General features: G+C 70.7%; 98 protein-coding genes, 3 tRNA genes and 1 pseudogene (1 of these 102 running past the window's edge). 41 read left to right on the forward strand and 61 right to left on the reverse strand.

Annotation, left to right across the window (positions count from 1 at the left end):
• Window positions 1-220: 220 nt before the first annotated feature.
• Window positions 221-694 (reverse strand): SseB family protein, encoded by a 474-nt coding sequence (locus tag ACIGQF_RS29845; protein WP_361553559.1) that lies wholly within the window; start codon window positions 692-694, stop codon window positions 221-223.
• A 131-nt stretch (window positions 695-825) separates the two neighbouring features.
• Here ACIGQF_RS29845 and ACIGQF_RS29850 point away from each other — a divergent pair, with 131 nt between their 5' ends.
• The 6 genes from ACIGQF_RS29850 to ACIGQF_RS29875 all read left to right on the forward strand — a co-directional run bounded on the left by ACIGQF_RS29850 (window position 826) and on the right by ACIGQF_RS29875 (window position 8766).
• A complete protein-coding gene (locus ACIGQF_RS29850) occupies window positions 826-2652 on the forward strand; it encodes an acyl-CoA dehydrogenase (protein WP_399716543.1) in 1827 nt (608 codons plus the stop codon).
• 266 nt (window positions 2653-2918) lie between these two features.
• On the forward strand, window positions 2919-4211 hold the full coding sequence (locus ACIGQF_RS29855; protein WP_399716546.1) for a M18 family aminopeptidase: 1293 nt from the start codon (window positions 2919-2921) through the stop codon (window positions 4209-4211).
• Window position 4212: 1 nt separating this feature from the next.
• Window positions 4213-6159, forward strand: a complete 1947-nt coding sequence (locus tag ACIGQF_RS29860; RefSeq protein WP_399716549.1) for a BTAD domain-containing putative transcriptional regulator — start codon at window positions 4213-4215, stop codon at window positions 6157-6159.
• A 102-nt stretch (window positions 6160-6261) separates the two neighbouring features.
• A complete protein-coding gene (locus tag ACIGQF_RS29865; RefSeq protein ID WP_030621558.1) occupies window positions 6262-6489 on the forward strand; it encodes a DUF6458 family protein in 228 nt (75 codons plus the stop codon).
• A 392-nt stretch (window positions 6490-6881) separates the two neighbouring features.
• Window positions 6882-7829, forward strand: coding sequence for a hypothetical protein (locus ACIGQF_RS29870; protein WP_399716552.1), 948 nt, complete (start codon window positions 6882-6884; stop codon window positions 7827-7829).
• A 91-nt stretch (window positions 7830-7920) separates the two neighbouring features.
• Window positions 7921-8766, forward strand: a complete 846-nt coding sequence (locus ACIGQF_RS29875; protein WP_399716555.1) for a helix-turn-helix domain-containing protein — start codon at window positions 7921-7923, stop codon at window positions 8764-8766.
• A gap of 14 nt (window positions 8767-8780) precedes the next feature.
• On the opposite strand, the gene ACIGQF_RS29880 is transcribed toward ACIGQF_RS29875, so the two are convergent.
• Window positions 8781-10619, reverse strand: coding sequence for an NHL domain-containing thioredoxin family protein (locus ACIGQF_RS29880; protein WP_399716558.1), 1839 nt, complete (start codon window positions 10617-10619; stop codon window positions 8781-8783).
• 65 nt (window positions 10620-10684) lie between these two features.
• Between ACIGQF_RS29880 and ACIGQF_RS29885 the strand changes: the two genes are divergently transcribed.
• Window positions 10685-11176, forward strand: a complete 492-nt coding sequence (locus tag ACIGQF_RS29885) for an LURP-one-related/scramblase family protein (protein ID WP_399716561.1) — start codon at window positions 10685-10687, stop codon at window positions 11174-11176.
• A gap of 52 nt (window positions 11177-11228) precedes the next feature.
• On the opposite strand, the gene ACIGQF_RS29890 is transcribed toward ACIGQF_RS29885, so the two are convergent.
• The gene (locus tag ACIGQF_RS29890; RefSeq protein WP_399716564.1) at window positions 11229-12017 is read right to left on the reverse strand and encodes a carbon-nitrogen family hydrolase; all 789 of its coding nucleotides are present in this window, start codon (window positions 12015-12017) and stop codon (window positions 11229-11231) included.
• A 143-nt stretch (window positions 12018-12160) separates the two neighbouring features.
• Here ACIGQF_RS29890 and ACIGQF_RS29895 point away from each other — a divergent pair, with 143 nt between their 5' ends.
• Window positions 12161-12985, forward strand: a complete 825-nt coding sequence (locus ACIGQF_RS29895) for a maleylpyruvate isomerase family mycothiol-dependent enzyme (protein ID WP_399716567.1) — start codon at window positions 12161-12163, stop codon at window positions 12983-12985.
• A gap of 121 nt (window positions 12986-13106) precedes the next feature.
• Here the strand turns inward: ACIGQF_RS29895 and ACIGQF_RS29900 are convergent, their stop codons facing one another.
• Both ACIGQF_RS29900 and ACIGQF_RS29905 read right to left on the reverse strand, forming a co-directional pair.
• Window positions 13107-14420: an MFS transporter gene (locus ACIGQF_RS29900; RefSeq protein ID WP_361553528.1), complete on the reverse strand. Its 1314-nt coding sequence runs from the start codon at window positions 14418-14420 to the stop codon at window positions 13107-13109.
• Window positions 14417-15103: a GntR family transcriptional regulator gene (locus ACIGQF_RS29905; RefSeq protein ID WP_399716572.1), complete on the reverse strand. Its 687-nt coding sequence runs from the start codon at window positions 15101-15103 to the stop codon at window positions 14417-14419. The genes ACIGQF_RS29900 and ACIGQF_RS29905 overlap by 4 nt, the downstream gene beginning before the upstream one ends.
• 233 nt (window positions 15104-15336) lie before the next feature.
• Between ACIGQF_RS29905 and ACIGQF_RS29910 the strand changes: the two are divergent.
• Window positions 15337-15737: pseudogene (locus ACIGQF_RS29910) on the forward strand (methyltransferase); the annotation flags it as partial.
• 1 nt (window position 15738) lies between these two features.
• Here the strand turns inward: ACIGQF_RS29910 and ACIGQF_RS29915 are convergent.
• From ACIGQF_RS29915 to pdhA (ACIGQF_RS29930), 4 genes are all read right to left on the reverse strand, one after another.
• Entirely contained in the window at window positions 15739-16179 is a 441-nt protein-coding gene (locus tag ACIGQF_RS29915) for an NUDIX domain-containing protein (RefSeq protein ID WP_399716575.1), read from the reverse strand.
• An 81-nt stretch (window positions 16180-16260) separates the two neighbouring features.
• The gene (locus ACIGQF_RS29920; RefSeq protein ID WP_399716578.1) at window positions 16261-17706 is read right to left on the reverse strand and encodes a dihydrolipoamide acetyltransferase family protein; all 1446 of its coding nucleotides are present in this window, start codon (window positions 17704-17706) and stop codon (window positions 16261-16263) included.
• 23 nt (window positions 17707-17729) lie between these two features.
• Window positions 17730-18713, reverse strand: coding sequence for an alpha-ketoacid dehydrogenase subunit beta (locus tag ACIGQF_RS29925; protein WP_399716582.1), 984 nt, complete (start codon window positions 18711-18713; stop codon window positions 17730-17732).
• A 1-nt stretch (window position 18714) separates the two neighbouring features.
• A complete protein-coding gene (pdhA, locus tag ACIGQF_RS29930; RefSeq protein WP_399716585.1) occupies window positions 18715-19935 on the reverse strand; it encodes a pyruvate dehydrogenase (acetyl-transferring) E1 component subunit alpha in 1221 nt (406 codons plus the stop codon).
• A 327-nt stretch (window positions 19936-20262) separates the two neighbouring features.
• On the opposite strand from pdhA (ACIGQF_RS29930), the gene ACIGQF_RS29935 reads away from it, so the two are divergent.
• The 3 genes from ACIGQF_RS29935 to ACIGQF_RS29945 all read left to right on the forward strand — a co-directional run bounded on the left by ACIGQF_RS29935 (window position 20263) and on the right by ACIGQF_RS29945 (window position 22556).
• On the forward strand, window positions 20263-20919 hold the full coding sequence (locus tag ACIGQF_RS29935; RefSeq protein WP_399716588.1) for a response regulator: 657 nt from the start codon (window positions 20263-20265) through the stop codon (window positions 20917-20919).
• 137 nt (window positions 20920-21056) lie between these two features.
• The gene (locus tag ACIGQF_RS29940) at window positions 21057-21473 is read left to right on the forward strand and encodes a pyridoxamine 5'-phosphate oxidase family protein (protein WP_361553508.1); all 417 of its coding nucleotides are present in this window, start codon (window positions 21057-21059) and stop codon (window positions 21471-21473) included.
• Between the two features lie 57 nt (window positions 21474-21530).
• Window positions 21531-22556, forward strand: a complete 1026-nt coding sequence (locus ACIGQF_RS29945; protein ID WP_399716591.1) for a phosphotransferase — start codon at window positions 21531-21533, stop codon at window positions 22554-22556.
• An 86-nt stretch (window positions 22557-22642) separates the two neighbouring features.
• On the opposite strand, the gene ACIGQF_RS29950 is transcribed toward ACIGQF_RS29945, so the two are convergent.
• Window positions 22643-24190, reverse strand: a complete 1548-nt coding sequence (locus ACIGQF_RS29950) for a protein kinase (protein WP_399716594.1) — start codon at window positions 24188-24190, stop codon at window positions 22643-22645.
• Between the two features lie 449 nt (window positions 24191-24639).
• Between ACIGQF_RS29950 and ACIGQF_RS29955 the strand changes: the two genes are divergently transcribed.
• Window positions 24640-26283 (forward strand): protein kinase, encoded by a 1644-nt coding sequence (locus ACIGQF_RS29955; protein ID WP_399716598.1) that lies wholly within the window; start codon window positions 24640-24642, stop codon window positions 26281-26283.
• A gap of 75 nt (window positions 26284-26358) precedes the next feature.
• On the opposite strand, the gene ACIGQF_RS29960 is transcribed toward ACIGQF_RS29955, so the two are convergent.
• Complete coding sequence (locus tag ACIGQF_RS29960; RefSeq protein WP_361553497.1) at window positions 26359-26928, reverse strand: bacterial proteasome activator family protein; 570 nt, start codon at window positions 26926-26928, stop codon at window positions 26359-26361.
• A 224-nt stretch (window positions 26929-27152) separates the two neighbouring features.
• On the opposite strand from ACIGQF_RS29960, the gene ACIGQF_RS29965 reads away from it, so the two are divergent.
• Entirely contained in the window at window positions 27153-28007 is an 855-nt protein-coding gene (locus tag ACIGQF_RS29965; protein WP_399716601.1) for a hypothetical protein, read from the forward strand.
• A 53-nt stretch (window positions 28008-28060) separates the two neighbouring features.
• Here the strand turns inward: ACIGQF_RS29965 and ACIGQF_RS29970 are convergent, their stop codons facing one another.
• The 7 genes from ACIGQF_RS29970 to pdhA (ACIGQF_RS30000) all read right to left on the reverse strand — a co-directional run bounded on the left by ACIGQF_RS29970 (window position 28061) and on the right by pdhA (ACIGQF_RS30000) (window position 36994).
• Window positions 28061-29041, reverse strand: a complete 981-nt coding sequence (locus tag ACIGQF_RS29970) for an NAD(P)H-quinone oxidoreductase (RefSeq protein WP_399716603.1) — start codon at window positions 29039-29041, stop codon at window positions 28061-28063.
• 113 nt (window positions 29042-29154) lie between these two features.
• Entirely contained in the window at window positions 29155-30342 is a 1188-nt protein-coding gene (locus ACIGQF_RS29975; RefSeq protein ID WP_399716606.1) for a potassium channel family protein, read from the reverse strand.
• A complete protein-coding gene (locus ACIGQF_RS29980; protein ID WP_399716608.1) occupies window positions 30339-32363 on the reverse strand; it encodes a molybdopterin-binding protein in 2025 nt (674 codons plus the stop codon). Before ACIGQF_RS29980 ends, ACIGQF_RS29975 begins: the two co-directional genes overlap by 4 nt.
• Complete coding sequence (locus ACIGQF_RS29985) at window positions 32363-33238, reverse strand: DUF6457 domain-containing protein (protein ID WP_399716611.1); 876 nt, start codon at window positions 33236-33238, stop codon at window positions 32363-32365. Before ACIGQF_RS29985 ends, ACIGQF_RS29980 begins: the two co-directional genes overlap by 1 nt.
• Window positions 33239-33309: 71 nt before the next feature.
• The gene (locus ACIGQF_RS29990) at window positions 33310-34758 is read right to left on the reverse strand and encodes a dihydrolipoamide acetyltransferase family protein (protein WP_399716614.1); all 1449 of its coding nucleotides are present in this window, start codon (window positions 34756-34758) and stop codon (window positions 33310-33312) included.
• Window positions 34758-35840: an alpha-ketoacid dehydrogenase subunit beta gene (locus ACIGQF_RS29995; protein ID WP_399716617.1), complete on the reverse strand. Its 1083-nt coding sequence runs from the start codon at window positions 35838-35840 to the stop codon at window positions 34758-34760. Before ACIGQF_RS29995 ends, ACIGQF_RS29990 begins: the two co-directional genes overlap by 1 nt.
• Window positions 35840-36994, reverse strand: coding sequence for a pyruvate dehydrogenase (acetyl-transferring) E1 component subunit alpha (gene pdhA / locus ACIGQF_RS30000; RefSeq protein ID WP_399716620.1), 1155 nt, complete (start codon window positions 36992-36994; stop codon window positions 35840-35842). The genes ACIGQF_RS29995 and pdhA (ACIGQF_RS30000) overlap by 1 nt, the downstream gene beginning before the upstream one ends.
• A 233-nt stretch (window positions 36995-37227) precedes the next feature.
• On the opposite strand from pdhA (ACIGQF_RS30000), the gene ACIGQF_RS30005 reads away from it, so the two are divergent.
• Window positions 37228-37716: an Lrp/AsnC family transcriptional regulator gene (locus ACIGQF_RS30005; protein WP_361553471.1), complete on the forward strand. Its 489-nt coding sequence runs from the start codon at window positions 37228-37230 to the stop codon at window positions 37714-37716.
• Window positions 37717-37758: 42 nt separating this feature from the next.
• Here the strand turns inward: ACIGQF_RS30005 and ACIGQF_RS30010 are convergent, their stop codons facing one another.
• Window positions 37759-38352: a TetR/AcrR family transcriptional regulator gene (locus ACIGQF_RS30010; protein ID WP_361553468.1), complete on the reverse strand. Its 594-nt coding sequence runs from the start codon at window positions 38350-38352 to the stop codon at window positions 37759-37761.
• A 231-nt stretch (window positions 38353-38583) separates the two neighbouring features.
• On the opposite strand from ACIGQF_RS30010, the gene paaN reads away from it, so the two are divergent.
• Window positions 38584-40281 carry a phenylacetic acid degradation protein PaaN gene (gene paaN / locus ACIGQF_RS30015; protein WP_399716624.1) on the forward strand — a complete coding sequence of 566 codons (1698 nt, stop codon included), beginning with the start codon at window positions 38584-38586 and terminating at the stop codon, window positions 40279-40281.
• A 9-nt stretch (window positions 40282-40290) separates the two neighbouring features.
• Here paaN and ACIGQF_RS30020 read toward each other — a convergent pair whose 3' ends face one another.
• The 3 genes from ACIGQF_RS30020 to ACIGQF_RS30030 form a co-directional block, all read right to left on the reverse strand.
• Entirely contained in the window at window positions 40291-40962 is a 672-nt protein-coding gene (locus ACIGQF_RS30020; protein WP_399717148.1) for a TrmH family RNA methyltransferase, read from the reverse strand.
• Window positions 40963-41072: 110 nt separating this feature from the next.
• Window positions 41073-42398 carry an HTTM domain-containing protein gene (locus ACIGQF_RS30025; protein WP_399716627.1) on the reverse strand — a complete coding sequence of 442 codons (1326 nt, stop codon included), beginning with the start codon at window positions 42396-42398 and terminating at the stop codon, window positions 41073-41075.
• Window positions 42395-43084, reverse strand: a complete 690-nt coding sequence (locus ACIGQF_RS30030; protein ID WP_361553462.1) for a DUF5819 family protein — start codon at window positions 43082-43084, stop codon at window positions 42395-42397. Before ACIGQF_RS30030 ends, ACIGQF_RS30025 begins: the two co-directional genes overlap by 4 nt.
• 232 nt (window positions 43085-43316) lie before the next feature.
• Here ACIGQF_RS30030 and ACIGQF_RS30035 point away from each other — a divergent pair, with 232 nt between their 5' ends.
• A complete protein-coding gene (locus ACIGQF_RS30035; RefSeq protein ID WP_399716631.1) occupies window positions 43317-44450 on the forward strand; it encodes an acyl-CoA dehydrogenase family protein in 1134 nt (377 codons plus the stop codon).
• Between the two features lie 97 nt (window positions 44451-44547).
• Here the strand turns inward: ACIGQF_RS30035 and ACIGQF_RS30040 are convergent, their stop codons facing one another.
• The 3 genes from ACIGQF_RS30040 to ACIGQF_RS30050 are packed head-to-tail and all read right to left on the reverse strand — an operon-like array spanning window position 44548 to window position 47309.
• Entirely contained in the window at window positions 44548-44892 is a 345-nt protein-coding gene (locus tag ACIGQF_RS30040; protein ID WP_361553456.1) for a rhodanese-like domain-containing protein, read from the reverse strand.
• A 41-nt stretch (window positions 44893-44933) separates the two neighbouring features.
• Complete coding sequence (locus ACIGQF_RS30045; RefSeq protein WP_399716635.1) at window positions 44934-45803, reverse strand: hypothetical protein; 870 nt, start codon at window positions 45801-45803, stop codon at window positions 44934-44936.
• A gap of 21 nt (window positions 45804-45824) precedes the next feature.
• On the reverse strand, window positions 45825-47309 hold the full coding sequence (locus ACIGQF_RS30050) for a DUF2252 domain-containing protein (protein WP_399716638.1): 1485 nt from the start codon (window positions 47307-47309) through the stop codon (window positions 45825-45827).
• 545 nt (window positions 47310-47854) lie between these two features.
• Between ACIGQF_RS30050 and ACIGQF_RS30055 the strand changes: the two genes are divergently transcribed.
• Entirely contained in the window at window positions 47855-48289 is a 435-nt protein-coding gene (locus ACIGQF_RS30055; protein WP_399716640.1) for a MarR family winged helix-turn-helix transcriptional regulator, read from the forward strand.
• 77 nt (window positions 48290-48366) lie between these two features.
• Here the strand turns inward: ACIGQF_RS30055 and ACIGQF_RS30060 are convergent, their stop codons facing one another.
• Entirely contained in the window at window positions 48367-48729 is a 363-nt protein-coding gene (locus ACIGQF_RS30060) for a helix-turn-helix domain-containing protein (RefSeq protein ID WP_361553444.1), read from the reverse strand.
• Window positions 48730-48881: 152 nt separating this feature from the next.
• Here ACIGQF_RS30060 and ACIGQF_RS30065 point away from each other — a divergent pair, with 152 nt between their 5' ends.
• Window positions 48882-49532 (forward strand): FMN-dependent NADH-azoreductase, encoded by a 651-nt coding sequence (locus ACIGQF_RS30065; RefSeq protein ID WP_399716644.1) that lies wholly within the window; start codon window positions 48882-48884, stop codon window positions 49530-49532.
• Window positions 49533-49687: 155 nt separating this feature from the next.
• Here the strand turns inward: ACIGQF_RS30065 and ACIGQF_RS30070 are convergent.
• A tRNA-Leu gene (locus ACIGQF_RS30070) sits at window positions 49688-49771 on the reverse strand.
• A 555-nt stretch (window positions 49772-50326) separates the two neighbouring features.
• Here ACIGQF_RS30070 and ACIGQF_RS30075 point away from each other — a divergent pair.
• From ACIGQF_RS30075 to pknB, 6 genes are all read left to right on the forward strand, one after another.
• Window positions 50327-51139, forward strand: coding sequence for an FhaA domain-containing protein (locus ACIGQF_RS30075; protein ID WP_399716647.1), 813 nt, complete (start codon window positions 50327-50329; stop codon window positions 51137-51139).
• Between the two features lie 10 nt (window positions 51140-51149).
• A complete protein-coding gene (locus tag ACIGQF_RS30080) occupies window positions 51150-51683 on the forward strand; it encodes an FHA domain-containing protein (RefSeq protein WP_361553434.1) in 534 nt (177 codons plus the stop codon).
• Between the two features lie 129 nt (window positions 51684-51812).
• Window positions 51813-53324: a PP2C family protein-serine/threonine phosphatase gene (locus tag ACIGQF_RS30085; protein WP_399716650.1), complete on the forward strand. Its 1512-nt coding sequence runs from the start codon at window positions 51813-51815 to the stop codon at window positions 53322-53324.
• Between the two features lie 23 nt (window positions 53325-53347).
• Window positions 53348-54745 carry an FtsW/RodA/SpoVE family cell cycle protein gene (locus ACIGQF_RS30090; RefSeq protein WP_399716652.1) on the forward strand — a complete coding sequence of 466 codons (1398 nt, stop codon included), beginning with the start codon at window positions 53348-53350 and terminating at the stop codon, window positions 54743-54745.
• Window positions 54742-56208 carry a peptidoglycan D,D-transpeptidase FtsI family protein gene (locus tag ACIGQF_RS30095; RefSeq protein ID WP_399716655.1) on the forward strand — a complete coding sequence of 489 codons (1467 nt, stop codon included), beginning with the start codon at window positions 54742-54744 and terminating at the stop codon, window positions 56206-56208. The genes ACIGQF_RS30090 and ACIGQF_RS30095 overlap by 4 nt, the downstream gene beginning before the upstream one ends.
• A 145-nt stretch (window positions 56209-56353) precedes the next feature.
• Window positions 56354-58336, forward strand: a complete 1983-nt coding sequence (gene pknB / locus ACIGQF_RS30100) for a Stk1 family PASTA domain-containing Ser/Thr kinase (RefSeq protein ID WP_399716657.1) — start codon at window positions 56354-56356, stop codon at window positions 58334-58336.
• Between the two features lie 129 nt (window positions 58337-58465).
• Here the strand turns inward: pknB and ACIGQF_RS30105 are convergent, their stop codons facing one another.
• The 6 genes from ACIGQF_RS30105 to ACIGQF_RS30130 all read right to left on the reverse strand — a co-directional run bounded on the left by ACIGQF_RS30105 (window position 58466) and on the right by ACIGQF_RS30130 (window position 63196).
• Entirely contained in the window at window positions 58466-59134 is a 669-nt protein-coding gene (locus ACIGQF_RS30105) for a class E sortase (protein ID WP_399717151.1), read from the reverse strand.
• Window positions 59135-59295: 161 nt separating this feature from the next.
• The gene (locus ACIGQF_RS30110; protein WP_399716660.1) at window positions 59296-60723 is read right to left on the reverse strand and encodes a class E sortase; all 1428 of its coding nucleotides are present in this window, start codon (window positions 60721-60723) and stop codon (window positions 59296-59298) included.
• A complete protein-coding gene (locus ACIGQF_RS30115) occupies window positions 60720-61358 on the reverse strand; it encodes an aminodeoxychorismate/anthranilate synthase component II (RefSeq protein ID WP_399716662.1) in 639 nt (212 codons plus the stop codon). Before ACIGQF_RS30115 ends, ACIGQF_RS30110 begins: the two co-directional genes overlap by 4 nt.
• A complete protein-coding gene (locus tag ACIGQF_RS30120) occupies window positions 61355-61531 on the reverse strand; it encodes a hypothetical protein (protein WP_361553413.1) in 177 nt (58 codons plus the stop codon). The genes ACIGQF_RS30115 and ACIGQF_RS30120 overlap by 4 nt, the downstream gene beginning before the upstream one ends.
• 71 nt (window positions 61532-61602) lie before the next feature.
• On the reverse strand, window positions 61603-62343 hold the full coding sequence (locus ACIGQF_RS30125) for a class E sortase (RefSeq protein ID WP_399716665.1): 741 nt from the start codon (window positions 62341-62343) through the stop codon (window positions 61603-61605).
• An 82-nt stretch (window positions 62344-62425) separates the two neighbouring features.
• On the reverse strand, window positions 62426-63196 hold the full coding sequence (locus ACIGQF_RS30130) for a DUF881 domain-containing protein (RefSeq protein WP_399716667.1): 771 nt from the start codon (window positions 63194-63196) through the stop codon (window positions 62426-62428).
• Between the two features lie 141 nt (window positions 63197-63337).
• On the opposite strand from ACIGQF_RS30130, the gene crgA reads away from it, so the two are divergent.
• Window positions 63338-63595 carry a cell division protein CrgA gene (gene crgA / locus ACIGQF_RS30135; protein WP_030615198.1) on the forward strand — a complete coding sequence of 86 codons (258 nt, stop codon included), beginning with the start codon at window positions 63338-63340 and terminating at the stop codon, window positions 63593-63595.
• A 597-nt stretch (window positions 63596-64192) separates the two neighbouring features.
• Here crgA and ACIGQF_RS30140 read toward each other — a convergent pair.
• Both ACIGQF_RS30140 and ACIGQF_RS30145 read right to left on the reverse strand, forming a co-directional pair.
• On the reverse strand, window positions 64193-65122 hold the full coding sequence (locus ACIGQF_RS30140; protein WP_361553404.1) for a rhomboid family intramembrane serine protease: 930 nt from the start codon (window positions 65120-65122) through the stop codon (window positions 64193-64195).
• Between the two features lie 185 nt (window positions 65123-65307).
• Window positions 65308-65835 carry a peptidylprolyl isomerase gene (locus ACIGQF_RS30145; protein WP_399716670.1) on the reverse strand — a complete coding sequence of 176 codons (528 nt, stop codon included), beginning with the start codon at window positions 65833-65835 and terminating at the stop codon, window positions 65308-65310.
• A gap of 448 nt (window positions 65836-66283) precedes the next feature.
• On the opposite strand from ACIGQF_RS30145, the gene ACIGQF_RS30150 reads away from it, so the two are divergent.
• A complete protein-coding gene (locus tag ACIGQF_RS30150; RefSeq protein ID WP_399716673.1) occupies window positions 66284-66997 on the forward strand; it encodes a DUF5324 family protein in 714 nt (237 codons plus the stop codon).
• Between the two features lie 78 nt (window positions 66998-67075).
• Here ACIGQF_RS30150 and ACIGQF_RS30155 read toward each other — a convergent pair.
• Window positions 67076-67148 (reverse strand) — tRNA-Ala (locus ACIGQF_RS30155).
• 117 nt (window positions 67149-67265) lie between these two features.
• Between ACIGQF_RS30155 and ACIGQF_RS30160 the strand changes: the two genes are divergently transcribed.
• On the forward strand, window positions 67266-67811 hold the full coding sequence (locus ACIGQF_RS30160; RefSeq protein ID WP_361553396.1) for a DNA-binding protein: 546 nt from the start codon (window positions 67266-67268) through the stop codon (window positions 67809-67811).
• Between the two features lie 33 nt (window positions 67812-67844).
• Window positions 67845-69206 carry a serine/threonine-protein kinase gene (locus ACIGQF_RS30165; protein WP_399716677.1) on the forward strand — a complete coding sequence of 454 codons (1362 nt, stop codon included), beginning with the start codon at window positions 67845-67847 and terminating at the stop codon, window positions 69204-69206.
• 63 nt (window positions 69207-69269) lie between these two features.
• Here ACIGQF_RS30165 and ACIGQF_RS30170 read toward each other — a convergent pair whose 3' ends face one another.
• The 12 genes from ACIGQF_RS30170 to dnaA all read right to left on the reverse strand — a co-directional run bounded on the left by ACIGQF_RS30170 (window position 69270) and on the right by dnaA (window position 86011).
• Window positions 69270-70703, reverse strand: coding sequence for a hypothetical protein (locus ACIGQF_RS30170; protein ID WP_399716679.1), 1434 nt, complete (start codon window positions 70701-70703; stop codon window positions 69270-69272).
• On the reverse strand, window positions 70697-72574 hold the full coding sequence (locus tag ACIGQF_RS30175; protein WP_399716682.1) for a VWA domain-containing protein: 1878 nt from the start codon (window positions 72572-72574) through the stop codon (window positions 70697-70699). The genes ACIGQF_RS30170 and ACIGQF_RS30175 overlap by 7 nt, the downstream gene beginning before the upstream one ends.
• Before the next feature lie 167 nt (window positions 72575-72741).
• Entirely contained in the window at window positions 72742-72876 is a 135-nt protein-coding gene (locus ACIGQF_RS30180; RefSeq protein WP_003958712.1) for a DLW-39 family protein, read from the reverse strand.
• A gap of 157 nt (window positions 72877-73033) precedes the next feature.
• A tRNA-Ile gene (locus ACIGQF_RS30185) sits at window positions 73034-73107 on the reverse strand.
• A gap of 113 nt (window positions 73108-73220) precedes the next feature.
• A complete protein-coding gene (locus ACIGQF_RS30190) occupies window positions 73221-73895 on the reverse strand; it encodes a DUF3566 domain-containing protein (protein WP_399716684.1) in 675 nt (224 codons plus the stop codon).
• Between the two features lie 15 nt (window positions 73896-73910).
• Window positions 73911-76535: a DNA gyrase subunit A gene (gyrA, locus tag ACIGQF_RS30195; protein ID WP_399716687.1), complete on the reverse strand. Its 2625-nt coding sequence runs from the start codon at window positions 76533-76535 to the stop codon at window positions 73911-73913.
• 49 nt (window positions 76536-76584) lie between these two features.
• The gene (gene gyrB, locus ACIGQF_RS30200) at window positions 76585-78618 is read right to left on the reverse strand and encodes a DNA topoisomerase (ATP-hydrolyzing) subunit B (RefSeq protein WP_399716690.1); all 2034 of its coding nucleotides are present in this window, start codon (window positions 78616-78618) and stop codon (window positions 76585-76587) included.
• A 388-nt stretch (window positions 78619-79006) separates the two neighbouring features.
• The gene (locus tag ACIGQF_RS30205) at window positions 79007-79564 is read right to left on the reverse strand and encodes a DciA family protein (protein ID WP_361553377.1); all 558 of its coding nucleotides are present in this window, start codon (window positions 79562-79564) and stop codon (window positions 79007-79009) included.
• Entirely contained in the window at window positions 79565-80698 is a 1134-nt protein-coding gene (gene recF, locus ACIGQF_RS30210; RefSeq protein ID WP_399716694.1) for a DNA replication/repair protein RecF, read from the reverse strand. It lies immediately after the preceding gene.
• Between the two features lie 75 nt (window positions 80699-80773).
• On the reverse strand, window positions 80774-81652 hold the full coding sequence (gnd, locus tag ACIGQF_RS30215) for a phosphogluconate dehydrogenase (NAD(+)-dependent, decarboxylating) (RefSeq protein ID WP_361553371.1): 879 nt from the start codon (window positions 81650-81652) through the stop codon (window positions 80774-80776).
• 264 nt (window positions 81653-81916) lie between these two features.
• Window positions 81917-83047, reverse strand: a complete 1131-nt coding sequence (gene dnaN, locus ACIGQF_RS30220) for a DNA polymerase III subunit beta (RefSeq protein ID WP_361553368.1) — start codon at window positions 83045-83047, stop codon at window positions 81917-81919.
• Between the two features lie 954 nt (window positions 83048-84001).
• Complete coding sequence (gene dnaA, locus ACIGQF_RS30225) at window positions 84002-86011, reverse strand: chromosomal replication initiator protein DnaA (protein WP_399716695.1); 2010 nt, start codon at window positions 86009-86011, stop codon at window positions 84002-84004.
• Between the two features lie 358 nt (window positions 86012-86369).
• On the opposite strand from dnaA, the gene rpmH reads away from it, so the two are divergent.
• The 9 genes from rpmH to ACIGQF_RS30270 all read left to right on the forward strand — a co-directional run bounded on the left by rpmH (window position 86370) and on the right by ACIGQF_RS30270 (window position 93241).
• The gene (rpmH, locus tag ACIGQF_RS30230; RefSeq protein WP_003949374.1) at window positions 86370-86507 is read left to right on the forward strand and encodes a 50S ribosomal protein L34; all 138 of its coding nucleotides are present in this window, start codon (window positions 86370-86372) and stop codon (window positions 86505-86507) included.
• A 24-nt stretch (window positions 86508-86531) separates the two neighbouring features.
• Window positions 86532-86924, forward strand: a complete 393-nt coding sequence (gene rnpA, locus ACIGQF_RS30235) for a ribonuclease P protein component (protein ID WP_361553362.1) — start codon at window positions 86532-86534, stop codon at window positions 86922-86924.
• A complete protein-coding gene (yidD, locus tag ACIGQF_RS30240; protein WP_361553359.1) occupies window positions 86921-87241 on the forward strand; it encodes a membrane protein insertion efficiency factor YidD in 321 nt (106 codons plus the stop codon). The genes rnpA and yidD overlap by 4 nt, the downstream gene beginning before the upstream one ends.
• Window positions 87242-87244: 3 nt before the next feature.
• Window positions 87245-88435 (forward strand): membrane protein insertase YidC, encoded by a 1191-nt coding sequence (gene yidC / locus ACIGQF_RS30245; RefSeq protein ID WP_399716698.1) that lies wholly within the window; start codon window positions 87245-87247, stop codon window positions 88433-88435.
• Between the two features lie 12 nt (window positions 88436-88447).
• The gene (locus ACIGQF_RS30250; RefSeq protein WP_361553353.1) at window positions 88448-88954 is read left to right on the forward strand and encodes a R3H domain-containing nucleic acid-binding protein; all 507 of its coding nucleotides are present in this window, start codon (window positions 88448-88450) and stop codon (window positions 88952-88954) included.
• A gap of 132 nt (window positions 88955-89086) precedes the next feature.
• A complete protein-coding gene (gene rsmG, locus ACIGQF_RS30255) occupies window positions 89087-89812 on the forward strand; it encodes a 16S rRNA (guanine(527)-N(7))-methyltransferase RsmG (protein ID WP_361553350.1) in 726 nt (241 codons plus the stop codon).
• Between the two features lie 341 nt (window positions 89813-90153).
• Window positions 90154-91224 (forward strand): AAA family ATPase, encoded by a 1071-nt coding sequence (locus ACIGQF_RS30260; RefSeq protein WP_361553347.1) that lies wholly within the window; start codon window positions 90154-90156, stop codon window positions 91222-91224.
• Window positions 91221-92315: a ParB/RepB/Spo0J family partition protein gene (locus ACIGQF_RS30265; RefSeq protein ID WP_399716703.1), complete on the forward strand. Its 1095-nt coding sequence runs from the start codon at window positions 91221-91223 to the stop codon at window positions 92313-92315. Before ACIGQF_RS30260 ends, ACIGQF_RS30265 begins: the two co-directional genes overlap by 4 nt.
• Before the next feature lie 308 nt (window positions 92316-92623).
• On the forward strand, window positions 92624-93241 hold the full coding sequence (locus ACIGQF_RS30270; RefSeq protein ID WP_399716705.1) for a GNAT family N-acetyltransferase: 618 nt from the start codon (window positions 92624-92626) through the stop codon (window positions 93239-93241).
• Between the two features lie 64 nt (window positions 93242-93305).
• On the opposite strand, the gene trxA is transcribed toward ACIGQF_RS30270, so the two are convergent.
• The 7 genes from trxA to ACIGQF_RS30305 all read right to left on the reverse strand — a co-directional run bounded on the left by trxA (window position 93306) and on the right by ACIGQF_RS30305 (window position 103381).
• On the reverse strand, window positions 93306-93632 hold the full coding sequence (gene trxA, locus ACIGQF_RS30275) for a thioredoxin (protein WP_030615259.1): 327 nt from the start codon (window positions 93630-93632) through the stop codon (window positions 93306-93308).
• A 45-nt stretch (window positions 93633-93677) separates the two neighbouring features.
• Window positions 93678-94670 carry a thioredoxin-disulfide reductase gene (gene trxB, locus ACIGQF_RS30280; RefSeq protein ID WP_399716709.1) on the reverse strand — a complete coding sequence of 331 codons (993 nt, stop codon included), beginning with the start codon at window positions 94668-94670 and terminating at the stop codon, window positions 93678-93680.
• A gap of 142 nt (window positions 94671-94812) precedes the next feature.
• Window positions 94813-95808, reverse strand: a complete 996-nt coding sequence (locus tag ACIGQF_RS30285; protein ID WP_399716711.1) for an anti-sigma factor family protein — start codon at window positions 95806-95808, stop codon at window positions 94813-94815.
• Window positions 95805-96488 (reverse strand): RNA polymerase sigma factor SigM, encoded by a 684-nt coding sequence (sigM, locus tag ACIGQF_RS30290; protein WP_399716714.1) that lies wholly within the window; start codon window positions 96486-96488, stop codon window positions 95805-95807. The genes ACIGQF_RS30285 and sigM overlap by 4 nt, the downstream gene beginning before the upstream one ends.
• 352 nt (window positions 96489-96840) lie before the next feature.
• Window positions 96841-98541 (reverse strand): protein kinase family protein, encoded by a 1701-nt coding sequence (locus ACIGQF_RS30295; RefSeq protein WP_399716717.1) that lies wholly within the window; start codon window positions 98539-98541, stop codon window positions 96841-96843.
• Window positions 98542-98649: 108 nt separating this feature from the next.
• Complete coding sequence (gene murJ, locus ACIGQF_RS30300) at window positions 98650-100956, reverse strand: murein biosynthesis integral membrane protein MurJ (protein WP_399716720.1); 2307 nt, start codon at window positions 100954-100956, stop codon at window positions 98650-98652.
• 46 nt (window positions 100957-101002) lie between these two features.
• Entirely contained in the window at window positions 101003-103381 is a 2379-nt protein-coding gene (locus ACIGQF_RS30305; RefSeq protein ID WP_399716722.1) for a DUF6049 family protein, read from the reverse strand.
• 198 nt (window positions 103382-103579) lie between these two features.
• Between ACIGQF_RS30305 and ACIGQF_RS30310 the strand changes: the two genes are divergently transcribed.
• Entirely contained in the window at window positions 103580-105055 is a 1476-nt protein-coding gene (locus ACIGQF_RS30310) for a CCA tRNA nucleotidyltransferase (RefSeq protein WP_399716725.1), read from the forward strand.
• 29 nt (window positions 105056-105084) lie between these two features.
• On the opposite strand, the gene ACIGQF_RS30315 is transcribed toward ACIGQF_RS30310, so the two are convergent.
• The 3 genes from ACIGQF_RS30315 to ACIGQF_RS30325 all read right to left on the reverse strand — a co-directional run bounded on the left by ACIGQF_RS30315 (window position 105085) and on the right by ACIGQF_RS30325 (window position 108316).
• Window positions 105085-106407 carry an MFS transporter gene (locus ACIGQF_RS30315; RefSeq protein WP_399716728.1) on the reverse strand — a complete coding sequence of 441 codons (1323 nt, stop codon included), beginning with the start codon at window positions 106405-106407 and terminating at the stop codon, window positions 105085-105087.
• Window positions 106408-106506: 99 nt separating this feature from the next.
• On the reverse strand, window positions 106507-107589 hold the full coding sequence (locus tag ACIGQF_RS30320; RefSeq protein ID WP_399716731.1) for an inositol-3-phosphate synthase: 1083 nt from the start codon (window positions 107587-107589) through the stop codon (window positions 106507-106509).
• 49 nt (window positions 107590-107638) lie between these two features.
• Window positions 107639-108316 carry a helix-turn-helix transcriptional regulator gene (locus ACIGQF_RS30325; protein ID WP_399716735.1) on the reverse strand — a complete coding sequence of 226 codons (678 nt, stop codon included), beginning with the start codon at window positions 108314-108316 and terminating at the stop codon, window positions 107639-107641.
• A 365-nt stretch (window positions 108317-108681) separates the two neighbouring features.
• Between ACIGQF_RS30325 and ACIGQF_RS30330 the strand changes: the two genes are divergently transcribed.
• Window positions 108682-111300: a transglycosylase domain-containing protein gene (locus ACIGQF_RS30330; RefSeq protein ID WP_399716738.1), complete on the forward strand. Its 2619-nt coding sequence runs from the start codon at window positions 108682-108684 to the stop codon at window positions 111298-111300.
• 131 nt (window positions 111301-111431) lie between these two features.
• Complete coding sequence (locus tag ACIGQF_RS30335; RefSeq protein ID WP_399716741.1) at window positions 111432-112892, forward strand: glycosyltransferase family 87 protein; 1461 nt, start codon at window positions 111432-111434, stop codon at window positions 112890-112892.
• A 102-nt stretch (window positions 112893-112994) separates the two neighbouring features.
• On the opposite strand, the gene ACIGQF_RS30340 is transcribed toward ACIGQF_RS30335, so the two are convergent.
• From ACIGQF_RS30340 to ACIGQF_RS30350, 3 genes are all read right to left on the reverse strand, one after another.
• Window positions 112995-114026, reverse strand: coding sequence for an alanine racemase (locus ACIGQF_RS30340; RefSeq protein WP_361553300.1), 1032 nt, complete (start codon window positions 114024-114026; stop codon window positions 112995-112997).
• Between the two features lie 67 nt (window positions 114027-114093).
• Complete coding sequence (locus tag ACIGQF_RS30345; RefSeq protein WP_399716744.1) at window positions 114094-115212, reverse strand: lipid II:glycine glycyltransferase FemX; 1119 nt, start codon at window positions 115210-115212, stop codon at window positions 114094-114096.
• 126 nt (window positions 115213-115338) lie between these two features.
• A protein-coding gene (locus ACIGQF_RS30350; RefSeq protein ID WP_399716747.1) for a hypothetical protein crosses the window boundary here: on the reverse strand, window positions 115339-115343 show its final stretch. Its footprint extends 325 nt past the window's final position; 5 of the gene's 330 nt are visible here — the last part of the coding sequence; its start codon lies off the right edge, out of view — the gene reads right to left on this strand; the stop codon is at window positions 115339-115341.

Below are 115343 nucleotides of genomic sequence, written 5' to 3' on the forward strand. Positions count from 1 at the left end.
GGGCCCGCTCGGCCCGAGGCCACCGCACGGACGCGGGGCCCCCCGGGGCCCCCCCCCGGGGGGGGGCGCCGCGGCCCCGGCCCCCCCCCCCCCCCCCCCCCCCGCCGCGGCCGCCCCCCCGCCCCCCCCCCCCCCCCGCGGGGGGGGCCCGCCCCCCCCCCCCCCCCCCCCCCCCCCCGGGACGGGGCGGGCGGCGCCTCGGCCACCCGGGAAGTGAGTGCTAGCCGTACATCCGCCGCATCGCGAAGTCGACCATCTGCTCCACGGCCTTGGCGTCGAAGACCATGCGGTGCTCACCCTCCATGTCGAGCACGAAGCCGTACCCCGTGGGCAGCAGGTCCAGCACCTCGGCGCCAGTGATCACGAAGTACTTGGACTCCTTGCCGGCGTACGCGCGCAGCTCCTTGAGCGAGGTGAACATCGGGATCACCGGCTGCTGGGTGTTGTGCAGCGCCAGGAAGCCCGGGTTGTCACCGCGCGGGCAGTACACCTTGGAGGTCGAGAAGATCCCTTGGAAGTCCTCGGCGGACATCGACCCGGTGGTGAAGGCACGCACCGCGTCGGCGAAGGAGGGCGGGGACGGCTCGGGGTACAGCGGCTGCCCGCCGTAACCGCCCGGAGCCTGCTGCGGCGGAGGCGGCGCAGCACCGTAACCCTGCTGACCCGCACCCACGTTCTGGTCGTAGCCGTACATAGCTGCAAAGCGTACTGAGTCACAGATGGGCCGTTAGGGGTTGCTTCTTATTACCGACGGGTAGCATCCTGGTAGCTACTACCCGGTATGCGTTTGAGGACCTCCTCACGAAGGATTACGGAGCCGTCGCCATGGGGCACTACAAGTCGAATCTCCGCGACATCGAGTTCAACCTCTTCGAGGTGCTCGGCCGCGACAGCGTGTACGGCACCGGACCGTTCGCCGAGATGGACGTCGACACCGCCAAGAGCGTGCTGTCCGAGATCGCGCGGCTGGCGGAGAACGAGCTGGCCGAGTCGTACACCGATGCCGACCGGAACCCCCCGGTCTTCGACCCGGAGACCAACACCGCGCCGGTCCCGGCGTCCTTCAAGAAGAGCTACCAGGCGTACATGGACGCCGAGTGGTGGCGGCTGGGCGTGCCGGAGGAGATCGGCGGCACCACGACGCCCCGCTCCCTGCTGTGGGCGTTCGCCGAGTCCATCCTGGGCTCGAACCCGGCCGTGTGGATGTACGCCTCGGGCCCGGCCTTCGCCGGCGTGCTCTTCGAGGAGGGCACCGAGCAGCAGAAGCACATCGCCAAGGTCGCCACGGACAAGGGCTGGGGCTCCACGATGGTGCTGACCGAGCCCGACGCGGGCTCGGACGTCGGCGCCGGCCGCACCAAGGCGATCAAGCAGGAGGACGGCTCCTGGCACATCGAAGGTGTGAAGCGCTTCATCACCTCCGGTGAGCACGACATGTCGGAGAACATCCTTCACTACGTGCTCGCGCGCCCCGAGGGCCACGGCCCGGGCACCAAGGGCCTCTCCCTCTTCCTCGTGCCGAAGTACGAGTTCGACTTCGAGACCGGTGAGCTGGGCGACCGCAACGGCGTCTACGCCACCAACGTCGAGCACAAGATGGGCCTGAAGGCCTCCAACACCTGCGAGATGACCTTCGGCGACAAGCACCCCGCCAAGGGCTGGCTCATCGGCGAGAAGCACGACGGCATCCGCCAGATGTTCCGCATCATCGAGTTCGCGCGGATGATGGTCGGCACGAAGGCCATCGCCACCCTGTCGACCGGCTACCTGAACGCCCTGGAGTACGCCAAGGAGCGCGTGCAGGGCCCGGACCTGGCGGCCTTCACCGACAAGACCGCGCCGCGCGTCACCATCACCCACCACCCCGACGTGCGCCGCTCGCTGATGACGCAGAAGGCGTACGCCGAGGGCATGCGCGCCCTCGTCCTCTACACGGCCACCGTGCAGGACGAGATCCTGGTCAAGGAGAGCGCGGGTGAGGACGCCTCCGCCGAGCACGCGCTGAACGACCTGCTGCTGCCGATCGTGAAGGGCTACGGCTCGGAGAAGTCCTACGAGCAGCTGGCCCAGTCGCTGCAGACCTTCGGCGGCTCCGGCTACCTGCAGGAGTACCCGATCGAGCAGTACATCCGGGACTCCAAGATCGACACCCTCTACGAGGGCACCACCGCGATCCAGGGCCAGGACTTCTTCTTCCGGAAGATCGTCCGCAACCAGGGCGCGGCGCTGACCACCCTGTCCGAGACCATCAAGAAGTTCCTGGCCGAGGCGGTCGGCGGCGAGGAGCTGGAGGGCGCCCGCGGCGAGCTGGCCAAGGCGGCCGGCGACCTGGAGGCGATCGTCGGCGCGATGCTGACCGACCTCGCCGCCACCGAGAAGGACGTCAAGTCCATCTACAAGGTGGGCCTGAACACCACCCGCCTCCTGCTGGCCTCGGGTGACGTCGTCATCGGCTACCTGCTGCTCAAGGGCGCCGCGGTGGCCCAGGAGAAGCTGGCCACGGCTTCCTCCAAGGACAAGGCGTTCTACCAGGGCAAGATCGCGGCGGCGAAGTTCTTCGCGCACAACGTCCTGCCGGGCGTCACCGTGCAGCGCGGGCTCGCCGAGTCCGTCGACCAGTCCCTGATGGAGCTGGACGAGGCGGCGTTCTGATCCGGGGCGGCGTCTCCCGCCGCTGAGGGCCCGTGCCGCCCGCCTGCCGCTCACCGTGGCCCCGTCCGGTTCGCTCCGGACGGGGCCGTCGGCGTACCTCTGCGGGCGGCGAGGCCCCCCGCGACGGTCGGGCCACCGGCGTGCCGCGGGCCCCTGCCGTCGAATCCCTCCCGTCACACAGAGAACACCGGTCACGCGGGCGCCGTATTCCACTCATCCGTACGGCGTACCACCCACCCGGTGCGACGCCTCCTTATGCTGAATCCATGAGCACATCTGTCCGCTTCGACCGCGGCCACACCGACGACCTGATGTCCTTCCTCGCCGCGAGCCCGTCGCCGTACCACGCCGTGGCGAACGCGGCCGCCCGGCTGGAGAAGGCCGGCTTCCGGCAGGTCGCCGAGACCGACGCCTGGGACGGCGAGGCGGGCGGCAAGTACGTGCTCCGCGGCGGCGCGATCATCGCCTGGTACGTGCCCGAGGAGGCCACCCCCGCGACGCCCTACCGCATCGTCGGCGCGCACACCGACTCGCCCAACCTGCGGGTGAAACCGCTCCCGGACACCGGGTCGCGCGGGTGGCGGCAGATCGCGGTCGAGATCTACGGCGGCACGCTGCTCAACACCTGGCTCGACCGGGACCTGGGCCTGTCCGGGCGGCTGACACTGCGGGACGGCAGCCACCGGCTGGTCAACGTCGACCGGCCGCTGATGCGCGTACCGCAGCTGGCCGTTCACCTCGACCGCTCGGTCAACGCCGACGGCCTCAAGCTCGACAAGCAGCGGCACATGACGCCCGTCTGGGGCCTGGGCGAGGTCCAGGAGGGCGATCTGCTCTCCTTCGTCGAGCAGGAGGCCGGGCTCGCCGCGGGGGAGGTCCGCGGCTGGGACCTGATGGTGCACAGCGTCGAGCCGCCCGCCTACCTCGGCCGGGACCGGGAGCTGCTCGCCGGCCCCCGGATGGACAACCTGCTCTCCGTGCACGCCGGTGCGGCCGCGCTCGCCGCCGCCTCCGCGCGCGACGACCTGGCCTGCATCCCGGTGCTGGCCGCCTTCGACCACGAGGAGAACGGCAGCCAGTCCGACACCGGCGCTGACGGCCCGCTGCTGGGCACGGTGCTGGAGCGTTCGGTCTTCGCCCGCGGCGGATCGTACGAGGACAAGGCCCGAGCCTTCGCAGGTACGGTGTGTCTGTCCTCCGACACCGGCCACGCCGTGCACCCGAACTACTCCGAGCGGCACGAGCCGGGCCACCACCCGATGCCGAACGGCGGCCCCATCCTGAAGGTCAACGTCAACCAGCGGTACGCCACCGACGGCGGCGGCCGCGCGGTCTTCGCCGACGCCTGCGAACGGGCCGGCGTGCCCTGGCAGTCGTTCGTCTCCAACAACTCCATGCCGTGCGGCACGACGATCGGCCCGATCACCGCCGCCCGGCACGGCATCACCACCGTCGACATCGGCGTCGCGATCCTGTCCATGCACTCGGCGCGCGAGCTGTGCGGTGCCGAGGACCCGCACCTGCTGGCCACCGCCCTGACGTCCTTCCTGGAGGGCTGAGTTGGAATTCTCCCTGCTCGGCCCGGTCGCCGTCACCACCGCCGCGGGTGAGCTCCCGCTCGGGCCCGCCAAACGGCGCAGCGTGCTCGCGCTGCTTCTCCTGCGCCCCAACACCACGGTCCCGCTGGAGCAGTTGATCGACTCCCTGTGGGAGGACGAGCCGCCCGCGCATGCCCGTACGGTCGTGCAGGGACACGTCTCGCGGCTGCGCGCCACGCTCGCCGAGGGCGGCGCCGAGGCATACGGCGTGGAGCTGGCCACCCACGGCTCGGCATACCTGCTGCGGCTCCCCGAGGAACTGATCGACGCCCACCGGTTCGGTGAACTGGTCTCACTGGCCCGGCCGGAGGCGGCCCCCGCCGACGCCGTGCCGCTGCTGCGCGAGGCGCTCGGGCTGTGGCGCGGCCCGGCGCTGACCGGCACGGTCACCAGCCCGCCGTTCGCCGCCGCCACGCACGCGCTGGACGAGCGGCGGCTGACCGCCGTGGAGGCGCTGGCCCGCGCCCACAGCGCGCTGGGCGAGCACGAGCAGGCCGCCTCGGTCCTCTACAACGCCGCCGTGGCGCACCCGCTGCGGGAAGGGCTGATCGCCGCCCTGATGCGGGCGCTGTTCCGTACGGGACGCCAGTCCGACGCGCTGGACTGGTACCACCGCACCCGGCGCCTGCTGAGCGAGGAGCTGGGCGTGGACCCGGGCGCCCGGCTGCGGGAGGCCTACGAGCAGATCCTGCGGGCCGAGGAGACGGCTTCGGGGGCCCACGCGGCACCGGCTGCCGGCGCCGACGCCGATGCACCCGCCGACGGGTCCCGGATGCCCGGACAGCGGGACGCGGACGCCACCGGGCGGCCGGACGCGGGAGTTTCACGTGAAACCGGCGGGGCGGAGCCCGGAGCGGACGGTGGCGCGAGCAGCGCGGCCACGGTCCCGCCGCGGCTGCTGCCCCGGCCGCCGGCCCGTTTCCTGGGCCGGGAGACGGCAATGGGCCGGCTCACCACGGCGCTCACCGGCGACGCCGGTGACGGCGACAGCCCGCTGGCGGTCGTCACCGGGCCGGCCGGGGTCGGCAAGACCGCGTGTGCCGTGCAGTGGGCGCACCAGCACGCCGCCGAGTACCCGGACGGGCAGCTCTTCGCCGACCTGCGGGGCTTCGGCGAGGGCGACGCCATCGAACCGGCCGCCGTGCTGCGCTTCTTCCTGACCGCCCTGGGCACGCCCGAGCACGCCGTACCGGCCTCCGCGACGGCCGCTTCCGCGCTCTTCCGGTCGCTCGTCGCGGACCGCAGGCTGCTGGTCGTGCTGGACAACGCGCACAGCTCCGCACAGGTGCGGCCGCTGCTGCCGGGCGGGCCGGGCTGCGCCACGGTCGTCACCAGCCGCAGCAGGCTGGACGGGCTGGTGGCCACCGACTGCGCCCGGCCGGTGGGACTCCAGGTGTTCGGCGTGGCCGAGGGCGTGGCGCTGCTCGGCGCGATGCTCGGCGCCGAGCGGGTGGACGAGGATCCGGAGGCCGCCCGTGAGCTGGTCGAGCTCTGCGACGGGCTGCCGCTGGCGCTGCGCGCGGCGGTCGCCCAGCTGACCGCACGGCCCCGCTGGCGGCTGGCCCGGCTGGCGTCCGCGCTGCGCGACGAGCGGCGCCGGCTGTCCCTGCTGTCGGCGGAGGACACCGGCATCGCCTCGGCGCTGCGCATGTCCGTGGCCCGGCTGTCGGCGGACGACGCGCGGCTGCTGAGCGCCCTGGCGACCAGTGCGGACGGGCAGCTGAACGCCTCGGCGGCGGCCGCGCTGGCCGGCTCGGACCTGGAACGCACGCAGGACGGACTGGCCCGGCTGGCCGAGATGCACCTGGTCGACGAGGCGGCCACGGACGTCTACACGATCAGCACGCTGACGCAGCTGTTCGCACGGGACGGGACCGGTGAGGCGGAGGGTACGGAATCGGGCGACTGAGGTCCCGCAACTCTTGTTGTGCGTCCCCTGATTGACAGCTTGCCGGCCGGGTACCCGGGGCGCGACATGCCCGGAACCGCCGATCAAGAGGAGGCGCACATCATGGGCATCGGCTGGTGCATCGGTCTGCTCGCCGTCGGAGGGATCCTGACGTTCGCGGTGGACTGGCAGATGGCCGGGGTCAATCTCGATCTCGTGGGCCTGATCCTGATGGCGGTCGGCATCATCGGTATTGCCGCGTACGTCAGCATCTTCAAGCGTCGTCGGATGCAGCCGCCGCCGCCCGCAGCCCCGGTGATCGAGGAGACCCACCGGCACGGCTACGAGTGACGGACCCGCGGCCATGTGACCTCATGTGACATCGGACCTCATACGTACTTGCCTGAAGGGGCGCCCGCGCAACACCGCGCGGGCGCCCCTCTCGCGTGCGCGTACTTGAGACTCTCTCGCGCGCACACAGGGGAGCCCCGCCGCGGGGCCCGCACGTCCCGTCATGTCCCGGAGCCGCCCGCTGGGCATCCCGCGCCCGCCCCGCCGCTTCCCACGTCCCAGCAGGTCAGCGACGTCTCGCGGGCGTCCCGGCGGGCGGGACGTCCCATGGGACACGGCAGCCCCGGAAAACCCCTTGTCCCCGCCCAATGATGGATCCCGTCGCCGAGGCCGACAGGGCGCCGCACCGGACAGCGCGGCGCTCACCGCCTCACAAACGAGGGGAATCCATCATGTCGCAGACCAAGCGCACCACATTCGGCACGACCACGCTGCGCCGCGTCCTGCCCGCGGTCGCCGCGGCGGGCATCGGCATCGCCGCCGTCACCGGCTGCTCCGGCGGGGAGGCGAAGGCCGACACCGGCAGCAAGGCCGCCGCGCAGACCACCGTCAAGACGCGGGACACCAAGGCGGACCTGAAGACCCGGGCAGGCACCGCCGCCGCGCTCAAGACGACAGCGGCCGGCAGCACCTTCCCGACCTGGGGGACCCGCTGGGTGGTGCACGCCTCGCCGGACACCAGCTCGCCGTCCGTCGGCATGATCAACAAGGACACGGCCGGCCAGGACAAGATCACCGCGGACTACCAGGTCAACACCGGCAAGAAGGTCTGCGAGGGCAGCGCCTGCTCGACCTACATGGCGCACATCACGGGCCCGGTGACCGGCTTCCTCAGCGTGATCGCCGTCGACATCCCGCAGGACAAGCTGCCCGGCGTACCGGAGCAGGGCGGCCAGAACCCGCCCCCGCCGGCGCCCGGCGGCACCCGCGGCGAGGCGCTGCAGCGCGCGGCCACCTGGCTGACCGCCAACAACGGCACGCAGGTGCCCTACAGCCAGGCGAAGAACTGGAAGGACGGGTACCGCCAGGACTGCTCCGGCTATGTCTCCATGGCGCTGAACCTGGGCGCGCCCGGCACCAACACCGTGGGGCTCACCAGCTCCAGGATCACCCGGCCGGTCTCCGTCAACGAGCTGAAGCCCGGCGACCTGCTCATCGACGCGGCCGGTGACAACAACACCCGGCACGTCGTGATGTTCGAGAAGTGGGACAACGCGGCCCACACCTCCTACACCGCGTACGAGCAGCGCGGCGGCCACGGCACCGACCACCGGTCGCTCACCTACGGGCTCAACGGCGGGGAGTTCAAGCCCTACCGCCCCGTGAAGTTCACGGACTGATCCGGTCTCCATCCGGATTCTGTAACGAGAGGCACTTCCGCCACAGGGGAGCGGAAGTGCCTCTCGCGGTGCGTGCCGCGGCTGTGCTGGAATGCCGTCCGTGCATGGGAATCCGAACCGCGCCACCAATCCCCGCCGTAAGCCGCTCGCCCCCTTGCCCGAACAACTCGACGGTCCCGTACGCGACTTCGTGTCCGGGCTGCGTCACATGCACGGCGAACTGGGGCTGAGCCTGAAGGAGCTGGAAGCCCGGCTGCCCGCCAGCAGATCCTCGCTCTCCCGCTACCTGCGCGGCCAGAGCCTGCCGGACGAACGGCTGTTGGTGCAGTGGTGCAAGCTTTCCTTCACCGGTGAGGACCGGCTGCCCGAGCTGGTGCGGCTGCTGCACCTCGCCAACGAAGCGGCGCCGGCGGGCGGAACGGAGCACCCCGACGGGCCGGGCGGTGGGGAGGCCGCCGGCAGTGCGCCGGAACGGCCGCCGACCTCCGCACCACGGCTGAAGCCGATTCTCGTGGGCGTGACCACCGCCGTGGTCCTCGCTGTGGCGGCCCTCGCCACATGGGGACTGATCGACGACAACGACGCCTCGGGCGACGGTGTTTCACGTGAAACACCGTCGGCCAAGGGCACGGAGCGCATCACCGTTCACAACGTCGACAAGAAGTGTCGCCCCCTGCACACGCGCGAATGCTCCATGGGGCTGGCCATGGACCCGTACCTGGCCTACCGGCCGTCCAACATCGGCGGTCACGTCTGGCACGGCGACCGGTTGACCGCCGAGTGCCGGATCGCCAACGGCGTCACCGTCACCGACGAGGTCGGCGGCCACAGCAGCATCTGGTTCCAGGTCCGGCAGAACGGCAAGAAGCTGTGGATGCCCGGAATCCGGATCGACCCGAACGAGCTCCAGTACTCGACGCTCGACAACTGCGAGTAAGGGCCGCCCCCGGCCTACGCCTCGCTGTCCATCCCCGCCAGGACCAGACCGAGGCGGGCGGTTCCGTCCGCGGTGACGGTGACCGGCACGCCCCAGTCCTGCTGGTGCACATGGCAGGCCGGGTACTCGATGTCCGGGTCGTCGTCGCAGGACGCGGCCATCGCCGAGACGTGCAGCACGCCCTCCGTCACCCCGTCCGCGAGGACCAGGTCACGGCTGAGATCGGTGTCCGCGCCGTCGCCCTCGGCCAGCAGCTCCGGTGGGGTCGAGCTGACCAGCAGCCGGGTCGAGGGGCCGTAGCGGGTGTCCAGCTTCTGGCCGGCCGGTGCCTGGAAGACCACGTCCAGCCGGAGCCGGCCCGGGGCCACCTCGGTGGCGGCGCGCTGGGTGCGGTGCGCGACGGACTCGACCCGTACCGCCTCCTCGGGCAGCCGCAGCCGGGTCAGCCGGTGCCGCGCCGACTCCACGACCACGATGTCGTCGCCGACGAGCACCGCGTCCGACGGCTCCCGCAGGTCGGTGGCGAGCGTGGTCACCTCGCCGGTCGCCGGGTCGAAGCGGCGCAGCGCGTGGTTGTAGGTGTCGGAGACCGCGACCGAGCCGTCCGGCAGCGCGGTGACGCCCAGGGGGTGCTGGAGCAGCGCCTGGTCGGCGGCACCGTCGCGGTGGCCGAAGTCGAAGAGACCGGTGCCCACCGCCGTGTGCACGACGCCCTCACGGTCAATCCAGCGGACCGCGCTGGTCTCGGAGTCCGCGATCCACAGCCGGTCCTCGGTGGCGGCCAGGCCCGAGGGCTGCGCGAACCAGGCCTCGGCGGCCGGGCCGTCGACCAGGCCCTCGTTGGTCGTGCCCGCGGCGGCCCGAACGGTGCCGGCCTCCGGGTCGTACGTCCACAGCTGGTGCACGCCGGCCATGGCGATCCATACCCGGCCGTCGAAGTACGCCACGTCCCACGGCGAGGAGAGGTCCACCTCGCGGGCCGGGCCCTCGGTGGCCGAGCCCTGCCACCACTGACGGCCGGTACCGGCGACCGTGGCGACCTCGCCGGTGGCGGGGTCGAAGGTGCGCAGCGCGTGGTTGACGGTGTCCGCGACGATCACCATGCCTCCCCCAGACTTCGTCCGGGAGGTGCCCCCAGGCAGCAGCGCCAAGCCCTGCGGCTCGCTGAAGGCGGCCAGCTCGGCCGGCCCGTCGGTCAGGCCGCGCTCGCCGGTGCCGATCCGGCGCAGCACGCTCTCGCCGTCCGCGTCCAGCTCCACCAGCTGGTGCCGGGTGGTGTCGGAGACCAGGAAGGACCCCCCGGGCAGCTGGAGCGCCTTGCCGGGGAAGCGAAGGTCGGTGGCGACCGGCTCGGGCGGTACGTACGGGCCGTCGCCGCGGCGCAGCGTGCCCTTCGCGTCGTGCTCGGCCTCCAGCTCCTCGACCAGCTTCTCGATGGCGTGGGCGTGACCCTCACCGGCGTGCTGGGCGACGACGTAGCCCTCGGGGTCGATGACGACCAGCGTCGGCCAGGCGCGGACGGCGTACTGCTTCCACGTGGCCAGCTCGGGGTCGTCCAGCACGGGGTGCTCGACCTCGTACCGCTCGACGGCGTCGACGACCGCCTGGTGCTCCGCCTCGTGCACGAACTTCGGCGAGTGCACGCCGATGATCACGACGGTGTCGCGGTGCCGCTCCTCCAGCTCCCGCAGCTCGTCCAGGACATGCAGACAGTTCACGCAGCAGAACGTCCAGAAATCCAGGACGACGATACGTCCCCGCAGGTCGGAGAGGGTCAGTTCCTTGTCGCCGGTGTTGAGCCAGCCGCCCTTGCCGATCAGCTCGGGGGCCCGGACGCGCGCACGTGAAGCCATGTCCACATTCAACGCCACCCACCCGGTCGCGCATTCCGGCGGGGCCCGGGGGAAGGCGTCAGGACATGAGATACCTGGTACGCGACCGGATCTTCGGCATCGGCGAGGACTACTGGATCGAGGACGAGACGGGACGCCACGCCTACCTCGTCGACGGCAAGGCGCTCCGCATGCGGGAGACCTTCGAGATCAAGGACCGCGAGGGCCGGGTCCTCATCACGCTGCGCAAAAAGGTGCTCAGCCTGCGCGACGCGATGACGATCGAGCGGGACGACCAGGCGCTGGCGACCATCCGCCGCAAGCGGCTGTCGCTGCTGCGCAACCACTACCGCGTGGAGCTGGTGGACGGCACGGAGCTGGACGTCAGCGGCAAGATCCTGGACCGGGAGTTCGCTGTCGAGTACGACGGCGAGCTGCTGGCGGAGATCTCCCGGCGCTGGCTGACCGTACGGGACACCTACGCGGTCAACGTGCTGCGCGAGGACGCGGACGCACCGCTGCTGATCGCGATCGCGGTGTGCGTGATCCGGCTGGCGGAGCGGGAGCGCGAGGACTGAGCGCGGGACACGGGACACGCACCATGAGCACGTGCCCCGGGCCCTGCCCCCGTCACGGCGTCGGCAGCCCCAGTACCCGGTCCCGCAGGACGGGGAAGACGTGCCGGGTCTTCCCGACCAGCTCCGGGTCCAGCTCGGCGCTGATGATCTCCTCGTCGGGGCCCGCCTCGGCCAGCACCTCGCCCCACGGGTCGACGATCATGCTGTGTCCGGCCTGCTCGACCCCGCCATGGGTGCCGCCCGTGCCGCAGGCGAGCACGTACGCCTGATTCTCCACCGCGCGGGCACGGGCCAGCAGCGACCAGTGCGCGCGGCGCCGCTCCGGCCAGCCGGCCGGGATCACCAGAGTCTGCGCGCCGGCGTCCACCAGCTGCCGGAACAGCTCGGGGAACCGGAGGTCGTAGCAGGTGGCCAGGCCCAGCGTGGTGGCCGGCAGCTCGACCGTCACCGGCTCGGTGCCGGCGCCCAGCAGCGTCGCCTCGCCCTTGTCGAAGCCGAAGCGGTGGATCTTGCGGTAGTGCGCGGCCTGCTCGCCGTCGGGGGAGTACACCAGCGCGGTGTTGTAGAGCGCGCCGTCCGCGGCCCGCTCGATGACGGACCCGGCGTGCAGCCAGACGCCCGCGTCCCGCGCCGCCGCGGACATCAGCCGGTGGGTCGGGCCGTCCAGCGGCTCCGCCACCTCCTCGAACGCGTCGTACGCGAAGGCGCCGACCGGCCACAGTTCGGGCAGTACCACGAGGTCGGACGCCGTTTGAGCACGCACGAGCGAAGCCACGCGCTCGCGGCGGGAATTGACCGATTCCTGCTGGTCCACACCGACTTGGATCAGTGAAGCGCGCACAGTACCACCGCCTGGTCTTCGGAGCCGGTTCGCCGTCAAAAAATGCCTACGATGGTCACCCGAAAGCACTGCCGGGGTGCCCGTGCGCAGCGTAACTTAACTGCACAGACAGCAGCCCGCGTACGAACCGTCCGAGGGGTCCCGTGACCGTCCACCCAGTCCTTCAGCCCTCCATCGACGCCTGGACGCACTCCATCGAAGCGATATCCGAGCTGGTGACACCGCTCGTGGAAGGGGAGTGGAATCGCGCCACCGAATGCCCCGGCTGGTCGGTGCGGGACGTGGTGTCCCATCTCATCGGCCTGGACTGCGAGGCGCTGGGCGATCCGCGCCCCATCCACTCGCTGCCGCGCGATCTCTACCACGTACGCAGCGAGTTCGCGCGGTACATGGAAATGCAGGTCGACGTCCGGCGGCACCACACCGGCCCCGAGATGACGGCCGAGCTGGAGTACACGATCATCCGCCGGGCCCGGCAGCTGCGCAACGAGACGCGGGATCCGGACGCCACCGTCCGCGGCCCCCAGGGCAAGGAGCAGACGCTCGAACACGCACTGAAAGTGCGGGCGTTCGACACCTGGGTGCACGAGCAGGACATCCGGCGGGCGCTGGGGTACCCCGGCAACCTCGACTCCCCCGGCGCCCACCTCACGCGCGACTTCCTCATACCCTCGCTCGCCAAGGTCGTGGCCGAGAGCACGGGCGCCCCGGCCGGCACCGCCGTGGTGGTCGACGTGACCGGCCCGGTGGAGTTCATGCGGACGGTACGGGTCGACGCTGAGGGCCGCGGCTCGGTCGACGGCAGCGTCTCGCTGGGCCCGGCGGTAACGCTCACCACGGACTGGGAGACCTACGTACGGCTGGCGTGCGGCCGGGTGCGGCCCGCCGCCGTCGCCGACCACATCAAGATCGACGGAGACCGGGTGCTGGGCGAGGCGGTGCTGGACCACTTCGCGGTGACGCCGTAGCGGCCGTAGCGCGGGCGTCGCAGGAGACGGAAGAAGCGGGCGGGCCCGCCGCCGTGGAGCACGGCGGCGGGCCCTCGTAGGTACCCGGGAGGCGCGCGCCTCGTGCACGCGCTCCGGACGGTCACACCGGTACGTGCACCGCCTCCACGCGGCTGGCGACCGTCCGCTCGCTCTCCCGGCGGGCCGCCCGCTTGCGCAGCCGCAGGATCTGGCTGAGGCCGAGCGCCTCCAGGACGAACACCGTCACGAAGGCGATGCGGTAGTTGTCGCCCGTTGCGTCCAGCAGGACGCCGACCGCGAGCAGGGTCGTCATCGAGGCGATGAAGCCGCCCATGTTGACGATGCCGGAGGCCGTGCCCTGGCGCTCCGGCGGGTTGGCCGGGCGGGCGAAGTCGAAGCCGATCATCGAGGCGGGGCCGCAGGTCCCGAGCACGAGGCAGGTGACGACCAGCAGCGCCATCGGCGCGTGTCCGGGCCAGCACAGCATGGCCGCCCAGAGCGTCGCCGTGGCGGCGACGGTGCCGAGCGCGAGCGGCAGCCGGGCGGCGTGATGGCGGGCGATGACCTGCCCGTAGACCAGCCCGGAGGCCATGTTCGAGACCACGATGAGCGTCAGCAGACCGCCGGCCGCGGTCTCGGTCAGGCCCTCCGCCTCGACCAGGAACGGCATCCCCCACAGCAGCAGGAAGAACATCGCGGGGAACTGGGTGGTGAAGTGCACCCACATGCCGAGCCGGGTGCCGGGCTCCCGCCAGCACTGGGATATCTGCCGCCGTACGTAGCCGCCGCCGGCAGCCGGCTTGCTCGTGGGCACGGGGGCGAACCCCTCGGGGTGGTCCTTCAGGAAGAGCAGGACCAGCGCGATGACCACGATGCCGCAGACGGCGCTGCCCGCGAAGGTCGGCGTCCAGCCGAGGGTGTCCAGCAGCCGGGCGAGGACCAGGGTGGAGACGAGGTTGCCGGACATGCCGATCAGCGCGGCGACCTGCGCGATCAGCGGACCGCGGCGGGCCGGGAACCAGCGGGTGCCCAGCCGCAGCACGCTGATGAACGTCATCGCGTCGCCGCAGCCCAGCAGCCCGCGGGAGACGAGCGCCATGACGTACGAGCTGGAGAGCGCGAAGCCGAGCTGGCCCACGGTGTAGAGCGTCGCGCCGAGGATCAGGACCTTCTTCGGGCCCATCTTGTCGACCATCAGGCCGACGGGTATCTGCATGCCGGCGTAGACCAGCAGCTGGAGGATGGAGAAGGTGGACAGCGCCGAGGCGTTGATGTGGAAGCGCTCGGCGGCGTCCAGCCCCGCGACGCCGAGGCTGGTGCGGTAGATGATCGCGACGAAGTAGACCGCGACGCCGATGCCCCAGACCCATACGGCCTTCCGGCCGCCGGGCGGATCACCGGGCAGCGCGACCGGGGCGCTCTGTGCGGTGGTCATCGCACGTCCCCCTGGGCCAGGTTCCGCACCCAGCTGACGTGCCGGTGCACGGCGGCGGTGGCCGCCTCCGGGTCACCGGCCCGCAGCGCTTCGAGGATCTCGGAGTGCTCGGCGATGTTCTTGGCGATCCGGTCCGGGTGCGCGTGCATCACCGCGACGCCCATCCGCAGCTGGCGGTCGCGCAGCTGCTCGTAGAGCCGGTCCAGGATCCGGTTGCCCGCGCTGCGCACGATCGCGGCGTGGAAGCAGCGGTCGGTCACCGAGACGGCGGCCAGGTCTCCGGCGGCGATCTGCTCCCGCATGGTCGCCAGCAGCGTCTCCAGCTCCTCGATCAGCGCGGCGGGCGCGGGCACGGCCTTGCGGGCCGCGTGCTCCTCGACCAGCAGCCGGGTCTCCACGACGTCCGCGATCTCCTGGGCGGAGACCGGCAGGACCATTGCGCCCTTCTTCGGGTAGAGCTTGATCAGCCCCTCGACCTCCAGGCGCAGCAGCGCCTCCCGTACCGGGGTCCGCGACACGCCCACGGCCTCGGCGAGCTCGCCCTCGGTGAGAAGCATGCCGCCCTCGTAGCGGCGCTCCAGGACGCCTTGCTTGACGTGCGCGTACACCCGCTCGGCGGCGGGCGGCTGCTTGGTGGGGGCCTTTTCGGGGGCAGGGGCTGAGGCAACTTCTGAGGGGGGCATGCGAAGCATTCGATGAGGGGCGGTGGTCGGGTGACGCGCGGACATGAGCACAGGATAGATACAACAGGTATGCGTCTGCAGAATCGGTCCATCATCCGGACGGCGCGAGGGCAGCGGGCGGACGGGAAACTGCGTACGCCAACTACTCACACCCCACCCACGCTCCATGAGCAGAGCGCCACGCTTGTGTGTCCACCTCGTGACGCCCGGTGATCGAGCTGGGGTGCGTCCGCATGTCTGTCAGGAAGATCCTCGCCATGGGCCGGACGGCGCTCGGCCACAAGGTCCGTACGCCCCGGGCCATCCGGCACGGACACCGCCGTACGTCCGGCGGGCCGCCAGGGACCGCCGGCCGGCCCTCCACCACCCCGACCACGTGAGCTACTACCGCACGGTCATGGCGCCCGACATCCGGCGCGACCCCGAGGGCGCGGTCGGCGGCCGAACCCACGGCCGCCGGCTCGCGCTCGGCGCGATGCAATGCGACTACCTGCGGGAACACGGCCTCACCCGGCAGTAGCGGATGCTCGACTTCGGCTGCGGCAACCTCCGCGCCGGGTGGCGCTTCATCGAATACCTGGACGCCGGGAACCACTACGGCATCGACATCTCCCCCGACATCCTCAGCGCGGCGGCTACCGGAGCCCGCCCGCCTCGGTGAGCCGGCGTACGACCTGACGGAACGCCGGGGCGCATACGTCGAAGTCCTCCGCGTTGTGCCAGGCGACCTCGGCGATCTCGCGGCCCGGTACCGGGTCGACCGTCGCCGGACCGCCCGTGAAGCAGGTCATCCGGAGGCGGCGGCCCGCGCGGCCGTGCGCCACGTCGTCGACGGTGAACGCCTCGGTCAGCTCGCTCGCCGGGACGCGTACGCCGACCTCCTCGGCCAGCTCGCGGGAGAGCGCCTCCGCGGCCGTCTCACCGGACTCGTACTTGCCGCCGGGGAGGTAGAAGGTGTCGTTGCCGCGGGTCCGGACGCTCAGCAGCCGGCCGTCGCGGACGTGCAGCCAGGCGACGGACTTCAGGGGCGGGAGGCCGTCCGGGCCGACGTCAGCAGCGCTCTGTGTATCGGTCATGGCAGCGACCGTAGGCAGGGCGGCGCGGCGACACCAATTTCTTTTCGCCTGCGCCGCCCTGCCGGGCCGCTGCGCTGCGGGCTACGCCCAGGTGATCAGGCGCTTGGGGCGCTCCAGTATCGCCGCGGTGTCCGCGAGGACCTTGGAGCCCAGCTCGCCGTCGACCAGCCGGTGGTCGAAGGAGAGCGCCAGCGTCGTCACCTGACGCGGCTTGACCTTGCCCTTGTGGACCCAGGGCTGCTCCTTGACCGCGCCGAAGGCGAGGATCGCGGATTCGCCGGGGTTCAGGATGGGCGTACCGGTGTCGACGCCGAAGACGCCGACGTTGGTGATGGTGACCGTGCCGCCCGCCATGTCCGCCGGGGAGGTCTTGCCCTCCCTGGCCGTGGCGACCAGCTCACCGAGGGACTCGGCCAGCTGCGGCAGCGTCTTGGCGCCTGCGTCCTTGATGTTCGGGACGATCAGACCGCGCGGGGTGGCGGCCGCGATGCCCAGGTTCACATAGTCCTTCTGGACGATCTCCTGGTTCTCCTCGTCCCAGGAGGCGTTGACCTCCGGGTGGCGCTTGATGGCCACCAGGAACGCCTTGGCGACGAGGAGCAGCGGATTGACGCGGACGCCCGCCATGTCGGGGTCCTGCTTCAGCTCCTGCACGAGCTTCATCGTGCGGGTCACGTCGACGGTGATGAACTCCGTGACGTGCGGCGCGGTGAACGCCGACTGCACCATCGCCTGAGCGGTCGCCTTGCGTACGCCCTTGACCGGCACCCGGGTCTCGCGTGCCGCGGCCACGGTCTCGGGGGCCGGCGCGGGCACGGCGGGGGCCGGCGCCACGTCGAACTCCGGTGCCGATGTCGGCGTGGACGCGGGTGCGGCCGCCGCGTGCACGTCCTCGCGGGTGATGATCCCGTCGGGGCCGCTGGGGACGACCGTGGCCAGGTCGATGCCGAGGTCCTTGGCGAGCTTGCGCACCGGCGGCTTGGCCAGCGGGCGGCCGTCGGTCACGGGCTCCGCCGCGGCGGGTGTTTCACGTGAAACCGGCTCGGGGGCCGGCTCCGGCGCGGCGTGGCCGTTCAGCTCCGCCTGGACGGCGGCTCGGGCGCCGTTCGCGGCAGCGGCCTCGGGCTGCGCCTTGCGCGCCCGCCGCTTCGTCGAGGACGGCGCGGCGCCGTACCCCACCAGGACGGCCTTGCGGCCCTCCTCGCCGCCCTCGGCGGCCGGCTCGGCGGTCTCCGGCGCGGCCGCCGGAGCCTCTGCGGGGCCCGCGCCCGGGTCGGTGTCCACGGCGATGATGACCGTGCCGACGTCGACCGTGGTGCCCTCGCCGAACCGCAGCTCGTGCACCACCCCGTCGTAGGGGATGGGGAGTTCGACGGCCGCCTTGGCGGTCTCGACCTCGCAGACGACCTGCCCGTCGGCGACGGTGTCGCCCTCGGCGACGTACCACTTGAGGATCTCGGCCTCGGTGAGCCCCTCGCCCACATCGGGCATCTTGAACTCGCGGAAGCGCTGATCGGTTGCAGTCATGGTCACGACTCTCCTCAAGCCCCTCAGTACGCCAGCGACCGGTCGACCGCGTCGAGCACCCGGTCCAGGTTCGGAAGGTACTCGTCCTCCAGCCGGGACGGCGGATAGGGGGCGTGGTAGCCGCCCACCCGCAGCACCGGCGCCTCCAGGTGGTAGAAGCACCGCTCCGTGATGCGCGCGGCGATCTCCGCGCCGGAGCCGAGGAAGACGGGCGCCTCGTGCACGACGACCAGGCGGCGGGTCTTCTCGACGGAGGACTGGAGCGAGTCGAAGTCGATCGGGGAGAGCGAGCGCAGGTCGACGACCTCGACCGACTTGCCTTCCTCCGCGGCGACCTGGGCGACGTCCTGGCAGACCTTGACCATCGGGCCGTACGCGGCGAGCGTCAGGTCGCTGCCCTCACGGGCCACCCGGGCCTTGTGCAGCGGGTGCGGGATGGCTTCGGTGTCCAGCGCGGACTTGTCGTGGTAGCGGCGCTTGGGCTCGAAGTAGATGACCGGGTCGTTGCCGGCGATGGCCTGCTGAAGCATCCAGTAGGCGTCCGAGGAGTTCGAAGGCGTGATCACCTTCAGGCCCGCGACGTGCGCGAACAGCGTCTCGGGGGACTCGGAGTGGTGCTCGACGGCGCCGATCGCGCCGCCGTAGGGGATGCGGATGACGATCGGCAGCTTGATCTTGCCGAGCGCGCGGGCGTGCATCTTGGCGAGCTGCGTGACGATCTGGTCGTACGCGGGGAAGACGAACCCGTCGAACTGGATCTCCAGGACCGGGCGGTAGCCGCGCAGGGCCATGCCGATCGCGGTGCCGACGATGCCGGACTCGGCGAGCGGCGTGTCGATCACCCGGTCCTCGCCGAAGTCCTTCTGCAGGCCGTCGGTGACGCGGAAGACGCCGCCGAGCTTGCCCACGTCCTCGCCCATGACGAGGACCTTGGGGTCGGCCTCCATGGCCGTGCGCAGTGATTCGTTGATCGCCTTGGCGATGGTGATCTTCTCGAAGACGGCCATGTCAGTTCTCCTCCGCGAACGAAGCCTGGTACGCGGCGAACTGGGCGCGCTCCTCGTCGACGAGCGCGTGCCCGTCGGCGTAGATGTGCTCGAACATCGCCATGTCGTCGGGGTTCGGCATGGTGCGGACCGCGTCCCGCACCCGCTTGCCGAGCGCCTCGTCCTCCTTCTCGACGGACGCGAAGAACGCCTCGTCGGCGATGCCCTCGGCCTCCAGGTACCGGCGGAGTCGCAGGATCGGGTCCTTGGCCTCCCACGCCAGCAGCTCGTCGTTGCCGCGGTAGCGCGTCGGGTCGTCGGAGGTGGTGTGGGCGCCCATGCGGTAGGTGTACGCCTCGACCAGCATCGGCCCCTGGCCGGTACGGGCGCGGCCCAGGGCTGCCTTGGTGACGGCGAGGACGGCGAGCACGTCGTTGCCGTCGACCCGTACGCCGGGGAAGCCGTAGCCGCGGGCTCGCTGGAAGAGCGGCACCCGGGTCTGCTTCTCGGTCGGCTCGGAGATCGCCCACTGGTTGTTCTGGCAGAAGAACACCACGGGGGCGTTGTAGACGGCCGCGAAGGTGAAGGATTCTGCGACGTCACCCTGGCTGGACGCACCGTCACCGAAATAGGCGATGACGGCGGAGTCGGCACCGTCCTTCTGGACGCCCATGGCGTAGCCCGTCGCGTGCAGCGTCTGGGAGCCGATCACGATCGTGTACAGGTGGAAGTTGTTGCTGTTGGGGTCCCAGCCGCCGTGGTTCACGCCGCGGAACATGCCCAGCAGGTTCGTCGGGTCCACCCCGCGGCACCAGGCGACGCCGTGCTCGCGGTAGGTGGGGAAGACGTAGTCGTCGTCGCGCAGGGCGCGTCCCGAGCCGATCTGCGCGGCCTCCTGGCCCAGCAGCGAGGGCCACAGGCCCAGCTCACCCTGGCGCTGCAGGGTGGTCGCCTCGGCGTCGAACTTCCGCGTGAGCACCATGTCGCGGTACAGGCCGCGCAGCTCGTCGGCGGACAGGTCGATCCCGTACTCCGGGTGCTCGACGCGCTCCCCTTCGGGGGTCAGCAGCTGGACGAACTGGTCCGGGTCCTGCTCCGCCGAAGCCGGTGCCCCGGCGGCCGGGCCGGTGCCGGCCTTGCCCGCCTTGGCCTTCGCCGCGGTCCCGCCGGGCGCTTTCTTCGCGGTCGTGCGCTTGCCGCTACTGCGCGTAGCTTTCCGTGCGGCAGTGCTGTCCACGGTCACGTGCTGCTCCTCCGTCTGTCCGGCCCCCGGGGTCCGCCGGTGGCCGTATTGCGGCTCACCCGGTATCCGATACGGCGCACGGGGTGTGTGCGAACGCGGTCAGGCCCGGGTGGAACAAAACTGCCCCGGACGTGGCCTGCCCATGCACGTTACCCATTTCCCGAGCCTAAGCGAAAACGGCCCTGACCTGCGATTTTGCTTGGATTTCCAAGTAAATCGCGAAGGGTGGGAACAACTCCTGGTCACAGCGTCGCAGGCCGCCGGAACAACGGCACGTTATATCGCCGGACCGGAGCACGGGAAGGGTTCGTGTGTGAGACTGAGGCCGTGCACGAAGACGGAAAAATCACGGTATTCCTGCTCGACGATCATGAGGTCGTCCGGCGTGGCGTTCACGACATGCTCACGGTCGAGAACGACATCGAGGTGGTCGGCGAGGCCGGTACCGCCGCAGACGCCCTGGTCAGGATCCCTGCGACGCGTCCCGACGTGGCCGTGCTGGACGTCCGGCTGCCGGACGGCAGCGGCGTCGAGGTGTGCCGGGAGATCCGGTCGCAGAACGAGGACATCAAGTGCCTGATGCTCACGTCTTTCGCCGATGACGAGGCACTTTTTGACGCGATCATGGCCGGTGCCTCCGGGTATGTGCTCAAGGCGATCCGCGGCAACGAACTGCTCTCGGCCGTCCGGGACGTGGCGGCCGGCAAGTCCCTGCTGGACCCGGTGGCCACGCAACGCGTCCTGGAACGGCTGCGGGACGGCGGCGCCAAGGGCGACGACCGGCTGGCGAACCTCACCGAACAGGAGCGGCGGATCCTCGATCTGATCGGCGAGGGACTGACCAATCGGGCCATCGGAGAACGGCTGCATCTCGCCGAGAAAACCATCAAGAATTACGTCTCCAGCCTGCTCGCCAAACTCGGCATGGAACGCCGCTCCCAGGCCGCCGCATACGTCGCCAGAATGCAGGCGGAAGGCCGCTGAACGACATCACACGACGGTGATTGCCGCCTATTCGACTGGCTGACCTGCGGAATCATCCATTTCGGGACCAACGTCCCGGCGGCGCGGGGGCGGCCGCCCCTACAGCCGTGCCCGCACCGCCGGGCAGGGTGGTTCCCATGCCCGACGAATTCCGCGCACTGGAGCTGCTCGGCCGTACGCCCTACGGCCGGGTCTCGGCCAGCCTGCGGGCGCTGCCCTTCACGACGATCGCCCGGCACGTGGTGACCGAGGAGGGACGCCTGCTGCTGCGCCTGCACCGCGGCTACGGCTACCACCGCGCCCTCGACGGCAGCGTGGTCTCGTACCAGGCGGACAACGTCACCGACGGCGAGCCCGAGACCTGGGCCGTCCAGTTCACCGGCACGGCCGGCGTCATCCGCCCGGAGCCCGCCGACCACGACGCCTTCGGACGCACCCCGGCGCTCGCCGACGGCGAGCCGTTCGACCCGGTCTTCCTGCACATCGAACCGGTCTTCGCGAAGGTGCACACGCTGACCGATGTACCGCTCTTCCGGTACGCCCATTCAGGCTGACCGATAGCCGACCGGTCCGGGAAACCACCCCGATCGAAGTGATCTAACATCTGACGGGTGCTCCGCTCATCTGCGGTCCGGACGGCAACGGCGCCCGACGGACACACTCTCGGCTCCCTGCTGCGCCGCTACGAAGGCGCCGGGGAGCCGCTGACGTGCGAGCCGGTCGCCGAGGGCCTGCTCAACCACGGCTACCGGCTGACCACCACGCGCGGCCGCTTCTTCCTCAAGCACCACCTCGACGCCGACCACGGCGCCCTGGTCCGGCAGCACCGCGCCACCCGCCTGCTGGGCGCCATGGGCCTGCCCGTCGCACCGCCCGTACGCGCCGCCGACGGCCGCACCGTCGCCGTCCTCGACGACCGCAGCTACGCCCTGCACCCCTGGGTCGACGGCCGCCACCTGGACGGCGCGGCCCTCACCCCCACCCAGTGCCACCGGCTCGGCACGCTGCTCGGCCGGGTGCACGTGGCCCTCTCCCAGGTCATGCCCGAGGCGCCGCCGGAGCCGGGCCAGGAGAGCGCCGACCCCGCCGCCACCTTCGTGGGCATCGACGAGCTGCTGGCGCTGGCCCGGGGCGCCCGCCCGCACGACAGCTTCGACGCGCTCGCCGAGCACCGGCTCCTGGAACGCCGCGCCCTGCTGGCCGCGCACGCCCATCACCGCCCGGCACGCGCGGCCCCGGCGGGCTGGGTGCACGGCGACTTCCACCCCCTGAACCTGCTCTACCGGGGCGCCGAGCCGGCCGCGATCGTCGACTGGGACCGGCTGGCGGTCGCGCCGCGCGCCGAGGAGACCGTACGGGCCGCCGCGATCTTCTTCGTACGGCCCTCGGGCAGCCTGGACCTGGCGAAGGTGGCGGCGTACGCGCGTGCCTACCGGCGTGCCTCGGGCGTCGGCCCGGACGAGCTGGCGGCCGCCGTGCACCGCGTCTGGTGGGAACGCCTGAACGACTTCTGGATGCTGGACTGGCGGTACCGGCTGGGCGACCGGCGCGCCGACGGCCTCTTCCCGCCCGCGGCGGCGCTGGCGGTGTGGTGGACGGACGAGTACGCGGCGGTCCGGCAGGCCTTCACGGGCTGAGCGCGTCGGCCCGGCCCCGGCCGCTACGCGAACGAGCGAGGCACCATCTCGGTGCCTCGCTCGTTCAGGTCAGATACCGGACCGGCTCACTCGCCGCCGTCCTCGTCCCCCGGCGGCGGGATGATCGGCGACGAGTCGTCGGTCGGCTCCGTCGTCGGCGCGGTCGGCTCGTCCGTCGGCTCGCCCGTGTCGGTCACCGTGGGGGTCGGGTCGTCGGTCGGCTCGTTCGTCGTCGGCGCGGTGTCCGTCGGCGTCGGGTTCCCGGTCTCCGTCGGCGTCTGGGTGTAGTCACCGGTGTTGCCGCCCGTACCGCCGGGCAGCGTCGCCTCCGTCGTCGGATCCTTCGACGGCGGCTCGGAGGTCTTCTCGTCCTTGCTCTCCGTCGCCGTGGGCGTCGGCTTCGGGTTCTTGTCGGGCTTGTCGTCGCCGGTGTTCTGCAGCGCGAAGACGACGCCCGCCACGACGGCGATCAGCGCCAGCGCGGCGATCAGCCAGACCTTGCCGCGGCCGCCGCCCTTGGAGCCGTGCGGACCGCCCTCGTAACCGCCGTCGTCGTCCCTGCCCTGCGGGAGGATCGGCTGCGCGGCCGTCGCGCCGTGCGTCGGGTGCGGCATCGCCGTCGTGGCCGCCACGCCCATGGCGGGCGTCGAGCCGCCCTCGTGCACGGCGACCGGCCCGGTGCTCCAGGTGCCGGTGTGGCCGCCCTGCTCGTGCAGCATCTGGAGCGCGTACTGGACCAGGCCGCGCATCTCCTCGGCGGTCTGGAACCGGTCGTCCGGGTCCTTCGCCAGCGCGCGCATGACCAGCCCGTCCAGCTCCGGCGGCACCTCCTCGGAGACCTCCGACGGCACCTTCGGCATGTCCTGCACGTGCTGGTACACCACGGACAGCGGCGTCTCGCCGACGAAGGGCGGGCGCAGCGCGAGCAGTTCGTACAGCAGGCAGCCGGTCGCGTACAGGTCGGAGCGGGTGTCGACGGTCTTGCCGAGCGCCTGCTCCGGTGAGAGGTACTGCGGCGTGCCCATGACCATGCCGGTCTGGGTCATCGTGTTCGACGCGCCGTGCAGGGCGCGCGCGATGCCGAAGTCCATCACCTTGACCGCGCCGCTGTTCGTGATGATCACGTTCGCGGGCTTGATGTCGCGGTGCACGATGCCGTGCTGGTGGCTGTAGGCCAGCGCCTCCAGCACCCCGGAGACGATGATCAGCGCCTGGTCCGGCGGCGGCGCGTCGGCGTTGAGCAGCAGATCGCGGATGGTGTGGCCCTCGACCAGCTCCATCACGATGTACGGGATGGTGTTGCCGCCGACCAGGTCCTCGCCGGAGTCGTACACGGCGACCACCGCGTGGTGGTTCAGCCCCGCGACGGACTGCGCCTCACGGGTGAAGCGGGCCTTGGAGACCGGATCCTCGGCGAGGTCGGAGCGCAGCAGCTTCACCGCGACCGTACGGCCCAGCCGTACGTCTTCGGCCGCGAACACCTCCGCCATGCCGCCTCGGCCCAGACGGCGCGTCAGGCGGTAGCGCCCGTCACCGACCAGACCGCCGTTGCCCCACATCTCCGGTGCGTCGGGGATATTGGAGCCGGTGGCTTCAGGATCGGACGGGCCCTGGGGGCTCTGCGTCTGTGCCATCGGTCCTCGCCGTCGAATCGATCCGCGTGTACGCGGTTATAAGTCTCGGTCTTCGCAAGAGCACGCTACAGGCTCCGCGGGGCGCACCGGTTTTGTGAAGGACCGGCCATCAAAGCGTGCACCGCTCACATGTCGCAAGTTCACTACGAGTGACCCTTTTGCCCTCTCGATGCTGACAGAGTCGTGACGAGTTTCTGACACGCTCGCGACAAGCCGCACGGGTGTTCCTGGCAGGCTCCTGACACGCGGCACGTCCGTGCGGGGTTGTTGCCCATCTGGTCACGGAACGGGCACGCGGCTTGACTGGCCGGAGGCCTGAGGCACACTTGGCTGCGGAATTCCAGAACCTGGCCCGCCGGTCGCATACCGGTCCCGGCCAGCAACAGAACAGCCCGACCAGTGCCGCGTACGGGTCAGTGCGGGCAGTGCGCCGAGGGGGAAACGGAAAGATGAGCCAGGACGGCGCACAGGGCCATGGCGCGGGCCGTGCGGTGGGGCGGGGACGCTACCAGCTTCGTGATCTTCTCGGCGCCGGCGGCATGGCCTCCGTGCACCTCGCGTACGACAGCGTGCTGGACCGCGAGGTAGCGATCAAGACGCTGCACACCGAGCTCGGCCGCGAGCAGGCCTTCCGCGAGCGCTTCCGCCGCGAGGCCCAGTCGGTGGCGAAGCTGTCGCACACCAACATCGTCTCGGTCTTCGACTCCGGCGAGGACGAGCTCGACGGCGGCATGACGCCCTACATCGTCATGGAGTACGTCTCCGGACAGCCGCTGCGCTCGGTGCTGGACGCCGACATCGCGCAGTTCGGCGCCATGCCCACCGACAAGGCGCTGAAGGTCACCGCCGATGTGCTGGCCGCCCTCGAGGTCAGCCACGAGATGGGCCTGGTCCACCGGGACATCAAGCCCGGCAACGTCATGATGACCAAGCGCAACGTCGTGAAGGTCATGGACTTCGGCATCGCCCGCGCCATGCAGTCCGGCGTCACCTCGATGACCCAGACCGGCATGGTCGTCGGCACCCCGCAGTACCTCTCGCCCGAGCAGGCCCTGGGCCGCGGCGTGGACGCCCGCTCCGACCTGTACTCCGTCGGCATCATGCTCTTCGAGCTGTTGACCGGGCAGCTGCCCTTCGACGCGGACTCGCCGCTGGCCATCGCGTACGCGCACGTGCAGGAGGAGCCTCCGATGCCCTCCAGCATCAACCGCTCGGTGCCGCCGGCGGTGGACGCGCTGGTCGCCCGGGCGCTGAAGAAGAACCCCAACGAGCGCTTCCCGACCGCCCAGGCGATGCAGGACGAGTGCCTGCGCATCGCCCAGGCCGGGCAGTCCGGCGCCTCGCCGGTGATCGTCGGCGGCCAGGGCCCGCGCACCAGCGGCGCCTCGGTGGCCTCCGCGGTCTTCCCCTCGGCGACCGGCACCCCGGGTACGGGCACGCCCAACGTGCAGAGCCCGTACACCCCGCCGCCCGCGAGCGGCCAGTTCGGCGGCTTCGGCCCGTCCACCCCGCCGCCGCCGAGCCACGCGTACCAGACGCCGGCCCCCGGCCCGTACCACGGCGGCATGCAGACTCCGCCGCCGTACACGATCGCGCCGCAGGGCGGCGGGCAGCAGGGCGGCGGCAAGAGCAACAAGCCGGTGCTCATCGGCTCCGCCGTGGTCGCCCTGATAGCCGTCGTCGCGGTGGTCATGGTCATCGCGCTCAGCGGCGGCGACCCGGACCAGCCCGGCCCGCGGGCCAACGGCAGCGAATCGCCGCAGCCCACCGCCTCCGCCACCGAGGACTCGGCGAACAAGGTCCAGCCCGAGCAGAAGGACCGGATCGTCGAGGCGAAGGAGTGCACGGAAGCGGTCAAGAGCTTCGACGACAAGTCGAAGATCATGATGCCGAACTTCTACAGCAAGAACCTCGCTTCGGTGAAGAACTGCATGCAGAAGGCCGGTTGGCAGTGGGACATCACCTACGAGAACAGCGAACCGATGTGGGGCAAGAACGCCGTCATCCGGCAGACGCCGGGCGAGAACGACAGCTACGACCCCAAGGGTGACCAGAAGATCCAGCTCGTCGTCTCGACGGGCAAGGCCGGCTGACGCCGGCGCCCGACGCACCTGCACCGAGGGGCCCTTCGCGCACACCGCGCGCAGGGCCCCTCGGTGCAGGTGGGATCAGAGGTACGGGCCGGAGCGGGCGCTGCCCCGGCCGGGGTGCTGAAGGTCGTCGTCCTCGGCGGGTACGGCGCCGGGCGGGAGGGCACGGCGCATCTGCTCCAACTGGGCTCGGGCGGCCATCTGCTGGGCGAACAGCGCGGTCTGGATGCCGTGGAACAGGCCTTCCAGCCAGCCGACCAACTGAGCCTGTGCGATACGCAGTTCGGCCTCGGTGGGCACGGAGTCGTCGGTGAACGGCAGGGACAGCCGCTCCAGCTCCTCCACCAGCTCGGGGGCCAGCCCGTCCTCCAGCTCCTTCACGGAGCCGGCGTGGATCTCCTTGAGACGAACCCGGCTCGCCTCGTCGAGCGGGGCGGCCTTCACCTCTTCCAGCAGCTGCTTGATCATGCTGCCGATGCGCATGACCTTCGCCGGCTGTTCGACCATCTCCGTCACCGGAACCTCGCGTGGCTCGTCGTCGCCGTCTCCGCCACCGGAGCCGCCTGCGCTGCCGAGAGCCATGCCGTCCGGGCCGACAACCAGGACGTGCGGGCTCTCCTGCGACCGTTCGTTCATCGGCATATCCATGCCGCCATTCTCTCGTACATGCACTTAAGAACAGTTGTGCCCCGGCGAACTATTGATCCACCCTCGCCCGGCGGGGCAGTCTCCGGACTTTCATGCACATCCATGGACATCATGTAAGTTCGACAACCTTTTAGGTGTTCTTTCTCCCTTTCCTGAGATGCCCTAATTGTCGGCTCATGTGAACCTGAAGACGTCACTCGAGGCTCGGCACGGGAGGGCACGGCGTGGGTTCAGGACTCCGCTCACTCATCGCCGCCGGACTGCTGACGGCAACCACCCTGTTCCCCGCCGTTCCCGCGGCCGCCGCTGCCGCCGGAGCGCCACCCGGCCAACTGCACGGGGCACGGCCGGGCGATCTGCCGCAGCCGCAGATCACCGACGGGCGGTCCGCCGGCCGGCTCCCGAGCGCCGCCTCCACCGGCCGCGGAACGGTCCCGGGCGCGCCGGCGGACCCGACCGCCGAGGACACAACGGGTGACGGCTCCGCGGGTGACGGCTCCACAGGGCGGTCACAGGGGCCCGGCTCCTCCCTGCCCTCCGGGTCGTCGGCGGTGCCGACAGGACCGGGGCAGAGCCCCTCGCCGTCCTCGACCGCCTCCGGCCCGAGCCCGTCCGCGAGCACCGGCTCGGCCACGCCGTCACCCACTCGGCCCACGTCGAGCCACTCGTCCTCCGACGGCCCGCCCAGTCGCACGGGCACCCCGGCCCGGCCCAGCGGCTCCGCCCCGGCCGGCACCGAGGGGACAAGCGGCCTCGGCACGCCCCAGGACTCCGACTCCGGCGCGGCGCTGCAGAGCCCCGGTACGTCGGACCGGCCGTCCGGCGAACGGCCCGGCAGCCCGCACCCGCCCCTGTCGCCGCGCGGCCAGGGGATGCACAACTGGCAGTCGCTGAGCCCGCCGGACGGCTCGCCGGCCACCGGGCCCACGGCGACCGGCCGTGAGACCACCGGCGCCCTCCGCCCGCCCTACGCCACCGAACAGGCCGCCCGGGTCGCCCGCGTCCTGCCTTTCGGCGCGGGTCTCGCGCTCACGGGGCTGGGGCTGGCGTTCATCGGGCTCCGGCTGCGGCGGCGGTGAGGGCGGGGCGGGCTTACGGGGGGGGTGGGGGCGGGCTTGCGGGGCGGTCCCGGTCAGCCGACCGTCAGGACGACCTTGCCGATGTGGCCGGACTCCTCCAGGATCCGGTGGCCCTCGGCGGCCTCCGCCATCGGCAGCGTACGGTCCACGATCGGCCGGACCTGGCCGTTCTCGATCAGCGGCCAGACGTGCTCCCGCACGGCGGCGACGATCGCGGCCTTCTCCTCGACGGGCCGGCCGCGCAGCGACGTCGCCGTGACCGCGCCGCGCTTGGCCAGCAGCGCGCCCAGGTTCAGCTCGCCCTTCCGGCCGCCCTGCAGGCCGATGATGGCCAGCCGCCCGTTGGTGGCCAGCGCCCGCACGTTCTGGTCCAGGTACTTCGCGCCGATGATGTCCAGGATGACGTCGGCGCCCCGGCCGTCGGTGGCGTTGCGGATCTCCTCGACGAAGTCCTGCTCGCGGTAGTTGATGAGCACGTCGGCGCCCAGCTCGCGGCAGCTCTCCAGCTTCTCGGCGCTGCCCGCGGTCACCGCGACCCGCGCGCCGACCGCCTTGGCCAGCTGGATCGCCATGGTGCCGATGCCGCTGGACCCACCGTGCACCAGCAGGGTCTCGCCGGGCCGCAGATGGGCCACCATGAAGACGTTCGACCAGACCGTGCAGGTCACCTCGGGCAGCGCGGCGGCCTGCGTGACGTCGATGCCCTTCGGGAGCGGCAGCAGCTGCCCGGACGGCACCGCCACCTGTTCGGCGTAACCGCCGCCCGCCAGCAGGGCGCAGACCTCGTCGCCGACCGCCCAGCCGCTCACGCCCGGGCCGACCTCGGTGATCGTGCCGGCGCACTCCAGGCCGGGGTAGGCGGAGGCGCCGGGCGGCGGGTCGTAGAAGCCCTGTCGCTGCATCACATCGGCGCGGTTGACGGCGCTGGCCGCGACCCGGACCAGCACCTCGCCCTCGGAAAGTTGCGGCGCGGGCACCTCGGCCCACACCAGGGCCTCGGGTCCGCCGGGTTCGGGAATGGTGATCGCACGCATGGCCGCGAGGCTACTCGCCTCCTCGGGCCGAGGCCGAGGGCGCTCCGGTAGGGGGCGGGCCGAAAGCCGCTGTTCGACCCCTGCCCTTTCAGCGGAGCGCCACCGGTACACGGTCAGTCGCCGAGGTCCTGTTCGTCCGCGCGGCGGATCACCCGGTCCTTCTCATCGGCTCGGCGCATCGGCTTCACTCCGCTGCCCGGCAGCCCCTGCGCGGCCGGGCGGCCCAGCTCCGCGCGGTCCTCGTCGGGCATCGCACGGACGATCGTGATCAGCCGGTCGGCATGCTGCAGCGGGCTCGCCGCCGGGTCGTCGTACGCCAGCAGCCGGTGGCCGCGCAGTACGGAAACGACCAGGTCACCGGTGTCCCGTACCGACTTGCCGACCTCCGCCTTCACCACCGGGCGCTCGATCAGGTCCAGGCCGCTGCCCTGCTGGATCAGGTCCTCCATGACCGTGCTCGCGCTCGGGCTGTTCACCGACAGGCCCAGCAGCCGGCCCGCCGCGCTCGCCGAGGTGATCACGGAGTCGGCGCCGGACTGCCGCAGCAGCGGGGCGTTCTCCTCCTCCCGCACGGCCGCCACGATCGTCGCCTTCTTGTTCAGTTGACGAGCGGTCAACGAGACCAGGACGGCGGTGTCGTCGCGCTGCGTGGCGATGATGATCTGCCGGGCGCGCTGCACCTCGGCACGCAGAAGTACGTCGCTGCGCGTGGCATCGCCGAGTACGCCCGCGAAGCCCTCGGCCACGGCCGAGTCGATCACCTTGGGGCTCGGGTCCACGATGACGATGCGGTCCCGGCCGGCGCCCGTGGCGCGCAGCGTCTGCACGGCCGACCGGCCCTTCGTACCGAAGCCGACGATGACGGTGTGGTCGCGCAAGGCGGTCCTCCAGCGATTGAGCCGCCACTGTTCACGGGTCCGCTCGGTGAGGACCTCCAGAGTGGTGCCGACCAGGATGATCAGGAACAGGACGCGGAGCGGCGTGATGAGCAGGATGTTCAGCAGCCGTGCGGTGTCTCCGTACGGGACGATGTCGCCGTACCCGGTCGTGGAGAGCGTGACGGTGGCGTAGTAGACGCAGTCGAGGAAGTCGACCGCGTTGTCGGCGTTGTCGTGGTATTCGTCGCGGTCCACCCAGACGATCAGGACCGTCAGCACCAGCACTATCAACGCCATCAGAAGCCGGCGGATCACCTGGCGCAGCGGAGCCTCGGGGGCGCGGCGCGGCAGCTGCACGCGGTGCGACACGTCCTCGGGGAGCTGCTGGTCACGCGCCGCGGCGTCGTGCATGGGGAGTTTCACGCGTGGCCTCCGTGGGCGCCCGTGTCCGGAGCCGTGGCGGTGTCCGATGCCTTGGCGGCGTCGGTGCCCGATGCCGTGGCAGTGAACGATTCGGGTGCCGTGGCAGTGAACGATTCGGGTGCCGTGGCAGTGAACGATTCGCGTGCCGTGGTCGCCGCGGACCAGGGCAGGTCCAGCAGTACGGCCGGTTCGCCCGCCGCGGCGCCGCCCGGCGGGATCACGGCCAGCGCGTCGGCGGCGGCGATGCCGCGCAGCATGGCGGGACCGTTGAAGTGGAGGGGGAGCGCCACCGCGCCTCCCTTCTCGTCGATGCGGCAGGCCACGGGGACCAGCCGGGTGTCATGCGGATGCCCGTGCACACCGTCGGCGAGGCACACCCGGCGGGGCTCGGAACGCGTACGGCCGGAGAGCGTACCGAGCAGCGGTTCGGCGAGCGTCAGCAGGCCCGAGACTGCGGCGAGCGGATTGCCGGGGAGGCCCACCAGGTGGCGTGGTGCGGGTGTTTCACGTGAAACACCCGCGGTGGCCTTCCGGGCACCGCGCCGGGCGGGCCGCCCGCGCGGCGCGGTGCCGTCCGCCGGGCCGAGCCGGGCGAGCAGCATCGGGTGGCCGGGGCGCACCTGGACGCCGTCCACGAGCAGTTCGGCCCCGAGGCGGCGCAGCACCGGGTGCACATGGTCGACCGGTCCCGCCGCCGTCCCGCCGGTCGTGATCACCACGTCCGCCGTGGAACCGGCGATGGCTTCGTACAACGTCGCCTCGTCGTCCGCGAGATGGCGCGGGCCGATGGTCTCCGCGCCCATGGCCCGCAGCCACGGGGCGAGCATCGGGCCGAGCGCGTCCCGGATGCGCCCGTCCTGCGGCAGCCCGCCGTGCAGCAACTCGTCGCCCAGGACGAGGATCTCCACCACCGGGCGGCGGTACGTCCACAGTTCGTCGTAGCCCGCGGCGGCGGCCAGGCCGAGCACGGCCGGGGTGACCGGGGTGCCGGGCGGCAGGAGCGGATCGCCGTTACGGCACTCCTGGCCGCGCGGCCGGATGTCCTGGCCGGGCGGCGCACCGCGAGGCGCGCTCAACAGCATTCCGCCGTCGGGCTGTTCCGTGGTCTCGCCGTGCTCGGAGCGGAGCACGGCCGAGGCGCCCGGTGGTATCCGCGCCCCGGTGGCGATCGGTACCGCGTGCCCGTCGGGAAGCGGCCGGGCGGGGCCCTGACCGGCGAGGATGCCGGCGGTCGCGGCGGGGGCGACGGCACGGGGAACGGTGAGGCGCCAGGGGCCGGGGCCGGAGACGGCCCAGCCGTCCATCGCCGAGGTGTCGAACGAGGGCAGGTCCGTGAGCGCCGTGAGCGCCCCGGCGAGCACCCGCCCCAGCGCCTCGGGCCCGAGCGGTACGCCCCCGGGCGCCAGCGGCCCGTCCACGGCATCCGCGGCGACAGCGCGCGCGTCGGGCCAGGGGGAGTGGGGGCGGGCACGGGGGTGGGAGCGGGAGTGGGCACCGGGCTGGGAAGCGCTGGGGCGGGGAGTACCGGAGGCGGGGGTGTCCGGCCGGGGAGCCCGTGCGGGGGAGGGCTCGATGGGCTCGATGGGCCTACCGGCCCTGGTGGGCTCCATGGGTTCGATGGACCTGCCGGCCCCGGTGGGCTCCGTGGGTCCGGAGCCGCCGGGCTGCGGCCCAGGAGGCTCCACTCCGGCTTCAGGGCGGGGCTCGTGGCGGCTGTTGCCCCACGGGGCGTGCCACGGGTCGAACCAGGGACGTTCGGGGGGCCGCTCGTCGGCCCGCTCACCCGAGTACGGCTCGGCTCCGGGCGACTCGACACCACGCGACTCGGTACCGCGGGTCGCCGCACCGCGGGACGCCGCGCCCTGTTGCACGGCGTCCGTCGTCCGGGGCTCGGCGCCCCGTTCCAGGCCGGGCCCCGCGCCCGTCGAACGGGCTGCCGGGTCCGCCGACCTCGCCCGCCCCGCGTTGGCGATGGCCAGCGCGTCGTCGAATTCGCCGGGGTCTCCGGTCGGACCCGGCATCATTCCCCCGCTTCCGCGGCCCAACGGTTCGCCAGCGCCGCCGCGCGCCTGCTGACCTCCGCCACGTCCAGACCCTGCTGGGCGGCGGCGTACCCGACGAGGAAGGTCGTCAGCGGAGCGGCCGGCCGGGCCACGCCGTGTGCCGCGTCCCGCGCCAGGTCGAGGAGGACGGCCGTGTCGACATCGAGTTCGATGCCCAGTTCGGCCTTGACTGCGGTGATCCATTCGTCCAACACGTGTCCATGCTCCCTGATGCGGGCGCGCGCCGCGCTGAGGGCCTCCCAGGTGTCGCAGTCGTACGAGGCCGTGGCCGTGTCGTCCCGTACCCGGCGCACCGTCAGTTCCGCGAGCAACGCCCGCAGCGGCAGCCCGGCGAGCCCGCCGTGCGCCGTGCGCAGCGTCTCCAGGGCCCGCCGCAGCGCAGCGGCCCGGTAGGCCGCCACGAGCGGCTGGTCCCGCCCGTCCGCGTCGACCAGCAGGGCACCGTCGGCCCCGGCCGACTCGCCCTGTGCGCCCTGTGCGCTCTGCAAGTCCTCCGTGTCCGCCACCGCCGCCAGCAGGGCGTCCACCGTCGCGGTGGTGAGGAAGGGCAGGTCGGCGGAGAGGACCAGCACCGTGCCGGCCGTGGTGTGCCGCAGGCCCGCGTCGAGCGCCGCGACCGGCCCGGCGCCCGGCGGGTCCTCCCGTGTCGTCACCACGGGGCGAAGGGTCGGCCGCTCCGGCCCGACCACCACGGTGCGCGCGGCGCCGGGGCAGGCGGCGAGCACCCGGTCCAGCAGGGACCGGCCGCCCACCGCGAGGGCGGGCTTGTCGGCGCCGCCGAGCCGGCGCGCCGCGCCCCCGGCCGGGACGATGGTGTCGTAGTCGGTCGTCACCCTCCGAGTATCACCGGGCCCCGGCGATCAACACCCCACCCGTACCCCGGGTTCGTCCCTGCGGCCGCCCGTCACAGCCCCCGCAGCAGTACCGCCGGCTGTTCCACGCAGTCCGCCACGAAGCGGAGGAAGCCGCCCGCGACGCCGCCGTCGCACACCCGGTGGTCGAAGGTGAGCGAGAGCTGTACGACGCTCCGTACGGCCAACTCCCCTTCATGCACCCACGGCTTGGCGGCTATGCGCCCGACGCCCAGCATCGCGGCCTCGGGGTGGTTGATGATCGGCGTGGAGCCGTCGACCCCGAAGACGCCGTAGTTGTTGAGGGTGAATGTGCCGTGCATCAGCTCCGAGGGTGCGAGCCGGCCGGCCCGGGCGGTCTCGGTGAGCCGGGCCATCTCCGCGGAGAGGCCCTCCGCCGTGCGGACGTGCGCGTCCCGTACCACCGGCACGACCAGGCCGCGGTCGGTCTGCGCCGCGAAGCCCAGGTGCACCTCGGGGAGCCGGACGACCTCCTGGTTCGCGGTGTCGACGGTGGAGTTCAGCTCCGGGAAGCGCGCGAGGGCCGCCGTGCAGATCCGGGCCAGCAGCGCGAGCAGCGAGACCTTCGGTCCGCCGGCCGCGTTCATGGCGCGGCGCACGGCGAGCAGCTCCGTGGCGTCGGCGTCCACCCAGCAGGTCGCATCCGGTATCTCCCGCCGGCTGCGGCTGAACTTCTCGGCCGCGGCACCGCGCATCCCCTTCAGGGGCAGCCGCTCGGCGCCCTCCGTCGCCGCAGGTCCGGTGCCCGCGGCAACGGCGCCCATGGCCTCGGCCTGCTCCGGTACGCGCAGCTCACGCTCCACGTCGGACCGCAGGATCAGCCCCTCGGGACCGCTCCCCCGCACCGTGCGCAGGTCCACACCGTGCTCCCGCGCCAGCCGCCGCACCAGCGGCGATATCACCGGCACGGGCCCGGCCGCACCGGACTCACGGGCCACCGCCCGGGACGAGCCGGCCTCCGCGGCTTCCTCACGCGCCCCGTCAGCCCCACCGGACCCAACGACCCCGGTGAGCCTGCCGGGGTCGACCCCACGGGCACCGCTCCCCGACGCCCCGGCCGCCCGGCTCCCCGTGCCAGCCGCCGGCCGTACCCGTCGCCTCCGCCCGGCCGGGGCGCTCGTCCCGTACCCCACCAGGACGTTCCCCGAGCCCTCGGACTTCTCGGAGGTGTCGGACGACTCGGCGGCCTTCCGCCGCGGCTCGGCTCCGGCGGGTCCGCCGTGGCCGCGCTCCGACGCGCCCACCGCGACCGTCACCAGGGGCGCGCCCACGGGCAGTTCGTCGCCCTCCGTGCCCATGCGGGCCGTGACGACGCCGCCGTACGGGCACGGCACCTCGACCATCGCCTTGGCCGTCTCGACCTCCACCACCGGCTGGTCGACGGCGACCACCTCGCCCACCTCGACCAGCCAGCGCACGATCGTCGCCTCGGTCAGCCCCTCGCCCAGGTCGGGCAGCGGGAACTCGCGCACCTCGGCCATCACGCACCACTCCCCTCGGGGCCGCCGGCGCCGCGCCCGGTGCCGTCCCCGGTCCAGTCGGACTCCCACTGCAGGCGCGCCACGGCGTCCAGGACGCGGTCGACGCCGGGCAGGTGGTGCCGCTCCAGCATCGGCGGCGGATACGGGATGTCGAAACCGGCGACCCGCAGGACGGGCGCTTCCAGGTGGTGGAAGCAGCGCTCGGTGATCCGGGCGGCGATCTCCCCTCCGGGACCGCCGAAGCCCGTGGACTCGTGAACGACGACGGCACGCCCCGTGCGCCGTACGGACGCGCACACCGTCTCGTCGTCGAACGGCACGAGGGAGCGCAGGTCCAGCACCTCCAGGTCCCAGCCCTCCTCGCGCGCCGCCTCGGCCGCCTCCAGACAGACCGGCAGCGACGGCCCGTACGTGATCAGAGTGGCGCTGCGCCCCGTACGGCGGATCTCCGCGCGGCCTATGGGCGCGACGGGCGTGGGCTCCTCGGGGGACCAGTCGGCCTTGGACCAGTACAGCCGCTTCGGCTCCAGGAAGACCACCGGGTCGTCGGAGGCGATCGCGGCCCGCAGCATGCCGTACGCGTCGGCGACGGTCGCCGGGGCGAGCACCTGGAGCCCGGGCGTGGCCATGTAGTACGCCTCGGAGGAGTCGCTGTGGTGCTCGACGCCGCCGATGCCGCCGCCGTACGGGATACGGATGGTCAGCGGCATCGGCATCGTGCCCCGTGTGCGGTTGCGCATCCGCGCCACATGGCTGACCAGCTGCTCGAAGGCGGGGTAGGCGAACGCGTCGAACTGCATCTCGACGACGGGCCGCAGGCCGTACATCGCCATGCCGACCGCCGTGCCGAGGATGCCGGCCTCGGCGAGTGCGGTGTCGCTGCAGCGGTCCTCGCCGAATTCGGCGGCGAGGCCGTCGGTGATCCGGAAGACGCCGCCGAGCTGCCCGACGTCCTCCCCCATGATGTGCACGGCCGGGTCCTCGGCCATGGCGTCCCGCAGCGCTCTCGTGAGGGCCTGCGCCATCGTGGCGGGCCTGCGCTCCGTCGCGGTCGCGCCCCCGGCGGCGGCTGCCGTGCTCATCAGTGCTCCCCTTCCGCTTCGATCTCGGCCCGCAGCTGGTCCGACTGCTCGCGCAGCTGGCCGGTCGGCGCTGCGTACACATGGGCGAAGAGATCCATCGGGTCCAGCGCCGGGTCGGCGTTCATCCGGGCGCGCAGCGCGCCGGCCATCTCCTCCGCCGCGTCCTTCGTCCCGCTCACGTAGCCGGGCGTCAGCAGGTCGCGCGCGGCCAGCTCGCGCTCCACCAGGGCGATCGGGTCGTGGTCGCGCCACTCCTCGACCTCGGCGTCGCTGCGGTAGCGGGTGGCGTCGTCGGCGTTGGTGTGCGCCTCCATGCGGTACGTCACCGCCTCCACGAGGGTGGGGCCACCGCCGCGGCGGGCACATTCGACGGCCTCGCCGAGCACTTCGTGCACCGCGGGCGCGTCATTGCCGTCCACCAGTCGGCCCGGCATGCCGTACCCCACCGCCTTGTGGGCGAGGGAGGGGGCTGCGGTCTGCTTGGCGAGCGGCACGGAGATCGCGAAGCCGTTGTTCTGCACCAGGAAGACGACCGGTGCCTGCCATACGGCCGCGAAGTTCAGCGCCTCGTGGAAGTCGCCCTCGCTGGTCCCGCCGTCGCCCACCATGGCGAGGGCGACGACGTCGTCGCCCTTGAGGCGGGCGGCGTGCGCGAGGCCCACCGCGTGCGGCAGCTGGGTCGCCAGCGGGGTGCACAGCGGCGCCACGCGGTGCTCGTGCGGGTCGTACCCCGTGTGCCAGTCGCCGCGGAGCAGGGTGAGCGCCTGCACGGGGTCCAGGCCGCGGGCGACGGCGGCGAGGGTGTCGCGGTAGCTGGGGAAGAGCCAGTCCCGCTCCTCCAGGGCCAGCGCCGCGGCCACCTCACAGGCCTCCTGGCCGGTGGAGGAGGGGTAGACGGCGAGGCGGCCCTGGCGGGTGAGGGCGGTGGCCTGGGTGTTGTACCGGCGGCCGCTGACCAGCTGCTCGTACAGCCGCTTCAAAAGGGCGGTGTCCACCTTGCCGGCGGCGTCCGTGCCCAGGACCCGGTAGGGCTCCTCGTCGGGCAGGAGGGGCCCGGGGTCGACGCGGGGGCGCCAGGCGGGCGGCGGGACAGGGCGGTCGCCGGTCGCGGTGCTGCCGTGCCTGCTGCTGCCGGGCTGCTCGAGGACCGTCATGAGGGCACCTCCTCGGTTCGAAGGGGGTGGCGCTGTGCGCCTCGTACGGGGTGGGGACGGGCGGCTGAAGGGAAAACTGCGATACAGGGGCACCGGCCGGTGGGCCGTACCCCTCCCTACCGATTGTTCGGTTGCCGACACATTTTGGCTACAGGCGGGGGAAGCCTGTGGACAATCGGTTCTGCACAGCCTGGAATGGAGTCAGGACGTCCAAGAAGGGGAGACGGGACGGCATGCCGGACGAACAGATGGTCAATCCCGCCGGACGGCAGCCCGTCCGCGCGCTGGACGCCGTGGACCGCGACATCCTGCGCATGCTCCAGACCGACGGCCGGGCGTCGATACGGTCCGTGGCCGACCGCGTGCACATCTCCCGCGCCAATGCCTACGCGCGGATAAACCGGCTCCTGGACGACGGCGTGATCCGCGGCTTCAGCGCCCGAGTGGACCAGGAACGCGCAGGCCAGGGCGCCTCGGCGTACATCACGCTGAAGATCGTGCAGAACTCCTGGCGCACGGTCCGCGAAGCGCTCCAGGCGCTGCCGGGCGCCGCCCACATCGCGCTGGTCAGCGGGGATTTCGATGTCCTGCTGCTGGTCCACACGCAGGACAACCGGGCGCTGCGGGAGCTGGTCCTCACCCGCATCCAGTCGATACCGGAGGTGCTCTCCACCCGCACCCTGCTGGTTTTCGAGGAGACCGACCTCGAACCGGAGGGCTGACCCGCCGGTCCGGGCGTCCGGCGCGGCGGGAGCCGTGCGGGGTCAGGCCTCGTTGCGCAGGCCCGCGAAGGCGGTGCGGACCACGGCGTCGGCGACCTCTTCGCTGCTCGCCGAGCCGCCGCGGCCCGGCCGGTACCACTCGACGATCGAGTTGATCATGCCGAAGAGCAGCCGCGTCGCCAGCCGGATGTCGGCGTCCGGCCGCAGGTCGCCCTCGGCGGCCGCCGCCTTCAGCAGCTCGGCGACCTCGTTGTCGAAGTCGCGGCGGCGCTCCATGGCCCACCGCTCCGTGTCGGTGTTGCCCCGTACCCGCAGCAGCAGCGTCACGTACGGCAGCTCCGCGATCAGCACCTCGACCTCGCGCCGGGTCACGTACTCCAGCCGCTCGATCGCCCGCCCCTGGGTCGCACCCGACTCCTGGAGCACGCCGAAGAGGCCGTCCAGCGCCCGGCTTATGGCCCGCCGCAGCAGCTCTTCCTTGCTGCGCACGTGGTGGTAGATGGAGGACTTGGAGATGCCGGCGGCCCGGGAGAGGTGCTCCATGGACGTGCCGTCGTACCCGCGCTCGTTGAACACCTCGACGGCGACCGCGAGCAGCGAATCGGGCGTGTAGGTGTCGCGCTTGGCCATGGTCATGATTACAGCAGCTTTCCGGACGGGGCCGCGCAGCGGACCGGGGAGCGGGACGGAACGGCGGCAGGCGGGAGAGCGGCGGGGTCCCGGGGCCGCGACGCCGCCATGGTGACCGGCGCGTCCGCGGAGTTTTCCACAGGCTTTCCAAGCCCCCTTGCCCCGACCGATCGTTCGGTTACTCTAGCTCCGTTGCCTGTCCGCTCCCAGCCTGATCGACGAGGAGTTGGTTCCCCGATGGCCGCCGACCCGACCACCACGCAGCTGATCGAGAAGCACCGCCCCACGCTCGACAAGGCGCTGGAAACCATCCGCAGCCGCGCGTACTGGTCCCCGCACCCGGAGCACCCCAAGGCGTACGGCGAGAATGCCGCGCCCGAGGGCCAGGCCGCCTTCGACGCCCTCCGCGGCACCCGTTTCGAGCTGGACCAGCCCGGCACCGACGGCTGGACCGGCCAGGAGGTCTCGCCGTACGGCATCGAGCTGGGCATCTCCTACCCGCATTCCGACCCCGACGTCCTGCTGCCCGCCATGCGCGCGGCGATGCCGGCCTGGCGGGACGCCGGGCCCGAGGCCCGCGCCGCGGTGTGCCTGGAGATCCTCGCCCGCATCAGCGCCCGCACCCACGAGTTCGCGCACGCGGTGATGCACACCAGCGGCCAGGCGTTCATGATGGCGTTCCAGGCCGGCGGGCCGCACGCCCAGGACCGCGGCCTGGAGGCGGTGGCGTACGCCTACGCCGAGCAGACCCGCACCCCCGGCGAGGCCTCCTGGTCCAAGCCGCAGGGCAAGCGCGACCCGCTGGAGCTCAGCAAGACCTTCCAGGCCGTCCCGCGCGGCGTCGCCCTGATGATCGGGTGTAACACCTTCCCCACGTGGAACGGCTACCCGGGCCTCTTCGCCTCCCTGGCCACCGGCAATGCGGTGCTGGTCAAGCCGCATCCGCGGGCCGTCCTGCCGCTCGCCCTCACCGTCCGCGCAGCGCGCGAGGTGCTCGCCGAGGCAGGCTTCGACCCGAATCTCGTCGCGCTCGCCGTGGACCGCCCCGACGAGGGCCTGGCCAAGGTCCTCGCGCTGCGCCCCGAGGTCCGCGTCATCGACTACACCGGCTCCACCGCGTTCGGCGACTGGCTGGAGGAGAACGCCCGCCAGGCCCAGGTGTTCACGGAGAAGGCCGGCGTCAACACCGTCGTCATCGACTCCACGGACGACTACAAGGGCATGCTCGGCAACCTGGCGTTCTCGCTGTCCCTCTACAGCGGCCAGATGTGCACCACCCCGCAGAACCTCCTCATCCCCCGGGACGGCATCACCACGGACGCCGGGCGCAAGTCGTACGACGAGGTCGTCGAGGACCTCGCGGGCGCCGTGCAGAAGCTGCTCGGCGACGACGCCCGGGCCAACGCCCTGCTCGGCGCGATCGTGAACCCCCAGGTCGCCGAGCGCATCACGGCCGCACCGGAGCTCGGCGAGGTCGCGCTGCCCTCCCGCGAGGTGACGCACCCCGACTTCCCCGGCGCCACGGTCCGCACGCCCGTCGTCGTCAAGGCGGACGGCGAGCGGAAGCAGTGGGAGAGCGCGGACGCCGAACCGCCCTTCCTGTCCGAGTGCTTCGGCCCCGTCTCCTTCGCCGTCGCGGTGGACTCCACGCCGGAGGGCGTGGAGCTGCTGCGCCGTACGCTGCGCGACAAGGGCGCCATGACCGTCGGCGCGTACACCACCTCTTCCGAGGTGGAGCGGCTGGTCGAGGAGGCCTGCCTGGAGGAGTGCGCGCAGCTGTCGCTGAACCTCACGGGCGGGGTGTACGTCAACCAGACCGCGGCGTTCTCCGACTTCCACGGCTCCGGCGGCAACCCGGCGGCGAACGCCGCGCTGTGCGACGCGGCATTCGTGGCCAACCGGTTCCGGACGGTGGAGGTGCGCCGGCAGGCCTGACCCGCGCCCCTACGCGGGGCCTTCGATGCGGGCGTGGCGGCCGATCCAGGCGTGCATGGCGATGGCGGCCGCCGCCCCCGCGTTGATCGAGCGGGTCGAGCCGAACTGCGCGATCGAGCAGACCATCGCGGCGTGCGCCCGGGCGTCCTCCGTGAGGCCCGGACCTTCCTGGCCGAAGAGCAGTACGCAGCGCCGAGGCAGTTCCGTGGTCTCCAGCGGGACGGCGCCGGGGAGGTTGTCGATCCCGATGATCGGCAGGTCCTCGGCGGCCGCCCAGGCGGTGAGGTCGGCGGTGTCGGGGTGATGGCGTACATGCTGGTAGCGGTCGGTCACCATCGCGCCCCGCCGGTTCCAGCGCCGCCGGCCGACGATGTGGATCTCCTTGGCCAGGAAGGCGTTGGCGGTCCGTACGACCGAGCCGATGTTGAAGTCGTGGCCCCAGTTCTCCACCGCCACATGGAAGTCGTGGCGGCGGGTGTCCAGGTCGGCGACGATCGCCTCGCGGGACCAGTAGCGGTACTGGTCGACGACGTTGCGCCGGTCACCGTGCGCGAGCAGCTCCGGGTCGTACCGCTCGTCCTGCGGCCAGGGCTCCGGGTGCGGCCCCACCCCGACGACCGTCGCGAACCCCTCGTCGTACTGCACGGGTTCGGCGGTCCGCGCGGACTCGTCGGGGAGGATCGTCGCCGCGCCGGTGGTGCGCGGGCCGGAGGTCTCCCGGCCGCTGCCGGTGGTGTCCTGACCGCTGCCGGTGGTGTCCTGACCGCTGCCGGGAGCGGTGTTCTCGCTGCTCACCCCACGAGCGTATGGCCACCGCCGGATTCCCGCGTACGAGCCCCCGGCCCGTCGGCCGGCTCCGGCCCGGCCTCCGGCGCCGCGGGCGCGGACCGCGGGGCGCTGCCCGGGAGCAGCCGGGCGCGGAGGGCCGAGGCGCGCGCCCCCAGCCACCGCAGGAAGTTCGTCGGCAGGAAGACCGCGTCCGCCGCCACCATCGCGAGGGAGAAGAACGGCAGTCCGAGGAGCACCGCGATCGACAGGTGCTCCAGGATCATGGCCACCAGCAGGACGTTCTTCAGGCGCCGGTTGAAGAGCGTGAAGGGGAACGCGACCTGCACGATCACCGTGCCGTAGGTGATCAGCATGATGAGCAGTCCGCTGCCCGCGAGCAGCGCGGACAGCTCGGGCCACGGCGAGAAGTAGTCCAGGTGCATCGGGTAGAAGACCGCGGTGCCGTCCTGCCAGCGGCCACCCTGGATCTTGTACCAGCCGGCCGTGGCGTAGATCAGGCAGACCTCGACCACGATGACCAGCAGCGCGCCGTTGTGCGCGAGGTCGGCGACGGTGTTCAGGACCGCACGCGGCTCGCCCGGCGCGTAGCGGCGCACCCACCACCACGCGCCGTGCGCCAGCCACAGCGTCCACAGCGTCAGGCCCCAGCCCACGTGCGGGAACGGCCCGTCGCCCGTCCACTCCAGCCCGTACAGTCCCGCCAGCTGGGCGAGCGCGAGGACGAGCCCGAGGACCGACCACAGCACGATGCCGGTCGCGTCCCGGCCGGGCACGTCCCCGGCGCCCGCCGCTGCCGCCCGCCGCGCGCGCCGCGCGTCCAGCGACCAGACCTGCCCGCACCGGGTCAGGACCAGGTACATCGACATCAGGTGGATGACGTTGTCGCCGCCGTCCCCGAGGAAGATGCTGCGGTTCTGCAGCGACAGTACGCCGATCATGAACAGCACCGACATGGTGCGGGTGCGCCAGCCGACCATCAGCAGCGCGCTGGAGAGCATCGCCAGCGCGTACACCAGCTCGAACCAGCCGCGCCCGTCGGACCAGACCAGCACCGAGAACGCCCCGTTGCTGTCGAGCAGCCGGCGGGCCATGTCCAGGCTGAACGCCCCGTCCGGCCCGTAGAGCTCATGGCGGTTCGGCCACTCGCGCAGCAGGAACAGCAGCCAGGTCATGGCGAAGCCGATACGGATCACCGCGGACTGGTACGGGGCGAACGGGCCGGCCGTGACGCGGGCGAACCCGCGGCCGATCACGCGCTCTATCCAGGTGTCGCGTACGACGTAGTCCTGCTCGTCGGTGCTCCCGCGCTCCGTGGCATGGGTGGTCACTGGTTGCTCGCCCCCTCGGGCAGGTCGTCGACGGTGACCGGCCACCAGGGCAGCACGCGGTACACGGGCTTGGTGCTGATCTTCTCCGCGCTCCACGGCGGCGGGCTCACCGGCGTCGTCACCGACCGGAACTCCACCCGGCCGACCGTGCCGCCGGCCGCCGTCCACTGCTCGCCGAGGCGGCCCAGCGCGATCCGCCGCAGATAGCGCTCGGAGAGCTCACCGCGGAGGCCGGTGGCGCGGTTCTGTTCGTCGTGCGAACCGACGAAGGACTCCCAGGCGCGGCGCAGCTGATTCTGCTGCGTATGGCTGGGGAAGAGGTTGTGGTGAATGGCCCGGCCGTCGCGCGCCGACAGGTCGGTCCAGCCTGTCGTGCGGGCGCTGCCGCCGTCCCCGGGGCGTATCTCCGCGCGGACCTGTACCGAGACGTTCTGCTGCAGCGGATTGGGCGCGAACAGCTTCCAGTTCTGCTCGTACTCCGGGTAGACGTAGTCGCCGACCGCCGCGCCGTGCGCCTTGGTGAGCGTGTTCGACGGGGCGACGTGCAGGAACATCATCGCGATATGGACCAGCGCGGCGACCGCGATCCCGCCCGCGACGGTCGCCAGCACGATCCTCGAGGGCAGTGAGAGCGCGGACGCCGGTGGTGTCTCTGGTGGTCGCGATTCCTCCGCGTATGACTGCATTCCTGCCCCGTTTCCCGGTCCTGTGCGGGCCGTCCCGCCACGGAACCGTACCCAGGAGGCGTGCGCGGCGACAGTGATCCCCCGGTTGTGCACAGGCTCGGCACGTCCCCGTGCCGCCCGGGCGCCCCGTACGGATGGCACCGGCCGCACCACACCCACCCATCGCCCTTCCCCATTCCTGCAACCTGTTCTACCTTGCAGCCCCCAACGGTGCGTGCGGAAGGACAGACCCGTGGACTTCACCTTCACCGAGGAACAGCAGGCGGCCGCGGAAGCGGCCGAGGCCGTCTTCTCCGGAGTCATCCCCGACGCCGTCCCCTCACCCGCCCTCACCGCCGGAGCCGTCGCCGACGACATCGACCGCGGCCTCTGGCGCACCCTGGCCGACGCCGACCTGCTCTCCCTCTGCCTCGACCCCGCGTACGGCGGCACCGGACTCGACCCCGTCGCCCTCTGCCTCGTCCTGCGCGAAGCCGGCAAGTCCCTCGCCCGCGTACCGCTGCTGGAGACCACCGCCGCCGCCCTCGCCCTGCAGACGTACGGCGCCCCCGCCCTCGGCGAGGAGACGCTGCCCCGCGTCGGCCGCGGCGAACTGGTCCTCACCGCCGCCGGCGCCGGTCGCACGGGCCACGAGCCCGCCGAACTGGCCGTCACCGCACACCGCGAAGGCGCCCACTGGACCCTGGACGGCACGCACACCGCCGTGCCCTGGGCCCACAGCGCCGATCACCTCCTGCTCCCCGCCCACACCCACGACGGCGCCGCCGTACTCGCCCTCGTCCCCCGCGACCACCCCTCCGTCACCCTCACCGAGCAGACCTCCACCAACGGAGAGCGGTACGCCGAGGTACGCCTGGACGCCGCACGGCTCACCGACCACGAGATGATCACCGACCCGGACGCCTGGGAACGGCTGCGGCAGCTCCTCACCGTCGGCACCTGCGCGCAGGCCCTAGGGCTGGGCGAGCGCGTCCTCGCCATGACCGCCGCGTACACCGGCACCCGCGAACAGTTCGGCCACCCCGTCGCCACGTTCCAGGCCGTCGCCGTACAGGCCGCCGACCGGTACATCGACCTGCGGGCCATGGAAGCCACCCTCTGGCAGGCAGCCTGGCGCCTCGGCTCCGGCGCACCCGGCGCCCTGCCACCGGCGGGCGACGTGGCCGTCGCCAAGATCTGGGCCGCGGAGGGCGTACGCCGCGTCGTACAGACCGCGCAGCACCTGCACGGCGGCTTCGGCGCCGACACCGACTACCCGCTGCACCGCTACCACGCCTGGGCCAAGCAACTGGAGCTCACCCTCGGCTCCGCACCGGCCCATGAGGAAGCCCTGGGAGACCTGCTGGCCGCCCACCCACTGGGGTGAAACGCCTCCCCCTGCAAGCAGACCTGAAAAACGGCGGCGCCCCGCCCCACGTTTCACGTGAAACAGAGCGCCGCCGCCAACAACCCTCGGTCGGGCGTCAGATGACCACGCCGGTCCCGCCCTCATCGGTGACCACCGGACGACCGGCGGCCTCCCATGCCTGCATGCCGCCGTCGACGTTCACCGCGTCGAGGCCCTGCTGCACCAGGTACTGCGTCACCTGCGCCGAACGGCCCCCCACCCGGCACAGCACATACACCTTGCCGTCCTCGGGCGCCTTCTCCGTCAGCTCGCCGTAACGCGAGACGAAGTCACTCATCGGGATGTGCAGGGCACCCTCGGCGTGCCCGGCCTTCCACTCGTCGTCCTCCCGCACGTCCAGCAGGAAATCCGCAGGCGCGAGCGCATCGACACCAACCGTGGGCACAGAACCGAAATGCATGGACACGACGCTACCCGACCGGCGTCCCCGCACGCGCCGCGCTATCCGACCAGCTGCGCCAGCCGCTGCTCGCGCTCCGCGACATCCGCCAGCAGCTTCTCCGCGATCTCCTCCAGCAGCGCGTCCGGATCCGCCGGCGCCATCTTCAGCATCTGACCGATCGCACTGTCCTCCAGCTCCGCCGCGAGCGCCGTCAGCAGCTCCTTGCGCTCGGCCAGCCACTCCAGCCGCGCATACAGCTCCTCGCTCTCGCTCAGCAGCCGCTCCTGCGGTACCGGCCCGGCCTCCCACTCCGCCGCCAGCTCCCCCAGCGCCCCTTCGTCACCCGCGGCGTACGCGGCATTGACCCGCACGATGAAGGCGTCCCGGCGCTCCCGCTCCCGCTCGTCCTGCGCCAGGTCCGGATGCGCCTTCCGCACCAGCTCCCGGTACACCTTGCGGGCCTCCTCGCTGGGCCGCACCTTCTGCGGCGGACGTACCGGCTGGTCCGTGAGCATCGCCTGCGCCTCAGGCCACAGGCCCTCCCCGCCCATCCAGCCGTGGAACAGTTCCTCCACACCCGGCATCGGCAGCACGGCGGCACGGAGCTCCTGCGCCCTGCGCGCGTCCTCCGGATCGCCCGACCGCGCGGCGACAGCCTCCGCGATCTGCGCGTCCAGCTCGTCCAGCCGCGAGTACATCGGCCCGAGCCGCTGGTGGTGCAGGCGCGAGAAGTTCTCGACCTCCACCCGGAAGGTCTCCACCGCGATCTCGAACTCGATCAGTGCCTGCTCGGCCGCCCGCACGGCCTGCGCCAGCCGTGCGGTCCCCGCGTCACTTCCCTCGGGGCCGCCCGCCGCCGGGCCCTGCGGGCCTCCGCCACCGCCGGCTGCCTGGCCGTCCTGCCCGTTCTCCGCTTGCGAGTTCGTCACCCGGCCACCCTACGGCCCGGCTCACACTCCCGGCTCCGCGGCCATCCGGCCGTTGCGCACCGCCGTCACCAGCTCCTCGTGGTCCGCCTCCGTACGGTCCGCGTACGCCACCGCGAAGGCGGCCACCGCGTCGTCCAGCGCCTCGTTCTTCCCGCAGTACCCGGCGACCAGCCGTGGGTCGACACTGTGCGCATGCGCCCTGGCCAGCAGCGCACCGGTCATCCGCGCGTAATCATCCAGCTCGTCCGCGGGCAGCGCCGCCGGATCCACGCTCCCCTTGCGGTTGCGGAACTGCCGCACCTGGAACGGCAGCCCCTCCCGGCGCCCGCCCGCCGCCTCCGCGCCGTCCACCGTCGTCCAGCCCAGCAGCATGTCGCTCACCACCTGCATCCGCTTCTGGCCCAGCACCACCCGGCGCGCCTCGTGCTCCACCGGCGCCATCTCGAACCCCGCCTTCTGCACGTACGGCGCCAGCGCCGACCCACGGACCTCCTTCACCTGCAGGATCAGCGGCTCACCCCGCAGATCCACCAGCAGGACGACGTACGATCGCAGGCCCACACTGCCCGTGCCGACCACGCGGAACGCCACATCGTGCACCGCGTACCGGGACAGCAGCGGCAGCCGGTCCTCGGGCAGCGTCCGCAGGTACCCGCCGAGCGACGAGACCACCGCCGCGGCCTCCGCGTCCGGCACCCGCCACAGCACGGGCGGCGCATCCACGAACCGCCGCAGCCCACTCCCACGACGGCCATCGGCACCCCTCGCTCCGCCGTCGCCAGGCCCGGCACCGGAGTCGTCCGGCACCACCTCGGTCGCCTTCGCCGCGAACCGCGCGCTGGTGTTCTTGCGCGCCTTGTCCATGACGTGCTGCAGAGTGCCCACCAGGTCCCGGGCGTCGGCGTGCGAGACCAGGTCCTCGTCCACGATGGCGTTCCACGCGTCGAGCGCCGGCATCCGCGCCAGCAGCCGCATCGTGCGGCGGTACGCGCCCGCGGCGTCCCGCGCCGCGTCCCGGCAGGTGTCCTCGCCGACCCCCGCTTCACGGCCCGCCAGGACGAACGAGGTGGCCAGCCGCTTCAGGTCCCACTCCCACGGCCCCCGCAGGGTCTCGTCGAAGTCGTTCAGATCGATCACGAGCCGCCCGCGCGCATCGGCGTACAGACCGAAGTTCGCGGCATGCGCGTCGCCGCAGATCTGCGCCGCGATGCCCGTAACGGGCGTGGTCATCAGGTCGTACGCCATCAGCCCGGCCGAACCGCGCAGGAAGGCGAACGGCGAGGCCGCCATCCGGCCGACCCGTATCGGAATCAGCTCCGGAATGCGCCCGGCGTTGGACTCCTCCACGGCCGCCACGGCGTCGGGACGGCCCGCCCCGAGAGCCGGCTCACCGAGCGCGGACCGCGGAACCGTCTCCCGCAGCCCCTTACCGACCGCCTTCGGCCCGGGCCCGACATCACCGCGCCGCGCAAAACCACTGACGTAGGGGAGACGAAGAGATTCCATGCCGGGTCCTTTGGGATCGGGGCCGGGGCCGGGGTCGGGGTCGGGGGTGCGAAAAGTGGGCGGCCGGGGCCGGGCGCGGCTAGCTGGGGTGGGGAGTGGCGGGGGGATCGGGGGCTGGGGGATCGGGGGCGGGGGGATCGGGGCGGGCGGAATGGGCGCGGGACGGGCGGAATCGGCCCAGGGGTGAGGCGGGGGATGGGGGCGCGGGGCGGGGGAGGCGGGTGGAGGAAGCCTCGCCGAACCGTTTCCCCTCTCTCCCGGGGGCCCCGCCCCCACCCCTCCCCAACCCCCTCACCACCCGCCCCATCAGGCCATCCATCCCCGTCTTTTCGGTCGGATGCCGCGTGCGGAATGTTGATGGAGATGACGCTACCGACAGGCAGCGTCGGGCGGCAGGGCCTGTGGATAACTTGCGGGAGAGGGTCGGGAGAGGGTGCGGAACAGACGGCTCACACGGCTCGGACGGCTGCTCACGCGCCACACGCCGACTTACACAACCACACAATAAGTTGTAATATGCAACAAAATCACGAAAGGCAAAGACAGTGGCAAAGCGAGACGACTCCGTCGGGATCATTCAGCAGGAGCTGACCGCGTTCGCGCGTCGCGCCCGCGCCATCGCGGCCCGGATGCACCCCGAGCTCTCGCTCGTCTCGTACACCCTCCTCGCCCACCTGGACGACCAGAAGGGCTGCCGCGCCACCGACCTCGCCGCGCATTACCTGCTGGACAAGTCCACGGTGAGCCGACAGATCTCCGCGCTGGAGCGGCTGGGCTTCGTCGAGCGCCGCGTCGACCCCGACGACCATCGCGTCCAGGTGCTGCACCCCACCGAACTGGGCGCCCAGGTACTGGCCAGCGCGGGCGCGCAGCGCCGCCAGGCCTTCACCGACCGGCTGGCCGCATGGAACGACGCGGATCTGGAGCGTTTCGCCTCGTACCTGCTGCGCTACAACGAGGCACAGCAGCAGCTGGGCTGATCGCGCGCCCACCGCTCAAAGCCGATCGCACGCCCGCCGCTCAAAACGGCACCGGGCCCCGAAGAGGCTCGCCCCCGTCAGTCCCGAAACCGCTCCGGGCACTGGCCGCCGTCCGCGAGATACGTCTCGGCCCAGCGTGCGAGTTCCTTGAGCGCCGGCTCCAGGGCGAGGCCGGCGGTGGAGAGCCGGTACGCGACGCGCAGCGGCGGTCCGGCGTCGACCTCGCGGACCACCAGGCCCGCCGAGCCCAGTTCCACGAGGCGGTCGGAGAGCATGCGCTCACTGATGCCCGGGATCGCCCGCCGAAGATCGGCGAAGTGCACCGGGCCGGACATCAAGGTGGCCACGATCAGCCCCGTCCACCGCTTTCCGAGCAGCCCGAAGACGCGCGTCATACCGCTGTCGACCTGCTTGCATGCCTCTCCGCCGCGCTCAGCCATGAGACCAGGGTACTGCTTTCCCGTTGGGGACTGCAGAAAAGTAAGCTACTGTGCTATTAATAGGAACATACGGTTTTCCATCCACTGCCGAGGAAGGGGACGCCGGCCATCGGCCCCGGCCCCTACCGGCCTCCAGCCACCAGGAGCCCACCATGGCCACGCTGCTGCTCATCGACTCGTCCGTCTCCCCCGAAGGCGTCTCCGCCTCGCGCGCGGTGACCACCGCGTTCCGTAAGACCTGGGAGGAGCAGCACCCCGGCGGCACGGTGATCCACCGCGATCTGGCCGTCGACCCGCTGCCGCACCTCGACGGCGTCGCCGCCTCGGCCGGTTTCAGTGACCCCGCCACCCACACTCCGGAGCAGCAGTCGGCGTTCGCGGTGCGGACGAAGCTCGCCGAGGAGATCGAGCAGGCGGACGCGATCGTCATCGGCGCCCCGATGTACAACTTCACGATTCCGTCGACCCTGAAGGCGTGGCTGGACCAGACGATCATCATGGGCCGCACCGCCGGCGAGACCCCGTCCGCGAAGGGCACCCCGGTCGTCGTCGTCGCGAGCCGTGGCGGCAGCTACGCCCCGGGCACCCCGCGCGAGAGCTTCGAGTACGTGCAGAACTACCTGGAGTCCGTGCTGACCGGCGCCTTCGGCTTCGAGGTGCACTTCATCGTGCCCGAGCTCACCATGGCCCCGTCGAATCCGGCGATGGCCGAGCTGATCCCGCTCTTCGAGGCCTCCCGCGAGAAGGTCCAGCAGGAGGCGGTCACCAAGGCCAAGGAGCTCGCGGAGCGCGTCGCCGCCTGAGCCCGACCGGCCCACCGGAGAGGGGATGTGAGGTACGCCTCACATCCCCTTCTCTGTCACTGCTCCCCGCCGCAACCACCCCGCGGCCGCCCCCACAGCACCCCGAACAACGAAAAACCCCCGGTCCGGATCTCTCCGGGACCGGGGGTCCTCTGTGCGCGAGGGGGGAGTTGAACCCCCACGCCCTTTCGGGCACTGGAACCTGAATCCAGCGCGTCTGCCTATTCCGCCACCCGCGCATGGGTGTTGCCGTTCGATTCTCTCACCGGTGATCCGGGCCGTTGGTCCGGGTCTTCGGCGGGAGCGCCTTTCGACATGGAAAACATTAGCACGCTGCGAGGGGTGCCTTCACACTCGTTCTCCGCGGGCCACCTCACGGCCGGACCTGGGGCGTCTCCCCGACGGCTTCATGGCCGGTCCCGGGCGCCGCTCTCGAACGCTACGCGCTCCGGCTCGTACGGACCGCTCGTGCGCCGGTCACCCGCCCGGCCCCGCTGCGGGCATCCAATCCTCCCCGTCGCGTCAGTACGGCGCCCGCCACAAAGGTCCATCCGGGCCCCGCGCACCTCCTCAACGGCCCCGCCCGCCCGGGGAGCCCGGCAGTTGCGGGACACTGTCGTCCGGCCGCATCTACGATCGCAGTCAGCATGGGACGGCGAGCGTGGGCAACCTTGTGAGAGGCGACACTCGTCCTCTAGGCGGGAAAGGGGAACCAGCTGTTTTCCCGACGCGTGGATACGATCAGTAAGCAGTACAGGGGCGACCCTGAAGAAGACTGAGGAAGGAGGTGCCCCGTGGGAGTACTGAAACGCTTCGAGCAGCGTCTCGAGGGCCTCGTCAACGGCACCTTCGCCAAGGTGTTCAAGTCCGAGGTGCAGCCCGTGGAGATCGCGGGCGCGCTCCAGCGTGAGTGCGACAACAACGCCACGATCTGGAACCGCGACCGGACCGTCGTCCCCAATGACTTCATCGTGGAGCTGAGCACGCCGGACTACGAGCGCCTCAGCCCCTACAGCGGTCAGCTCGGCGACGAGCTGTCCAGCATGGTGCGGGACTACGCCAAGCAGCAGCGCTACACGTTCATGGGCGCGATCAAGGTCCACCTCGAAAAGGCGGAGGACCTCGACACCGGCCTGTACCGCGTGCGCAGCCGCACTCTCGCCGCCAGTTCGTCACAGCAGGGAGGCGCCGCCCCGCAGGGGGCAGGCGCGGCCCGGGCCGGCCGGCCCGGCGGCGGACACGTGGGCCCGCCCCCCATGCCCTCGTCTCCTCCGCCCGGTGCGCCGCAGGCCGCGCGCACCGGCGCCGGACCGCAGCCGCAGGCCGAGACCCGGCGCTGGATCGAGATCAACGGCACCCGCCATCAGATCTCGCGTCCGACGCTGGTGCTCGGCCGCAGCACCGACGCCGATGTACGCATCGACGATCCGGGGGTCTCGCGCCGCCACTGCGAGATCCGGACCGGATCGCCGTCCTCGATCCAGGATCTCGGGTCGACGAACGGCATCGTGGTGGACGGGCAGCACACCACCCGCGCTACGCTCCGCGACGGCTCGCGGATCGTCGTGGGCAGCACCACCATCGTTTACCGGCAAGCCGAAGGGTGAAGCGGGGGCAATGTCAGAGCTGACCCTCACGGTCATGCGGTTGGGTTTCCTCGCCGTACTGTGGCTGTTCGTCATCGTGGCCGTACAGGTCATCCGCAGCGATCTGTTCGGCACGCGCGTCACGCAGCGCGGCGCCGCTCGTCGCGGGGGCCAGGAGCCGCGGGGCGCACAGCGGCAGGCGGCGGCACCGCAGCAGGCGCAGCGTCGTCAGGAGAGCGGGCGCGGCGGCAACAACCGCCAGCGCCGCGGCGCACCCACCAAGCTGGTGGTCTCCGAAGGGACCCTCACGGGTACGACGGTCGCCCTGCAGGGCCAGACCATCACGCTGGGACGGGCGCACGATTCCACGATCGTGCTGGACGACGACTACGCCTCCAGCCGGCATGCCAGGATCTACCCGGACCGTGACGGGCAGTGGATCGTCGAGGACCTCGGGTCCACGAACGGCACGTATCTCGACCGGACCCGGCTGACGACTCCGACGCCGATTCCGCTGGGAGCGCCGATCCGCATCGGCAAGACCGTCATCGAGCTGCGGAAGTAGTACGACAATGAGCGAGCGGAGCGAGCGAGCCGCGGCGGTCCACTCGGCCGGCCCGTGCGCGCTCCCGACCGGAGGGTGGGCAGTGTGGCGCGAGACCGGCTGTACCCCGAGCCGACGGGCGAGGTGCGCATGAGTCTGTCACTGCGCTTTGCCGCGGGGTCCCACAAGGGCATGATCCGGGAGGGCAACGAGGACTCCGGGTACGCCGGCCCGCGCCTGCTCGCCATTGCCGACGGCATGGGCGGCCAGGCCGCCGGTGAGGTCGCCTCGTCCGAGGTGATCTCCACCCTCGTCCAGCTCGACGACGATGTGCCGGGTTCCGACATCCTCACCTCGCTCGGTACTGCCGTGCAGCGCGCCAACGACCAGTTGCGCGTCATGGTCGAGGAGGACCCGCAGCTGGAGGGCATGGGGACGACCCTGACCGCCCTGCTGTGGACCGGACAGCGGCTCGGCCTCGTGCACGTCGGCGACTCCCGTGCGTACCTGCTGCGCGACGGGGTGCTGACCCAGATCACGCAGGACCACACGTGGGTGCAGCGGCTGGTCGACGAGGGCCGGATCACCGAGGAAGAGGCCACGACGCACCCGCAGCGGTCGCTGCTGATGCGGGCGCTGGGCAGCGGTGACCATGTCGAGCCGGACCTCTCCATCAGAGAGGTGCGCGCCGGGGACCGGTACCTGATCTGTTCGGACGGTCTGTCGGGGGTGGTGAGCCACCAGACGCTGGAGGACACCCTCGCCAGCTACCAGGGCCCGCACGAGACGGTGCAGGAGCTGATCCAGCTCGCGCTGCGCGGCGGTGGCCCGGACAACATCACCTGCATCGTGGCCGACGTGCTGAACGTCGACGACACCGACACCCTCGCGGGCCAGCTGAACGACACCCCGGTGATCGTGGGCGCGGTCGCGGAGAACCAGCACCAGTTCGGTGACGGTGCCATGCAGACCCCGGCGGGCCGCGCGGCCGAGCTGGGGCGGGGCGGTCGCGGTGACGTACCGCAGCAGCCGTCCGGCGGCTTCGGCCCGCCAGGGAGCGGCGCCGAGACGGTTCCGCCGCAGGGCGCGTACGGCGCGTTCGTCGACGAGGACTACGCGCAGCCGCGGCGGCGCGGCCGGTGGATCAAGCCGACGCTGATCGTCGCGCTGTGTCTGGCCGTGGTCGGCGGTGGTCTGTACGCGGGGTACCGCTGGACGCAGTCGCAGTACTTCGTGGGTGCCAAGAGCGGGCATGTGGCCCTGTATCAGGGCATCAGCCAGGACCTGGCGTGGTTCAGCATGAACAAGATCGACCAGGACCACCCCGAGATCGAACTCAAGTACCTGCCGGCCTACCAGCGCAAGCAGGTCGAGGAGACGATCGCGGTCGACAGCCGGACGCAGGCGCTGGCCAAGGTCGGCGAGCTCGGCAAGCAGGCCGGCGCGTGCAAGTCCATGCAGCAGCGGGAGGCCGCTGAGCGCGAGGCGGCCCGCAAGAAGAGCGAGGGCCGGGCCGGCGGGACCGCCGGTACCAAGCCGGACTCGACCTCCGGGCCGGGCAGCTCGACGAGCAGCGCGAGCCCCACTCCCACGCCGTCCACCAGCAACTCCCCCTCCGCGGAGCAGCAGCGGCTGGAAAAGAATTGCAGCACCCAGCAGTGAGGGCGTAGGGGGCAGTTGATCTCATGAGCAGTACCAGCAACACCACCACCATCGGGACGATCGGAGCCCCGAGCCGCCGGAACACCGAACTGGCGCTGCTCGTGTTCGCCGTGATCATCCCGGTGTTCGCCTACATCAATGTCGGGCTCGCCAAGGAGGACACGGTCCCCGCGGGCGTGCTCGGCTACGCGCTGGGCCTCGGCCTGCTGGCGGGCGTCGCGCACCTGGTCGTGCGGAAGTGGGCGCCGTACGCGGACCCGCTGATGCTGCCGATCGCGACGCTGCTGAACGGCCTGGGCCTGGTGTTCATCTGGCGCCTGGACCAGGAGCCGCAGATCACCACGCCGCAGCTGGGCGGGGCGATGGCGCCGGGGCAGCTGATGTGGTCGACGCTGGGCGTGGCGCTGTTCCTGGGCGTACTGATCTTCCTGAAGGACCACCGTGTCCTGCAGCGCTACACCTACATTTCGATGGTGGTGGCGCTGGTCCTGCTGATCCTGCCGGTGTTCTTCCCGGCCCGCTTCGGTGCCCGCATCTGGATCACGATCCCGGGCGTGGGTTCGCTGCAGCCGGGCGAGTTCGCGAAGATCATCATCGCGATCTTCTTCGCCGGATACCTGATGGTGAAGCGGGACGCGCTGGCGCTGGCCAGCCGCCGCTTCATGGGCCTGTACCTGCCGCGCGGCCGCGACCTCGGCCCGATCCTGGTCATCTGGGCGCTCAGCCTGATGATCCTGGTCTTCGAGACCGACCTCGGTACGTCGCTGCTGTTCTTCGGCCTCTTCGTGATCATGCTGTACGTCGCGACGGAGCGGACCAGCTGGATCGTCTTCGGTCTGCTGCTCAGCGGCGCCGGCGCGGTGGCCGTGGCCTCCTTCGAGTCCCACGTGAAGACCCGTGTGCACAACTGGCTCAACCCCCTGGACCTGCTGAACGGCGGCGTCACCGAGACCGCGCAGGCGATGTACTCCTTCGGCTCCGGCGGCATTCTCGGCACGGGCCTGGGGCAGGGCTACTCGCGCCTCATCGGCGGTATCGCGCCGAAGAGCGACTACATCCTCGCCACCGTCGGCGAGGAGATCGGCCTGGCCGGTCTGATGGCGATCCTGCTGCTGTACGGCCTGCTCATCGAGCGCGGCATCCGTACGGCGCTGGCCGCCCGCGACCCGTTCGGCAAACTGCTGGCCGTCGGTCTGTCCGGCGCGTTCGCGCTGCAGGTCTTCGTCGTCGCCGGCGGTGTCACCGGGCTGATCCCGCTGACCGGTATGACGATGCCGTTCCTGGCGCAGGGTGGTTCGTCCGTCATCGCCAACTGGGCGCTGGTGGCGATCCTGCTCCGGATCAGTGACACCGCGCGCCGGCCGGCCCCGGCCCCCGCCCCCTCGACCGACGCCGAGATGACCCAGGTGGTCCGACCGTGAACAAGCCCCTGCGCCGCGTCGCGATCTTCTGCGGCCTTCTCGTCCTCGCTCTGCTCATCCGCGTCAACTGGGTGCAGTTCGTCCAGGCCGACGAACTCAAGAACGATTCCCACAACCGCCGGGTGGCCATCGAGCGGTACAGCATCCCGCGCGGCAACATCATCGTCGGCGACAAGGCCGTGACCGGCTCGACCACCACGGACAGCGGCGACTTCAAGTACAAGCGCACGTACAAGGAAGGCCCCATGTGGGCGCCGGTCACCGGGTACGCCTCGCAGGCGTTCGACGCCAACCAGCTGGAGAAGCTGTACGACCCGATCCTGACCGGCACCGACGACAAGCTCTTCTTCAGCCGCACGGTGGACATGTTCACCGGCGAGAAGCAGCAGGGCGGCGACGTCGTCACCACGCTCGACGCCAAGGCGCAGAAGGCCGCGTACGAGGGCCTGAAGGGCAAGAAGGGCGCGGTCGCGGCCATCAACCCGGAGACCGGCGCGATCCTCGCCCTGTCCTCCGCACCGTCCTACGACCCGTCCAGCTTCGCCGGCATGAGCGACGACGACGCCAAGGCGTACAACGGGCTGCTGAAGAAGAGCAACCCCGACGAGCCGATGCTGAACCGGGCGCTGCGCCAGACCTACCCGCCGGGCTCGACCTTCAAGGTCGTCACCGCGGCCGCGGCGCTGGAGAACGGCCTGTACACGGACATCGACGCGAAGACGAACTCGCCGCTGCCCTACTACCTGCCGGACACCGCGCACCAGCCGCTGAACAACGAGGGCAACCTCCCGTGCAAGGACGCCAGCCTCCGTGAGGCGCTGCGCGTGTCCTGCAACAGCGTCTTCGGCAAGATCAGCGCCGACCTCGGCAACGAGAAGATGATCAAGGAGGCCGACGAGTTCGGCTTCAACAAGGAGCACTTCACGCCGGTCCGCGCGGACGCCAGCGTCTACCCCAAGGACAACCGGCCGCAGAACGCCATGGCCGGCATCGGCCAGGCCTCCAACCGCGCCACGCCGCTCCAGATGGCCATGGTCGCCTCGGCGGTCGCCAACGGCGGCACGCTGATGAAGCCGTACATGGTCGACAAGCTGGTCGCACCGAACCTGAACGTGCTGCAGCAGACCCAGCCGGAGAAGCTCAGCGAGCCGCTGAAGCCGGAGAACGCGCAGAAGCTGCAGGACATGATGGAGACGGTCGTCAAGACCGGTACCGGTACCACCGCGCAGATCCCGGGTGTGACGGTCGGCGGCAAGACGGGTACCGCGCAGCACGGCGAGGACAACAAGGACAACCCGTACGCCTGGTTCATCTCCTACGCCAAGACCGACAAGGGCACCCCGGTGGCCGTCGCCGTGGTCATCGAGGGCTCCGACACCCTCCGTGGCGACATCGCCGGTGGCAAGCTGGCGGCGCCCGTCGCCAAGGCGGTCATGGAGGCGGTACTCGACGGCAACAAGTGACCTCGGTCACGACCGTACCGGTCGCATATCAGGTGGCGGCCGCGGCCGGGCCGCGTCAGGCGTGCCGGGTACGGTATGCCCGAACAGCACACCGCCGGACCACACACAGGTGCGGTCGGGATCGACGGAGAGGGCTGGAGTAGCTATGGAAGAGCCGCGTCGCCTCGGCGGCCGGTACGAGCTGGGCTCGGTGCTCGGCCGCGGCGGCATGGCCGAGGTCTACCTCGCCCATGACACCCGCCTGGGGCGCACCGTCGCTGTGAAGACGCTGCGGGTCGACCTGGCCCGCGATCCGTCTTTCCAGGCCCGGTTCCGCCGTGAGGCCCAGTCGGCAGCCTCGCTGAACCATCCGTCCATCGTCGCGGTGTACGACACCGGCGAGGACTATGTCGACGGCGTCTCGATCCCGTACATCGTGATGGAGTACGTCGACGGTTCCACGCTGCGTGAGCTGCTGCACTCCGGTCGCAAGCTGCTGCCCGAGCGGTCTCTGGAGATGACCATCGGCGTGCTGCAGGCGCTGGAGTACTCGCACCGGGCGGGCATCGTCCACCGCGACATCAAGCCCGCGAACGTCATGCTGACCCGCACCGGTCAGGTGAAGGTCATGGACTTCGGCATCGCCCGTGCGATGGGTGATGCCGGCATGACGATGACGCAGACCGCAGCGGTGATCGGCACGGCGCAGTACCTCTCCCCGGAGCAGGCCAAGGGCGAGACCGTCGACGCGCGGTCCGACCTGTACTCCACCGGCTGCCTGCTGTACGAGCTGCTGACCGTGCGGCCGCCGTTCGTCGGCGACTCCCCGGTCGCGGTCGCGTACCAGCACGTGCGGGAAGAGCCGCAGCCGCCGAGCAACTTCGACCCCGAGATCACGCCCGAGATGGACGCGATCGTCCTCAAGGCCCTGGTCAAGGACCCGGACTACCGCTACCAGTCGGCGGACGAGATGCGCGCCGACATCGAGGCCGCGCTGGACGGGCAGCCGGTCGCGGCCACCGCGGCGCTCGGCGCCGTCGGCTACGACCAGGACCAGCCCACCGCGACGCTGCGGCCGCAGGACCCGGCGGGCGCCACCTCCATGCTGCCGCCGACCAATCCGGACGACGGCGGTTACGGGTACGACGAGCGGCCCGACCGGCGCCGCGGCCAGAAGAAGAACCGCACCTCCACGATCCTGCTGGTCCTGGCGGCGATCCTGGTGCTGATCGGTGCGATCTTCATCGGCAAGGCGATGTTCAGTGGCGGCAAGACCGAGGGCAGCTTCCCGGCCCCCAGCCTGGTCGGCAAGACCCTGGACGAGGCGCGGCAGGCCGGCCGCAACGGCGACTTCAAGGTCGTCAAGGGCGGCAGCAAGACCTGCGACAACGTGAAGAAGGGGCAGGTCACCAAGCAGAACCCGACGGCCGGCTCCGACATCGAGAAGGACGACACGGTCACGGTGACGATGTGCACCGGCGTCGCCAAGGTCACCGTGCCGGATGTGAAGGGCTACACCTTCGACAAGGCGAAGTCCATCCTGGAGGGCAAGGGCTTCACCGACATCCAGCAGACCAGCGAGGCCTCCGACCAGACCCCGGGCTCGGTCATCAAGCAGAACCCCGAGAGCCAGACCGAGGCGGCCAAGGACAAGACGATCACCCTGACCGTCGCGGCCGAGAAGCCGAAGACCTCGGTGCCCGACGTCACCAACAAGCCCTTCGACCAGGCGCAGAAGCAGCTGACCGACCTGGGCTTCAAGGTGTCCCGGACCGATCAGGAGTCCGACCAGCCGGCCGACACCGTGCTGTCGCAGGACCCGGCCGGCGGCAGCCAGGCCGAGAACGGATCCCAGATCACCCTGACGGTCGCCAAGGCTGCCGAGAAGGTCCAGGTGCCCGACCTGGCCAACCAGAAGCTCAAGGACGCCAAGAAGACCCTCACCGACATGGGTCTCGCGGTCGGCAACATCACCGGTCCGCAGGACGACAACTCCACCGTTGTGGTCTCCGACCCGATCGCCGGCACGGAGGTCGCCAAGGGCACCTCCGTGAACGTCACGACGATGCCCGGCAACGGGAACGACGGCGGCGGGGACGACGGCGGCTGGTGGGGCGGCGTCGGCAACTGGGGCCGCGACAAGCACTGACGCCGAGGCACAACCGGCGGCAGCAGCCAGCACATGAGAGGGCCCGGGGCGATCACTCGCCCCGGGCCCTCTCGCATGCGCGACGGACAGCGGGTCACCCGCCCCGCTCGCCGCGTACCGCGGTGGCGGCTAGCGCAGTTCCTTCGGCGGGGTGCGGTCGGCGTCGACCTTTTCGGTGCGGACCAGCTCGCCCCAGACGATGTAGCGGTAGTTCGAGGTGTAGACCGGCGTGCAGGTCGTCAGGGTGATGTAGCGGCCCGGCTTGCGCTTGCCGGACTCCTTGGGGACCTTGTTCAGCACGTCGACGTTGAACTTGGTCGTCTCCGGCAGGGTCGCGAAGACCTTGTAGACGTACCAGCGGTGCTGCGACTCGTAGACGATCGGGTCGCCGTCCTTGAGCTTGTCGATGTTGTGGAACTTGGCGCCGTGTCCGTCCCGGTGCGCGGCGAGCGTGAAGTTGCCGCTCTTGTCCTGCGGCAGCGCGGACTTCACCGGCTCGGTGTAGTAGCCGGCGACCCCGTCGTTGAGGATCTTGCTGCTGGTGCCCTTCTTGACCAGCACCTCGCCGTTCTTCATCGCGGGGACGTGCAGGAAGCCGATGCCGTCCTTGGTGTCCAGCTCCTTCTGCTCCTCCGGCCCCGACGAATCGGCCCAGTGCTGCCGGATCCGGTCGCCCTGGTGGTGCGCCTCGCGGTCGGCGAGGACGTTGGTCCACCACAGCGAGTAGGCGACGAAGAGGCCCATCACCACGCCGGCCGTGATCAGCAGTTCGCCGATGAAGCTGACGACCGCGGCTATCCGGCGCCGTACCTTCCGCGGCGCGGGCCGGGACGCCGCGCCGGGCGCCCCGGACGTCCGTGACGACCCGGTGTCATCGGTCGACGACCCGTTGTCATCGGTCCCCTCGACGTCCGCGTCCTGTCCGGTGGCAGTCACCGCGTGGTACCCCCTGATGGTGCTCAGCTGACGAGCGCATCCGGCTTGCCCTTGCTCCGCGGTCGCTCCTCGACCATCTTGCCCCACACGATCATCCGGTAGGTACTGGTGAACTCCGGGGTGCACGTGGTCAGCGTGAGGTACCGGCCGGGCCCGGTGAAACCGGAGCCGGGCGGGACCGGGCCGATGACACCGACATTGGAGGGCAGGGTCTGCGGAAGGATGCTCGCCATCTCGTACGTGTAGAAGCGGGTGCGGGTCTCGACGACGATCTTGTCGCCCTTCACCAGCCGGTTGATGTAGCGGAACGGCTCACCGTGGGTGTTGCGGTGGCCCGCCACCGCGAAGTTGCCGGTCTTGTCCCAGGGCATCGCCGTCTTCAGCTTGCCCTCGCCGTAGTGGCCGACCATGCCGCGGTCCAGGACCTCGTGCTTGCTGATGCCCTCGGCGATCGGGACCTTCACATCCAGCTTCGGGATGTACATGATCGCGAAGCCCTCGCCGGGCGAGAACGCACCCGCCGCGCGCTTGTCGTCCTCGCCGTCCTTGTCCCACTGCTGCTGGAGGTTGTTGGCCGCGCCGCCCGCCTCGTTGTGCGCCAGGACGTTGGTCCACCACAGCTGGTACGCGACGAACAGCAGCATCAGCACGCCGAGGGTGATGAACGCCTCTCCGGTGATCCGGCTGGCGACGACGCCGACACTCTCCTTGCGGGCACGCGCGGCCTGGCGTGCGGCGACCCTCGACGTCGGAGCAGGCTCGGGAGGGGTCTCCGAGGCCGGGGTGGCGTGGCGGCCGCGTCTGCCGCCCCGTTTGGCGGCCGCCTGCGCCGCTCTGCGCCGCTCGGCGCGGCCACCGGTCGTCGGAGGCGTGGTTTCACGTGAAACAGCGTCCCCGGGCCGTTTCACGGCCTTCGGGTCCGCCTGCCGCAGCGCCATCGTTTCGTCATCGGCGGGCAGGGACGGAACTGCCGGCGCGACGACGGTGTCCGCAGCGGCGAGCGCCGCCTGAGCCGAGGCCCGGTCGTGGGCCGGACCTTGCTCGTACGCCGAAGGCTGGTTGTACGCCGGAGCCCGGCCCGGTGCCGGAGGCTGGTCGTGTGCCGGAATGCGGTCGAAGAGGGCGGTCGGCTCGTAGGCAGCGGGCTGCTGGTAATCGGCAGTCTGCTGGTAGCCGGCAACCGAGGGGAAGTCGGAGGGCTGCTGGAGGTCGGCAGCCGGCCGGAAGCCGGAAGGCTGTTCGTACGGGCGGGCTGCCTGGTCGTACGCGGAGGCAGCCTGCTGGTTCTGGACCGGCTGCGCCCCCTGTCCGCCGTCGTCCTGGCCGGGCAGCGGGTCCGTGAGGGGATCGCCGAGCTGCCCGACGGCCGCCTCGAACGCGGCAGGGTCGCCGTACGGATCGTAAGGACCGTACGACGACGTGCCTTCGCGCTCGGGGCGGAGCGCGGTCACGCGCCGGCCTTGCCGACCACCGGGGCGAGCCCCGTCGAACGCTCCACAGCTCCCTCGTCACCGCACTCGACCAGCCAGTTGGCGAGCATTCCGTGGCCCCACTCGGTCAGCACCGACTCCGGGTGGAACTGCACGCCCTCGACCTGCAGTTCGCGGTGGCGTACGCCCATGACCAGGCCGGTTTCCGTCCAGGCGGTGACCTCCAGCTCGGTCGGCAGGGTGTCCCGCTCGACCGACAGGGAGTGGTACCGGGTGGCCGTGAACGGCGAGGGCAGGCCCTGGAAGACGCCCTTGTGCTCGTGCGTCACCAGGGACGTCTTGCCGTGCAGCAGCTCGGGGGCGCGGCCGACGACGCCGCCGTACGCCACCGCCATGGACTGCATGCCCAGGCACACGCCGAAGACCGGCACGCCGGTGTCCGCGCAGTGCCGCACCATGTCGATGCAGACGCCGGCCTGCTCGGGCGCGCCGGGGCCGGGCGACAGCAGGACGCCGTCGAACCCGTCCTGCGCGTGCCCCGGCTCCACCTCGTCGTTCCGCCGCACCTCGCACTCGGCACCGAGCTGGTAGAGGTACTGGACGAGGTTGAAGACGAAGCTGTCGTAGTTGTCGACGACGAGGATCTTCGCGCTCATCGGACGGCCCCCATTCCCTGGTCCACCGTGACGTCGCCGAAGGGCAGCAGCGGCTCCGCCCATGGAAAGACGTACTGGAAGAGCAGGAAGACGATCGCCAGCGCGAGCACGAGCGAGATCAGTGCCTTCACCCATGCGTTGCCCGGCAGATGCCGCCAGATCCAGCCGTACATGCTGTCCCTACTTGCCGATGCCAATGGTCATTTGCCCCACCAGAGTAAGGGGCGAGTCCCGGCGGTGTGGCTCAGCTGCGCAATGCGGACGGACGTCCCCCGGCCACGGGCTCGGTCGCGTCCAGGTGCGCCCAGGCGATCAGCCGGTGACTGTGCCCCCACTCTGGCTCGCAGGTCGTAAGGGTGAGGTAACGGCCGGGACCTTCGTAGCCGGATTTGCGCGGTACGGGGTCGATGACCCCGATGTCGCCGGGGAGGGTGCGGTAGGGGCGCTTGTCGATGCGGTACGTGAACCACGTCGTGCCGTCGCTGATCACGACCGCGTCGCCGGGCCGCAGCCGCGGGAAGTCCTTGAACGGGTCGCCGTAGGTGCGGCGGTGGCCGGCGACGGCGAAGTTGCCGGTGGCGCCGGGCCGGGCGGTGCGGGCGTAGTGGCCGAGGCCCTTCTTCAGGGTGCCGGTGGCGGTGCCCTCCAGGACGGGTTTGGCCCAGTCGCGGCCGAACCGCGGGATGTACATGACGGCGAAGGGCTCGCCGTCCCGGTACGCGGGCTGCGGCGGCGGTCCGTCGTCCGACGGGCCGCCCTCACTCGGAGATGCGGTGCCGTCCGGGGACGGTCCGCCGGGGGCGGGCGAGGCGGTGGCGACCGGCCCCGTGGACCAGCGTTCCTGCAGTCTGCCGAGTTCGCCGTCCATCGCGCTGTCGGCCCGTACGCCGGTCCAGAAGAGCACGTAGACCACGAAGAGGACGATCAGGCTGCCGACGGTGAGGCACAGCTCACTGAAGGTCCTGACGACCCACCGTACGGACATGCCCCCGCCCTCCCGTCACCCGGCCACCGCCCCAAGGAGCTTGGCGCCCCTGCCTCCCCGCTCCGGCGCGCGCCGACGCGCGCTACGGCTGCACGGGCTGTGCGTAGTGGAGATCCACTGTGCCGGAGTAACCGGGCAGAGTCATCGTTCCGCGCGGCTCGACTTTCCAGCCGAGTCCGTAGGCGTCGACGTACTGCAGGTAGTTCTGGATCGCGGGAGAGGTGTTGAGCGCGTCGGAGAGCGCCTGGCGGTCGCCCACGGCGGTGACGGTGTAGGGCGGGGAGTAGACGCGGCCCTGGAGGATCAGGGTGTTGCCGACGCAGCGGACCGCGCTGGTGGAGATGAGCCGCTGGTCCATGACCTTGATGCCCTTGGCGCCGCCCTTCCACAGGGCGTTGACGACGGCCTGCAGGTCCTGCTGGTGGATGACCAGGTCATTGGGCTGCGGCTCGGGCACGCCGGGGATCTTGGCGGTGGCGTTGGGCGGGGCGTCGGTGAGGGTGACGGAGAGGCCCTGGCCGGACACCTTCTTCGTGCCCGCGTTCTTCTCCAGCGCCTGCACCCGGGCCTTGTCGGCATCGGTGCTGCCGCTGTCCTCGTCGGCGAGCCGGTCGACGTCGGAGCGGAGGGAGGCGTTGCGCTCGTCCTGGATCTTGTTCTTCTGGCTGTGGTCCTGGATGAGGTCCGACAGCCGCAGCATCGAATCGTCCGAGCGCAGGTTGGTGCCGCGTGCGGTGTCGAAGCTGATCCAGAAGAGCAGTCCGGCGAGCGCGAAGACCGCCAGCGTCAACAGCCGTACGGGGCGCAGCCGCGGACGCGGACGGCGGCCGGGGGAGTCAGCGGAATTGCTCAACGTACCCTTACTCCTTACGACGCCGCGGAAGCACTACGCTAACGGACGCCCGGGGGGAGCACCCGATCCCCGACGCCCCCCGACCGGCGCCAGCCTTGTACATCCGCGCGGTTACGCAGCGCATCGACAGGAGAGTTCCTCGTGCCGAAGTCACGGATCCGCAAGAAGGACGACTTCACGCCGCCGCCGGCGAAGCAGACCAGTTCGATCAAGCTGAACTCAGGGCGGGGCTGGGTGGCGCCGCTGATGCTGGCGATGTTCATGATCGGCCTGGCCTGGATCGTGTGCTTCTACGTGACCGAGGGCGATCTGCCGATCAAGTCGATGGGAAACTGGAACATCGTCGCCGGCTTCGGCTTCATCGCGGTGGGCTTCGGCGTCTCCACGCAGTGGAAGTAGCCCGGCCCGTCTCCACGCGGCGGAAGTAGCCCCGGCCTTCCGCTCTGCCTGATCACCGGGCAGGTGCGACTGGGTCACCGGGCCGGCTCGACGCGTACTGGCCCGGTGTGTCCGTCGTTCCATGGAGCGATGCGGCCTCGCATGCCGTAGAGCGGCGTGGCTGCGTGCCTCGGAGCGGGCCCGGAAGGCGCGCTGAACGCAAGCTGTGCCCAAGACCATCCACACGGTTATCCACAGCCGGGGAAAACTTCAGAAGATCTGTGGATAACCCCCGTGGGGTTGACGCCGGTCACACCGGAGGCGGGTGGCGCGGAGGCCCCGGGACCACTGGGTTGTACTGGGAAAACGTCCCTGCAGCGGCCCCCCTTGCCGGGATTCTGCACGGTGCGCGCAGGGGGCGACACGAGCTGTGGACAAGTGAACGGCCGGTCACTCCCCACGAGTGGCCTGTGGGTATACCGGTGTTCCTGTGGGGGACGCGGGTCGGCCGTTTCCTGTGGGAAAACAAGCCGACGTTTCCGGTGAGGGCGGGCCCTCAGTCCCCCGGCGGGACCGCCCCGGGCGGGGCCGAGCCACCCGCCCCCGCAGGCCGGCCCCTCACCCCGTCAGCTGTGCCGTGCGTACCCAGACCACCGCGACGATCACCAGGAGCGCCAGTACGCAGGCGCCGGCCTGGACGAGGTTCCGGCGGCCGCGCGGGGCGTGCACCATCGCGTACGTCACGGCGGCGCCCACCACCAGGCCGCCGACGTGGGCCTGCCAGGCGATGTTCGGCCACAGGAACGTGAAGGCGAGGTTGAGGCCGAGCAGGATCAGTACCGGCTTCATGTCGTAGTTCAGCCGGCGCAGCAGCACCGCCGTGGCGCCCAGCAGCCCGAAGATCGCGCCGGACGCGCCCAGCGACGGCTGGTTCTGCGCGGCGAGCAGGTACGACAGGGCGCTGCCGCCCAGTCCGGCGAGGAAGTACAGCGCGAGGAACCTGACCCGGCCGAGCGCCGCCTCCAGCGGCGGCCCCAGCCACCACAGCGAAAGCATGTTGAACGCGAAGTGCATGACCTGCTCGTGCAGGAACATCGCGGTGATCAGGCGGTACCACTCGCCGTGCGCGACGCCGACGACATGCAGCTCGCCGGGGTCGAAGGCCCAGCCGACCAGGTCCAGCGCGTTGACGAAGGGATCCTTGAGCACCAGGGCCGCGACGAGGACCGCGGTGTTGACGCCGATGAGGATCTTGGTGAGCAGCCGCGGGTCGGCGGTCAGGGCGCCGCCGGCGACCGTGCGGGGCCGGTTCGCGCCCGGCGCGTGCCCCGTGCCGCTGCCGCCGCGTACGCACTCCGGGCAGTGGAAGCCGACGGAGGCGCTGACCATGCATTCCGGACAGATCGGCCGGTCACAGCGGGTGCAGGTGATGCCGGTGGCCCGGTCGGGGTGGCGGTAACAGCCGCGCGCGTCGTTCCGGTCCTCCGGCGAACCGTTTCCGCCCTGGGCGTCCCGCGGCTCCTGCGGATTACCTGGCGCCTGCTCCATCGCTACCCCTCGTCGTCAGTGGCCCGCGGCACCGACACGCTGCGCGCCCCGCCTGGTCTACGACCGGGCGGGGCGTCATGGTTCCACGCCGCCCGCGGCCGGGCGCGGGCAGGGGTGACCGGCGGTGCCGGCGCGTCCTCGCCGAGGCGGGCGGGTTCCGACGGCCTGCTCGGCGGCGACGCCCTTCAGCGGGTCTCGACGACGACCTGCTCGATGACGACGTCGTTGACCGGGCGGTCGGTGCGGGGGTTCGTCTGGGTGGTCGCGATGGCGTCCACGACCTTCTTGCTCTCCTCGTTGGAGACCTCACCGAAGATGGTGTGCTTGCCGGTCAGCCACGCGGTCGGCGACACGGTGATGAAGAACTGCGAGCCGTTGGTACCCGGGCCGGCGTTGGCCATGGCCAGCAGGTACGGGCGGTCGAACACCAGGTCGGGGTGGAACTCGTCGGCGAACTCGTAGCCCGGGCCACCGGTGCCGTTGCCCAGCGGGTCGCCGCCCTGCAGCATGAAGCCGCTGATCACGCGGTGGAAGACAGTGCCGTCGTACAGCTTGTCCGTGGACTTCTGACCGGTCGCCGGGTTCGTCCACTCACGCTCGCCCTTGGCGAGCTCGACGAAGTTCTTGACCGTCTTCGGGGCGTGGTTCGGCAGGAGCCGAAGTTCAATGTCGCCCTGGTTGGTCTTCAGGGTGGCGTAGAGCTGCTCAGCCACGATCTACCTTCCATAAGTCTTCACTGACGGTTCCCGATCCTCGCACGAACGGCCGCGCCCGTCCCCCGCACGCCACCTCACGACCGGTGTTCGCACTGATTTCCCCCCCACCCCGACGTTTCCCGCGCCCGTCAGCGGGGACCCGTACATTCCGGTCGGGAAGCGGTCATCGACCGGTACCGGCCGGACGACAGGAAACGCAGACAGGGGGCGAGAAACCGCCGAATCGCGATACCGCGGCCGGAAGCCGCCTAAGCGGCACACGCCGCGCCGAACCGTGGCATTGTCATCACAAGGCGCCCGAAGTCCGCATTGACCCGGATGCCCGCCAGCACGTGCCGTACGCCCGCTGCGCAGGCATGATCTGCAAGCGGGCGGAGAGGCGAGAGACAGCAGACGTGGGCAAGCGCCCCCGAGCCCGGACACGCCACCCGATGAGGAGGATCCCGTGACCCGCAAGGACAGCGTGCGCGCCGCGACCGGCACGGCCAAGGAGAGCGTGCGGCACGCCGCGGAGGTGGTGGCTCCGTATGCCGGCACGGCCAAGGAGACCGCCGTGCACCTCACCCATGAGGCGCGTACGAAACTGGCCCCGAAGGTGAGCGAGGCCGCGCATCAGGCCCGTCACCAGTACGACGCGCGGCTGCAGCCCCGCCTGGAGCACGCCCGCGGCGCGCTGCCCCCGAAGGTCGACGCCGCCGCGACCAAGGCCGCGGCCCGTACCCGCAAGGCCGCCCGGCAGGCCACCGACTACACCGCACCGCGCGTGGAGAAGGCCGTACGCAACGCCCGTGCCGCGGCCGAGCCCGCCCGCGAGGAGGCCGTGCTGCGCGGATCCGCCGCGCTGGCGGCGCTGCGCGGAAATGTCACCGCAGCCGAGATCGAGAAGCTCGCCAAGAAGCACCGCCGCCGGGCGCGTACCGGCAAGGCCCTCAAGCGGGTCACCCTGCTCGGCATCCTCGCCGGCGGCGCCTACGCCGCGTGGAAGTGGTGGGACAAGCAGGCCAACCCCGACTGGCTGGTCGAGCCGCCCGCCGCGACCGAGGTCGGCGAGCGCACCCCGCTGAGCGCCGTGGACGGCAGCCCCGGCGCGGTCCTGGACCCCGAGGTCCAGGCGAAGCAGGCGGAATCCGAGGCGGACGAACGCCACGGACAGCCGTAAGGCGGGCGGGATCGTGGTCCCGCCGCCGCAGCAGAAAGCCCTCCGAACGCGTTTCCGCAGTTCGGAGGGCTTCTTCTGTGGAGCCTAGGGGAGTCGAACCCCTGACATCTGCCATGCAAAGACAGCGCTCTACCAACTGAGCTAAGGCCCCGTCGCGCACCAGAATACCCGGTACCCGCCCGCTTTCCCGACCGGGTATCGCTCCGGACGGTCGCTCTCCGTAGGATGCTTCGCGAGATTCGCGGCAGCGAAGCGAAGGGGAGACGCCATGGACGCAGCACAGCAGGAAGCCACCGCGCGCGCTCGGGAGCTGCAGCGCAGTTGGTACGGGGAGCCTCTGGGGGCGCTCTTCCGGCGTCTCATCGACGATCTCGGCCTCAATCAGGCCCGTCTCGCCGCCGTGCTCGGGCTTTCGGCTCCCATGCTGTCGCAGCTGATGAGCGGCCAGCGGGCGAAGATCGGCAACCCCGCGGTGGTCCAGCGTGTGCAGGCGCTCCAGGAGCTGTCGAGCCAGGTCGCCGACGGCAGTGTCAGCGCCGCCGAGGCCACCGAGCGGATGGACGAGATCAAGAAGACGGCGGGCGGGTCCGTCCTGAACAACACCACGCAGACCTCCACCACGGGCGCCACCACCGTGCGTCGTGTCGTGCGGGAGATCCAGTCGCTGCTGCGGTCGGTCGCGGCGGCCGGCGACATCATCGACGCGGCGGACTCTCTCGCCGCCACCCACCCCGAACTGGCAGAGTTCCTGCGGGTCTACGGGGCGGGTCGGACCGCGGACGCGGTGGCCCACTACGAAGCGCACCAGAACTAGTCACGCATGCTGTGAGGGAGCGGACGCGGCGCCATGGGTGAGGTCTTCGCCGGCAGGTACGAGCTGATCGACCCGATCGGGCGGGGCGGGGTGGGCGCCGTGTGGCGCGCCTGGGACCAGCGGCGCCGCCGGTACGTCGCGGCCAAGGTGCTGCAGCAGAGCGACGCGCACACGCTGCTGCGCTTCGTGCGGGAGCAGGCGCTGCGCATCGATCACCCGCATGTGCTCGCGCCGGCCAGCTGGGCCGCCGACGACGACAAGGTCCTGTTCACCATGGACCTGGTCAACGGCGGTTCGCTGGCACACCTGGTGGGTGACTACGGTCCGCTGCCGCCGCGCTATGCGTGCCTGCTGCTGGACCAGGTGCTCTCGGGTCTGGCCGCGGTGCACGAAGAGGGCGTGGTCCACCGGGACATCAAGCCGGCCAACATCCTGCTGGAGGCCACCGGTACGGGGCGGCCGCACGTGCGCGTCTCCGACTTCGGCATTTCGATGCGCAAGGGGGAGCCGCGGCTCACCGACACCAACTACGTGGTCGGGACGCCCGGTTACTTCGCTCCGGAGCAACTGCTCGGCTCCGAGCCGGACTTCCCCGCCGACCTCTTCGCGGTCGGCCTGCTCGGCCTGTTCCTGCTGACCGGCAGCAAGCCGGACGCCCAGGCGCTGGTGGAGCTCTTCGTGCAGCACGGGGTGCCCGGGGCGCCCGAGGACGTTCCCGAGCCGCTGTGGCAGGTCCTGGCCGGTCTGCTGCACCCGGATCCCGACGCGCGTTTCCGGACGGCGAACGGGGCCCGCAAAGCGCTCCTGTCGGCCGTCGAGCTGCTGCCCGAGGAGACGGTCGAGGACGAGATCGTCGAGGTCTTCGACCACATCGGGCCGCTGCCCTCCGGGTACGGGCCCGAAGGGCCGACGGGCGGGGGTGCACGAGGCGGCGACCTGAGCGGGCCTTCGGTGTCGGCGTCCGGCAGCTTCCCGTTGGCGCCGCCCCTCCCGCAGGGGCCGCCCACGCCGTCCACTCCGGCGCCGCTCCCGGCGCACGGTCCCGACCCGTCCCTGTCCGGCCCCGGATTCCCGGTGGCGGGCCCCGACGCGTCCCCTTCGGGGCCCGGGGTCCCGCTCGCACCGGGGCCCGCCCATCCGCCGCCCGGTACGCCGCCCGCGCAGCCCCTCCGGCATTACGAGCCGACCGCGCCGGTACGGGGGGACCTGCCGCTCACCCGGCCCTACACCGTTGGGCAGCCGCGGGTACCCGGCCAGGCCCCGGCACCCGCCGGGACCGTTGCGCACGGCGCGAAACCCGTACGTACCGGGCCACCCGCGAAGGTCGCCGTGCCGGTGCTGGTCGTCGCGCTGCTGTGCATCGCGGTGGGCGTCTGGGCGCTGACCGCCGGCTGACGCGCGCGTACGGCCGGAGAGGCCCGCGCGAGGCCGCTGACGGGCCTGTGCGGCGTCCTGGGTTCACCGGCCCCGCGGAGGCTGCCCGAGTCCCCGTCCGGCGTCCTGAGGCCCGCTCCGGCCGTCGTACGGCTGCTGCCCGGGCACCGGGGCTCCCGGGCCGCCCGGCGCGCCCGCGGCCGGTCCCGTGACCGCCGTGGCACCGGCCGCGGCCTTGCGCCGGGCCGCGACCGTCCACACGCCGAGCCCGGCGAGCAGCACCGCACCGACGCCGAGGCCGGTGAACCCGACCGTCTGCAGGTGCCCGTGGCGCTCCGCCTCGGACGCCGTACGGCCCGTCTCGGCCAGCTCCCGGTCCTCGGACGAGACGGAGAAGTCCGCGGCGGGCCGCGCGTACCGGGGGCCGGCCTGCGCCGCTCCCTTGAGGTCCACCCGCAGGGTGACGTCCGCGCCCTTCTTGAAGAACTTCGCCGCGTCCGGGTTGAGGGAGACCTCCAGGTAGTACCAGCCCGCGACGCTCATCGCCCGGACGGACTCGTCGTTGCCGAAGCGGTTGCCGTAGTGCACCGGCGGGGTGAACAGCCGCGCCTCCTTCTGCCGGCCCTCGTACGCGGCGAAGGCCTCGTCACTCACCACGCCGCGCGCCGGGTTGTACGCGGTCAGGCCGAACGCGTCCGGGGTGAACGTCGAGACGCCCACCCCCGGTTGCTTGGGCGCGCTGGGCAGCTCGGCGCTGACGTTCAGCCGCTGTCCCCAGTCCACCGGCACCCGGTAGAAGCGGGTCTCGCCGGGCCGGATGCGGTCGCTCCACCGGCCCTTCCCCACCGAGGCGGCGTCGTTGAAGCCGGTGCCTCCCGTGACGCGCTTCTCCGCGCCCCCCGAGGGCGCGGCGGGCGTGGCGCTGCTCCAGCTGCCTTCCCCGGGCTCTTGGGGAGCCGGGCCGCTCAGCTGCGGCTCGGTCATGTAGCGCAGCTCCAGGGGCCAGCGGTCGGGGCCCGAGGTGGCGTCGCCGGAACGCTTCACCACCACGTAGTACCGGCCGGCCTGCTTGCACTCCGAGAAGTCGCTGCCGACGCGGCGGGTGGCGTAGGCGGCGAGGGGGTAGGCCGTCTCCCCGCCCCGGTACCGCACGTCGCCGTCCGTGCCGCAGGTCGTGCCGCTGTTGTCCTGGAGGGACACGGTCAGCCCGTCGGTGTAGTCCTCGACCTTGCTCTCCGGCGCGGGCGAGGCCACCGCCGAGACGTACGCGGTGGTCTTCGTGTCCAGGTTGAGGGCGTAGCGCCGCTCCTCGCCGCGCCCGATGGAGTCGGTGTACGTGCCGGGGCGGATGGACGGGGCGTCCGCCGTGCTCGCCCGGCCCTTGACGGGCGTGGCGTCCTGCGCGGGCGCGTACGTGGGCAGCTTCGTGTCCGCCGTGGCCACCCCGGGGAGGAGCGCCAGGACGCCGAGCGCCACCGGGCCGGCCAGCCCCCTCCTGATCGTGCGCCGCCTCACCACGTGCCTGCCCCTCCCGAGCCCGTTCCGGTCGTGCGCTGCCTGCTCCGGCCCCTGAGGTACGCCACCGCGAGGCCGGCGAGGAGCAGGGCTCCCGCACCGATGCCGACGGCGGCGATCACCGGACGCGCCGCCCATCCTCCACCGCCGGCCGTGCCGCTGTCCGCGGCGGAGGCGGAATCCTTCACCACGGCCGCATGCGCCTGGGGCCCGCTCTTCGCGTCGCCGAACACGGCCACCCGCAGGACCACACCGATCCGCGGATTATCCGCGATCTCCGCAGCCTTGGCACCGAGGGTGACGGCCAGGTAGAAGTCGCCGGCGCGGTGCACGGGGACGACGTTGGGGTCGCTCTCGTAGCGGTTGGTCCAGCTGACCGGGACGGTTCCCATGCGCAGCGCCGTCTGCCGCCCGTTGTAGGGCGTCTGCGGGGTGAACTCCCCGGTGCCGCTGCCGACGGGCTGCCGGGCCGGGGTGTAGACCTGCGTGGCGCCGTACGAGGTCTGCGCGCTGTACCCCTTCACGGTGGGCTCGTTGGCGAACTCCACGTCGTAGCGCAGCTGCTGGCCCCAGCCGACCGGGATCTTGTACCAGAGCGTCTGCGAGGGCAGGACCTTGTCGCGCCAGGCGCCTTCGCCGATCTTCCTGGCGTCGTTGAAGCCGGTGCCGCCGGTGACGTCCTTCGGGGTGCCGGAGGGCACGACCGCGTCCTTGCCGCCGGCGCCGTACTCGGGCTCCGACCGGGCCGGCATGACGCCCTTCTTGAGGGGCCGCTCGCTGCGGTAGGTCAGCTCCAGGGGCCAGCGGGCGGCGTCGGAGCCGTCGGCGGCCTCGCGTTCGACGACGAACCAGTAGCGGCCTGCCTTGTCGCAGCTGCCGTGGCCGTCCTGCGACGGCACCCGGCTGACGCCCGAAGTCAGCGGTGTGGCGCCCTCGTTCTGGCCGAAGAGTTCGGTGCGGGTCTCACATGCGCTGTCGGTGCCGTACGCGAGCTGGGTGCGCAGCACGGTGGTGGTGTCGACGGCGGCGCCCGGGTGCGGGACGGCGGTGGCGGCGAAGTCGGCGGTGGCGCTGTCGTCGAGGTGCACCTCGTAGAAGCGCCGTTCACCGGGGCCGATGGTGTCCCGGTACTGGCCGGGCGCGATGGTGGGCGCGCCGGAGCGTGCGGGTGTGCCGCGCACCTGCTTCCCCCGGAAGCGGTACCCGTCGGCGGAGAGCTTGCTCGCGCGCTGCATCTGGCGTGCCAGGGCATCGGCGTCCGGGGCATCGTAGTAGCGGCCGTTGCCCGCCTCCGCGACGCACTCCAACTGCTCCCGGGCCTTGCCGCGCACCTGGAAGCCGATGGTGTCGATCCGCAGGTCGACGCCCGACCTGCCGAGTTCCCTGGCGACCTCGCAGGGCGGCGGGGACTGGCAGGTGTCCTCGCCGTCGGAGATGAGCACGATGGTGCGGCGGCCGTCGCCGCCTCGTGGGAGGTCGGCGGCGGCCTTCTTCAGCGAGAGGCCGATCGGGGTGTCGCCCTTGGGCTCGACGCCCGCCACGGCCTTCTTCAGACCGGCCCGGTCCAGCGGCCGTACCGGCTGGACGAGGCGGGTGTCGTCACAGCCGCGGTTCTTGTCCGCGCCGTAGACGCGCAGCCCGGTGGGGAAACCGTCGGGGAGGGCGTCCGCGACGGTGCCGACCGCCTTGCGGGCCGCGGCGATCCGGGTTCGCCCGGAGCCGTCCGGCTCCGCCATCGAGCCGGAGGAGTCCAGCACCATGACCATGCCGGCGCTGGTGAAGGACGGTTCGGCGGACGCCTGCGGCGCACTCAGGAGCGTGAGGAGCAGCCCCCCGGTCAGCGCGGCCGCCGTCCTCCGGCGTCGTCGTGCCATGTCGCCCTGCCCCCTCTGCCCACCGATCGAGTTTGCCATCGCAACCTAGTGGTGTGCTTTAGCAAACGCAACCCATCGGGCGTCACAGTCCCGCAACGGCCCCGGACAGACGAAACCCCGGCCACCGCCGAGCGGGGACCGGGGTCACGTACGTACGGAACTGGGGCTCACACGCCCGAACCTGCGGGCACGGAGTCGGTCGCCTCCGTCCACAGATCCTGCTCGGCGCGATCCGCCTGGATCTGGCGGTACACGAGGAGCCCGCCGATGGCGGCCAGTGCGACCAGGAGAAGCTTCTTCACCGCGCGACCTCGTCTTTCGTTGACGTAGGGGACCTTCGGGGGCCGATGATACACACCGGTCGATATCAATCGGTGACCTAGTCCGACCCCAACTCCGGAGAAGCACAAAGAGATCGGCCCGGGCGGAGAATTCTCCGTCCGGGCCGATCCTTGCCGGTGGGGCTAACAGGACTTGAACCTGTGGCCTCTTCCTTATCAGGGAAGCGCTCTAACCGTCTGAGCTATAGCCCCTGGCTTGTTGCCGCCTCGCTGGCTGCACCGAAAGATTAGCGCACTTCAGAGCCATGACCCAAATCGATGACCGGGCCGGCCGCGAAAGCCCCTCCGCGGCGACCCGCACCAGGTCATTCGTCCTCGGCCAGGGTCAGCTCCACGCCGCCCACGAAGCCCGCCGAGAGGTTGTAGATGAAGGCGCCGAGCGTAGCCAGCGCCGTCGCCAGCACCACGTCGATCGCGGCGATGACGCCGGTGAACATCAGCACCCGCGGCAGCGACAGGAACGTCTCCAGATCGAAGCCCGAGCCGCCGTCGGAGCTGGTGGCCTCGCTGATCGTGCCGCCGACCGTGGAGAAGACGCCCATCGCGTCCATCACCATCCACAGCACCGACACCGCGACCAGCGTGCACAGCCCCAGCGCGATGGAGAGCAGGAAGCTGACCTTCATCACCGACCACGGGTCGGCACGGGACACGCGCAGCCTGGCCTTGCGCGTACGCGGGGTCGTACGGACGCCCGGGCGGGGCACCCGCAGCCCCGGCTTGCCGCCCCCCGCGGGGTACGCGGACGGCGGGACGTACGGCTGGCTCTCGCTGCCTTGCGGGCGGGGCTCGGGCTGCGGCTGTGCCTCCGGCTGCGGCTGCCTGGTGTCGGTCACGGTTCCCCCCTCGGCGGAGGCCTCCTTGTGGGGGCCGCCGCCAGTATCGGAGCCACGGGCGCCGCCCGTCACGGTCGCGGGCCCGGACGAGGGCTTCCTGCCCTCGTCCGATCCGCCCGCCTGTGCACCCGTGGCTCCACTCACGACCTACTCCTCGTGCTACTCCGCCGCGGGCTCCTCGCCCTCGGCCGCCGGGGCCTGGCCCTGCGCCGCGTCGTCGGCCGGCTCGCCGTCCGCCGGCGCCTCGACCTCTTCGGCCTCGCGACCGGCCTCGGCGTTCCAGGCGATACCGACGACGGCATCGCGCTTGCCCAGGTTGATCAGTTGGACGCCCATGGTGTCACGGCCCGTCTCCCTGACCTCGTCGACCCGCGTACGGATCACCCCACCGCCGAGGGTGATGGCGAGGATCTCGTCGCTCGCCTCGACCACCAGCGCGCCGACCAGCTCTCCTCGATCCTCCACGATCTTCGCGGCCTTGATGCCGAGGCCGCCGCGACCCTGGACGCGGTACTCGTCGACGTTGGTGCGCTTGGCGTACCCGCCGTCGGTGGCGGTGAAGACGTAGGTGTTCGCCCGCACCACGTTCATCGACAGGAGCTCGTCGCCCTCGCGGAAGCTCATCCCCTTGACGCCGGAGGTGGCACGGCCCATCGGGCGCAGCGACTCGTCCGTCGCGGTGAAGCGGATCGACTGTGCCTTCTTGGAGATCAGCAGCAGGTCGTCGTCGCTGGAGACCATCTGGGCGCCGATCAGCTCGTCGTCCGAACCGTCCTCCTGCTCGCGCAGGTTGATGGCGATGACACCGCCGGAACGCGGCGAGTCGTAGTCCTTCAGCGGGGTCTTCTTCACCAGGCCGGCCTTGGTCGCGAGGACCAGGTACGGCGCCGCCTCGTAGTCCCGGATCGCCATGACCTGGGCGATCTGCTCGTCCGGCTGGAAGGCGAGGAGGTTCGCGACGTGCTGGCCGCGCGCGTCCCGGCCCGCGTCGGGCAGCTCGTACGCCTTGGCGCGGTAGACCCGGCCCTTGTTCGTGAAGAACAGCAGCCAGTGGTGGGTGGTGGACACGAAGAAGTGGTCGACGATGTCGTCTTCCTTGAGCTTCGTGCCGCGGACGCCCTTGCCGCCGCGCTTCTGCGAACGGTAGTCGTCGGTCTTGGTGCGCTTGACGTAGCCGCCACGGGTGATCGTGACGACGATGTCCTCCTCGGCGATCAGGTCCTCGATGGACATGTCGCCCTCGAAGGGCACCAGCTTGGAGCGCCGGTCGTCGCCGTACTTGTCGACGATCGCGGTCAGCTCCTCGCTGACGATCTGCCGCTGGCGCTCCGGAGAGGCGAGGATCGCGTTGTACTCGCGGATCTTGGCCAGCAGCTCGTCGTGCTCGGCGGTGATCTTCTGCCGCTCCAGGGCCGCGAGGCGCCGCAGCTGCATCTCCAGGATCGCGTTCGCCTGGATCTCGTCGATGTCCAGCAGGCCCATCAGGCCCTCGCGCGCCACGTCGACCGTGTCGCTGCGCCGGATCAGCGCGATGACCTCGTCGATGGCGTCCAGGGCCTTGAGCAGGCCGCGCAGGATGTGCGCCCGCTCCTCGGCCTTGCGAAGCCGGAACTTCGTCCGGCGGACGATGACCTCGATCTGGTGCGTCACCCAGTGGCGGATGAACGCGTCCAGCGAGAGCGTGCGCGGCACGCCGTCGACCAGCGCCAGCATGTTGGCGCCGAAGTTCGTCTGCAGGTCGGTGTGCTTGTACAGGTTGTTCAGCACGACCTTGGCGACCGCGTCCCGCTTCAGCACGATGACCAGGCGCTGGCCGGTGCGCGAGGAGGTCTCGTCGCGGACGTCGGCGATGCCGCCGATCTTGCCGTCCTTCACCAGGTCGGCGATCTTCTGCGCGAGGTTGTCGGGGTTGACCTGGTACGGAAGCTCCGTGACCACCAGGCACTGGCGGTTCTGGATCTCCTCGACCTCGACCACCGCGCGCATCGTGATGGAGCCGCGTCCGGTGCGGTACGCCTCCTCGATGCCCTTGCGGCCCACGACCAGCGCGCCGGTCGGGAAGTCCGGGCCCTTGATCCGCTCGATCAGGGCGTCCAGGAGCTCCTCGTGGGAGGCCTCCGGGTGCTCCAGGTGCCACTGGGCGCCGGCCGCGACCTCGCGCAGGTTGTGCGGCGGGATGTTGGTCGCCATGCCGACCGCGATGCCGGCCGAGCCGTTGATCAGCAGGTTCGGGAAGCGCGACGGCAGGACCGTCGGCTCCTGGCTGCGGCCGTCGTAGTTGTCCTGGAAGTCGACGGTCTCCTCGTCGATGTCCCGGACCATCTCCATGGACAGCGGGGCCATCTTGCACTCGGTGTACCGCATGGCCGCGGCCGGGTCGTTGCCCGGGGAACCGAAGTTGCCGTTGGAGTCCACCAGCGGCATCCGCATCGACCACGGCTGCGCCAGGCGGACCAGCGCGTCGTAGATCGAGGAGTCGCCGTGCGGGTGGTAGTTACCCATGACGTCACCGACGACACGGGCGCACTTGTAGAAGCCCTTCTCGGGGCGGTAGCCGCCGTCGTACATCGCGTACAGGACGCGGCGGTGCACCGGCTTGAGGCCGTCCCGGACGTCGGGCAGGGCACGCGAGACGATGACGGACATCGCGTAGTCGAGGTAGGAGCGCTGCATCTCCGTCTCGAGCCCGACGGGCTCGACGCGCATGCCCACGCCTTCGATGGCGGCGGGCGCGCCCTCGGCGGTCACGCCGTCCGGGGTCACAGGGGGGTTCTCGTCGGCCATTGCTGTTCAAAGTCCTTTCGAGCTGCGGCTGCGTTACGGGCCGACGGGCTCAGATGTCGAGGAAGCGGACGTCCTTGGCGTTGCGCTGGATGAACGAGCGTCGTGCCTCGACGTCCTCGCCCATGAGCACGGAGAACAGGTCGTCGGCGCGGGCCGCGTCGTCCAGCGAGACCTGGCCGAGCACGCGGTGCTCGGTGTCCATCGTGGTCACGCGCAGCTCTTCGGCGTTCATCTCGCCCAGACCCTTGAAGCGCTGGACCGAGTCGTCCTTGATGCGCTTGCCGGCCTGCTTGCCCATCTCGATGAGGGCGTCGCGCTCGCGGTCGGAGTAGGCGTACTCGAAGTCGTCCCGGCCCCACTTGATCTTGTACAGCGGGGGGCGGGAGAGGTAGACGTGCCCGGCCTCGACCAGCGGCCGCATGAAGCGGAACAGGAAGGTGAGCAGCAGGGTGTTGATGTGCTGACCGTCGACGTCGGCGTCCGCCATCAGGATGATCTTGTGATAGCGGAGCTTCTCGATGTCGAAGTCCTCGTGCACACCCGTGCCGAAGGCCGAGATCAGCGCCTGGACTTCCTGGTTCTGCAGGATCTTGTCGACCCTGGCCTTCTCGACGTTCAGGATCTTGCCGCGGATCGGGAGGATCGCCTGGTACTCGGGGTTACGGCCGGACTTGGCCGAGCCGCCCGCGGAGTCACCCTCGACGATGAAGATCTCGCACTTGGTCGGGTCGTTGGACTGGCAGTCGCTCAGCTTGCCCGGCAGCGACGCGGTCTCCAGCAGGCCCTTGCGGCGGGTGAGGTCGCGCGCCTTGCGGGCGGCGACGCGGGCCGTCGCGGCCTGGATGCCCTTGCGGATGATGTCCGCGGCCTCGTTCGGATTCCGGTCCAGCCAGTCCGTGAGGTGCTCGTGCACGACCTTCTGCACGAAGGTCTTGGCCTCGGTGTTGCCCAGCTTGGTCTTGGTCTGGCCCTCGAACTGGGGCTCGCCGAGCTTGACGGAGATGATCGCCGTCAGACCCTCGCGGATGTCCTCACCGGTGAGGTTGTCGTCCTTCTCGCGCAGCAGCTTGCGGTCTCGCGCGTACCGGTTGATCAGGCCGGTCAGCGCGGCGCGGAAGCCCTCTTCGTGCGTACCGCCCTCGTGGGTGTGGATGGTGTTCGCGAAGCTGTAGACACCCTCGGTGTACTGGGTGTTCCACTGCATCGCGATCTCCACCGAGAGCATCCGCTCCTTGTCCTCGGCCTCGACGTCGATGACCGTGGGGTGGACCGTCTCGCCCTTGCGGGAGTTCAGGTACTTCACGAAGTCGACGATGCCGCCTTCGTAGTGGTACCTGACGGAGAGCGCCTTGCCCTCCTCGTCGACGTGCGCCTCGCGCTCGTCGGTGAGCTGGATGGTGAGGCCCTTGTTGAGGAAGGCCATCTCCTGGAAGCGCCGGGACAGCGTCTCGAAGCTGTACTCGGTCGTCTCGAAGATCTCGCCGTCGGCCCAGAACGTCACCGACGTCCCGGTCTCGTCGGTGGCCTCGTTACGGGCCAGCGGGGCAGTCGGCACACCCTGCTTGTAGTCCTGCGTCCAGCGGTAGCCGTCGGTCTTGACCTCGACGGAGACCCGCTGCGACAGGGCGTTCACCACGGAGACACCCACGCCGTGCAGACCACCGGAGACCGCGTAACCGCCGCCGCCGAACTTGCCGCCCGCGTGCAGGACGGTGAGCACGACCTCGACGGCCGGCTTCCCCTCCGAGGGGATGATGCCCACCGGGATACCGCGGCCGTTGTCCACCACGCGCACCCCGCCGTCGGCCAGGATCGTCACGTCGATGGTGTCCGCGTGGCCCGCGAGCGCCTCGTCGACGGAGTTGTCGACGACCTCGTACACGAGGTGATGCAGACCGCGCTCGCCGGTGGAGCCGATGTACATACCCGGTCGCTTGCGAACCGCGTCCAGGCCCTCAAGGACAGTGATCGCACTGGCGTCGTACGACTTCTCTTCCGAGGAGCCGCCACTGGCGCCGGCAGAAGAAACCCCCTCTTCGGTAGAAGCCGTGATGTTCTCGTTGAGGTCGCCGGAGTCGGCCACGAAGCGCCCTTTCTGGCACAGGCACGAGCCTTCTCCTGCCGCCGGCGGGGAGGCCCCGTGCCGGTCAGGAGCGGCTGCGTCGTTCGACATGTTCCGCGAGTGGGCGGGATTGCCATCAGTCTACCGGTAGCGCCGACACTCATGGGGGTTTGCGGGCGCCTGAGTCCTCACGTGCCGCCCTGAACTGACATCCACCGACTCCCCATATCTGAGGAGGGCCCCCAGGACGCTCACACCGGCACTCAGCGCTTCGGGCTGTCAACCTCCGACTACGGTGAGCGGAGTCTCATGCGTCACACTGGAACATCCCGGACATCTCGCCCGTACAGGCACCCTTTCGCGACCCGGTTTCACGTGAAACGGTGGACTTCGGCCGCGCATGTACGGATCAGCCGTACGTGTCGCCCGGACCCTTGCTCCCCGGCGCCCGCAGCGAGCCGTACCGCCGCGGCGGGCCGCCCGGCCCGAGCACCTTGATGATCTTTACCGAGCCATGGCCCAGGTCTTCGTTCAGACGTGCCACGAGTGTCGGAGCGAGCAGCCGCAGCTGCGTCGCCCATGCGGTCGAGTCGCACTGCACCGTCAGCACCCGGGCGTCCTCGTCGTACTTCTGCGGTTCGCAGTGCTGCGCCACCTCGGCACCCACGAGCTGGGGCCAGCGCCCCATCACCCCGCCGACCGCGGCCGGCGTCTCCCAGCCCCGCTCGGTGATCAGACGGTTGATGGCCGCGCCCAGCGGCAGCGGGTCGCGCCCGTCCGCGCGTGCTCCCGACCGCAGCCCGCCCCCGCGTCTGGCCTGCTTCTTCTGCTGCGCGGCCGCGCCCCGCGCCCGCGCCTGCTCCTTGGCGGCCACCAGCGCCTGCCGCGCCAGATCGATGCCGGAGAGCTCCGGCGGCTTGGGCTGCTCGGGTCCCGGAGGGTCCTGTGGACCGGACTGCTCACTCACTTACGACACCTTCTCCGCCGCGCCCTCGGAGACCGCGAACCGCGCCCCCGCCAGCACGCCCGGCACATCGTCGTCCACCGCCGCCGTCACCAGCACCTGCTCGCCCGGCGCCACCAGCTCCGCCAGCCGCTCCCGCCGACGGGAGTCCAGCTCGGCGAAGACGTCGTCCAGGACGAGAACCGGCTCGTTGCCCTCGCCGCTCAGCAGCTCGTACGAGGCCAGCCGCAGCGCCAGCGCGTACGACCAGGACTCGCCGTGGCTCGCGTACCCCTTGGCCGGCAGCCGCCCCAGCTTCAGCAGCAGGTCGTCGCGGTGCGGACCGACCAGGGTCACGCCCCGCTCGATCTCGTTCTTGCGGGCCTCGCCCAGCGCCTCCATGAGCAGCCCGTACAGCTCCTCACGGTTCGATGCCTCGGCGAGTCGCTCGCCCACCGAACCGCGGTACTCCAGGGCGACCGGGCCGCCGCCCGGCGCCAGCTGCTCGTACGCCTTGTCCGCCAGCGGCTGCAGCGTCGCGATCAGGTCCAGCCGCTGCGCGAGCAGCTCCGCGCCGGCCCGCGCCAGGTGCTGGTCCCACACGTCCAGCGTGGAGAGGTCCATCTTCCGGCCGCCGTGCCGACGTGCCAGGGCCGCGCTCTTGAGCAGGGTGTTGCGCTGCTTCAGCACGCGGTCGTAGTCCGAGCGCACCCCCGCCATCCGCGGCGAGCGCGCCGTGATCAGCTCGTCCAGGAAGCGCCGCCGCTCGCCCGGGTCGCCCTTGACGAGGGCCAGGTCCTCCGGCGCGAACAGGACCGTCCGTACGATGCCGAGCACGTCACGGGGCCTGACCTGCGAGGATCTATTGATCCTGGCCCGGTTCGCCTTGCCCGGGTTCAGCTCCAGCTCGACCAGCTGCTGCCGGTCGCCCTGCACCACCTGCGCCCGGACGATCGCCCGCTCCGCGCCCATCCGGACCAGCGGTGCGTCGGAGGAGACGCGGTGGCTGCCGAGGGTGGCGAGATAGCCGACCGCTTCGACGAGGTTGGTCTTGCCCTGGCCGTTGGGCCCGACGAAGGCCGTGACGCCCGGTTCGAGCGGCACCTCGACCCGGGCGTACGAGCGGAAGTCGGCGAGCGACAGATGCGCGACATGCATAAAGGGCGCCGACCTCCCCCGGCGTGGTACTGCTGCGCGGGCTTCCGGGACGCCTGCCCCGGAAGCCCGGCCTGCTTACTTCGTGTTCTCGACCGCGTGGCCGCCGAACTGGTTCCGCAGCGCGGCGATCATCTTCATCTGCGGCGAGTCGTCCTGACGCGAGGCGAACCGCGCGAACAGCGACGCGGTGATCGCCGGCAGCGGCACCGCGTTGTCGATCGCGGCCTCCACCGTCCAGCGGCCCTCACCGGAGTCGGCCGCGAAACCGCGCAGCTTCTCCAGGTGCTCGTCGTCGTCCAGCGCGTTGACCGCCAGGTCCAGCAGCCAGGAGCGGATGACCGTGCCCTCCTGCCAGGAGCGGAAGACCTCGCGCACGTCCGTGACGGAGTCGACCTTCTCCAGCAGCTCCCAGCCCTCGGCGTAGGCCTGCATCATCGCGTACTCGATGCCGTTGTGGACCATCTTCGCGAAGTGGCCCGCGCCGACCTTGCCGGCGTGCACGGAGCCGAAGTCGCCCTCCGGCTTGAGCGCGTCGAAGATCGGCTGGACCTTCGCCACGTCCTCGGCGGCACCGCCGTACATCAGCGCGTAACCGTTCTCCAGGCCCCACACTCCACCGGAGACGCCGCAGTCGACGAAGCCGATGCCCTTGGCGCGCAGCTCCTCGGCGTGCTTCTCGTCGTCCGTCCAGCGGCTGTTGCCGCCGTCCACGACGATGTCGCCCTCGGACAGCAGCTCACCCAGCTCATCGATCGTCGCCTGGGTGGCGGCGCCGGCCGGCACCATGACCCACACGACCCGCGGACCCTGCAGCCCGTCCACCAGCTCCTTGAGGCTGGAGACGTCCGCGAGGTCGGGATTGCGGTCGTAACCGATGACCGTGTGGCCGGCGCGGCGGATGCGCTCGCGCATGTTGCCGCCCATCTTGCCGAGACCGACGAGACCGAGCTCCATCAGAGACCCTCTTTGCACATAGTCGTTGCCCTTGTACCTGACCTACGTCGAGCCTACGCCCGAAGGGCCGTGCACAGCTGTGGGCTCAGCCGCTCATAAGCCGCAGGTCAGCCCCGTCATCCGGGCGGCCGTACGGAGCGGATCCGTACGGCCGCGGCGCGTGGCGGAGGGCACCGGAAGCGGGCTCGGCCCGACAGGCGCACCGGCATACTGCGGCCCTGCGAGGGGCGCCCCTCGCGCTCCCGGCCGACGCGGCGCTCGGGCTCAGCCGGAGAGGCGCACCGGCATGATCAGGTACTTGTAGGCGTCGTCCGCCTCGGCGTCGGCGGCGGGCTTGCCGCTCAGCAGCGCAGGCTTGGTCGAGGTCGTGAAGGACAGCTGGGCCACCGGGGAGTCGATCGCCGACAGGCCCTCCAGCAGGAAGCCGGGGTTGAAGGCGATCGAGATGTCGTCGCCGTCCAGCTGCGCGTCCACCCTCTCCACAGCCTGTGCATCGTCGCTGGAGCCGGCCTCCAGGATCAGCACACCCTGCTCGAAGCTGAGCCGCACCGGGGTGTTCCGCTCGGCCACCAGCGCCACACGCTTGACGGCCTCGACGAACGGAGCGGTCTCGATCACCGCGACGGAGTTGAACTCGGTCGGGAAGAGCGTGCGGTACTTCGGCAGGTCGCCTTCCAGGAGGCGGGTCGTCGTACGGCGGCCCGCGCCCTCGAAGCCGATCAGACCCTCGCCGGCACCGGAGCCCGAGAGCGCCAGCGTGACCGTGTCACCGCTGCTCAGCGACTTGGCGGTGTCCAGCAGCGTCTTGGCGGGGACCAGCGCGACGGCGGAGGCGTCCGGGCTCTCCGGCTTCCACAGGAACTCGCGGACCGCGAAGCGGTAGCGGTCGGTGGAGGCGAGGGTGACGGTGTCGCCCTCGATCTCGATGCGGACACCGGTGAGCACCGGGAGGGTGTCGTCACGGCCGGCCGCGATGGCGACCTGGGCAGCAGCGGAGGCGAAGACCTCACCGGGGACGGTGCCGGTGGCGGTGGGCATCTGCGGCAGCGCCGGGTACTCCTCCACAGGCAGTGTGTGGAGGGTGAAGCGGGAGGAGCCGCAGACCACGGTCACTCGTACACCGTCTGTGGAGATCTCCACCGGACGGTTCGGCAGCGAGCGGCAGATGTCGGCGAGCAGCCGGCCGGAGACGAGGACCGTGCCCTCCTCCTCGGTCTCCGCATCCACCGAGACCCGCGCCGAGACCTCGTAGTCGAAGCCGGAGAGGCTCAGGGAGCCGTCCTCCGCCTTCAGGAGCAGGCCCGCGAGGACGGGCACCGGCGGACGGGCCGGGAGGCTCTTGGCCGCCCAGGCCACTGCCTCCGCGAGTACATCGCGCTCCACCCGGATCTTCACCGGAAACCGCCTCCTGCTGTTGCTGGCTCTCGCCCTGCTGGCCTTCGTCGTCGGCTGGGTTGCCGGAGACCAGTCTGACGCACGCCACCGACAGCCGGTGCGGCTCGGGGTCAAGTCGGGACGAGAGCTCGGAGAGGGTCGGTCCCCAAGTTGTGCACAGCACCCGATTCGAAACGAGTTCCCCGTTAGATGACCGTGGTCGTAGTAGTAGGGGCTGTGGAAACCGTGGACAACTGCTTTTGCGCAGGTCAGAGCCCGAATTTTGTCCACCGGTGACTGTGGGCGCAGCCGTGGACAACCGGCCGATGCTGTGGACCGCCGCCGGTTGTGCACACCCGATGCACAGGGCAGGCCGGTTTCTCCCCAGTGCCATCCCCAGCTTTACCCAGGTTCCCCACAGCCCAACCCGGCACTTTGGTGTGACCGCTTTCACTCGCGCCAGTGAGAGGGGGTGTTGCCTTGCCGAACAGTGGACAGCGATGTGGACGGGGTGTGCACAACCCCGCTTCTCCTGTGGGCGGCCGGTGGACAGTCGCGCGCACAGCCTGTGGAAGAACTTTTCGTCCACACCCTGTGGACAACAGTTGTCCGCAAATCCACACCCTGCTGACCTGGGGTGATCCACTCGCGGGCGGAGCGCTTGTGGACGTCATCGGGATAACTTCCCAGTCCCCAGGGTGTGGAAGGAAGATTCTCGCCCAATCTGTGGAGAGAAGCCGTGTCCTCGTCAGAAATCGAACAGCGGCGGGGAGTTCGGAGGCCGCCGGCGTGCGCGTTCCACAGCATGGGGACGCTTCCCGAGGGCTCCGGTCCGCTCTGTGCGGCCTCCTGACGGCCCTTCGGTGGACGGGCCGAGCGGGCACTGCGCGTACTGAGGGGTTCTCAATGACGAAGGGCGCCCCGGGAGTTCGTCCCGGAGCGCCCTGGGCGCGCCTGCGGCCTTCGCCGCGCGCGTCAGCCGTTCTTGATGCGGTTCGTCAGCTCGGTCACCTGGTTGTAGATGGAGCGCCGTTCCGCCATCAGCGCGCGGATCTTCCGGTCCGCGTGCATGACGGTGGTGTGGTCGCGGCCGCCGAAGTGTCCGCCGATCTTCGGCAGCGACAGGTCGGTCAGCTCTCGGCACAGATACATCGCGATCTGCCGCGCGGTCACCAGCACCCGGCTGCGCGAGGAGCCGCACAGGTCGTCCACCGAGAGCCCGAAGTAGTCGGCGGTGGCCGCCATGATCGCCGTGGCGGTGATCTCCGGCGCCGCGTCCTCGCCGCCGGGGATCAGGTCCTTCAGCACGATCTCGGTGAGGCCGAGGTCCACGGGCTGCCGGTTCAGCGAGGCGAAGGCCGTGACCCGGATCAGCGCGCCCTCCAGCTCACGGATGTTCCGTGAGATCCGGGAGGCGATGAACTCCAGTACCTCCGGCGGCGCGTTCAGCTGCTCCTGCACCGCCTTCTTGCGGAGGATCGCGATACGTGTCTCCAGCTCGGGCGGCTGGACGTCCGTGATCAAGCCCCACTCGAAGCGGTTGCGCAGCCGGTCCTCCAGGGTCACCAGCTGCTTGGGCGGCCGGTCACTGGAGAGCACGATCTGCTTGTTCGCGTTGTGCAGCGTATTGAAGGTGTGGAAGAACTCCTCCTGCGTCGACTCCTTGCTCGCCAGGAACTGGATGTCGTCGACCAGCAGGATGTCCATGTCGCGGTAGCGCTTGCGGAACGCGTCCGCCTTGCCGTCGCGGATGGAGTTGATGAACTCGTTGGTGAACTCCTCGGAGCTCACGTATCTGACCCTCGTGCCCGGGTACAGGCTCCGCGCGTAGTGGCCGATCGCGTGCAGCAGGTGCGTCTTGCCGAGCCCGGACTCGCCGTAGATGAACAGCGGGTTGTACGCCTTGGCCGGGGCCTCGGCGACGGCGACCGCGGCGGCGTGCGCGAAGCGGTTCGAGGCGCCGATCACGAAGGTGTCGAAGAGGTACTTCGGGTTCAGCCGCGCGGTGGGCTCTCCGGGGCCGGTCGCCGGCGCGGGCTGCGCCGCGAGCGGGCCGGGGGCGCCGCTGGGCGCCGGAAGATTGCTGCCGTGGCCGCCCGGCGCCGCGTGCCGTCCGTGGCCGCCGGGCTGGTGGCCGTCGGTGTCGCGGTGCTGCGGGGACTGCTCGTACGGCGAGCGCGGCGCTTCGGGGTGCGGACGGTCGCTGCCCTGCCGGCGGTAGTCGTCGCCACTCTGCGAGCGGTAGTCGTCACCCTGTGACCGGTAGTCGTCGTTCTGCGACCGATAGTCGCCGGGTGCCGGGCGGCCGTGCTGCTGAAGATGCGAGGGCGGCGAGGCATACGGGTCGCGCTCGGGGAAGCCGCCGAGCCGCTGCTGCTGCCAGCCGTAGTCGTCGTGTCGCCCGGAGTCGTCGCCCATGCCGGAGCGGCGGTCGTCCGAGTGCTGCGGCCAGGCGCCGGGCGCGGGGCGCGGCTGCGGGTGCTGCTGTTGGTACTCGGGGTAGGCGGGGCGCACGCTGGGCAGCTCGTCATTCTGATGGCCGCCGTGTCCACCCTGGGGTACGCCCTGCGGACCGTTTTCGTGGCCGCCCTGGTGCCCGTTCTGCCGACCGTAACCCTGGCGGCCGTCGTAACTGTCGTACGCGTCGTGCGAGAGCTGCGGCTGCTGCGAGGGGAGGTGCTGCTGCGGAGGCGCGGGGGGCTGGGGCGCCTCGGAGGTGTCGTCGACGGTGATCGCGATACGGATCGGGCGGCCGCACTCGTGGCTCAGCGCCTCGCCGATCAAGGGGGCGAGCCGGCCTTCCAGCACGCCCTTCGCGAACTCATTGGGAACAGCGAGCAGCGCGGTGTCGGCGACCAGGGCGAGCGGCTGGGTCCGCTTGAGCCAGTCCTGGTCCTTGGGCTTGAGGCTGTCGCTCTCCGCCCGGAGCAGGTGGTCGAGTACCCGCGGCCACACTGCGGCAAGATCTGCAGGGACGTCAGCCACAGAGCACGCTCTCTCAGCAGGTCCCACGAATGTGTGATTCTCAGGACGGGCGGGAAGGAATCGGAGTTCAGCCACGGTAGTCAGCTGACCCGCGCGTGTTCAAGTTGTTGTCCACAGCCTGTGTACAGCGTGTCCTGTCATGGAGCCGGTTTGACCGGATGATGCGGCCGCGCGTACCGTAACCAGGTCGAGTTGTCGATGGCTGCTGCCGCCTGCCTCCGATGGGCAAAGATCGCGCCCAGCGATCGTGTAGCGGTGCACTCGGGCGTATGCGAGCTACTCGTGGGCGCACGGTGACAGCCAGTCGACGCCCCACACCTGTCTCGCAAGAGGCAACAATCTTTCCTGGAGCCCCCGAGTGAGCAAGCGCACCTTCCAGCCGAACAACCGTCGCCGCGCCAAGACCCACGGCTTCCGCCTGCGCATGCGTACGCGTGCCGGCCGCGCGATCCTCGCGTCCCGCCGTGGCAAGGGTCGCGCCCGTCTGTCGGCCTGACAGCCCGGCCTCTAGGTCCATGTCGTGCTGCCTACCGAGCATCGGCTGAGGCGGCGCGAGGACTTCGCGGCCGCGGTACGCCGAGGACGCAGGGCCGGGCGCCCGCTCCTCGTCGTCCATCTACGCAGCGGTGCAACGGACCCGCACGCAGCGGGGGAAATGGTTCCCCCGGCGCGTGCGGGTTTCGTCGTGAGCAAGGCCATTGGCAATGCCGTGGTCCGCAACAAGGTCCAGCGCCGGCTCCGCCACCTCGTGCGCGACCGGCTGGACCGGCTGCCCGCCGGTAGCCTGGTTGTCGTACGAGCGCTGCCCGGCGCGGGCGATGCGGAGTACGAAGCGCTCGCGAATGATCTCGACGCCGCGCTGCAGCGCCTGCTGAGGACCCCCGGGCGGGACCCAGGAGGGGGCGCTTCGTGAAGTACCCGCTGCTGCTGTTGATCAAGTTGTACCAGTGGACCATCAGCCCTTTGCTGGGCCCGGTCTGCAAGTACTACCCGTCGTGCTCCCACTATGGCTACACGGCCATCGACAGGCACGGCGCGGTAAAAGGGACAGCGCTGACCGCTTGGCGCATCCTGCGTTGCAATCCGTGGTCGCTCGGTGGTGTCGACCATGTACCGCCCCGGAAGCATCCGGTCTGGCACCAGCGGCTGAGGAGCCGCCTGGGAGGCGGGCCCGCCGCCAATGAGCCCGCCGCACAGCCCGAGACTCAGCCCAACGCCCAAGGAGCTTGATTCGTGGACACGATCCTGAATCCTCTCTATTACGCCGTTTCCTGGATCATCGTCCAGTTCCACTCGCTCTACAGCCTGGTGTTCGACAAGGACAGCGGTGCGGCGTGGGGTCTGTCGATCGTTTCACTCGTGGTGCTGATCCGCATCTGCCTGATCCCGCTCTTCGTGAAGCAGATCAAGTCGACGCGGAACATGCAGGCGCTCCAGCCGAAGATGAAGGCGATCCAGGAGCGCTACAAGAGCGACAAGCAGCGCCAGTCCGAAGAGATGATGAAGCTCTACAAGGAGACGGGTACCAACCCGCTCTCGAGCTGTCTCCCGATCCTGGCCCAGTCGCCGTTCTTCATCTCGCTGTACCAGGTCCTGAACCACATCGCGAACAACCAGGTCGTCGGCGTCATCGACAAGCCGCTGCTGGCGAGCGCGCAGCAGGCGCACATCTTTGGTGCCCCGCTGTCCGTGAAGTTCATGGACTCCGCGTCCAAGGTCGAGGCGCTCAACGCCTCCCTCACCGACGTCCGGGTCGTCACGGTCATCATGATCGTTCTGATGTCGGCGTCGCAGTTCTACACCCAGCGCCAGCTGATGACGAAGAACGTCGACCTCACGGTGAAGACGCCGTTCATGCAGCAGCAGAAGATGCTGATGTACGTCTTCCCGGTCATGTTCGCCGTCTTCGGTATCAACTTCCCCGTCGGTGTCCTCGTGTACTGGCTGACCACCAACGTGTGGACCATGGGCCAGCAGATGTTCGTCATCCGTCGTAACCCCACTCCCGGCAGCAAGGCCTTCGAGGAGCGCCAGGCGCGTCTGAAGGCCAAGGGCAAGCTGAAGGAGGACCCGGCGGAGCTCGAGGCGAAGCAGGCCGCCGAGGAGGCGCGCCAGCACCGCCAGCAGCCCAAGCGCCAGAGCAAGTCCCAGCGGCAGACCGCGGCCCCCGCGGCCGGCGGCACGCAGACCCGTACGCGAGCCCGCGCGGGTGCGCAGGGCGGGGGCTCCACGGCCAAGGAAGGCCAGACGAAGCAGTCGCTGGAGAAGGACTCGGGCCAGCAGGCGGACGCGGCGAAGAAGAATGCCGCGCAGAAGTCGCAGGGCGGCAAGGGCAAGGGCAGCTCCGCCGCCGGTTCCTCCCGTAACGCCAAGTCCGGACAGCGCAAGGGCCAGCAGCGGCCCAAGCACCCGTCCAAGAAGTAGAAGGAGTTCTTCGTGACGGACACGACCCCTGCCGCCGAGGGCACCGACACCCTGTCCCGGCTGGAGCAGGAGGGCGAGATCGCGGCCGACTACCTCGAGGGCCTGCTGGACATCGCGGATCTCGACGGTGACATCGACATGGACGTCGAGGCCGACCGTGCCGCGGTGTCGATCATCAGCGACTCCACCGGCCGTGACCTGCAGAAGCTGGTCGGCCGGGACGGTGAGGTGCTGGAGGCGCTCCAGGAGCTGACCCGGCTGGCGGTGCACCGGGAGACCGGCGACCGCAGCCGTCTCATGCTGGACATCGCGGGCTACCGCGCACGCAAGCGCGAGGAGCTCGCGGAGCTGGGTGCCAAGGCGGCCCAGGAGGCGAAGACCTCGGGCGAGCCGGTGAAGCTGAAGGCGATGACGCCGTTCGAGCGCAAGGTGGTGCACGACGCCGTCGCGGCGGCCGGGCTGCGCAGCGAGTCCGAGGGCGAGGAGCCCCAGCGCCGGGTTGTTGTGCTCCCGGCCTGATCCGCCGGCGCTCGCGCGTGTCTTGTGGCCCCGTCTGTTCGCAGGCGGGGTCATGTCTTGTCAGCCTTCTGTGTGGACCGGAATCCGACCGGGCACCGGCAGTATCAGCAGTTCAGAGGAAGGGCGGTAACCGTGACGGAGTCAGCGGCGGAGCTTCCCCCGGCGCCGGAGGCGGCGCGGGAGATGTTCGGTGAGCGCTTCCCGGAGGCCGTACGGTACGGCGAGCTGCTCGCCGACGCGGGCGTGCGGCGCGGGCTGATCGGTCCGCGTGAGGTGCCGCGGCTGTGGGAGCGGCACCTGCTGAATTGCGCGGTGCTCTCCGAGGTGGTCCCCGAGGGTGTCTCGGTGTGCGACGTGGGCTCGGGCGCGGGCCTTCCGGGCATCCCGCTGGCGCTGGTGCGCCCGGACCTGAAGATCACCCTGCTGGAGCCGCTGCTGCGGCGTACGAACTTCCTGCAGGAGGTCGTGGAGCTGCTGGGCCTGGACCATGTGACCGTGGTGCGGGGCCGTGCCGAAGAGGTAATGGGCAAGATTCCTCAGGTCCACGTGGTGACCGCGCGTGCGGTGGCGCCGCTGGACCGGTTGGCCGGCTGGGGCGTGCCACTGCTGCGGCCGTACGGCGAGATGCTCGCGCTCAAGGGCGACACCGCGGACGAGGAGCTGAAGGGTGCCCGGGCGGCGCTCAGCAAGCTCGGCGTCGTGGAGACGTCCGTGGTGCACGTCGGCGAGGGCGTGGTGGACCCGATGTCCACGGTCGTCCGCGTGGAGGTGGGCGAGAGCCCCGGCGGCGTCCGCTTCGCGGCCAAGCGCGCCAAGGCGAACCGCGCCAACCGCCCTGCCAGAGGGCGGCGGCGCTAGGCCTCGGCAGCACACAAAACCAGACGCAGACAGGAGCGCTTTCCGTCCGCTGACGGGGAGCGCTCCGGCCGTCCGAGTTCCGTGGTGTCGCTCGAACCGGCCAGGCCCGTGCTCCATACAAACCACCAAAACGACATAAGCCGGAGTGTCGCGGGGGAATGGGACACGGCGCTGGCATCGTGTTTCACGTGAAACGTCGCTCCCTGCTGCATGGAATCATCAGCCGAGGTCGTGCGGCTGCCGCATCGCGAGGCCACCGACCCGGTCGGGTCACGGATGTATCCACAGAGGAGGATTCATCCACAGGAGACAGGGCCTCCCTGGTTCACGACACCGAAACCATGGCAGGCTCTGAGCATTGCGAGCCTGAAGTCGAGGAGAGTGAATCCTTGCGGTCCGACGCCAACATCGCGGGCCCGATGACCGATCCGGTCCCCGGTCCCCGTAGCGAGTCGCTCGGGGACGACGTTTCACGTGAAACGCCGCCCCCTATGGACGACACCCCGATCGGTCGTGCTGCTCAGTTGGCGGTCCAGGCACTGGGCCGTGCGGGAGAGGGCCTTCCACGCCCCGAGCAGACCCGGGTCATGGTGGTGGCCAATCAGAAGGGCGGGGTCGGTAAGACCACGACCACCGTGAACCTGGCCGCCTCACTCGCCCTGCACGGGGCACGAGTGCTGGTGGTCGACCTGGACCCGCAGGGCAACGCCTCGACGGCCCTGGGGATCGATCATCATTCCGAGGTCCCCTCCATCTACGACGTGCTGGTGGACAGCAAGCCACTCTCCGACGTGGTGCAGCCGGTGCCGGACGTGGAAGGGCTGTTCTGTGCGCCCGCCACGATCGACCTGGCCGGCGCGGAGATCGAACTGGTCTCGCTGGTGGCGCGGGAGAGTCGGCTGGACCGGGCCATCAAGGCCTATGAACAGCCGCTGGACTACATCCTCATCGACTGTCCGCCCTCGCTCGGTCTGCTCACGGTCAACGCCCTGGTGGCCGGTGCCGAGGTGCTGATCCCGATCCAGTGCGAGTACTACGCGCTGGAGGGACTGGGCCAGCTGCTGCGGAACGTGGACCTGGTCCGCGGCCACCTGAACCCCAAGCTGCATGTCTCGACGATCCTGCTGACCATGTACGACGGGCGTACCCGGCTTGCCTCCCAGGTCGCCGACGAGGTGCGCAGCCACTTCGGCAGCGAGGTACTGAGAACCAGCATTCCCCGCTCGGTGCGTATTTCCGAGGCGCCGAGCTACGGGCAGACGGTGCTCACCTATGATCCGGGCTCCAGCGGATCGCTGTCCTACCTCGAAGCGGCGCGGGAAATCGCGCTGCGAGGGGCACCGGGGACGGCAGGCCAGGGGCTCAGCGTGACCTATGAATCACAGCACAGCATGTCGGAGGGGAATCAGTGAGCGAACGACGTAGAGGACTGGGCCGCGGGCTCGGTGCGCTGATCCCCGCGGCACCGCAGGGTTCGGACAACGCCGGCCCCGCGGTGGGCCGGGGAACGACATCGCCGTCGGCAGTGCCGGTGATGACGTCGGAGCGAGGCGTGGCCGCGGCGAAGGTGGCAGCGATCCCGGACGCAGCCGTTTCACGTGAAACAGAGGCACCGGCCGAACCGACGGCGGAGGCTCAGGAGGCCGAGGTCGCCGGCGCGCACTTCGCCGAACTGCCGCTCGATGCGATCACGCCCAATCCGCGACAGCCGCGCGAGGTGTTCGACGAGGACGCCCTGGCGGAGCTGATCACCTCCATCCAGGAGGTGGGGCTGCTCCAGCCGGTCGTGGTGCGGAGCACCGGCTCGGATCGGTACGAGCTCATCATGGGCGAGCGCCGCTGGCGGGCCTGCCGTGAGGCCGGGCTGGAGAAGATTCCGGCGATCGTCCGGGCGACGGACGACGAGAAGCTGCTCCTGGACGCGCTCCTGGAGAACCTCCACCGGGCCCAGCTGAACCCGCTGGAGGAGGCGGCGGCCTACGACCAGCTGCTGAAGGACTTCAACTGCACGCACGACGAGCTGGCGGACCGGATCGGTCGGTCGCGCTCGCAGATCTCCAACACGCTGCGACTGCTGAAGCTCTCGCTCCCGGTGCGGCGTCGGGTCGCGGCGGGGGTGCTCTCGGCCGGTCATGCGCGGGCGCTGCTGGCCGTGGAGGACTCCGAGGAGCAGGACCGGCTGGCTCACCGCATCGTGGCCGAGGGGCTCTCCGTCCGGGCGGTCGAGGAGATCGTCACGCTCATGGGGTCCGAGCCCAAGAGCACGTCGCGGGTGAAGGGGCCACGTGCCGGTACCCGCGTCTCGCCCGCGCTGACCGATCTGGCCTCCCGGCTCTCGGACCGCTTCGAGACGCGGGTGAAGGTCGACCTCGGCCAGAAGAAGGGCAAGATCGTCGTGGAGTTCGCCTCGATAGACGATCTTGACCGCATCCTCGGCTCGCTGGCCCCCGGTGAGGGGAAGGTGCTGGAGAAGCAGCTGGAGGAGGACAGCGACGAGGCGTGAGTGACGCCGCCGTCCTTCAAGGGCGGGGCGCGTGCCGGTCTGGTGGCCGGAACGCGGCCCGCCCTTTGCCTTTGCGCGGTACCCCGGTAGGTGTGTCCCGGTTACGATGCGTTCGGGTATGGCACACATCCACTCGGAGTCACCTCACGACGAGGAGAGGCCATGCGATCGGTGAGCCGCACCGGAATGATGGCAGCGGGGTTCGGTCTGGGCGCAGTCGGCGGCTTCGTCGGTGGTCTGCTCAGTGAGCGCACTCCGCTGACCGGGCCGGGAGGTGCGGTGGGCGAGGGAAGTGAGGACCTGGCTTCATGGGGCGTCGGCTCGTACCGCTCACGCTGGACAACCTTCCGGATGTCCCAAAGCGCTGCCGCTCGTGTGTTTTCTGGGAGCTCGACCCCGTCAGCGGCGAGGCCGCGGTAAAGGGTGGCCGACCCGAACTGGAGAAGGAAGCCTGGATCTCGGCCGTGCTGTTGGAGTGGGGCTCCTGCGGCCGGGTCGTCTATGTGGACGAGGTCCCCGTCGGCTTCGTGCTGTACGCGCCTCCGGCCTACGTGCCACGTTCCACCGCCTTTCCGACGAGCCCCGTCTCCCCCGACGCCGTACAGCTGATGACCGGCTGGCTGATCCCCGGCTACCAGGGCCAGGGGCTGGGCCGGGTCATGGTCCAGACGGTGGCGAAGGATCTGCTGCGCCGGGGCTTCAAGGCGATCGAGGCGTTCGGCGACGCGAAGTGGACCGAGCCGGCGTGCGTGCTGCCCGCCGACCATCTGCTCGCGGTGGGCTTCAAGACGGTACGGCCGCACCCCCACTATCCGCGGCTGCGCCTGGAGCTCCGTACGACGCTGTCCTGGAAGGAGGACGTGGAGCTCGCGCTGGACCGGCTGCTGGGCGCGGTCCAGAAGGAGCCCGTGCTGCGGCCGCTGTAGGCGGACAGCGAAACGGGCCCGCCCCGAAGGGTGGGCCCGTTTCACGTGAAACAGCGTGCGGAGATCAGGCGAGGTAGTCCGCCAGGTCCCGCTCGATCGCGGCCTTGGGCTTGGCACCGACGATGGTCTTCACGACCTCGCCGCCCTGGTAGACGTTCATGGTCGGGATCGACATGACGCCGTACTTGGCGGTGGTCGCAGGGTTCTCGTCGGTGTTGAGCTTGGCGATGACGATCTCGTCGTGCTCCGCGGCGATGGCCTCCAGGGAGGGGGCGACCTGGCGGCACGGGCCGCACCAGGTGGCCCAGAAGTCGACGAGTACAGGCTTGTCGCTCTTGAGGACGACCTCTTCGAAGTTGTCGTCCGTCACGGTCACCGTGGCACCGGCCATGGCGTTCTCCTTACTGGGTGGGTGTGAACAGCTGACGTTCAGGGCTCAGGCGGTGGGGGTCTGCTCCGGCTCGGCCGGGGTCTGCTCGGGCTCGGCCGGCTCGCTGTCGGACAGCGAGGCGAGGAAGCGCTCGGCGTCCAGGGCGGCGGAGCAGCCGGTGCCGGCGGCGGTGATCGCCTGGCGGTAGGTGTGGTCCACGACGTCGCCGGCGGCGAAGACGCCCTGGATGTTGGTGTGGGTGCTGGGTGCGTCGACCTTCAGGTAGCCCTCGTCGTCCAGCTTCAGCTGACCCTTGAACAGCTCCGTGCGCGGGTCGTGGCCGATGGCGATGAACAGGCCGGTGACCGGGAGCTCGGAGGTGTCGCCGGTCTGGACGTTGCGCAGGGTCAGGCCGGAGAGCTTGTTCTCACCGTGGATCTCGGCGACCTCGCTGTCCCACACGAACTTGATCTTCGGGTCGGCGAAGGCACGCTCCTGCATGGCCTTCGACGCGCGCAGGGTGTCGCGGCGGTGGACGATGGTGACCGACTTGGCGAAGCGGGAGAGGAAGGTCGCCTCCTCCATGGCCGTGTCGCCGCCGCCGATGACGGCGATGTCCTGGTCCTTGAAGAAGAAGCCGTCACAGGTGGCGCACCACGACACGCCACGGCCCGAGAGCTCGTCCTCGCGAGGCAGGCCCAGCTTGCGGTGCTGGGAGCCGGTGGTGACGATCACGGTGCGGGCGCGGTGCACGGTGCCGGCGGAGTCCGTGACGGTCTTGATCGGCTCGGAGAGGTCCACGGCGGTGACATCGTCGGGGATCAGCTCGGCGCCGAAGCGCTCGGCCTGGGCCCGCATGTTGTCCATCAGGTCCGGCCCCATGATGCCCTCGCGGAAGCCGGGGAAGTTCTCCACATCGGTGGTGTTCATCAGTGCGCCACCGGCGGTGACGGCGCCCTCGAACACCAGCGGCTTCAGCGAGGCACGGGCGGTGTAGAGCGCGGCGGTGTAGCCCGCAGGCCCGGAGCCGATGATGATCACGTTACGGACGTCGCTCACGGGTGTCTTCCTTGTCTCTGCCGACTGCGTTGGGTGGGCTGGAGGAACTCTCACCCCACCCAACGGATCCTACGGGGCGAGCATTCCCGCAGTGTTCCAGCGCTCCCGTACCGGCTCTGTGCCCGCCGCGTCAGCCGTCGACTCAGCCGCGGGGATAGGTCCCGCTGAGCAGAATCTTCCCCGGCGCGGGCGGCGACGCCGAGACGCAGCCCGCGGAGACGACATAGGCAGAGACCCGGGAGGCGTCCGACGGGTGCGGCAGCACGACGAGGTACGCCTCCTTGCCCCGGTAGGTGTCACGGGTTGCGGCCAGCGGCTTCTCGGAACGGGCGAGACCTTCCCGTACGCAGGAGGGGATGGTGTCGTCCGCGCCCCGCAGCGGAGTCTGGGGCGAGCTCTGGGTGCCCACGTCCGGCGCCTTGCTGCGACGTGGCTCGTCGAGCAGATCACGGACATGGCTGCCCAGTGTCGCGGAGCTGAGAGACGCGTCACCGTTGTTCGTCTCGGTGGCGTTCACCCCGGGGTCCTGCTCGTGTCCCGGGTTCGCGGAACCATTCTGCAGAAGGATGCCACCGATCCCGAGTACGGCCGCCGCGGCCGCCGTGCCGAGAAGCACCTTGGGCCAGCGGTGCGCACGCGTGGTGCGGGTGCCGGGTGCCTTTCGGCCGGGGCCCGTGGCGGAGCGGGGGTATCCGGCCGGGCGGTCGGCGGAACTGCCCCCCGAGCGGCTCGGCGCTGTTTCACGTGAAACACCGCCGCGGCCCGTCTCCGATGTTTCACGTGAAACAGAGCTGTCGTCCGGCCCCGCCGATTGCTGGGCGACGATCCGTGCGCCGTCGCCGACGGTCGACGGCACCAATGCGGGCTCCCCCGCGGGGGCCGTGGCATCGAGCAGCGCCTCTGCTGCCAGGGCGGCGTCGATGCGTCCGACGACGTCATCCGGCATCCGTACCGGCCCGGGTAGCGTGCCGAGCAGACTGCGGATCTCCTCCAGCGAGCTGTGGACGTCCTCACACAGCGGACAGCCGTCGAGGTGCGCGCGGAGATCCGCCGCGCGGCCGGGTGCAAGCAACCCGTCCGCGAGCGCAGAGATCTCCGCGACCTCCGGATGCCCGCCCGTGTCGGTCGTGGATGTCACGCTCGCCCACCTCCGCCCTTCACGGCCCCTGAGTCGTTGGGTCCTGCCGTCTGTGGGACGGATGTCCCCTGCGCCCGGTTCCTTCCCCCGCCTGAGGTGCCCTTATCCCCGTCTTCGGCGCGCAGATGGGTGAGCATCGGGAGAAGCCGGGCCCGGCCGCGCGCGCACCGGCTCTTCACCGTTCCGGTGGGAACGCCAAGTACTTCGGCGGCCTCGGCGACGGGGTAGCCCTGCATGTCGACCAGGACGAGGGCCGCGCGCTGTTCGGCGGGGAGCGTGCGGAGGGCACTGAGCAGTTCGCGGTGGAGATCCTGCCGCTCTGCGGGCACGGCTGCGGACTCGTGCGGCTCGATGAGCTGCTCCAGCCGCTCGGTCTCCGCTACCGGCGAGGTGCGCCGGGAAGCCGCCTTGCGGGCCCGGTCCAGGCAGGCGTTGACCGTGATGCGGTGCAGCCAGGTGGTCACGGCCGACTGGCCGCGGAAGGTGTGGGCGGCGCGGTAGGCCGACACCAGGGCGTCCTGCACGGCATCGGCCGCTTCCTCGCGGTCGCCGAGGGTGCGCAGCGCCACCGCCCACAGCCGGTCACGGTGGCGCCTGACGATCTCCCCGAAGGCGTCGGGGTCACCCTCCACATGCCGGGCGAGGAGCGCCTGGTCGGAGGGGCGGGAGTTATCTGCCATGGCCCGCCCCGCAGGAGCCGGCCCGGCGCGGGCCGGGGAGCCAGGACCGCGCGGACGGAATCGCGGGACGCCACCGGTCCGGCGCCGCGCGGGCACGGGCATCGACCGGGCCAACCGGGTCACCGGCCGAGCCGGCCTCTTCTACGACGGTGGGCATCACTGCGCCATCACGCATAACCGAACCCCTGGCGTCAAGCTGTAGACGGGAGCTTACATACGGGTGCTCGGTGGAACCAGACTCCAGGACGACGCCCGCGGCAGGCGGCCACGGACGCCCGAGGAGGCCCGGAGAGCCCCAGTACGTGCCGGCCGTTGCCCGTGTCGACATCCTGGAGCCCCCTGCTGCCCACCTCTAGCTGAGGACCTGGATCTCCTTGATCTGGCCCCGGTAGTTGCCATCGTCCTTCAACGGGAGGTCGGTGAGCCAGACCAATACGTAACGTGTCTTGATCGGCTCCTTGGCGCGCAGGGTGACGGACTCCCCCTTGCCGCCGGCGATCTTCTTGTAGCCGTCCAGGGTCGTGGGCGCATCGCCGCTGTCCTCGGGCGCGGCACGGAAGTCGAGCGAGGTGTCCCCGAGGAGATCGACCTTGATGCTGCCGACCTGCTGGACCTTTTCGAGGTCGAGAACCAGCCCCACGCCGCTCTTCAGACCACCGAAATCCGAGCGGCCGTAGTAGTTCCGGGTGGGCCAGTAGGTGTCGGCGTTGCCGTCGGCGGCCTTGGTGGCTTCCTGGGGGTTCTCCGTACCGTCCCCGGCCGGCGGCGGGTCGAAGTCCATCACCTTGTCGATGTGCACCGGCTTGCCCGAGACCGCCTCAGCGTTGCCCCCGGTGGTCTGGGAGCTCCCCGAGTCGTCCTGGTTCCGGTCCTTCAGCAGGGTGTCGGCCAGCTGCCAGCTGCCCAGGCCCAGGGCGGCGATCAGCAGCGCGGAGACGCACCACTTGGCCGCCCTGCCGGTACGGCTCTGCAGCGGGGCCGGCGGTGCGGGAACCGGGCGGGTGGCCGCCGGCCCGGTCCGTCCGTTGCCGCCCGACTGCGCGTACGACCCCTGCTGGTAACCGGTGCGTTGGTAGGGCGGCGGGGTGGTGAAGGAGGTCTCGGGCGGGCGGATGCGCGGCATGGCGCCGACGGCCTTGGCCAGCTCCTCCGGAGTGGTGCAGGGCTGCTCCTGGCGGGAGGCGGTGGCGCCGTCGTTCACCAGGGCGCGCATGGCCAGCTCGGACAGGCCGCGGTGCACTCCGGCCCGCACCTGGTCGGGCGCGATCAGACCGACGCCCTTGGGCAGCCCGGACAGGCCGTACGCGTCGTTCTCGTACGGCCAGCGCTGGGTCAGCGCCGCGTACAGCAGCGCACCGATCGACTCGGTGTCGGTGCGCTGCGGGTGCTCGCTGGTCAGGCCGCGCAGCGCGGCCATGATGGCCAGGCCCCGGATGCGGTACTGGCCGGAGGAGGTGCGCAGGACGGAACCGGGGGTCAGCCGGAGGTGGGCCAGGCCTTCACGGTGGGCGGCGGCCATGGCCTGGGAGACCTGGGTCACGAGCTGGTAGGCGTCGTGCGGTTCGAGCGGTCCGGAGGCGAGGACGGTGGTCAGTTCAGTGGCGTCCGGGAGCCACTCGTGCACGACGTAGACCAGGTCGTTCTCCTCGACGGCGTCGAGGACCTGGACGAAGCGCGGGTCGCCGAGCAGCGCGGCGGACCGTGCGGCGGAGAGCACGGGGCGGGCACGCGGGTGGTCGGCGGGCAGGAGGTGGACACCGACGGCGCGGCGCAGTTTCTCGTCGACGGCACGCCAGCTGCTGAAGCCGTCCAGCCGGGTGACGCATTCCTCCAGACGGTAACGCCTGGCCAGCTTATGACCGCTGTGCAGTTCGAGCGGCTCAGCCTCGGTTGTCGTGGCACTCTTCGCGCCGCTGTCCGCGGTGTCCTGCGCCGCGTCGGCCACCTTCTCGGCCTTCGTGCCGTCGGTCGTGGCCTCGTCCGCCTTGGCGGCGAGCGGTTCTCCACCGCTCGTGTCGGCCACGTCGACGGCAGCCGTGCTCCGTTCCGCCACCGTCGTTCCTGCCTCCCCATCCGTTGCATGCTCAAAAGAGCCAAGTCAATTGTGCCCACAGACCGCCACTATGCACGACACACAGTGGCGGACGAAGGTTGTGCTCGCTCAGCGCCCCAGCTTGCCGCGCACCATGCCGACCAGGGCGTTCAGTTCTTCGATGCGCATCTTCTTCGCGGCGGCGTAGAAGACCACCAGAAGGACGGCACCGCCACCGACCAGCGCCACGAGCGATCCCAGCACACCGGTGCCCAGCCCCTGCATGATCCCGTAGACCGCGGCGCCGGAGAACAGGGTGGCGGGAACGCTCGCGCCGGCCAGCCGGGCGTACGTACGCACCACGTGCGCACCGTCCAAGTCGCCGCCCATCCGCTTGCGCAGCCGCCGCCACGCCACCCCGACGCCGGTGATGTAAGCCAGGCCGTAGGAGGCGGCCATGCCCAGCACTGCCCACCGTTCGGGCAGAAGGAGGTAGCACAGCGCCGAGGCGGCGGCGTTGAAGGCGGCGACGATGAGTGTGTTGTAGAAGGGCGTGCGGGTGTCCTCGTACGCGTAGAAGGCGCGCAGCACGACGTACTGGACGGAGAAGGGGATCAGGCCGAGACCGAAGGCCATGAGCATGTAGCCCATGGAGACACCGGCATCGGAACCGGAGCCCGCGAAGATCAGCGTGCACATCGGGATGCCGAGGGCGAGGAAGCCGAAGGCGATCGGCACGATGGCCACGGCGGAGGTGCGCAGGCCCTGCGAGATGTCGTCGCGTACGGCACCGACGTCACCGTCGTGCGCGGAGCGCGACAGGCGCGGCAGCATGGCGGCCATCACGGAGACGGTGATGATCGCCTGCGGCATGTTCCAGATCAGCTGGGCGTTGGAGTACGCCATGTAGCCGGTGCCGGGGTGGCCCTGTCCGGCGGCCTTCTCGCCGGCCAGGGTGGAGAGCTTGGAGACGACGAGGACGCCGGCCTGGTTGGCGAGCACGAACAGCACGGTCCACTTGGCGAGCTTCGCGGCCTTGCCCAGGCCGTGGCCCCGCCAGTCGAACCGGAGCCGGAGCTTGAACCCGGCGTCGCGCAGGTAGGGGATCATCGCCAGGGCCTGGACGACCAGGCCGAGCAGCGTGCCGATGCCGAGCAGCCGGATGCCGGCCTCGGGGATCGTCGTCACGCCGATCTGCGAGGAGCTGGCGCTGCCGTAGACCCAGATGAACAGCCCGAACGTGCTGATCATGACGACGTTGTTGAGAACCGGGGTCCACATCATCGCGCCGAAGCGGCCGCGGGCGTTGAGCACCTGGCCCATCACCACATGGACGCCCATGAAGAAGATCGTGGGCACGCAGTACCGGGTGAACGAGACGGCGACCTCGAAGCTGGCCGAGTCGGGAGCGAAGCCGGACATCGCCCGCACCAGCCAGGGCGCCGCGAACACCGCCACGACGGTGAGGGCGCCGAGGATCACCATGACCAGGGTCAGCAGGCGGTTGGCGTACGCCTCGCCGCCGTCCTCGTCCTCCTTCATCGCCCGCACCAGCTGCGGCACGAACACCGAGTTCAGCCCGCCGCCGATGGTCAGGATGAAGATCATCGTGGGCAGGGTGTAAGCGACCTGCCACGAGTCACCGAGGACGGCCGCGCCGAGCGCCGAGGCGATCAGCGCGTTGCGGACGAAGCCGGTGAGCCGGGACACCATGGTGCCCGCGGCCATCACGGCGCTGGACTTCAGCAGATTGCCGGCCTTGCCGCCGCTGCGCCCCGAGGGCTCCGGCGACTCCGGTGCGGACACCGGCTCGGGCTCCGCCGGAGGTACGGCCTGTGGCCCGCTCGCCGGTACGTACTGCCTGCCCGTGGGCCCGTACTGCTGACCGGCGGACGGGTACTGCTGACCGTTGGACGGCTGGTCGGACCCCTGATACGGGCCTGGACCGCTGCTCTGGGCCGGCGGCCGCTGCGGCTCCGGTGCCCGCTGGTCGCGGTAGAGGTGCGCGAAGGCGTCGGGCTCCGCGGGCCGGTCGACGGCCTGGGTGATCAGGTCGTCCACCCCGACGAACTGGGTGGTCGCCGTGGAGTCGCCGTACGACTGAGGGCGCGCCGGGCCCTGCGGCTCGGGTGCCGGCGCGGGCCAGGCCTGCGGGTCGGGTGCCGGTGCGGGCCAGGCTTGCGGGTCGGGGGTGTGCCGGGGGGCCGGCGGCTGCTGGTAAAGCGGCTGGGCCGACCCGGCCTGCGGCGGATGGGCCGCCCGGTCGTGCAGGGCGTCGGCCACCGGGTCGTGGGCCGTGGGGTCCTGCGAAGGGAAGGGCGACCGGGAGTACGCGTCCTGCACGTAGGGGTCCGGTGCCTGCGGCGGCTGTGGGGACCGGTCCGCGGCGTCGTCGCCCGCGGCCCGGCCGCGGTCACCGTCGTACGGCGCATTCATAGCTGCCCCACCTCATCCGTCGCCGGCCATCCGGCCCCGCCATGTATCAACGGTCCACTTTCTCACCTGAGCCGGACCCGCCCGTGCTTTCCGAACCGGTGTCCGGCTCCGGGTCACCCGGCTGCCCGTTGCCGCCGTCCGTGGGCCGTCCGTCCCGGTCGGTGCGGTCCTGGTCCGCGCCGTCGCGGTCCGGGGCGCCGTCGCCGCCGTCCGAGCCGGCCCCGCCGTCGTCCGTACCGGATCCGCCGTCCGTGCCGCCGTCGTCCTCGCGGGCCGCCGCGCGCTTGCGCTGGAGGTAGATCCGTACGCCGGCGAGCACGAGCAGCAGCACACCGCCCGCGATGACGAGCATGACCGTAGCGGTGATCTCGGTGACGTTCACCTCGAAGGTCATCGCCCGGCCGTACCGCTTGCCGTCCGCCGTGAACAGCTGCGCGGTGACCTGTACCGGTCCGTTCGCGTTCGCGGTGGTGTCGAACTTGAAGGACTGGCTGTGGCCGCCCTCGACGTCGATCGTCTGCGGCTCACCCGTGTCCAGGCGGTTGGGCTGCGACGAAGTGAGCCGCAGGGTCATGCCCTTGACGCCCCGGACGAGGTTGTTCTGCACCGTGACCGGAATCGTGGCACTGCGTCCGGAGAGCGTGGCGTCCGACTTCTGGATCAGATGGACCTTCGTCGTCAGACCGTCCAGATAGCTGCGCACGGACTTGCGGAAGGCCTCGGCGCCCTTGGCGTCACCGCGCCACTCCGTCGACATCATGCGCATGATCGCGTTGCCGAAGGGCGTCTCCACGCGCCACGGCTCGGCCAGGATGACCTTGAAGTCGTCCAGTGCGGTACGGGTCTCCTGCGCCTGCCGGAAGGCGGCCGCCGGCAGCTCCTGCTTGCGCAGCGAGGCCGGGTAGGAGGCCGCACCGGGCACCTGGCGGGTGGCGTTGGGGTCGGGCTTGGCCTTGGCCGCGTCGCTGAGGTCCTGCGGCTCGGCCCAGCCGCTGTCGTTCGCGGCCCGCACCGCCTTCGCCATGGCCTGGGCCTGGCTCGCGGTGGGCATCCGCTGCGGTGCCACGACGATGCTGCGCTGCCTCGACGGGTCCTGGAGATTGACCATCAGGCTCTGGGCGAGGAAGTTCTGCACCGCCAGGTTCGCGGTCCCGGCCTTGGTCAGGTCGCCGGTGAAGGCGGTGGACAGGCCGGCGTCCGCCACGACGGCGGTGTTGCCGCCGCCGATGGGCCGGGCGGAGGTGGGGGTGTACGACAGGCCGCTCTCCCGCATGCTGTCGCTGCGGGCGATCACGTTGTGGGCGCCGGCGGAGGTGGCCACGTCCACGATGGAGGAGTCCACGGCGCCCTCGACGGGCCAGGCGAAGTCGGTACGCGCCTTCACGCCCGGCAGGACGGTCCCCACGGTCCTCGATGCGAGGTCGGTGGCCGGGCCGAGGTGGCTCAGCGCGCTGGGCACGACCTTGCCCTTGTGCGCCAGCGAGGCGATGTCGGGGTCGGCAAACGGCAGTGCGACGACCTCGTGGGCCTGGACGGCCTGCTCCAGGTCGCTCAGCCACTGCTTGGCGACTTCCTGGTTCCGGCCCGCCCTGGTGGTGCCGTTCGGCCCCTCGACCTTGTAGCGGCCGGTCATGGCGTCGACGGTGGCGAGCAGGTCGGGGTCTACGACGAAAGTGACCGGAAGATCCTTGCCGAGCGCCACGAGCTGCTGCAGCCGGCCACCGGGAGCGATCTCGGCCGCCAGCTTGTCGTCGCGGAAGATCGGCGTCTGCTGCTCGTCGCCCTCGGTCTCCGCGGTGAGGTGCGTCTTGGAGATCAGCGGCCACATGTACGTGAGCTTGGTCTTCTTCGACGCCTCGTCCTCCTGCCAGGGCAGGAACGTGCGCTCGATGCCGAGCACCTGCTCGTACGGCGCGCTCTTGGACCGGCCGGAGAAGGAGACGCCGAGCTGGTAGACGCCGTCCTTGCTCAGCCGCAGCTTCTTGACCGGCACACGCAGCGAGAAGGGCTGCGAGACGCCCGGTGCCAGCTTCTCGACCTTCTCGGCCTTCCCGCCGACCTCCTGGCCGTCCAGGCCTGCGGAGTAGCCGGTGCGCCGGGCGACGTTGTCGATCGAGCTGCGGTTGCTCAGTACGGGGCCGCGGCGGAGTCCGACGTGTCCGTCGGTGATCGTCGCTCTGCCCTTGTTGGTGATGCTGCCCGTGACGGTGACCGCGTCGTCGCTCTGGCCGGCCGCCGGCGGGCTGAGCGAGTCGATGTCGACGTCGACGGTGCGGGAGCCGGAGGGCGCGGCGTGCGCCTCCTGCGCGGGCGGTACCAGCACCAGTCCGGCCAGCAGCGGTGTACCGGCGACCAGCGCAGCGGCGCGTCGCAGCCATCGACCACGCGGCCGTTCGGTTACCGGAAACCCTGCCGCCTCGGCCACGCGCTCGCCCGTCCCTCGTCGTCGTCAGTGGTCGTCGCTATGTGCGTCCACGCATGGTAACGATGACTGCTGTGGCGAAGTGCTGCGGACTGCTCCACCTGATCGTGCGGTGCCGGTCTCCGCGGGCTTGTCCCCTTTATTCGCGTCCGCTGTCCGCGCGTCCGCCTGCCGCCGCGCGGGCACGTACCCTGTCCTGTTGTGCCGAACGCCAACAATCACACCCACGCCCCGCAGACCGAGCGCAGCGCAGAGTCGACGCAGGCGCTGAACCAGGTACAGCGCCGCGCCGTCAGTGAGCTGCTGCGCGTGTCCCCTGTCGCGGACGATCTGGCCCGTCGCTTCCAGGAGGCCGGGTTCACACTTGCCCTGGTCGGCGGTTCGGTACGGGACGCACTGCTCGGCCGGCTCGGCAACGATCTGGACTTCACCACGGACGCCCGCCCCGAGGACGTTCTGAAGATCGTGCGGCCCTGGGCGGACGCGCTGTGGGAGGTCGGCATCGCCTTCGGCACCGTCGGCTGCAAGAAGAGCTCCTTCGACATCGAGATCACGACGTACCGCTCGGAGGCGTACGACCGCACCTCGCGCAAGCCCGAGGTGTCCTACGGCGACTCGATCGAGGAAGACCTGGTGCGCCGGGACTTCACGGTGAACGCCATGGCGGTCGCACTGCCGGAGAAGGAGTTCATCGACCCGCACAACGGCCTGGAGGACCTGGCGGCGCGGGTGCTCCGCACGCCGGGCACCCCGCAGGAGTCCTTCTCCGACGACCCGCTGCGGATGATGCGCGCGGCGCGCTTCGCCGCGCAGCTGGACTTCACGGTGGCGCCCGAGGTGGTGGCCGCGATGAAGGAGATGGCGGACCGGATCGACATCGTCTCCGCCGAGCGGGTGCGTGACGAGCTCAACAAGCTGCTCCTGGGGGCGCACCCCCGCAAGGGTCTGACGCTGCTGGTCGAGAGCGGCATCGCCGACCGGGTGCTGCCCGAGCTGCCCGCGCTGCGGCTGGAGCGTGACGAGCATCACCGTCACAAGGATGTCTACGAGCACTCGCTGACCGTCCTGGAGCAGGCCATCGACCTGGAGGAGGACGGCCCGGACCTGGTGCTGCGGCTGGCGGCGATCCTTCACGACATCGGCAAGCCGCGGACGCGACGGTTCGAGAAGGACGGCCGGGTCTCCTTCCACCACCACGAGGTGGTGGGCGCGAAGATGACCAAGAAGCGCATGATCGCGCTGAAGTACTCCAACGAGATGGTCAAGGACGTCGCGCGTCTGGTCGAGCTGCACCTGCGGTTCCACGGCTACGGCACGGGCGAGTGGACGGACTCGGCGGTCCGTCGCTACGTACGGGACGCCGGGCCGCTGCTGACGCGGCTGCACAAGCTGACGCGCTCGGACTGCACGACGCGCAACAAGCGCAAGGCCAACGCCCTCTCGCGGGCGTACGACGGGCTCGAGGAGCGCATCGCGCGGCTTCAGGAGCAGGAGGAACTGGACGCGATCCGCCCGGACCTGGATGGCAACGACATCATGCAGGTCCTGGACATTGCTCCCGGCCCGCAGGTCGGCAAGGCCTACAAGCATCTGCTGGAGCTGCGACTGGAGCACGGCCCGATGGGCCGGGAGGCGGCGGTCGAGGCGCTCAAGGAGTGGTGGGCCGCACAGAGCTGACCCATGAGCGGCCGGGTGGGCCCGGCCGCTCATGTTTCACGTGAAACATCCCGTACATCGCCTTGGCCGTCTCTCGGCCGGGGCGATGTTTCACGTGAAACACGTGCCCGCGCCATGGCGACGGCGAGGGCCAGATGGATCACGGCCACGCCGATGATCAGTGCGGGCGAGCGCCCGTCGAGGGGCAGAACCAGGGCCGCGACCCCGGCCGCGCCGACGAAGGCGGTGTGGAAGAGGACGTCGTAGAGGGCGAAGACTCGACCGCGGAAGACATCGTCGACGGCGTGCTGCACCTCCGTGTCCGTGGCGATCTTCGCGCCCTGGGTGGCGAGGCCGAGCACGAAGGCCGCGATGAGTACGGGCACCAGGGCGAAGGACAGGCTGAGCGCGGGGACCAGTACGGCGGCTGTTCCGGCGCACATCGCGATCCAGCCGGTGGCGGTCAGCCGGGCCACCGCCCACGGGGTCACCACCGCTGCGGCGAAGAACCCGACGCCCGAGGCGGCGACCGCCAGGCCCAGTGTGGCCATGCCGTCCGGTCCGTTCTGCGGCCAGTAGGCACGGCACAGCATCAGCACCGTGATCGTCAGCGCGCCGTAGCAGAAGCGCATCAGCGCCATCGCTCCCAGGGCACGCGCGGCTGACCGGCGCTTCCGGAGGTGGGCCAGTCCGGCGGTGAGCCCACGGGCGGTGTCCAGTAGCGCGTCGGCAATCCGCGGGGACGTCCGGCGGGGGTCCGGACCGAGGAGGCCCGCCGGGATACGTTGCGCGACGCCGGCGGCACACAGGTAGAGAACGGCGCCGAGAAGGACGGCGGCCACGTCGGACTGCCCACCCGCGAGCTGTACGGCGAAGGCGAGGCCGCCGCCCGCGGTGGCGGCCAGCGTGCCGGCCGTGGGGGACAGGGAGTTGGCCACCACCAGGGCCTCGGCGTTGTCGACGACCCGGGGCAGTGCGGCCGACAGCCCGGCCAGGACGAAGCGGTTGACCGCGGTGACGCTGAGCGCGGAGACGTAGAAGAGCCAGTCCGGCGCACCGGCGAGGAGCAGCACAGTGGTCGCACCGGCCAGGACGGCGCGCAGCAGATTGCCGTGGAGCAGGACCTGGCGGCGGCGCCAGCGGTCCAGGAGCACACCGGCGAACGGCCCGAGTACGGAGTAGGGAAGCAGCAGCACCGCCATGGCGGAAGCGATGGCCGTGGGGGAGGCCTGCTTCTCGGGCGAGAAGACGACGTAGGAGGCGAGGGCGACCTGGTACACGCCGTCGGCGGCTTGGGAGAGCAGCCGGACGGCCAGCAACCGGCGGAAGTCGCGGCGGCGGAGGAGTACGCGGAGATCACGCGCGGCGGGCATGGGCCACAGCTTCACACAGGCCGCGGGCCCCTGGGGAGACTTCCCAGGGGCCCGCGGGTCAGGACGGTGCGGTCGCGGCGGCGTCCGCCGGTCGCTGGGTCAGCGCTCGACCTCGCCCTTGATGAACTTCTCGACGTTCTCCCGGGCCTCGTTGTCGAAGTACTGCACCGGCGGGGACTTCATGAAGTACGAGGAGGCGGAGAGGATCGGGCCGCCGATGCCGCGGTCCTTTGCGATCTTCGCGGCGCGCAGCGCGTCGATGATGACGCCGGCGGAGTTCGGGGAGTCCCAGACCTCGAGCTTGTACTCCAGGTTCAGCGGGACGTCACCGAAGGCGCGGCCCTCGAGGCGGACATAGGCCCACTTGCGGTCGTCCAGCCAGGCCACGAAATCCGACGGACCGATGTGGACGTTGTCCTCGCCCAGGTCGCGGTCGGGGATCTGGGAGGTGACGGCCTGCGTCTTGGAGATCTTCTTGGACTCCAGGCGCTCGCGCTCAAGCATGTTCTTGAAGTCCATGTTGCCGCCGACGTTCAGCTGCATCGTGCGGTCCAGGATGACGCCCCGGTCCTCGAAGAGCTTGGCCATCACGCGGTGCGTGATCGTGGCGCCCACCTGGGACTTGATGTCGTCACCGACGATGGGGACGCCCGCCTCGGTGAACTTGTCCGCCCACTCCTTGGTGCCGGCGATGAAGACCGGAAGAGCGTTGACGAAGGCGACCTTGGCGTCGATGGCGCACTGGGCGTAGTACTTCGCCGCGTCCTCGGAGCCGACGGGGAGGTAGCAGACCAGGACGTCGACCTGCTGGTCCTTGAGGACCTGGACGACGTCGACGGGGGCCTCGTCGGACTCCTCGATGGTCTGGCGGTAGTACTTGCCGAGACCGTCGAGGGTGTGGCCGCGCTGGACGTTCACGCCGGTGCGCGGCACGTCGCAGATCTTGATGGTGTTGTTCTCGCTGGCGCCGATGGCGTCGGCGAGGTCGAGGCCGACCTTCTTGGCATCGACGTCGAAGGCAGCCACGAACTCGATGTCACGCACGTGGTAGTCACCGAACTGCACGTGCATCAGACCGGGCACGCGGCTGTCCGGGTCGGAGTCCTTGTAGTACTCGACGCCCTGCACCAACGAGGCGGCGCAGTTGCCCACGCCGACGACGGCTACGCGAACCGAACCCATTCCGGTTGCTCCCTGTTTGTTCTCGACGCGGCTCCGCGGCTGCGGAGCCTCATGTGGCGGTGTCATCGGACGGATCCGGCCGGGATCCACCCCGGTTGCGGGGCAGGCCGCCCGTCTCTCCTGACTCGTTACGGTCCGGGTCCGCGGAGTCCGGGGCACGCTGGTCGCGCCCGGCCCGCTCGCTCTCGATCAGCTCGTTCAGCCAGCGCACTTCGCGCTCCACGGACTCCAGGCCGTGTCGCTGCAGCTCGAGGGTGTACTGATCGAGCCGCTCACGGCGGGTCAGCGAGGCGCGCATCCTCTCGAGGCGCTCCTCAAGGCGGCTACGCCGGCCCTCCAGTACGCGCATGCGGACATCGCGCGAGGTCTGCCCGAAGAAGGCGAACCGGACACCGAAGTGCTCGTCCTCCCAGGCGTCGGGTCCCGAGTGGGCGAGCAGCTCTTCGAAGTGCTCCTTCCCCTCGGCCGTCAACCGGTAGACGATCTTGGCTCGGCGCCCCGCGAGCGATCCTGCGGGGGCGCCGGGAGCCGTTCCTCCCCCGGTCTCCTCGGTCAGCCAGCCATGTGCGACCAAGGACTTCAGGCAGGGATAGAGGGTGCCGTAGCTGAACGCTCGGAAGACACCCAGCGAAGTGTTGAGCCGTTTGCGCAGCTCGTACCCGTGCATGGGTGACTCGCGCAACAGACCGAGCACGGCGAATTCGAGGATGCCGGACCGTCTGCTCATCCTCCGCCTCCTCGGTCGTCTGCGTTCTTTATGTCGAGCTGATGTATCGACTCGATACATCCAGACGATAGAACGGCGCACCGGGCGGGACAAGGGCGGGAACGGTGAACGGGATCACATCGCCGATTCGACGTAGCCAACGTGACTGATTTGGAGTGAATTCCGAGCCTGGGCAGGTTTTGGCCGTGCGTAGTCTGTGCGGCATGCAGACTGCCGGGAACCAGGTGGCCAGAAGTGGCGTCTCCGTCCCCGGTGTAGTGCGGCCCGCGCGAGAGACCAGTGCGGGCCGTGTTGTCGGGGGGACCTGAAGTGAATTGCCGCCTTCAGGCGATGAATAGCGCGCCTGCCCGAGGAGTAACCGTTCCATGAGCGAGCACCGTCGCAAACCGCCGCAGCCGCAAGGTGGCGGACGTGCCGCGGCCCGACGCGCCGCACAGCAGCAATCAAGTGGCCGCCGCGCTGCGCGCGGCCCGGCGCAGGGGTCTGCCTCCGCCGCCTCCCCGTCCGGCGCACCTGGGCAGGAGCCTCCGTATCAGGGGCGGGCGGCGGCGCGCAGGGCCGCGCAACGCGGCGGGCGCCGGCGGGCGCCCGAAGCCGCGGCCGGTGCGGGCCGCGGCCGCCGGGGTGGTGCCGGAGGTGACGGCCGGCCGCCCAAGAAGCGGTTCATCGACTACCCGCGCGCGGGCAAGGACGGAGCCCGTCGCTGGGTGCCGTCCTGGCGCCTGGTGCTGGGCAGTTGCCTGGGCTTCATCGCCTTCGTGCTCGGGCTGTCGGGCATCGCGCTGGCGTACGTCGACGTTCCCGACCCGCAGAAGCTCTCGCAGGTCCAGAAGAACGTCTACTACTGGAGCGACAACAAGCAGATGGTCGTCGCGGGTGGCGGCGAGCTCAACCGCACGATCGTGCCGATCAGCCAGATCCCGACGGAGATGCAGGACGCGGTGATCTCCGCGGAGAACGCCTCGTTCGAGACGGACTCCGGCGTCGATCCGATGGGCATCGCCCGTGCGGTGGTCAAGATGGCCATGGGCGGCGACACCCAGAGTGGTTCGACGATCACCCAGCAGTACGTGAAGAACACGTATCTGAACCAGGAACAGACGCTCAAGCGCAAGATCACCGAGCTGTTCATCTCGATAAAGGTGGGCACCTCGGAGCCCAAGGACAAGATCCTGGCCGGGTACCTCAACACGGCGTACTACGGACGGGGCGCCTACGGCATCCAGGCGGCGTCGCGCGCCTACTACAACAAGGACTCCGAGGACCTCACCAGGAGCGAGAGCGCCTTCCTCTCCTCGCTGCTCAACGGTCCCAACCTGTACGACCCGTACGTCACGACGGAGAGCAAGGACGCGAACCTGAAGCGGGCCAAGGCGCGCTGGTCGTGGACGCTGGACCGGGAAGTCCAGGTGGGCCGGCTGTCCAAGGCCAAGCGGGCTCAGATCACGGACGACGACTTCCCCATGCCGAGGCCGCCGAAGAAGGCGATGGACCTGCGGGGCCAGAAGGGGTACCTCGTCGACCTCGCGAACAACTACATCACCGCCAACACGAACATCTCGGAAGCCGAGCTCAAAAAGGGCGGCTACGCGATTCACACCACCTTCGACCGCAAGAAGATGGGTCAGCTGACCAAGGCGGTCGAGAAGGTCTCCAAGAAGGCGCTGAAGCCCGAGCAGCGTGCGGTCGACAAGTACGTGCAGTTCGGCGGGGCCTCGGTCGAGCCGAAGACCGGCAAGATCCGCGCGATCTACGGTGGCAAGGACGCCACGGAGCACTACACGAACAACGCCGACTACACCGGCGTCCAGGTCGGTTCCACGTTCAAGCCGTTCGTCCTGGCCGCGGCCATGGACAAGGGCGTGCGGAGTCCGAGCAACCCGGCCATCCGCACCCCCGTGTCGCCGAGCAGTATGTACAACGGCGACAACAAGCTGCGCCTGCTCAACTACGACCGGACCGTCTGGCACGACAAGGACGGCAACGAGTGGCACCAGGCCAACGACGGCAACGAGGACAAGGGCCGGATCAGCCTGCGGACCGCCATGCAGTTCTCGGTCAACACGCCCTACATCCAGCTGGGCATGGACGTCGGCCCGGAGGTGGTCAAGCAGGAGGCGATCGCCGCCGGTCTGCGGGACGACAACAGCATGGCGCGGACGACGCCGACCTTCTCCCTGGGGACGTCGGCCCCCAGCGCGATCCGGCTGGCCGGTGCGTACGCCACCTTCGCTGCCAGCGGTCAGCAGACCGACCCGTACTCCGTGGAGTCGGTGACCAAGGACGGCGTGGAGAAGTTCAACCACAGGGAAGTGGCGAAGACCAAGCAGGCCTTCGACCCGAATGTGGCCGACAACGTCACGGATGTCCTCAAGAACGTCGTCAAGAAGGGCACCGGTACTGCGGCGCAGCTGCCGGACGGACGCGAAGCGGCCGGTAAGACCGGTACCACCGACGACAACAAGTCGGCGTGGTTCGCGGGCTACACCAAGCAGCTGGCCACCACGATCGGCATGTGGCGTGTCAACGACCAGGCCAAGGTCCAGAAGTTCCTGAAGATGTACGGCGTCGGTGGCCAGGACAAGATCCACGGAGCGTCGTTCCCCTCGGAGATCTGGCGCGACTACATGATGGAGGCCATGAAGGGAGAGCCCATGGAGGCCTTCCCGCCGCCGCAGCAGATCGGCAAGGTCGTCTACGGCGAGAGCGCCAGCCCGACACCGACGCCGACGAAGACGGAAGAGCCGTCGAAGGAGCCGTCGGAGGAGCCGTCGGAGACCCCGAGCGACGATGCCTCCCCGAGCGCCACGCCGACCGAGACCTGTTCACCCTGGGACATCGGCTGCAAGGACAACGGTGGTCAGAACGGCGGGCCCTCGGGCGATCCCGGTGATCCCGGGGACGAGCCGTCTCCGCCGGAGACCGAAACACCAGGTGGCGATGACGGCGGCTTCTTCGGAGGCCCGAACGGCATCGACAACTGACCGCACGCTGTTTCACGTGAAACGCTCGACCGGTTTCACGTGAAACAGCGAGCAACACGACAGCCCCCGCCCGGCATGCCGGGCGGGGGCTTCGCCGTCTCCGGCACAGGGACGTGCGGCAGGATGACCCCATGACGAGCGTGCGACAGGACGAGCCCGTACGGCCGACGCAACGGGACGAGGTGGCGGCGGCCGGCAGCGAGCTGATCGGAGGTCCCTCCGGCCGCCGCGTACTGCTCGGCGCGAGCTGGTGGACGCCGGTCCGCATCATCGCCCTGGTGGCCCTGGGGATGTTCGCCCTGGGGATGGTGCAGAAACTGCCCTGCTACAACGGCGCCTGGTTCCTCGGCGCCACCAGCCAGTACACCCATGCCTGCTACTCCGACATCCCGCATCTCTACGTCGGACGCGGCTTCGCCGAGAACCTGGTCCCCTACTTCGACCGGATCCCCGGCGACATGCAATACCTCGAATACCCCGTACTCACCGGGGTGTTCATGGAGGTGGCCTCCTGGGTGACGCCCCACGGCGGCACGATGCAGCACCGGGAGCAGATCTACTGGCTGACCAACGTCGGCATGCTCATGGTCTGCGCCGTCGTCATCGCGGTCTGCGTGGCCCGCACCCACCGCCACCGCCCGTGGGATGCCCTGCTCGTCGCCCTGGCGCCGGCCTTCGCACTGACCGCCACCATCAACTGGGACCTCCTCGCGGTCGCGCTGACCGCCGTGGCCATGCTGCTGTGGTCGCGCAGCCGCCCGCTCGCCGCCGGAGTCTTCATCGGGCTGGCGACCGCGGCCAAGCTCTACCCCGTCCTCCTGCTGGGCCCGCTGTTCGTCCTGTGCTGGCGGGCCGGCAAGTGGCGTGCCTTCGGCGCGGTGACGGGCGGCGCGGTCTTCTCCTGGCTGGCGGTGAACCTGCCGGTGATGCTGCCGGCCTGGGAAGGCTGGCAGAAGTTCTACACCTTCAGCCAGGAGCGCCCGATCGACTTCGGCTCCGTCTGGCTGCTGATCTCCCAGCGGACCGGCAACGCGCTGGAGCACGCCAACACCTACGCGACACTGCTGATGATCGTCGGCTGTGGAGCCGTCGCACTGCTCGCCCTCTACGCGCCGCGCCGTCCGCGCCTGGCCCAGCTGGCGTTCCTGGTCGTCGCGCTCTTCATCCTGACCAACAAGGTCTACTCCCCGCAGTACGTGCTCTGGCTGGTTCCGCTGGCCGTGCTGGCCCGGCCGCGCTGGCGGGACTTTCTGGTCTGGCAGGCCTGCGAGGTCATGTACTTCCTCGGGATCTGGCTGTACCTCGCCTACAGCGGCAGCGGGGACAAGCACCAGGGGCTGCCGCCGGAGGGCTACCAACTGGCGATCACCCTGCACCTGTTGGGCACGCTGTACCTGTGCGCGCTCGTGGTCAGGGACATCCTGCTGCCCGACCGCGACGGGGTGCGCAGGGACGGCACCGACGACCCCTCGGGCGGCGTCCTGGACCAGGCACCTGACGTGTTCGTCCTCGGCCGGCAGCACCACGCCCCGCCGCACACCGTCCCCTACGAGGGCGTGCCACGGGTCGAGTGGGGACCGGCGCGGGACTGAGCGCCGGGGCGGGAGCCCGGTCGGCGAAACGCGGCGGGCCCGGACGTACGGCAGGAGTGCCGTACGTCCGGGCCCGGAGTCTTGGTGCCGGTAGGCCGCGGGTCAGCGGTCCACGATGCGGTCGAACTGCGTGGTGGTGTGGCGGAGATGGGCGACCAGCTCCTCACCGACCTTCGGCTCGGGAGCGTCGCTCGGCACGAACAGGATGGAGACCTGCATGTGCGGCGGCTCGGCGAACCAGCGCTGCTTGCTGCCCCAGACGTACGGGGAGAGGTTGCGGTTCACCGTCGCCAGGCCCGCCCGTGCGACGCCCTTGGCGCGCGGCATCACCCCGTGCAGCGCCTTGGGCGACTCCAGGCCGACGCCGTGCGAGGTACCGCCGGCCACCACGACCAGGTAGCCGTCGGAGGCCGCTTTCTGCTGCCGGTAGCCAAAGCGGTCGCCCTTGGCCACACGGGTGACGTCCAGGACCGAGCCGCGGTACTCCGTGGCGTCGTGGTCGCCGAGCCAGAGGCGGGTACCGATCCGGGCCCGGAAGCGGGTCTGCGGGAACTGGGCCTGCAGCCGGTGCAGCTCGTCGGCCTTGAGGTGGCTGACGAACATGGTGTGCAGCGGCAGCCGCGCGTTGCGCAGCCGGTCCATCCAGCCGATGACCTCGTCGACAGCGTCGGTGCCGTCGGTGCGGTCCAGCGGCAGGTGGATGGCGAAGCCTTCCAGCCGTACGTTCTCGATCGCCGAGGTCAGCATCGGCAGCTCCTCCGGCGTGACGCCGTGCCGCTTCATGCTGCTCATGACCTCGATCACGACCCGGGCGCCGGCCAGGCCGCCGAGCCCCTGGACGGAGGAGACCGAGCGGATCGCCCGGTCCGGCAGCGGCACCGGCTCCTCGCCGTGCCGGAACGGCGTCAGGACGAGCAGGTCACCGCTGAAGAAGTCCTTGATGCGGGCCGCTTCGTAGGTGGTGCCGACGGCCAGCAGGTCGGAACCCAGACGGGTGGCCTCGTCGGCGAGGCGCTCGTGCCCGAAGCCGTAGCCGTTGCCTTTGCAGACCGGGACCAGTCCCGGGAACTGCTGCAGCACCTGCTGCTGGTGCGCCCGCCAGCGCGCGGTGTCGACGTAGAGGGTGAGCGCCATGGCCGGCCCGTGAACCTTTCTCGTGGCTGTGGTGCGTGGATCTGTGGAAAACGTCGCAGGCGAGAGGTCAGCGCCGCGACATGTAGATGTCCAGCGCCTTGTGCAGGAACTTGTTCAGCGGGAAGTCCCACTCGCCCAGGTACTCCGCTGCCTGCCCGCCGGTGCCGACCTTGAACTGGATCAGGCCGAAGAGATGATCCGTCTCGTCCAGCGAGTCGCTGATGCCGCGCAGGTCGTAGACCGTCGCGCCGAGCGCGTAGGCGTCCCGCAGCATCCGCCACTGCATCGCGTTGGACGGGCGGACCTCACGGCCGATGTTGTCGGACGCGCCGTAGGAGTACCAGACGTGTCCGCCGACGACCAGCATCGTCGCCGCGGAGAGGTTCACCCCGTTGTGGCGGGCGAAGTACAGCCGCATGCGGTTGGGGTCCTCGCTGTTGAGGGCCGTCCACATGCGCTGGAAGTAGCTCAGCGGCCGCGGGCGGAACTGGTCACGCACCGCGGTGATCTCGTACAGCCGCTGCCACTCGGCGAGGTCCTCGTAGCCGCCCTGGACGACCTCGACGCCGGCCTTGTCCGCCTTCTTGATGTTGCGGCGCCACAGCTGGTTGAAGCCCTTGTGGACATCCTCCAGCGAGCGGTTCTCCAGCGGCACCTGGTAGACGTAGCGGGGCTGTACGTCACCGAAGCCCGCGCCGCCGTCCTCGCCCTGCTGCCAGCCCATGCGGCGCAGGCGGTCGGCGACCTCGAAGGCGCGTGGCTCGATGTGGGTGGCCTCCACGTCACGCAGCCGCTTGACGTCGGGGTTCTGAATGCCGGCCTTGATCGCGGCCGCGTCCCAGCGGCGGATGATGACCGGCGGGCCCATCTTCACGGAGAAGGCACCCTGGTGCTTCAGATGCGCGAGCATCGGGCGCAGCCAGTCCTCCAGGTTCGGGGAGTACCAGTTGATGACGGGGCCCTCGGGCAGGTACGCGAGGTACCGCTTGATCTTGGGCAGCTGGCGGTAGAGGACCAGCCCGGCGCCGACGAGCTGCCCGGTGGAGTCGAACCAGCCCAGGTTCTCCGAGCGCCACTCGGACTTCACGTCGGCCCAGGCCGGAACCTGCATGTGACTCGCCGCGGGCAGGCTCTGGATGTATGCCAGATGCTGCTCTCGACTGATGGTCCTCAGGGTCAGGCTCATGCGGGGCGCTCCTCGGCAGGTTTGTCCCCGTGGTCGGGGCTCCGGCTCTCGCGCCGAAGCCTACTGCGCCAAGGGAGCGCCCCGTCTGGGCCTACGGGCGCACACGCCCGTACGTCATCGGTGCGGTCAGC

Source organism: Streptomyces sp. NPDC053560 (assembly GCF_044544605.1).
In the GTDB taxonomy this organism is placed as follows: Bacteria; Actinomycetota; Actinomycetes; order Streptomycetales; family Streptomycetaceae; genus Streptomyces.

Coding starts and splice junctions, on each gene's coding strand:
- ACIGQF_RS30125 (WP_399716665.1), bottom strand. CDS start 62,343: ATGTCCGTACGGTGGGTCGTCAGGACCTTCAGTGAGCTGTGCCTCACC.
- ACIGQF_RS30030 (WP_361553462.1), bottom strand. CDS start 43,084: ATGCAGTCATACGCGGAGGAATCGCGACCACCAGAGACACCACCGGCG.
- ACIGQF_RS30090 (WP_399716652.1), top strand. CDS start 53,348: ATGAGCAGTACCAGCAACACCACCACCATCGGGACGATCGGAGCCCCG.
- ACIGQF_RS29845 (WP_361553559.1), bottom strand. CDS start 694: ATGTACGGCTACGACCAGAACGTGGGTGCGGGTCAGCAGGGTTACGGT.
- ACIGQF_RS30315 (WP_399716728.1), bottom strand. CDS start 106,407: ATGCCCGCCGCGCGTGATCTCCGCGTACTCCTCCGCCGCCGCGACTTC.
- ACIGQF_RS30325 (WP_399716735.1), bottom strand. CDS start 108,316: ATGAGCAGACGGTCCGGCATCCTCGAATTCGCCGTGCTCGGTCTGTTG.
- ACIGQF_RS30335 (WP_399716741.1), top strand. CDS start 111,432: ATGACGAGCGTGCGACAGGACGAGCCCGTACGGCCGACGCAACGGGAC.
- ACIGQF_RS29880 (WP_399716558.1), bottom strand. CDS start 10,619: ATGGCTTCACGTGCGCGCGTCCGGGCCCCCGAGCTGATCGGCAAGGGC.
- ACIGQF_RS29970 (WP_399716603.1), bottom strand. CDS start 29,041: ATGCGTGCGATCACCATTCCCGAACCCGGCGGACCCGAGGCCCTGGTG.
- ACIGQF_RS29905 (WP_399716572.1), bottom strand. CDS start 15,103: ATGCCCCCCTCAGAAGTTGCCTCAGCCCCTGCCCCCGAAAAGGCCCCC.
- ACIGQF_RS30050 (WP_399716638.1), bottom strand. CDS start 47,309: ATGGAATCTCTTCGTCTCCCCTACGTCAGTGGTTTTGCGCGGCGCGGT.
- ACIGQF_RS29870 (WP_399716552.1), top strand. CDS start 6,882: ATGTCGCAGACCAAGCGCACCACATTCGGCACGACCACGCTGCGCCGC.
- pdhA (WP_399716620.1), bottom strand. CDS start 36,994: ATGACGGTCCTCGAGCAGCCCGGCAGCAGCAGGCACGGCAGCACCGCG.
- ACIGQF_RS29865 (WP_030621558.1), top strand. CDS start 6,262: ATGGGCATCGGCTGGTGCATCGGTCTGCTCGCCGTCGGAGGGATCCTG.
- ACIGQF_RS30260 (WP_361553347.1), top strand. CDS start 90,154: ATGGCAGGCTCTGAGCATTGCGAGCCTGAAGTCGAGGAGAGTGAATCC.
- sigM (WP_399716714.1), bottom strand. CDS start 96,488: ATGGCAGATAACTCCCGCCCCTCCGACCAGGCGCTCCTCGCCCGGCAT.
- ACIGQF_RS29980 (WP_399716608.1), bottom strand. CDS start 32,363: ATGCCGGGTCCGACCGGAGACCCCGGCGAATTCGACGACGCGCTGGCC.
- ACIGQF_RS30330 (WP_399716738.1), top strand. CDS start 108,682: ATGAGCGAGCACCGTCGCAAACCGCCGCAGCCGCAAGGTGGCGGACGT.
- ACIGQF_RS30320 (WP_399716731.1), bottom strand. CDS start 107,589: ATGGGTTCGGTTCGCGTAGCCGTCGTCGGCGTGGGCAACTGCGCCGCC.
- ACIGQF_RS30120 (WP_361553413.1), bottom strand. CDS start 61,531: ATGTACGGCTGGATCTGGCGGCATCTGCCGGGCAACGCATGGGTGAAG.
- ACIGQF_RS30165 (WP_399716677.1), top strand. CDS start 67,845: ATGGGTGAGGTCTTCGCCGGCAGGTACGAGCTGATCGACCCGATCGGG.
- ACIGQF_RS30080 (WP_361553434.1), top strand. CDS start 51,150: ATGTCAGAGCTGACCCTCACGGTCATGCGGTTGGGTTTCCTCGCCGTA.
- ACIGQF_RS29940 (WP_361553508.1), top strand. CDS start 21,057: ATGCCCGACGAATTCCGCGCACTGGAGCTGCTCGGCCGTACGCCCTAC.
- gnd (WP_361553371.1), bottom strand. CDS start 81,652: ATGGAGCTCGGTCTCGTCGGTCTCGGCAAGATGGGCGGCAACATGCGC.
- ACIGQF_RS30010 (WP_361553468.1), bottom strand. CDS start 38,352: ATGACCATGGCCAAGCGCGACACCTACACGCCCGATTCGCTGCTCGCG.
- ACIGQF_RS29995 (WP_399716617.1), bottom strand. CDS start 35,840: ATGAGCACGGCAGCCGCCGCCGGGGGCGCGACCGCGACGGAGCGCAGG.
- gyrA (WP_399716687.1), bottom strand. CDS start 76,535: ATGGCCGACGAGAACCCCCCTGTGACCCCGGACGGCGTGACCGCCGAG.
- ACIGQF_RS29920 (WP_399716578.1), bottom strand. CDS start 17,706: ATGACTGCAACCGATCAGCGCTTCCGCGAGTTCAAGATGCCCGATGTG.
- murJ (WP_399716720.1), bottom strand. CDS start 100,956: ATGAATGCGCCGTACGACGGTGACCGCGGCCGGGCCGCGGGCGACGAC.
- paaN (WP_399716624.1), top strand. CDS start 38,584: ATGGCCGCCGACCCGACCACCACGCAGCTGATCGAGAAGCACCGCCCC.
- ACIGQF_RS30270 (WP_399716705.1), top strand. CDS start 92,624: ATGGGGCGTCGGCTCGTACCGCTCACGCTGGACAACCTTCCGGATGTC.
- ACIGQF_RS29990 (WP_399716614.1), bottom strand. CDS start 34,758: ATGGCCGAGGTGCGCGAGTTCCCGCTGCCCGACCTGGGCGAGGGGCTG.
- ACIGQF_RS30115 (WP_399716662.1), bottom strand. CDS start 61,358: ATGAGCGCGAAGATCCTCGTCGTCGACAACTACGACAGCTTCGTCTTC.
- trxA (WP_030615259.1), bottom strand. CDS start 93,632: ATGGCCGGTGCCACGGTGACCGTGACGGACGACAACTTCGAAGAGGTC.
- pknB (WP_399716657.1), top strand. CDS start 56,354: ATGGAAGAGCCGCGTCGCCTCGGCGGCCGGTACGAGCTGGGCTCGGTG.
- ACIGQF_RS30005 (WP_361553471.1), top strand. CDS start 37,228: ATGCCGGACGAACAGATGGTCAATCCCGCCGGACGGCAGCCCGTCCGC.
- ACIGQF_RS30175 (WP_399716682.1), bottom strand. CDS start 72,574: ATGGCACGACGACGCCGGAGGACGGCGGCCGCGCTGACCGGGGGGCTG.
- ACIGQF_RS29925 (WP_399716582.1), bottom strand. CDS start 18,713: ATGGCCGTCTTCGAGAAGATCACCATCGCCAAGGCGATCAACGAATCA.
- ACIGQF_RS29915 (WP_399716575.1), bottom strand. CDS start 16,179: ATGACCGATACACAGAGCGCTGCTGACGTCGGCCCGGACGGCCTCCCG.
- ACIGQF_RS30040 (WP_361553456.1), bottom strand. CDS start 44,892: ATGCATTTCGGTTCTGTGCCCACGGTTGGTGTCGATGCGCTCGCGCCT.
- ACIGQF_RS29875 (WP_399716555.1), top strand. CDS start 7,921: ATGCCGTCCGTGCATGGGAATCCGAACCGCGCCACCAATCCCCGCCGT.
- ACIGQF_RS29850 (WP_399716543.1), top strand. CDS start 826: ATGGGGCACTACAAGTCGAATCTCCGCGACATCGAGTTCAACCTCTTC.
- ACIGQF_RS30065 (WP_399716644.1), top strand. CDS start 48,882: ATGGCCACGCTGCTGCTCATCGACTCGTCCGTCTCCCCCGAAGGCGTC.
- ACIGQF_RS30085 (WP_399716650.1), top strand. CDS start 51,813: ATGAGTCTGTCACTGCGCTTTGCCGCGGGGTCCCACAAGGGCATGATC.
- recF (WP_399716694.1), bottom strand. CDS start 80,698: ATGCATGTCGCGCATCTGTCGCTCGCCGACTTCCGCTCGTACGCCCGG.
- ACIGQF_RS30160 (WP_361553396.1), top strand. CDS start 67,266: ATGGACGCAGCACAGCAGGAAGCCACCGCGCGCGCTCGGGAGCTGCAG.
- ACIGQF_RS30345 (WP_399716744.1), bottom strand. CDS start 115,212: ATGAGCCTGACCCTGAGGACCATCAGTCGAGAGCAGCATCTGGCATAC.
- ACIGQF_RS29960 (WP_361553497.1), bottom strand. CDS start 26,928: ATGGATATGCCGATGAACGAACGGTCGCAGGAGAGCCCGCACGTCCTG.
- ACIGQF_RS29950 (WP_399716594.1), bottom strand. CDS start 24,190: ATGGCACAGACGCAGAGCCCCCAGGGCCCGTCCGATCCTGAAGCCACC.
- ACIGQF_RS30060 (WP_361553444.1), bottom strand. CDS start 48,729: ATGGCTGAGCGCGGCGGAGAGGCATGCAAGCAGGTCGACAGCGGTATG.
- ACIGQF_RS30140 (WP_361553404.1), bottom strand. CDS start 65,122: ATGGAGCAGGCGCCAGGTAATCCGCAGGAGCCGCGGGACGCCCAGGGC.
- ACIGQF_RS29900 (WP_361553528.1), bottom strand. CDS start 14,420: ATGACCACCGCACAGAGCGCCCCGGTCGCGCTGCCCGGTGATCCGCCC.
- ACIGQF_RS30340 (WP_361553300.1), bottom strand. CDS start 114,026: ATGGCGCTCACCCTCTACGTCGACACCGCGCGCTGGCGGGCGCACCAG.
- ACIGQF_RS29885 (WP_399716561.1), top strand. CDS start 10,685: ATGAGATACCTGGTACGCGACCGGATCTTCGGCATCGGCGAGGACTAC.
- ACIGQF_RS29955 (WP_399716598.1), top strand. CDS start 24,640: ATGAGCCAGGACGGCGCACAGGGCCATGGCGCGGGCCGTGCGGTGGGG.
- ACIGQF_RS29855 (WP_399716546.1), top strand. CDS start 2,919: ATGAGCACATCTGTCCGCTTCGACCGCGGCCACACCGACGACCTGATG.